Annotated in this window: 108 protein-coding genes, 2 tRNA genes and 1 pseudogene (1 of these 111 cut by a window edge); 57 read left to right on the forward strand and 54 right to left on the reverse strand. The window is 65.8% G+C overall.

Going from position 1 to position 112,474, the window contains the following annotated elements; all coding sequences use genetic code 11:
* The coding region (locus DI041_RS21300) for a hypothetical protein (RefSeq protein WP_211195542.1) at positions 1-187 on the forward strand (187 nt) is incomplete at its 5' end.
* Between the two features lie 158 nt (positions 188-345).
* On the opposite strand, the gene DI041_RS04355 is transcribed toward DI041_RS21300, so the two are convergent.
* Complete coding sequence (locus DI041_RS04355) at positions 346-1,665, reverse strand: M20 family metallopeptidase (RefSeq protein WP_136639174.1); 1,320 nt, start codon at positions 1,663-1,665, stop codon at positions 346-348.
* Between the two features lie 186 nt (positions 1,666-1,851).
* On the opposite strand from DI041_RS04355, the gene DI041_RS04360 reads away from it, so the two are divergent.
* The 10 genes from DI041_RS04360 (at position 1,852) to DI041_RS04405 (ending at position 18,379) form a co-directional block, all read left to right on the forward strand.
* Positions 1,852-3,096, forward strand: a complete 1,245-nt coding sequence (locus DI041_RS04360) for an efflux RND transporter periplasmic adaptor subunit (RefSeq protein ID WP_136639173.1) — start codon at positions 1,852-1,854, stop codon at positions 3,094-3,096.
* Positions 3,097-3,170: 74 nt separating this feature from the next.
* Entirely contained in the window at positions 3,171-6,404 is a 3,234-nt protein-coding gene (locus DI041_RS04365) for an efflux RND transporter permease subunit (RefSeq protein WP_136639172.1), read from the forward strand.
* 31 nt (positions 6,405-6,435) lie between these two features.
* Positions 6,436-9,558, forward strand: coding sequence for an efflux RND transporter permease subunit (locus DI041_RS04370; protein ID WP_136639171.1), 3,123 nt, complete (start codon positions 6,436-6,438; stop codon positions 9,556-9,558).
* Between the two features lie 327 nt (positions 9,559-9,885).
* Positions 9,886-11,943, forward strand: a complete 2,058-nt coding sequence (locus DI041_RS04375) for a TonB-dependent siderophore receptor (protein WP_136639170.1) — start codon at positions 9,886-9,888, stop codon at positions 11,941-11,943.
* A 103-nt stretch (positions 11,944-12,046) separates the two neighbouring features.
* Positions 12,047-14,224, forward strand: a complete 2,178-nt coding sequence (yccS, locus tag DI041_RS04380; RefSeq protein ID WP_136639169.1) for a YccS family putative transporter — start codon at positions 12,047-12,049, stop codon at positions 14,222-14,224.
* Positions 14,225-14,345: 121 nt separating this feature from the next.
* Positions 14,346-15,140, forward strand: coding sequence for an SDR family NAD(P)-dependent oxidoreductase (locus DI041_RS04385; protein WP_136639168.1), 795 nt, complete (start codon positions 14,346-14,348; stop codon positions 15,138-15,140).
* A 97-nt stretch (positions 15,141-15,237) separates the two neighbouring features.
* Positions 15,238-17,127, forward strand: a complete 1,890-nt coding sequence (locus DI041_RS04390) for an MFS transporter (protein ID WP_136639167.1) — start codon at positions 15,238-15,240, stop codon at positions 17,125-17,127.
* 182 nt (positions 17,128-17,309) lie between these two features.
* Positions 17,310-17,597, forward strand: coding sequence for a CD225/dispanin family protein (locus DI041_RS04395; RefSeq protein WP_012512303.1), 288 nt, complete (start codon positions 17,310-17,312; stop codon positions 17,595-17,597).
* Between the two features lie 34 nt (positions 17,598-17,631).
* A complete protein-coding gene (locus tag DI041_RS04400; RefSeq protein WP_005411298.1) occupies positions 17,632-17,910 on the forward strand; it encodes a CD225/dispanin family protein in 279 nt (92 codons plus the stop codon).
* Between the two features lie 43 nt (positions 17,911-17,953).
* A complete protein-coding gene (locus DI041_RS04405; protein WP_136639166.1) occupies positions 17,954-18,379 on the forward strand; it encodes a DUF2752 domain-containing protein in 426 nt (141 codons plus the stop codon).
* Between the two features lie 379 nt (positions 18,380-18,758).
* Here the strand turns inward: DI041_RS04405 and ampE are convergent, their stop codons facing one another.
* The 5 genes from ampE to DI041_RS04430 all read right to left on the reverse strand — a co-directional run bounded on the left by ampE (position 18,759) and on the right by DI041_RS04430 (position 22,453).
* Entirely contained in the window at positions 18,759-19,646 is an 888-nt protein-coding gene (gene ampE, locus DI041_RS04410; RefSeq protein WP_046983698.1) for a regulatory signaling modulator protein AmpE, read from the reverse strand.
* Positions 19,647-19,792: 146 nt separating this feature from the next.
* On the reverse strand, positions 19,793-20,698 hold the full coding sequence (gene nudC, locus DI041_RS04415) for an NAD(+) diphosphatase (protein ID WP_136639165.1): 906 nt from the start codon (positions 20,696-20,698) through the stop codon (positions 19,793-19,795).
* A 118-nt stretch (positions 20,699-20,816) separates the two neighbouring features.
* On the reverse strand, positions 20,817-21,209 hold the full coding sequence (erpA, locus tag DI041_RS04420) for an iron-sulfur cluster insertion protein ErpA (protein ID WP_046983696.1): 393 nt from the start codon (positions 21,207-21,209) through the stop codon (positions 20,817-20,819).
* Between the two features lie 31 nt (positions 21,210-21,240).
* Positions 21,241-21,705, reverse strand: coding sequence for a bactofilin family protein (locus tag DI041_RS04425; protein ID WP_046983695.1), 465 nt, complete (start codon positions 21,703-21,705; stop codon positions 21,241-21,243).
* 4 nt (positions 21,706-21,709) lie between these two features.
* Positions 21,710-22,453: a DUF6776 family protein gene (locus DI041_RS04430; protein WP_012512305.1), complete on the reverse strand. Its 744-nt coding sequence runs from the start codon at positions 22,451-22,453 to the stop codon at positions 21,710-21,712.
* A 179-nt stretch (positions 22,454-22,632) separates the two neighbouring features.
* Here DI041_RS04430 and DI041_RS04435 point away from each other — a divergent pair, with 179 nt between their 5' ends.
* From DI041_RS04435 to DI041_RS04445, 3 genes are read left to right on the forward strand one after another with little or no spacing between them, the layout of a single operon-like run.
* Positions 22,633-23,250, forward strand: coding sequence for a DUF4126 domain-containing protein (locus tag DI041_RS04435; RefSeq protein WP_046983694.1), 618 nt, complete (start codon positions 22,633-22,635; stop codon positions 23,248-23,250).
* A gap of 44 nt (positions 23,251-23,294) precedes the next feature.
* Positions 23,295-25,181, forward strand: coding sequence for an EAL domain-containing protein (locus DI041_RS04440; protein WP_136639164.1), 1,887 nt, complete (start codon positions 23,295-23,297; stop codon positions 25,179-25,181).
* A gap of 1 nt (position 25,182) precedes the next feature.
* A complete protein-coding gene (locus tag DI041_RS04445; RefSeq protein WP_136639163.1) occupies positions 25,183-27,381 on the forward strand; it encodes an ATP-binding protein in 2,199 nt (732 codons plus the stop codon).
* A 58-nt stretch (positions 27,382-27,439) separates the two neighbouring features.
* Here the strand turns inward: DI041_RS04445 and bfr are convergent, their stop codons facing one another.
* The 3 genes from bfr to DI041_RS04460 form a co-directional block, all read right to left on the reverse strand.
* The gene (gene bfr, locus DI041_RS04450; RefSeq protein ID WP_006398834.1) at positions 27,440-27,910 is read right to left on the reverse strand and encodes a bacterioferritin; all 471 of its coding nucleotides are present in this window, start codon (positions 27,908-27,910) and stop codon (positions 27,440-27,442) included.
* 144 nt (positions 27,911-28,054) lie between these two features.
* Positions 28,055-28,264: a (2Fe-2S)-binding protein gene (locus tag DI041_RS04455; protein ID WP_032951724.1), complete on the reverse strand. Its 210-nt coding sequence runs from the start codon at positions 28,262-28,264 to the stop codon at positions 28,055-28,057.
* 108 nt (positions 28,265-28,372) lie between these two features.
* The gene (locus DI041_RS04460; RefSeq protein ID WP_006398836.1) at positions 28,373-28,993 is read right to left on the reverse strand and encodes an RNA pyrophosphohydrolase; all 621 of its coding nucleotides are present in this window, start codon (positions 28,991-28,993) and stop codon (positions 28,373-28,375) included.
* 120 nt (positions 28,994-29,113) lie between these two features.
* On the opposite strand from DI041_RS04460, the gene DI041_RS04465 reads away from it, so the two are divergent.
* Positions 29,114-29,190 (forward strand) — tRNA-Met (locus DI041_RS04465).
* 58 nt (positions 29,191-29,248) lie between these two features.
* Positions 29,249-29,323, forward strand: a tRNA-Gln gene (locus DI041_RS04470).
* Positions 29,324-29,559: 236 nt separating this feature from the next.
* On the opposite strand, the gene rpsI is transcribed toward DI041_RS04470, so the two are convergent.
* Both rpsI and rplM read right to left on the reverse strand, forming a co-directional pair.
* Positions 29,560-29,952 (reverse strand): 30S ribosomal protein S9, encoded by a 393-nt coding sequence (gene rpsI / locus DI041_RS04475; RefSeq protein ID WP_005411311.1) that lies wholly within the window; start codon positions 29,950-29,952, stop codon positions 29,560-29,562.
* Positions 29,953-29,954: 2 nt separating this feature from the next.
* Positions 29,955-30,383 carry a 50S ribosomal protein L13 gene (gene rplM, locus DI041_RS04480; RefSeq protein ID WP_006398837.1) on the reverse strand — a complete coding sequence of 143 codons (429 nt, stop codon included), beginning with the start codon at positions 30,381-30,383 and terminating at the stop codon, positions 29,955-29,957.
* A gap of 196 nt (positions 30,384-30,579) precedes the next feature.
* On the opposite strand from rplM, the gene coq7 reads away from it, so the two are divergent.
* Positions 30,580-31,224, forward strand: coding sequence for a 2-polyprenyl-3-methyl-6-methoxy-1,4-benzoquinone monooxygenase (gene coq7, locus DI041_RS04485; protein ID WP_136639162.1), 645 nt, complete (start codon positions 30,580-30,582; stop codon positions 31,222-31,224).
* 68 nt (positions 31,225-31,292) lie between these two features.
* On the opposite strand, the gene DI041_RS04490 is transcribed toward coq7, so the two are convergent.
* Both DI041_RS04490 and speD read right to left on the reverse strand, forming a co-directional pair.
* Positions 31,293-31,613 carry a DMT family transporter gene (locus tag DI041_RS04490; protein ID WP_005411314.1) on the reverse strand — a complete coding sequence of 107 codons (321 nt, stop codon included), beginning with the start codon at positions 31,611-31,613 and terminating at the stop codon, positions 31,293-31,295.
* Between the two features lie 167 nt (positions 31,614-31,780).
* Entirely contained in the window at positions 31,781-32,575 is a 795-nt protein-coding gene (speD, locus tag DI041_RS04495) for an adenosylmethionine decarboxylase (protein ID WP_006398865.1), read from the reverse strand.
* Positions 32,576-32,724: 149 nt separating this feature from the next.
* Here speD and crp point away from each other — a divergent pair, with 149 nt between their 5' ends.
* Both crp and DI041_RS04505 read left to right on the forward strand, forming a co-directional pair.
* Complete coding sequence (crp, locus tag DI041_RS04500; protein WP_010482649.1) at positions 32,725-33,414, forward strand: cAMP-activated global transcriptional regulator CRP; 690 nt, start codon at positions 32,725-32,727, stop codon at positions 33,412-33,414.
* Between the two features lie 55 nt (positions 33,415-33,469).
* On the forward strand, positions 33,470-34,231 hold the full coding sequence (locus DI041_RS04505; RefSeq protein ID WP_046983690.1) for a sulfite exporter TauE/SafE family protein: 762 nt from the start codon (positions 33,470-33,472) through the stop codon (positions 34,229-34,231).
* Between the two features lie 151 nt (positions 34,232-34,382).
* Here the strand turns inward: DI041_RS04505 and DI041_RS04510 are convergent, their stop codons facing one another.
* The 7 genes from DI041_RS04510 to DI041_RS04540 all read right to left on the reverse strand — a co-directional run bounded on the left by DI041_RS04510 (position 34,383) and on the right by DI041_RS04540 (position 42,483).
* Positions 34,383-35,099: a haloacid dehalogenase-like hydrolase gene (locus DI041_RS04510; RefSeq protein WP_136639161.1), complete on the reverse strand. Its 717-nt coding sequence runs from the start codon at positions 35,097-35,099 to the stop codon at positions 34,383-34,385.
* Complete coding sequence (gene trpC, locus DI041_RS04515) at positions 35,096-35,890, reverse strand: indole-3-glycerol phosphate synthase TrpC (RefSeq protein WP_100435359.1); 795 nt, start codon at positions 35,888-35,890, stop codon at positions 35,096-35,098. Before trpC ends, DI041_RS04510 begins: the two co-directional genes overlap by 4 nt.
* A 74-nt stretch (positions 35,891-35,964) precedes the next feature.
* Positions 35,965-36,996 carry an anthranilate phosphoribosyltransferase gene (gene trpD / locus DI041_RS04520; RefSeq protein WP_046983687.1) on the reverse strand — a complete coding sequence of 344 codons (1,032 nt, stop codon included), beginning with the start codon at positions 36,994-36,996 and terminating at the stop codon, positions 35,965-35,967.
* 16 nt (positions 36,997-37,012) lie between these two features.
* Entirely contained in the window at positions 37,013-37,600 is a 588-nt protein-coding gene (locus DI041_RS04525; protein WP_136639160.1) for an anthranilate synthase component II, read from the reverse strand.
* A gap of 2 nt (positions 37,601-37,602) precedes the next feature.
* On the reverse strand, positions 37,603-38,382 hold the full coding sequence (locus DI041_RS04530; RefSeq protein WP_006399004.1) for an SIMPL domain-containing protein: 780 nt from the start codon (positions 38,380-38,382) through the stop codon (positions 37,603-37,605).
* 67 nt (positions 38,383-38,449) lie between these two features.
* Complete coding sequence (gene trpE / locus DI041_RS04535; protein ID WP_136639159.1) at positions 38,450-39,925, reverse strand: anthranilate synthase component I; 1,476 nt, start codon at positions 39,923-39,925, stop codon at positions 38,450-38,452.
* Between the two features lie 176 nt (positions 39,926-40,101).
* Positions 40,102-42,483, reverse strand: coding sequence for a Tle-like phospholipase domain-containing protein (locus DI041_RS04540; protein WP_248298486.1), 2,382 nt, complete (start codon positions 42,481-42,483; stop codon positions 40,102-40,104).
* Between DI041_RS04540 and DI041_RS04545 the strand changes: the two genes are divergently transcribed.
* Positions 42,421-43,446 carry an ankyrin repeat domain-containing protein gene (locus DI041_RS04545; protein ID WP_308518138.1) on the forward strand — a complete coding sequence of 342 codons (1,026 nt, stop codon included), beginning with the start codon at positions 42,421-42,423 and terminating at the stop codon, positions 43,444-43,446. The two genes, DI041_RS04540 and DI041_RS04545, sit on opposite strands and share 63 nt — an antisense overlap.
* An 8-nt stretch (positions 43,447-43,454) precedes the next feature.
* Here the strand turns inward: DI041_RS04545 and yegS are convergent, their stop codons facing one another.
* From yegS to DI041_RS04565, 4 genes are all read right to left on the reverse strand, one after another.
* Entirely contained in the window at positions 43,455-44,387 is a 933-nt protein-coding gene (gene yegS / locus DI041_RS04550; protein WP_046983682.1) for a lipid kinase YegS, read from the reverse strand.
* Between the two features lie 223 nt (positions 44,388-44,610).
* The gene (locus tag DI041_RS04555) at positions 44,611-45,093 is read right to left on the reverse strand and encodes a GNAT family N-acetyltransferase (RefSeq protein WP_136639157.1); all 483 of its coding nucleotides are present in this window, start codon (positions 45,091-45,093) and stop codon (positions 44,611-44,613) included.
* Between the two features lie 57 nt (positions 45,094-45,150).
* Positions 45,151-45,825, reverse strand: coding sequence for a ribulose-phosphate 3-epimerase (gene rpe / locus DI041_RS04560; protein WP_025874606.1), 675 nt, complete (start codon positions 45,823-45,825; stop codon positions 45,151-45,153).
* Positions 45,826-45,882: 57 nt separating this feature from the next.
* Positions 45,883-46,212, reverse strand: a complete 330-nt coding sequence (locus DI041_RS04565; RefSeq protein ID WP_006399039.1) for a J domain-containing protein — start codon at positions 46,210-46,212, stop codon at positions 45,883-45,885.
* Between the two features lie 141 nt (positions 46,213-46,353).
* On the opposite strand from DI041_RS04565, the gene DI041_RS04570 reads away from it, so the two are divergent.
* The 8 genes from DI041_RS04570 to DI041_RS04605 all read left to right on the forward strand — a co-directional run bounded on the left by DI041_RS04570 (position 46,354) and on the right by DI041_RS04605 (position 54,166).
* A complete protein-coding gene (locus tag DI041_RS04570) occupies positions 46,354-47,280 on the forward strand; it encodes a phosphoribosylaminoimidazolesuccinocarboxamide synthase (RefSeq protein ID WP_046983680.1) in 927 nt (308 codons plus the stop codon).
* Positions 47,281-47,424: 144 nt separating this feature from the next.
* Positions 47,425-47,910 (forward strand): Mpo1 family 2-hydroxy fatty acid dioxygenase, encoded by a 486-nt coding sequence (locus tag DI041_RS04575; RefSeq protein ID WP_136639155.1) that lies wholly within the window; start codon positions 47,425-47,427, stop codon positions 47,908-47,910.
* A gap of 333 nt (positions 47,911-48,243) precedes the next feature.
* A complete protein-coding gene (locus DI041_RS04580; protein WP_136639154.1) occupies positions 48,244-51,072 on the forward strand; it encodes a monovalent cation/H+ antiporter subunit A in 2,829 nt (942 codons plus the stop codon).
* Positions 51,072-51,464, forward strand: coding sequence for a Na+/H+ antiporter subunit C (locus DI041_RS04585; RefSeq protein ID WP_046984823.1), 393 nt, complete (start codon positions 51,072-51,074; stop codon positions 51,462-51,464). The genes DI041_RS04580 and DI041_RS04585 overlap by 1 nt, the downstream gene beginning before the upstream one ends.
* Positions 51,461-52,996 carry a monovalent cation/H+ antiporter subunit D gene (locus DI041_RS04590; RefSeq protein WP_046984824.1) on the forward strand — a complete coding sequence of 512 codons (1,536 nt, stop codon included), beginning with the start codon at positions 51,461-51,463 and terminating at the stop codon, positions 52,994-52,996. Before DI041_RS04585 ends, DI041_RS04590 begins: the two co-directional genes overlap by 4 nt.
* A complete protein-coding gene (locus DI041_RS04595; RefSeq protein ID WP_006399169.1) occupies positions 52,993-53,499 on the forward strand; it encodes a Na+/H+ antiporter subunit E in 507 nt (168 codons plus the stop codon). Before DI041_RS04590 ends, DI041_RS04595 begins: the two co-directional genes overlap by 4 nt.
* Complete coding sequence (locus DI041_RS04600) at positions 53,496-53,780, forward strand: K+/H+ antiporter subunit F (protein ID WP_006399171.1); 285 nt, start codon at positions 53,496-53,498, stop codon at positions 53,778-53,780. Before DI041_RS04595 ends, DI041_RS04600 begins: the two co-directional genes overlap by 4 nt.
* A complete protein-coding gene (locus DI041_RS04605) occupies positions 53,777-54,166 on the forward strand; it encodes a Na+/H+ antiporter subunit G (RefSeq protein ID WP_046984826.1) in 390 nt (129 codons plus the stop codon). Before DI041_RS04600 ends, DI041_RS04605 begins: the two co-directional genes overlap by 4 nt.
* Positions 54,167-54,309: 143 nt before the next feature.
* On the opposite strand, the gene DI041_RS04610 is transcribed toward DI041_RS04605, so the two are convergent.
* On the reverse strand, positions 54,310-55,275 hold the full coding sequence (locus DI041_RS04610) for a sodium:calcium antiporter (RefSeq protein WP_136639153.1): 966 nt from the start codon (positions 55,273-55,275) through the stop codon (positions 54,310-54,312).
* A gap of 73 nt (positions 55,276-55,348) precedes the next feature.
* Positions 55,349-56,002 (reverse strand): hypothetical protein, encoded by a 654-nt coding sequence (locus tag DI041_RS04615; protein ID WP_136639152.1) that lies wholly within the window; start codon positions 56,000-56,002, stop codon positions 55,349-55,351.
* A gap of 125 nt (positions 56,003-56,127) precedes the next feature.
* Here DI041_RS04615 and DI041_RS04620 point away from each other — a divergent pair, with 125 nt between their 5' ends.
* Positions 56,128-56,655: a hypothetical protein gene (locus tag DI041_RS04620; protein ID WP_046984829.1), complete on the forward strand. Its 528-nt coding sequence runs from the start codon at positions 56,128-56,130 to the stop codon at positions 56,653-56,655.
* 81 nt (positions 56,656-56,736) lie between these two features.
* Here DI041_RS04620 and hmgA read toward each other — a convergent pair whose 3' ends face one another.
* Positions 56,737-58,044 carry a homogentisate 1,2-dioxygenase gene (gene hmgA, locus DI041_RS04625; RefSeq protein ID WP_136639151.1) on the reverse strand — a complete coding sequence of 436 codons (1,308 nt, stop codon included), beginning with the start codon at positions 58,042-58,044 and terminating at the stop codon, positions 56,737-56,739.
* Positions 58,045-58,146: 102 nt separating this feature from the next.
* Entirely contained in the window at positions 58,147-59,259 is a 1,113-nt protein-coding gene (gene hppD, locus DI041_RS04630; RefSeq protein WP_211195207.1) for a 4-hydroxyphenylpyruvate dioxygenase, read from the reverse strand.
* Positions 59,260-59,325: 66 nt separating this feature from the next.
* Between hppD and DI041_RS04635 the strand changes: the two genes are divergently transcribed.
* The gene (locus tag DI041_RS04635) at positions 59,326-59,883 is read left to right on the forward strand and encodes a MarR family winged helix-turn-helix transcriptional regulator (RefSeq protein WP_081307605.1); all 558 of its coding nucleotides are present in this window, start codon (positions 59,326-59,328) and stop codon (positions 59,881-59,883) included.
* 88 nt (positions 59,884-59,971) lie between these two features.
* Here DI041_RS04635 and DI041_RS04640 read toward each other — a convergent pair whose 3' ends face one another.
* From DI041_RS04640 to DI041_RS04655, 4 genes are all read right to left on the reverse strand, one after another.
* Positions 59,972-61,111, reverse strand: a complete 1,140-nt coding sequence (locus DI041_RS04640) for a hypothetical protein (protein WP_136639150.1) — start codon at positions 61,109-61,111, stop codon at positions 59,972-59,974.
* A gap of 222 nt (positions 61,112-61,333) precedes the next feature.
* Positions 61,334-61,933 carry a thioredoxin family protein gene (locus DI041_RS04645; protein WP_136639149.1) on the reverse strand — a complete coding sequence of 200 codons (600 nt, stop codon included), beginning with the start codon at positions 61,931-61,933 and terminating at the stop codon, positions 61,334-61,336.
* A gap of 19 nt (positions 61,934-61,952) precedes the next feature.
* Positions 61,953-63,452 carry a peptide MFS transporter gene (locus tag DI041_RS04650; protein ID WP_136639148.1) on the reverse strand — a complete coding sequence of 500 codons (1,500 nt, stop codon included), beginning with the start codon at positions 63,450-63,452 and terminating at the stop codon, positions 61,953-61,955.
* 180 nt (positions 63,453-63,632) lie between these two features.
* Positions 63,633-64,508, reverse strand: coding sequence for a tryptophan 2,3-dioxygenase (locus DI041_RS04655; RefSeq protein WP_136639147.1), 876 nt, complete (start codon positions 64,506-64,508; stop codon positions 63,633-63,635).
* A 335-nt stretch (positions 64,509-64,843) separates the two neighbouring features.
* On the opposite strand from DI041_RS04655, the gene pdhA reads away from it, so the two are divergent.
* Genes pdhA through DI041_RS04675 form a run of 4 tightly spaced genes read left to right on the forward strand, consistent with a single transcriptional unit; the run spans position 64,844 to position 68,732 of the window.
* Positions 64,844-65,926, forward strand: coding sequence for a pyruvate dehydrogenase (acetyl-transferring) E1 component subunit alpha (pdhA, locus tag DI041_RS04660; protein WP_046984835.1), 1,083 nt, complete (start codon positions 64,844-64,846; stop codon positions 65,924-65,926).
* Positions 65,919-66,986, forward strand: coding sequence for an alpha-ketoacid dehydrogenase subunit beta (locus DI041_RS04665; protein ID WP_006474353.1), 1,068 nt, complete (start codon positions 65,919-65,921; stop codon positions 66,984-66,986). The genes pdhA and DI041_RS04665 overlap by 8 nt, the downstream gene beginning before the upstream one ends.
* Position 66,987: 1 nt before the next feature.
* Positions 66,988-67,341 (forward strand): SH3 domain-containing protein, encoded by a 354-nt coding sequence (locus DI041_RS04670; protein WP_012512332.1) that lies wholly within the window; start codon positions 66,988-66,990, stop codon positions 67,339-67,341.
* Positions 67,338-68,732, forward strand: a complete 1,395-nt coding sequence (locus DI041_RS04675) for a dihydrolipoamide acetyltransferase family protein (protein WP_136639146.1) — start codon at positions 67,338-67,340, stop codon at positions 68,730-68,732. Before DI041_RS04670 ends, DI041_RS04675 begins: the two co-directional genes overlap by 4 nt.
* A 163-nt stretch (positions 68,733-68,895) precedes the next feature.
* On the opposite strand, the gene DI041_RS04680 is transcribed toward DI041_RS04675, so the two are convergent.
* Positions 68,896-69,282 carry a VOC family protein gene (locus DI041_RS04680; protein WP_136639145.1) on the reverse strand — a complete coding sequence of 129 codons (387 nt, stop codon included), beginning with the start codon at positions 69,280-69,282 and terminating at the stop codon, positions 68,896-68,898.
* 353 nt (positions 69,283-69,635) lie between these two features.
* Here DI041_RS04680 and DI041_RS04685 point away from each other — a divergent pair, with 353 nt between their 5' ends.
* A complete protein-coding gene (locus DI041_RS04685; protein ID WP_046984838.1) occupies positions 69,636-71,108 on the forward strand; it encodes a S1 family peptidase in 1,473 nt (490 codons plus the stop codon).
* A gap of 55 nt (positions 71,109-71,163) precedes the next feature.
* Here the strand turns inward: DI041_RS04685 and DI041_RS04690 are convergent, their stop codons facing one another.
* Together DI041_RS04690 and DI041_RS04695 are read right to left on the reverse strand one after the other, a co-directional pair.
* Positions 71,164-71,871 carry a helix-turn-helix transcriptional regulator gene (locus tag DI041_RS04690; protein ID WP_136639144.1) on the reverse strand — a complete coding sequence of 236 codons (708 nt, stop codon included), beginning with the start codon at positions 71,869-71,871 and terminating at the stop codon, positions 71,164-71,166.
* Positions 71,871-72,506, reverse strand: a complete 636-nt coding sequence (locus DI041_RS04695; protein WP_211195206.1) for a Rossmann-fold NAD(P)-binding domain-containing protein — start codon at positions 72,504-72,506, stop codon at positions 71,871-71,873. Before DI041_RS04695 ends, DI041_RS04690 begins: the two co-directional genes overlap by 1 nt.
* Positions 72,507-72,612: 106 nt before the next feature.
* Here DI041_RS04695 and DI041_RS04700 point away from each other — a divergent pair, with 106 nt between their 5' ends.
* Complete coding sequence (locus DI041_RS04700) at positions 72,613-74,151, forward strand: GGDEF domain-containing protein (RefSeq protein WP_136639142.1); 1,539 nt, start codon at positions 72,613-72,615, stop codon at positions 74,149-74,151.
* A 107-nt stretch (positions 74,152-74,258) separates the two neighbouring features.
* On the opposite strand, the gene DI041_RS04705 is transcribed toward DI041_RS04700, so the two are convergent.
* Complete coding sequence (locus DI041_RS04705; protein ID WP_046984841.1) at positions 74,259-75,185, reverse strand: DUF808 domain-containing protein; 927 nt, start codon at positions 75,183-75,185, stop codon at positions 74,259-74,261.
* A 200-nt stretch (positions 75,186-75,385) separates the two neighbouring features.
* On the opposite strand from DI041_RS04705, the gene DI041_RS04710 reads away from it, so the two are divergent.
* Both DI041_RS04710 and DI041_RS04715 read left to right on the forward strand, forming a co-directional pair.
* Positions 75,386-77,077 (forward strand): ABC1 kinase family protein, encoded by a 1,692-nt coding sequence (locus DI041_RS04710; RefSeq protein ID WP_136639141.1) that lies wholly within the window; start codon positions 75,386-75,388, stop codon positions 77,075-77,077.
* 241 nt (positions 77,078-77,318) lie between these two features.
* Positions 77,319-79,424, forward strand: a complete 2,106-nt coding sequence (locus tag DI041_RS04715; RefSeq protein WP_136639140.1) for a phosphoglycerol transferase I — start codon at positions 77,319-77,321, stop codon at positions 79,422-79,424.
* A 549-nt stretch (positions 79,425-79,973) separates the two neighbouring features.
* On the opposite strand, the gene DI041_RS04725 is transcribed toward DI041_RS04715, so the two are convergent.
* Both DI041_RS04725 and DI041_RS04730 read right to left on the reverse strand, forming a co-directional pair.
* Complete coding sequence (locus tag DI041_RS04725; protein WP_136639269.1) at positions 79,974-82,343, reverse strand: DUF3772 domain-containing protein; 2,370 nt, start codon at positions 82,341-82,343, stop codon at positions 79,974-79,976.
* A gap of 147 nt (positions 82,344-82,490) precedes the next feature.
* A complete protein-coding gene (locus DI041_RS04730; protein WP_006399378.1) occupies positions 82,491-82,739 on the reverse strand; it encodes a hypothetical protein in 249 nt (82 codons plus the stop codon).
* Between the two features lie 182 nt (positions 82,740-82,921).
* Between DI041_RS04730 and DI041_RS04735 the strand changes: the two genes are divergently transcribed.
* From DI041_RS04735 to DI041_RS04745, 3 genes are all read left to right on the forward strand, one after another.
* On the forward strand, positions 82,922-83,416 hold the full coding sequence (locus DI041_RS04735) for a lipocalin family protein (RefSeq protein ID WP_136639270.1): 495 nt from the start codon (positions 82,922-82,924) through the stop codon (positions 83,414-83,416).
* Between the two features lie 13 nt (positions 83,417-83,429).
* Entirely contained in the window at positions 83,430-84,638 is a 1,209-nt protein-coding gene (locus DI041_RS04740) for an NAD(P)/FAD-dependent oxidoreductase (protein ID WP_136639271.1), read from the forward strand.
* Positions 84,639-84,764: 126 nt separating this feature from the next.
* Positions 84,765-85,247 (forward strand): hypothetical protein, encoded by a 483-nt coding sequence (locus DI041_RS04745; protein ID WP_006399397.1) that lies wholly within the window; start codon positions 84,765-84,767, stop codon positions 85,245-85,247.
* A gap of 151 nt (positions 85,248-85,398) precedes the next feature.
* Here DI041_RS04745 and DI041_RS04750 read toward each other — a convergent pair whose 3' ends face one another.
* Positions 85,399-85,833, reverse strand: coding sequence for a PepSY domain-containing protein (locus tag DI041_RS04750; RefSeq protein WP_046984202.1), 435 nt, complete (start codon positions 85,831-85,833; stop codon positions 85,399-85,401).
* Positions 85,834-85,984: 151 nt separating this feature from the next.
* Here DI041_RS04750 and DI041_RS04755 point away from each other — a divergent pair, with 151 nt between their 5' ends.
* The 3 genes from DI041_RS04755 to DI041_RS04765 are packed head-to-tail and all read left to right on the forward strand — an operon-like array spanning position 85,985 to position 88,250.
* Positions 85,985-86,275 carry a PepSY domain-containing protein gene (locus tag DI041_RS04755; RefSeq protein ID WP_099589012.1) on the forward strand — a complete coding sequence of 97 codons (291 nt, stop codon included), beginning with the start codon at positions 85,985-85,987 and terminating at the stop codon, positions 86,273-86,275.
* Positions 86,275-86,934: a response regulator transcription factor gene (locus DI041_RS04760; RefSeq protein WP_136639272.1), complete on the forward strand. Its 660-nt coding sequence runs from the start codon at positions 86,275-86,277 to the stop codon at positions 86,932-86,934. Before DI041_RS04755 ends, DI041_RS04760 begins: the two co-directional genes overlap by 1 nt.
* Positions 86,931-88,250 carry a sensor histidine kinase gene (locus DI041_RS04765; protein ID WP_136639273.1) on the forward strand — a complete coding sequence of 440 codons (1,320 nt, stop codon included), beginning with the start codon at positions 86,931-86,933 and terminating at the stop codon, positions 88,248-88,250. Before DI041_RS04760 ends, DI041_RS04765 begins: the two co-directional genes overlap by 4 nt.
* Positions 88,251-88,374: 124 nt before the next feature.
* On the opposite strand, the gene DI041_RS04770 is transcribed toward DI041_RS04765, so the two are convergent.
* Both DI041_RS04770 and speA read right to left on the reverse strand, forming a co-directional pair.
* Complete coding sequence (locus tag DI041_RS04770) at positions 88,375-88,695, reverse strand: DUF6122 family protein (RefSeq protein WP_005411369.1); 321 nt, start codon at positions 88,693-88,695, stop codon at positions 88,375-88,377.
* A 43-nt stretch (positions 88,696-88,738) separates the two neighbouring features.
* Complete coding sequence (gene speA, locus DI041_RS04775; protein WP_136639274.1) at positions 88,739-90,628, reverse strand: arginine decarboxylase; 1,890 nt, start codon at positions 90,626-90,628, stop codon at positions 88,739-88,741.
* Between the two features lie 191 nt (positions 90,629-90,819).
* On the opposite strand from speA, the gene speE reads away from it, so the two are divergent.
* Positions 90,820-91,674: a polyamine aminopropyltransferase gene (gene speE / locus DI041_RS04780; protein ID WP_136639275.1), complete on the forward strand. Its 855-nt coding sequence runs from the start codon at positions 90,820-90,822 to the stop codon at positions 91,672-91,674.
* A 113-nt stretch (positions 91,675-91,787) separates the two neighbouring features.
* Here the strand turns inward: speE and DI041_RS04785 are convergent, their stop codons facing one another.
* Positions 91,788-92,693, reverse strand: a complete 906-nt coding sequence (locus DI041_RS04785; RefSeq protein ID WP_046984214.1) for an aspartyl/asparaginyl beta-hydroxylase domain-containing protein — start codon at positions 92,691-92,693, stop codon at positions 91,788-91,790.
* 436 nt (positions 92,694-93,129) lie between these two features.
* On the opposite strand from DI041_RS04785, the gene DI041_RS04790 reads away from it, so the two are divergent.
* On the forward strand, positions 93,130-93,789 hold the full coding sequence (locus tag DI041_RS04790) for an RIO1 family regulatory kinase/ATPase domain-containing protein (RefSeq protein WP_136639277.1): 660 nt from the start codon (positions 93,130-93,132) through the stop codon (positions 93,787-93,789).
* A gap of 144 nt (positions 93,790-93,933) precedes the next feature.
* Here DI041_RS04790 and DI041_RS04795 read toward each other — a convergent pair whose 3' ends face one another.
* Positions 93,934-94,272 (reverse strand): P-II family nitrogen regulator, encoded by a 339-nt coding sequence (locus DI041_RS04795; RefSeq protein WP_005411374.1) that lies wholly within the window; start codon positions 94,270-94,272, stop codon positions 93,934-93,936.
* Between the two features lie 136 nt (positions 94,273-94,408).
* Here DI041_RS04795 and ubiK point away from each other — a divergent pair, with 136 nt between their 5' ends.
* The 6 genes and pseudogenes from ubiK (at position 94,409) to DI041_RS04825 (ending at position 97,297) form a co-directional block, all read left to right on the forward strand.
* Positions 94,409-94,660: a ubiquinone biosynthesis accessory factor UbiK gene (gene ubiK, locus DI041_RS04800; RefSeq protein ID WP_136639278.1), complete on the forward strand. Its 252-nt coding sequence runs from the start codon at positions 94,409-94,411 to the stop codon at positions 94,658-94,660.
* A gap of 126 nt (positions 94,661-94,786) precedes the next feature.
* On the forward strand, positions 94,787-95,221 hold the full coding sequence (gene arr / locus DI041_RS04805; RefSeq protein WP_136639279.1) for an NAD(+)--rifampin ADP-ribosyltransferase: 435 nt from the start codon (positions 94,787-94,789) through the stop codon (positions 95,219-95,221).
* Between the two features lie 548 nt (positions 95,222-95,769).
* Complete coding sequence (locus tag DI041_RS04810; protein WP_136639280.1) at positions 95,770-96,321, forward strand: hypothetical protein; 552 nt, start codon at positions 95,770-95,772, stop codon at positions 96,319-96,321.
* Positions 96,318-96,797, forward strand: a complete 480-nt coding sequence (locus tag DI041_RS04815) for a hypothetical protein (RefSeq protein WP_136639281.1) — start codon at positions 96,318-96,320, stop codon at positions 96,795-96,797. The genes DI041_RS04810 and DI041_RS04815 overlap by 4 nt, the downstream gene beginning before the upstream one ends.
* The gene (locus DI041_RS04820; protein ID WP_136639282.1) at positions 96,761-96,970 is read left to right on the forward strand and encodes an accessory factor UbiK family protein; all 210 of its coding nucleotides are present in this window, start codon (positions 96,761-96,763) and stop codon (positions 96,968-96,970) included. Before DI041_RS04815 ends, DI041_RS04820 begins: the two co-directional genes overlap by 37 nt.
* A pseudogene (locus DI041_RS04825) lies at positions 96,955-97,297 on the forward strand (NAD(+)--rifampin ADP-ribosyltransferase). Before DI041_RS04820 ends, DI041_RS04825 begins: the two are co-directional and overlap by 16 nt.
* 4 nt (positions 97,298-97,301) lie before the next feature.
* Here the strand turns inward: DI041_RS04825 and DI041_RS04830 are convergent.
* The 3 genes from DI041_RS04830 to DI041_RS04840 all read right to left on the reverse strand — a co-directional run bounded on the left by DI041_RS04830 (position 97,302) and on the right by DI041_RS04840 (position 98,884).
* Entirely contained in the window at positions 97,302-97,736 is a 435-nt protein-coding gene (locus DI041_RS04830; protein ID WP_136639283.1) for a DUF4279 domain-containing protein, read from the reverse strand.
* Positions 97,737-97,828: 92 nt separating this feature from the next.
* Entirely contained in the window at positions 97,829-98,206 is a 378-nt protein-coding gene (locus DI041_RS04835; RefSeq protein WP_136639284.1) for a hypothetical protein, read from the reverse strand.
* Positions 98,207-98,281: 75 nt separating this feature from the next.
* A complete protein-coding gene (locus tag DI041_RS04840) occupies positions 98,282-98,884 on the reverse strand; it encodes a DUF998 domain-containing protein (protein ID WP_136639285.1) in 603 nt (200 codons plus the stop codon).
* A 629-nt stretch (positions 98,885-99,513) separates the two neighbouring features.
* On the opposite strand from DI041_RS04840, the gene DI041_RS04845 reads away from it, so the two are divergent.
* Positions 99,514-99,870 carry a hypothetical protein gene (locus DI041_RS04845; RefSeq protein WP_136639286.1) on the forward strand — a complete coding sequence of 119 codons (357 nt, stop codon included), beginning with the start codon at positions 99,514-99,516 and terminating at the stop codon, positions 99,868-99,870.
* A 45-nt stretch (positions 99,871-99,915) separates the two neighbouring features.
* Positions 99,916-100,440, forward strand: coding sequence for a cold-shock protein (locus DI041_RS04850; RefSeq protein ID WP_136639287.1), 525 nt, complete (start codon positions 99,916-99,918; stop codon positions 100,438-100,440).
* A 111-nt stretch (positions 100,441-100,551) separates the two neighbouring features.
* Here DI041_RS04850 and DI041_RS04855 read toward each other — a convergent pair whose 3' ends face one another.
* The 3 genes from DI041_RS04855 to DI041_RS04865 all read right to left on the reverse strand — a co-directional run bounded on the left by DI041_RS04855 (position 100,552) and on the right by DI041_RS04865 (position 102,186).
* On the reverse strand, positions 100,552-101,157 hold the full coding sequence (locus tag DI041_RS04855) for a hypothetical protein (protein WP_136639288.1): 606 nt from the start codon (positions 101,155-101,157) through the stop codon (positions 100,552-100,554).
* 49 nt (positions 101,158-101,206) lie between these two features.
* On the reverse strand, positions 101,207-101,608 hold the full coding sequence (locus DI041_RS04860) for a hypothetical protein (RefSeq protein WP_136639289.1): 402 nt from the start codon (positions 101,606-101,608) through the stop codon (positions 101,207-101,209).
* Positions 101,609-101,844: 236 nt separating this feature from the next.
* The gene (locus tag DI041_RS04865) at positions 101,845-102,186 is read right to left on the reverse strand and encodes a regulator of G-protein signaling domain-containing protein (RefSeq protein WP_136639290.1); all 342 of its coding nucleotides are present in this window, start codon (positions 102,184-102,186) and stop codon (positions 101,845-101,847) included.
* A 217-nt stretch (positions 102,187-102,403) separates the two neighbouring features.
* Here DI041_RS04865 and DI041_RS04870 point away from each other — a divergent pair, with 217 nt between their 5' ends.
* Entirely contained in the window at positions 102,404-103,903 is a 1,500-nt protein-coding gene (locus tag DI041_RS04870; protein ID WP_136639291.1) for a YifB family Mg chelatase-like AAA ATPase, read from the forward strand.
* A 160-nt stretch (positions 103,904-104,063) separates the two neighbouring features.
* Here the strand turns inward: DI041_RS04870 and DI041_RS04875 are convergent, their stop codons facing one another.
* The 3 genes from DI041_RS04875 to yidA form a co-directional block, all read right to left on the reverse strand.
* On the reverse strand, positions 104,064-104,450 hold the full coding sequence (locus DI041_RS04875) for a hypothetical protein (protein ID WP_046984163.1): 387 nt from the start codon (positions 104,448-104,450) through the stop codon (positions 104,064-104,066).
* 178 nt (positions 104,451-104,628) lie between these two features.
* Complete coding sequence (locus DI041_RS04880; protein ID WP_136639292.1) at positions 104,629-106,947, reverse strand: TonB-dependent receptor; 2,319 nt, start codon at positions 106,945-106,947, stop codon at positions 104,629-104,631.
* Positions 106,948-107,391: 444 nt separating this feature from the next.
* Complete coding sequence (yidA, locus tag DI041_RS04885; protein WP_136639293.1) at positions 107,392-108,225, reverse strand: sugar-phosphatase; 834 nt, start codon at positions 108,223-108,225, stop codon at positions 107,392-107,394.
* Between the two features lie 148 nt (positions 108,226-108,373).
* On the opposite strand from yidA, the gene DI041_RS04890 reads away from it, so the two are divergent.
* On the forward strand, positions 108,374-109,036 hold the full coding sequence (locus tag DI041_RS04890; RefSeq protein ID WP_136639294.1) for an exopolysaccharide biosynthesis protein: 663 nt from the start codon (positions 108,374-108,376) through the stop codon (positions 109,034-109,036).
* Positions 109,037-109,164: 128 nt separating this feature from the next.
* Here DI041_RS04890 and DI041_RS04895 read toward each other — a convergent pair whose 3' ends face one another.
* Both DI041_RS04895 and DI041_RS04900 read right to left on the reverse strand, forming a co-directional pair.
* Complete coding sequence (locus DI041_RS04895) at positions 109,165-110,475, reverse strand: PQQ-dependent sugar dehydrogenase (RefSeq protein ID WP_136639295.1); 1,311 nt, start codon at positions 110,473-110,475, stop codon at positions 109,165-109,167.
* Entirely contained in the window at positions 110,468-110,908 is a 441-nt protein-coding gene (locus DI041_RS04900) for a DUF2231 domain-containing protein (protein ID WP_136639296.1), read from the reverse strand. Before DI041_RS04900 ends, DI041_RS04895 begins: the two co-directional genes overlap by 8 nt.
* A 310-nt stretch (positions 110,909-111,218) precedes the next feature.
* On the opposite strand from DI041_RS04900, the gene DI041_RS04905 reads away from it, so the two are divergent.
* Positions 111,219-112,474 carry the 5' portion of a S8 family serine peptidase gene (locus tag DI041_RS04905; RefSeq protein ID WP_136639297.1) on the forward strand. It continues 511 nt past the right edge of the window, so 1,256 of the gene's 1,767 nt are visible here — the first part of the coding sequence; its start codon is at positions 111,219-111,221; its stop codon lies off the right edge, out of view.

Below are 112,474 nucleotides of genomic sequence, written 5' to 3' on the forward strand. Positions count from 1 at the left end.
CCCAGACACATTTCTGCCACCGATCCACCACGGGAAAGATCAGAACAATCAAAATCAAAAGCCGATGCTTCAGACGTTCATGACGTCCGCCGTGTCGACCAAGGTCGACACCTACCAAAGCAGGAGGTCGTTCCAACAGCCGCGGGAAGCTGTCGAAGGCGGGGTGGGTCCGGTTGAGGGGATGTGAGCGGCATGGATGCCGCGACCAAGCCCCCAAGGACGGGTTTACGGCGTCCCCCTCAACCGGACCCACCCCGCCATCCCACGGAATGCCAGCCTTTGCTGTTGCTCCGGCTGTTGCCGTTGCCTCTGCGGGTGCAGGGCTGCAAGCCCTGCCGGTAACCCTCACCCCGCCGGGGTGCCGGCACCGTGCAGGTAATCCAGGCTCACCTGCAGCAGCGCGCGCAGTCCCACATCCAGCGCCTTCTCATCCAGCAGGAACTTCGGCGAATGATTCGCCGGTGCCGTCGCCGGATCGATGCCCACGCTGGTCGAACCGACGAAGAAGAACATGCCCGGCACTTCCTTCGCATACAGCGAGAAATCCTCCGCGCCCATCTGCAGCGGCGGCTCGTACACATTGTCCTTGCCCACCACCGCCTGCAGGCTCGGCAGCATCTTCGCGGTCAGTGCCGGGTCGTTCACCGTGGCCGGGTTGCCTTCCGACTCGTAGATGTCGGTCACCGCCTTTGCACCGTGCGCGGCGGCGGTGTGCTCGGCCACGTTGCGCAGGTCGGCGAAGATCTGCTGGCGCATGCCTTCGTCGAAGGTGCGGATGGTGCCCACCATCTCCACTTCATCCGGAATGATGTTGTAGCGGATGCCACCATTGATCGCGCCGAAGGTCAGCACCGCCGGCTGCTTGGACAGGTTGGCGCGGCGGCTGACGATGGTCTGCGCGGTGCCGACCAGGTCGGCGGTGGCCACGATCGGATCAACACCATTCCACGGCGCCGAGCCATGCGTCTGCCGACCGATCACCTTGATTCCGAAACGATCCGAGGCAGCCATCAACGGACCACCACGCACGGCGATCTGCCCAGCCTGCACGCTGGAGAACACGTGCAGGCCGAACACCGCTTCCGGCTTGAAGTCGGCGAACAGGCCTTCCTTCAGCATCAGTGCGGCACCGCCCTCCTCCGGCGGCGGAGCGCCCTCTTCGGCCGGCTGGAAGATCAGCATCACCTGGCCCGGCAGATCCTTCTTCATCGACACCAGTGCTTCGGCCACGCCCAGCAGGGTGGCGGTGTGCGCGTCATGACCACAGGCATGCATCACGCCCACGGTCTGCCCGCGATACTGGTCGGTGGCCTTGGAGGCGAACGGCAGGCCGGTCTGTTCGGTCACCGGCAGCGCGTCCATGTCCGCGCGCAGGGCGATCTTCGGCCCGGGCTTGCCGCCTTCGATGATCGCCACCACGCCGTGGTGGGCGATGCCGGTCTTCGGCTTCAGGCCCATCGCACGCAGGCGCTTGGCGACCTCGGCCGAGGTGCGTACCTCCCGGTTGGACAGCTCCGGATGCTGGTGGAAGTCGCGCCGCCACTCCACCACCTTGGCCTGCAGTCGCTGGGCGGCGGCGGTCACTTCCGGGCGCTGCGCGTCCTGGGCATGGGCGAGGGCCGGCAAGGCCAGCAGCAGGGCGGACAGCAGCAACGAACGGCGCATCACGATCTCCACGGCAGGGGGTTCCAGCTGAATGTAGGGCAACGCCGCCGCCACGGGAACCTCCGCGGCCGGATCCGGTCTTAGCGCCCGTCCCATCCGTCATGCAGGAAACGTGATGTGGCACAGGTATGCTTTGCGCAATGCCAACCGGGGCCGTGCCCCGTCCAGCCCTCTTGGAGTCCTTGAATGTCACGTGTTTGGAAGATCGTGCTGCTGGTCGTGGCGGTACTGGTGCTGGCTGTGGTCGGCCTGCGCGTACTCGGCGGGGGCAAGGACAAGGCCGGTGGCCCGGCGGCAGCTGCGCGCCAGGGTGGCGAGGATCCGGATGCCGGCCCGGTGCCGGTGACTGTGGTGGATGCGGCACGCCAGGACGTGCCGGTCTATGCCAGTGCCTTGGGCACGGTGACCGCGATGAACACCGTCACCGTCAGCCCGCAGGTTGGCGGCCAGCTGATGAGCCTGAACTTCCGCGAAGGCCAGGAAGTGAAGAAGGGCGATGTGCTTGCGGTGATCGACCCGCGCACCGCCCAGGCCAGTTATGACCAAGCGGTGGCTTCCAAGCGCCAGAACGAAGCGCTGCTGGCCACTGCGCGTTCCAACTACCAGCGCTCGAACGCGCCGGAGTATCGCCAGTTCGTCGCCAAGACCGATCTGGATACACAGCGAAACCAAGTGGCACAGTATGAAAGCGCGGTGGCGGCCAACGAGGCCAGCATGCGCTCGGCGCAGGTGCAGCTGCAGTACACCAAGGTCACCGCGCCGATCACCGGTATCGCCGGCATCCGTGCGGTCGACGCCGGCAACGTGGTCAGCGCCGGCACCGCGCTGGTCACGCTGACCCAGATCCATCCGATCCACGTGCTGTTCAACCTGCCCGAGCGCCAGCTCGGCGATGTGCGCCAGGCGCAGGCCGCCGGTGCGGTACCTGTCGCGGCACTGGACCGCGCCGATTCGCATGTGCTGTCCGGCGACGGCAAGCTCGACGTGGTCGACAACCTGATCAGTGCCGACAGCGGCACGTTCAAGGCGCGCGCGATCTTCGACAACACCGACAACGGCCTGTGGCCGGGCCAGTTCGTCAACGTACGCATGCAGCTGCGCACGATTGCCGGTGGCGTGGTCATTCCGACCCAGGCGGTGCTGCGTGGCCCGGACGGCGAGTACGTCTATGTGGTGCAGGGCGACAACTCGGTGAAGATGCAGGCCGTGCGCAGCGGCGTGGAAGTGGGTGACAGCCAGGTGCAGATCGCCGAAGGCCTGAAGGGCGGCGAGCGGGTGGTCAGTGAAGGCCAGTTCCGCTTGAAGCCGGGCAGCAAGGTCACCGCGCTGAAGCCGGGCGAAACCCCGGCGGTGCCGACCGAAGCCGAGCTGAAGGCGGCCGAGCAGAAGAACGCTGGCGGCGGTGGCCGTCGTGGCGGCGGCCCGCGCTGAGCGCAGGCTACCGACCTCCCTCGCGCCGGCAAGCCTGCCGGCGCCGACATTGAAGTGCCAGCAAGGATCAGTCCGTGGGCTTTTCGACGATCTTCATCCGCCGTCCCATCGCCACCTCGCTGTTGATGGCGGGCCTGTTGCTGCTGGGCATCCTCGGTTACCGCAAGCTGCCGGTGTCGGCGCTGCCGGAAATCGATGCGCCCAGCCTGGTGGTCACCACCCAGTACCCCGGTGCCAACGCGACCACGATGGCCTCGCTGGTCACCACCCCGCTGGAGCGCCAGTTCGGGCAGATCTCCGGGCTGGAGCTGATGACCTCCGACTCGTCGGCCGGGTTGTCCACGATCATCCTGCAGTTCTCGATGGACCGCGACATCGACATCGCCGCGCAGGACGTGCAGGCGGCGATCCGCCAGGCCACCCTGCCCTCGTCGCTGCCCTACCAGCCGGTCTATAACCGGGTGAATCCGGCGGACGCGGCCATCGTCACCCTGAAGCTGACCTCGGACACGCGCCCGCTGCGCGACGTCAACAACTACGCCGACTCGATCCTCGCCCAGCGCCTTTCGCAGGTGCAGGGCGTGGGCCTGGTCTCGATCGCCGGCAACGTGCGCCCGGCCGTGCGCATCCAGGTCAATCCGGCGCAGCTGTCGAACATGGGCCTGACCCTGGAGCAGCTGCGCAGCGCGCTGACCCAGGCCAACGTCAACGCACCGAAGGGTTCGTTGAACGGCAAGACCCAGTCCTACAGCATTGGCACCAACGACCAGCTGTCCAGCGCCGCCGAGTACCGCGACACCATCATCAGCTACAAGAACGGCCGTCCGGTGCGGCTGTCGGACGTGGCCCAGGTGATCGATGGCGTTGAGAACGATCAGCTGGCCGCCTGGGCCGATGGCAAACCGGCGGTGCTGCTGGAAGTGCGTCGCCAGCCCGGCGCCAACATCGTGCAGACCGTCGAGCGCATCCGCGCGATCCTGCCGCAGCTGCAGGGCGTGTTGCCAGCCGACGTGCACCTGCAGATCTTCAACGACCGTACCGAGACCATCCGCGCCTCGGTGCATGAAGTGCAGTTCACCCTGATCCTCACCATCGGCCTGGTGGTAGCGGTGATCTTCGTGTTCCTGCGCCGGCTGTGGGCCACGATCATTCCCTCGGTGGCGGTGCCGCTATCGCTGGCCGGCACCTTCGCGGTGATGGCCTTTGCCGGCATGTCGCTGGACAACCTGTCGCTGATGGCGCTGGTGGTGGCCACCGGCTTCGTGGTCGACGATGCGATCGTGATGATCGAGAACATCGTGCGTTACATCGAGCAGGGCAAGAGTGGCAAGGAAGCGGCCGAAATCGGTGCGCGCCAGATCGGCTTCACCGTGCTGTCGCTGACCGTTTCGCTGGTGGCGGTGTTCCTGCCGCTGCTGCTGATGCCCGGCGTCACCGGCCGCCTGTTCCATGAGTTCGCGTGGGTGCTGAGCATCGCCGTCGTGCTGTCGATGCTGATCTCGCTGACGCTGACGCCGATGATGTGCGCTTACCTGCTCAAGCCCGACGCGCTGCCCGAGGGCGAGGACGCGCATGAGCGTGCGGCCGCCGCCGGCAAGCAGAACCTGTGGACGCGCACGGTGGGCCTGTACGAACAGAGCCTGGACTGGGTGCTGGGCCACCAGCGGCTGACCCTGGCCGTGGCCGGCGGCGCGCTGGTGCTGACTGTGCTGCTGTACGTGCTGATTCCCAAGGGCCTGCTGCCCGAGCAGGACACCGGCCTGATCACCGGCGTGGTCCAGGCCGACCAGAACATCGCCTTCCCGCAGATGGAGCAGCGCACCAAGCAGGTGGCCGAAGCACTGCGCCAGGACCCGGACGTGACCGGCGTGTCGGCGTTCATCGGTGCTGGCAGCATGAACCCCACGCTCAACCAGGGCCAGCTGTCGATCGTGCTGAAGGAACGCGGCGAGCGTGACGGCCTGGACAAGATCCTGCCGCGCCTGCAGAAGGCCGTCGCCGGCATTCCAGGTGTCGCGCTGTACCTGAAGCCGGTACAGGACGTGACCCTGGATACCCGCGTGGCTGCCACCGAGTACCAGTACTCGCTGTCGGACGTGGATTCGGCCACGGTGGCCACCCAGGCCACGCGCCTGACCGAAGCACTGCGCAAGCGCCCGGAACTGGCCGACGTCGACAACAACCTGTCCAACCAAGGCCGTGCGCTTGAGCTGAACATCGACCGCGACAAGGCCAGCGTGCTGGGCGTGCCGATGCAGACCATCGACGACACCCTCTATGATGCGTTCGGCCAGCGCCAGATCTCGACCATCTTCACCGAGCTCAACCAGTATCGCGTTGTGCTGGAAGTGGCGCCGGAGTTCCGCACCAGCACCGCGCTGATGGAACAGCTGGCCGTTGCCTCCAATGGTGCCGGTGCACTGACAGGCACCAATGCCACCAGCTTCGGCCAGGTCACCTCGTCCAACTCGTCGACCGCTACGGGCATCGGTGCGCAGAACACCGGTATCACCGTCGGCGCCGGCAACATCATCCCGCTGTCGGCGCTGGCCGAGGGCAAGGTCAGCAGCGCGCCACTGCTGGTCAGCCATCAGCAGCAGCTGCCGGCGGTGACGGTCTCGTTCAACGTGGCACCGGGCTATTCGCTGTCCGAAGCGGTGCGGGCGATCCAGGAAACCAAGGACAACCTGGACATGCCCACCCACCTGCATGCCGAGTTCATCGGCAAGGCTGCCGAATTCACCGGCAGCCAGACCGATGTGGTGTGGTTGCTGCTGGCGTCGCTGGTGGTGATCTACATCGTGCTGGGCGTGCTGTACGAGAGCTACATCCACCCGATCACGATCATCTCCACGCTGCCGCCGGCCGGTGTTGGCGCGCTGCTGGCGCTGATGCTGTGCGGGCTGAGCCTGTCGGTGGATGGCATCGTCGGCATCGTGCTGCTGATCGGCATCGTCAAGAAGAACGGCATCATGATGGTGGACTTCGCGATCGAGGCACGCCGCGCCGGTGCCAACGCGCACGAAGCGATCCGCCGCGCCTGCCTGCTGCGTTTCCGCCCGATCATGATGACCACCGCCGCGGCCATGCTCGGCGCCCTGCCGCTGGCGCTGGGTACCGGCATCGGTTCGGAGCTGCGCCGCCCGTTGGGCATCGCCATCGTCGGCGGCCTGCTGCTGTCGCAGCTGGTGACCCTGTACACCACTCCGGTGATCTACCTGTACATGGAGCGCTTCTCCGAGTGGCTGGCACGCCGCCGTGAACAGCGCGCACTGCGCGATGGTTCACTGCAGGAGCCGCAGGCATGATCCACGCCCCACTGCCGTGGTGGCCCGCACGATGAACCTGTCCGGCCCCTTCATCCGCCGTCCGATCGGCACCGCGCTGCTGGCCATCGGCCTGTTCATGGTCGGCCTGATCTGCTACCTGCGGCTGGGCGTATCGGCGCTGCCGAACATCGAGATCCCGGTGATCTTCGTGCACGCCAGCCAATCGGGCGCAGATGCGGCGACCATGGCCTCGACGGTCACCGCACCGCTGGAGCGCCACCTCGGCCAGCTGCCCGGCATCGACCGCATGCGCTCGTCGAGTTCGGAAGGCAGCTCGCTTGTGTTCATGATCTTCCAGAGCGGCCACAACATCGATTCGGCCGCGCTGGACGTACAGACCGCGATCAATTCTGCACAGGCCGACCTGCCCTCGGGCATGGGTTCGCCGATGTACCAGAAGGCGAACCCGAACGACGATCCGGTCATCGCCATCGCGCTGACCTCGCAAACGCAGTCGGCCGACGAGCTGTACAACGTCGCTGACTCACTGCTGGCCCAGCGCATCCGCCAGATCAGCGGCGTGGCCTCGGTCGACATCGCCGGTGCCTCGACGCCGGCGGTGCGTGTGGACGTCAACCTGCGCCTGATGAACGCGCTGGGCCTGACCGCCGATGACCTGCGCAACGCGGTGCGTGCGGCCAACGTGACCTCACCCACCGGCTTCCTCAGCGATGGCAACACCACCACCGCGATCATCGCCAACGATTCGGTCGCACGCGCTGCCGACTTCGCCGACCTGGTGGTGAAGACCCAGGGCGACGGCCGGGTGATCCGCCTGAAGGACATCGCCAACGTCTACGACGGCCAGCAGGACGCCTACCAGGCCGCGTGGTTCGACCACAAACCGGCGGTGGTGATGTACGTGTTCACCCGCGCCGGCGCCAACATCGTGGAGACCGTAGACCGGGTCAAGGCGCAGATCCCGACCCTGCGCGACTACCTGCAGCCCGGCACCACGATGACGCCGTACTTCGATCGTACGCCGACCATCCGCTCGTCGCTGCATGAAGTGCAGATCACCCTGCTGATCAGCCTGGCGATGGTGGTGCTGACCATGGCGCTGTTCCTGCGCCGGCTGGCACCCACGCTGATCGCCGCAGTGACCGTGCCGCTGTCGCTGGCCGGTGCCGCGCTGGTGATGTACGTGATGGGCTTCACCCTGAACAACCTGAGCCTGCTGGCGCTGGTGATCGCGATCGGCTTCGTGGTCGATGATGCGATCGTGGTGATCGAGAACATCATGCGCCACCTCGACGAGGGCATGCCGCGCATGCAGGCGGCGCTGACCGGTGCCCGCGAGATCGGCTTCACCATCGTCTCGATCACCGCCTCGCTGGTGGCGGTGTTCATCCCACTGCTGTTCGCCAGCGGCATGATGGGTGCGTTCTTCCGCGAGTTCACCGTTACCCTGGTCGCGGCCATCGTGGTGTCGATGGTCGTCTCGCTGACGCTGACCCCGGCGCTGTGCAGCCGCTTCCTCAGTGCCCATGATCACAAGGCAGCGCCGTCGCGCTTCGGCCGTTGGCTGGATGCCGGCCACGAGCGCATGCTGCGCATCTACACCGTATTCCTCGACTTCTCGCTGCGCCACGCGTTGCTGCTGTCGTTGACGCCGCTGATCCTGATCGGCGTCACCATCTTCCTGTTCGGCGCAGTGAAGAAGGGCGCGTTCCCGCCGCAGGACACCGGCCTGATCTGGGGCCGCGCCAACTCCAGTGCCACCGTTTCCTTCGAAGACATGGTCGCCCGCCAGCGTCGCATCACCGACATGCTGATGGCCGACCCGGCGGTGAAGACCGTGGGCGTACGCCTGGGCAGCGGCCGCCAGGGCTCCAGCGCACAGTTCAACGTCGAGCTGAAATCGCGCAAGGAAGGCCGCCGCGAAACCACCGCACATGCACTGGCACGCTTGAGCGCCAAGGCCGACCGTTACCCCGACCTGCAGCTGCGCCTGCGTGCGATCCAGGATCTGCCCAGCAACGATGGCGGCGGCTCCAGCCAGGGCGCGCAGTACCGTATCTCGCTGCAGGGCAATGACCTGGCGTCCCTGCAGGAATGGCTGCCCAAGCTGCAGGCGGAACTGAAGAAGAACCCGAAGCTGCGCGATGTCGGCACCGATGTCGACAATGCCGGGCTGCGCCAGAACATCGAGATCGACCGCGCCAAGGCTGCGCGCCTGGGCGTATCGGTCGGCGCCATCGATGGGGCGCTGTACGGCGCGTTCGGCCAGCGCCAGATCTCGACGATCTACTCGGACATCAATCAGTACAGCGTGGTGGTCAACGCCCTGCCCTCGCAGACCGCTACGCCGGCAGCGCTGGACGAGGTGTACGTGCGGGCGCGCAACGGCGAGATGGTGCCGATCACGGCGATGGCCAAGCAGGTGCCGGGGCTGGCGCCGTCGCAGATCACCCACGAGAACCAGTACACGACGATGGACCTGAGCTACAACCTGGCGCCGAACGTGAGCATGGGTGAGGCCAAGGCGATCATCGACGCGACCGTGGCCGGCATGCGCATGCCCGGCGACATCCGCCTGGCCGATGATGCGGGCTTCGGGTTCAACTCCGATCCCAGCGACATGCTGATCCTGGTGTTTGCCGCGATCCTGACCGTGTACCTGGTGCTGGGCATGCTGTACGAGAGCCTGATCCATCCGGTCACCATCCTGTCCACGCTGCCGGCGGCCGGAGTGGGCGCGCTGCTGGCGCTGTTCGGCACCAACACCGAACTGTCGGTGATCTCGATGATCGCACTGGTGCTGCTGATCGGCATCGTCAAGAAGAACGCGATCATGATGATCGACTTCGCGCTGGTGGCGCAGCGCGAGCATGGGCTGGCGCCGCGCGAAGCGGCACGCGAGGCCAGTATCGTGCGCTTCCGCCCGATCATGATGACCACGATGGTGGCGATCCTGGCCGCCGTACCGCTGGCGATCGGCCTCGGCGAAGGGTCCGAGCTGCGGCGCCCGCTGGGTATCGCGATGATCGGCGGCCTGCTGTTCTCGCAGAGCCTGACGCTGCTCAGCACACCAGCGCTGTACGTGATCTTCTCGTGCCTGGCCGAACGCTGGCGGGCACGCCGCGCACGCAAGCGCGAAGCGAAGCTGCTCAAGCGCGCGCAGCGGGCGTAGAAGGGTCATCCACGCATGGCGTGGATCTACTACTGGTAGAGCCGGCCGCTGGCCGGCTTTCTCCATACAGCCAATCTGCCGGCCAGCGGCCGGCACTACCGTGGATGCAGATGGTGGGTGTGGATGGTGGGTGCGGACCGTTGGTCCGCACGCCTCCGGGTTTGACGCGCCGTAACGAAAAGAGAACAATTCTCATCCAGCCATGGTCCTGCGCCCCGTTGTGGCGCCCCGCTGCCGGCTTCCGGCACGCCTGTGTGATCCCAGCCACTGCCCCTTCCCCCACCCGTGGGCGGATGGCCTGTGGCCGTCCGTCGAGGACCACCATCGATGCTGCCTTCCCGTTCCCCCCGCCTGGCCCTGCTGGCCGTTGCCCTTTCCGCCGCCTGTGCCGCCCACGCCGAAGCGCCGGCCGGCAGCCGTAGCGCCACCGATCTGGATGCGGTGAAAGTCACCGCCGAACGCACCCATACCGACGCCGGTGCACTGGGCGACCGTGCGCTGCGCGACACTCCGTTCGCGATCACCGCGGTTGGCCACGAGCAGATAGAGCAGCGCCAGGTGGTCTCGCTGGGTGAAGCCTTCCTGCTCGACCCCTCGGTCAGCACCCAGGTCAGCGCCTATGCCAGTGGCTGGAGCTCGCCGATCCGCAACCGCGGTCTGGAGCTGAACTACGACAGCTACCGGGTCAATGGCCTGCAGGTCTCGTCCTGGGGCACCGAATGGCCACTGGAAGTAATGGAACAGGTCGATCTGCTGAAAGGCCCGGGCGGATTCCTGTATGGCTTCGGCACCCCCGGCGGCATCGTCAACTACATCACCAAGAAGCCAACCGACACGCCCACGTTCTCCGCCCAGCTGGGCTGGCGCGAACAGGGCATCGTCAGCGGCGGCATCGACGTTGGCGGCCGCTTCGGCAACGAGCAGATGTTCGGCTACCGCTTCAACGCATACCAGGAAAAGGGCGAAACCTTCAACGGTGGCCATGTCGATCGCAAGGTCGGTGCACTGTCGCTGGACGCGCGCCTGAGCGATGCGCTCACCTGGACCTTCGACGGCGTGTTCCAGTCGCGCGACCTGCGCGAGGAATCACCGCAGTACTACTTCCGTGGCCTGACCTCGTTGCCGCGGCCGATCTCTGGAGATACCGACAACAGCGTACCCGGCACCTACTACGACACACGCTCCAGCCTGCTGTCGACCGGCTTGAACTGGCAGATCAACAGTGACTGGAAGGCCAGCCTGAGTTATGGCGTCACCACTTCATGGAATGACGTCAACAAGATCTTCGCCTACATCGATGATCTCAACGGCGACTACGACGTCAATGTCTACGAACTGGGTGGCAAGAGCGAGTGGAAGCTGGCCCAGGCGATGTTGCAGGGCAGCTTCCACACCGGTCCGCTGCAGCATCAGGTGGTGGCAGGCATCAGCCACCAGACCGGGCTGGGCTGGGACCGTCCCTACGAGTGGAACCTGATCGGCCGCGCCAACCTGTACCAGCGCCATGCCATCCGCCACGACGCCGTCGGTTCGCGGGTGATGACCCGCGGCGACGAGACGGTGCAGCAGGCGGTGTTCGCAAGCGATACGGTGAACCTCGGCAGCGGCTGGTCGGTGCTGGCGGGCTGGCGCTACAACGACTTCGAAACCAAGGGGCGATACCACACCTACCCGGTCACCCCGACCTACGCCGTGATGTTCAAGCCCAGCGAGGCGGTCACCCTTTACGCCAGCTACATCGAGTCGCTGGAAGCGGGCAGCCGCGTAGGCAACAGCTACATCAACGCCGGTGACGTGCTCGATCCCACCATCAGCAAGCAGTACGAGATCGGTGCCAAGGTCGAAGCGGCGCGTTGGAATGCGAACGTGGCCGCGTTCCGGCTGGAACGTGGTGCCAACATCGATGAGCTCACGCCGGCCGGCAAGCGCCTGGTGCAGGATGGCGTCACGCTGTACGAAGGCATCGAAGCCAGTGCCGACCTGCACCTCAACGATGCACTGACGGTCGGCGGCGGCGTCACCTGGCTGGATCCGACCTACGACAAGCTGTCCCCGGGCAGCGCCGCACAGGAAGGCAACCGTACCGCCGGTGCTGCGCGCTGGAGCGGCGTACTGCACGCCACCTACCAGCTGCCCTGGGTAGACGGTTTGGAGACCTATGCCGCCGTGCGCTACTACGGCGATGTCTGGTACGACGCCGACAACACCCTGAAGCTGCCCGACTACACGCTGGTGAACGCAGGCATCGGCTATCGCCTGCTGGCGTCAGGCCATCCGGTGACCCTGCGTGCCAGCGTCGAGAACCTGGCCAACCGCAGGTACTGGTCCAACGCCGGCGCCGGCCTGCCGCGCACGTTCGCGGTGAGCGTGCGTTGGGAGATGTGATCCAACGGTAGCGCCGCGCTGCGCCCTCGCCGGGCACGGCCCGGCGCTACCGGATTTCACGCAAGGCCCGCAATAATGGGGGCATTCCGCCTCCCGAGCCTGCATGTCCGCCCGCCAATCCAGTCTCAGTCGCCTGTGGGCCCACGAGAAGGCCAGTTATGGCCTGCGGGTGTTCATCGCCCTGACCGCAGCTGTCGCCGTGTGCTGGCAGCTGGATGCACTGACCGCGCTACCCGGCGTGTTCCTGGGCATCATCGCCAGCGCCATCGCCGAGACCGATGACAACTGGTGGGGCCGGACCAAGGCCGTGGCGCTGTCGCTGTTGTGCTTCTGCCTCGCCGCGGCTTCGGTGATCTGGCTGTTCCCATGGCCGTGGATCTTCATCGCCGCGCTGGCGCTGTCCACCTTCGGCCTGACCCTGCTCGGTGCGCTGGGCGAGCGCTATGCGTCCATCGCCCAGGCCACAGTGACGCTTGCGATCTACACCATGATCGGCCTCGAACAGCACGGGGCCAGCGATCTGCACAGCGCGCTGGAAGCGGTCAGCCACCTGCTGGCCGGTGCGGTCTGGTACGGCCTGCTGTCGATCCTGTGGACCACGCTGTTCGCCAACCGGCCGGTGCGCGAACGGGTGGCGCGCCTGTATGTGGAACTGGGCCGCTACCTGCAGCTGAAGGCCGCGCTGTTCGAACCGGTGCGCGAGGCCGACCTGCAGCGTCGCCAGCTGGACCTGGCCGAACAGAACCGGCGCGTGGTCGGTGCGCTCAACGAAGCCAAGACCGCGATCCTGGCCCGCTTCGGTCGCTCCGGCCGGCCCGGCGTCAATTCCGGCCTGTACCTGCGCCTGTACTACATGGCGCAGGATTTCCATGAGCGCGCCAGTTCCTCGCATTACCCGTACGGCGCGCTGGTCGATGCGTTCTTCCACAGCGACGTGCTGTACCGCTGCCAGCGCCTGCTCGACCTGCAGGGCCAGGCCTGTGCGCGGCTGGGCGAGGCGATCCGCCTGCGTCGTCCGTTCGTGTATGGCGAAAGCAACCAGCAGGCCGGGCGCGACCTGGCCGATGCGCTGGCCTACCTGCGCGACCAGCAGCGTCCGCAATGGCAGCGCCTGCTCGGCTCGCTGGACCTGCTGGTGCACAACCTGCGCAGCATCGAGCGCCGCCTGCTCGATGCGGAGCGTTCCGAGGCCAGCCTCGACAACGTTGACACCCGCCTGCGCGACAGCAACCCGCATAGCCTGCGCGAGATGGGCGTGCGTATCCGCCAGCAGCTCACGCCGGGCTCGGTGCTGTTCCGCCATGGACTGCGCATGGCGCTGGCACTGATCGCCGGCTTCGCTGCGATCCGCTTGTTCAATGCACAGAACGGCTCGTGGGTGCTGCTGACCATCGTGTTCGTGTGCCGTCCCAACTTCGGTGCAACCCGCCAGCGCCTTGCACAACGCATCGTCGGCACGCTGTTCGGCCTGGTGCTGACCTGGGCACTGCTGCAGCTGTTCCCGCAGCTGCACGTGCAGCTGCTGATCGCGCTGCTGTCGGCGCTGCTGTTCTTCTTCACCCGCACCGATCGCTACCTGGTGGCGTCGGCGGCGATCACGGTGATGGCACTGACCTGCTTCAACCTGATCGGCGACGGCTTCGTGCTGATCGTGCCGCGCATGGTCGATACGCTGCTGGGCTGTGCGATCGCCGCTGCGGCCGCGTTCCTGATCCTGCCCGACTGGCAGGGCCGGCAACTGCATCTTGTACTGGCGCGGGTGCTGGACACCGCTGCGCGCTATCTGGATTCGGTACTGGGCCAGTACCGCAGCGGCATGCGTGACGATCTGGCCTACCGCATCGCCCGCCGCGACATGCACAACGCCGACGCCGCGCTGTCTACCGCGCTGTCGAACATGCTGCGCGAACCCGGCCACGTGCGCCGCAACCTGGACGCCGGCTTCCACTTCCTGGCGCTGTCCAACACGCTGCTCGGGCACCTGTCGGCCCTGGGTGCGCACCGCGACCAGGTGGACAGCTACGCCGGCGATCCGCTGGCACTGGCTGCCGGTGAGCGCGTGCGCAAGGCGCTGCAGCAGCTGGCGACGGCCCTGACCGCACGGCAGCCGGTCGCAGAGGAGGACAATGATGCCGACCGCGCGGTGGCCGCCGAGCTGGAGCAGATTGACGAGGCGATGCCGCCGAAGCTGCAGTTGATCCGCACGCAGATGGCGCTGGTGCTGCGGATGCTGCCGAAGGTGCGCGCGGCGGCCAATGAGGCGGTACGCACGCTCACCTGACAGCCTGCCGCCGTGCATCGCCCGGTGCTACCGCCAACGCAACATCGCGTTGCATCCAGCGCTGCATCCCGATCACGCAGCCACGCGGATACTGCGTGATCCCCCTGCCCCGGATTCCTCCATGAAGATCGAACTCAGCGGCCGTACCGCGCTGGTCACCGCCTCCACCGCCGGCATCGGCCTGGCGATTGCCCAGGGCCTGGCCGTCGCCGGTGCGCGGGTCATCCTCAATGGCCGCAGCACCGACAGCGTCGAGCGCGCCCGCCAGCGCCTGCTCGACGCCGTTCCAGATGCCGACGTGCTCGGCGTGGCTGCCGACCTGTCCGATGCGGCCGGTGTCGATACGCTGCTGGCCGGCTTGCCCAAGGTCGACATCCTGGTCAACAACGCCGGCATCTTCGGCCCCGAGGACTTCTTCGAGACCGACGATGCGACCTGGGAGCGCTACTGGCAGACCAACGTGATGTCCGGTGTGCGCCTGTCGCGGGCGCTGCTGCCGGCGATGGTCGATGCTGGCTGGGGCCGCGTGCTGTTCATCTCTTCCGAGTCGGCCCGCAACGTTCCCGCCGACATGATCCATTACGGGGTCAGCAAGACCGCGCAATTGTCGTTGTCGCGCGGCCTGGCCAAGCGCGTGGCCGGCAGCGGTGTCACCGTCAACGCGGTGCTGCCCGGCCCCACCCTGTCCGATGGTTTCGCGGCGATGTTCGAAGATGAACGCCAGCGCAGTGGCAAGCCACTGGAGCAGATCGGCCGCGAGTTCGTGATGGCGCACCGGCCGTCTTCGGTGATCCGGCGCACCGCCACGGTTGAAGAAGTGGCCAACATGGTGGTGTACCTGGCCTCGCCGCAGGCCTCGGCCACCTCCGGCGCGGCGCTGCGCGTGGATGGCGGCGTGGTCGACGATATCGTCTGACATCTTTCAAAGTGTGCGGACCAACGGTCCGCACCCACAGGTCCGCACCCACAGCGGATAGGCAGGAATGCTAGGCTGCGCCGGTCAAGGAGGCTCCATGTCCGGTCACAACCAGTTCGCCCTGCTGCGCCAGCGCCGTTTCCTGCCGTTCTTCGTCGTCCAGGCGCTCGGTGCGTTCAACGACAACGTATACCGGCAGGCGATCATCAGCATGTTGCTGTTCATGGCCGTGCCGGAGGAAGAACTGGGGCTGTACGCCACGCTGGCACCGGCCATCTTCATCCTGCCGTACTTCCTGTTCTCGGCACTGGCCGGGCAGATCGCCGACAAACTTGAGAAATCGCGGCTGATCGTGATCACCACCAGCATGGAGATCGTGATCATGTCGCTGGCGGCCACCGGGTTCCTCACCCAGAGCCTGCCGGTGCTGCTGATCGCGCTGTTCTGTACCGGCATGCAGTCGACGTTGTTCGGCCCGGTGAAGTACTCGGTGCTGCCGTCGGTGCTCAAGCCCGAAGAGCTGACCGGCGGCAATGGCCTGGTCGAGATGGGCACCTCGATGTCGATCCTCTCCGGCATGATCGTCGGCGGGCTGGTATTCACCGTTGCCGGCAGTCATGGCACGGTGGTGGCGGCCTGCGCGATCATCGGCCTTGCGATCTGCGGCAACATCGCCGCGCGGCTGATCCCCAAGGTCGATGCCGGCGACCCGAACCTGAAGATCAACTGGAACCCACTGCCGGAGTCGCTGGCGGTGCTGCGCATGGCACGCCAGCAGAAAGCGGTGCGCAACGCGATTCTGGGCGTGTCCTGGTTCTGGTTCGTCGGCACCGTGCTGACCTCGCAGCTGCCGGCCTATGCGGTGACCAACCTCGGCGGCGAACCGACCCTGTACATCTTCGCCCTGGCCCTGTTCTCGGTGGGCACCGGCGTCGGCTCGCTGCTGTGCGAGAAGCTGTCGGCACGCACGGTGGAAATCGGCCTGGTGCCGCTCGGTGCGTTTGGCATGACCGCGTTCCTGCTCGACCTGTACTTCGCCCGCAGCGGCGAGGCGACCGTGCACGGGCTGTCCATCGGCCCGTTCCTGCAACAGCCTGGCAGCATCCGTATCGTCATCGACCTGATCGGCATCGGCCTGTTCACCGGCATCTTCGTGGTGCCGCTGTTCGCGCTGATCCAGAGCCGCACGCCGAAGGCGCAGATGTCACGCGTGTTCGCCGCGCTGAACATCCAGAACTCCGGCTTCATCGTCGGCGCCGCGTTGCTGTCGCTGGCCGCGCACAAGCTGCTGCACTGGACCATTCCGCAGCAGTTCCTGGCGCTGGCCATCGCCAACGCACTGGTGGCGATCTACATCTTCACCATCGTCCCCGAATTCCTGATGCGCTTCCTCAGCTGGGTGATGGTGCGCACGCTGTACCGGCTGCGCCCTCACGGCATCGAGGCCAACGTGCCCGACGAAGGCGCCGCGCTGCTGGTCTGCAACCATGTCAGCTACATGGACGCGCTGATCCTGTCGGCGACGATCCCGCGCCCGGTGCGCTTCGTCATGTACTACAAGATCTTCAACATTCCGGTGATGCGCTGGATCTTCCGTACCGCCAAGGCGATCCCGATCGCTGGTGCCCGCGAAGACCCGGCGTTGATGCAGGGCGCGTTCGACGAGATCGACGCGGCGCTGGCCGAAGGCGAACTGGTCTGCATCTTCCCCGAGGGTGCGCTGACCCGCGACGGGCAGATGGCACCGTTCAAGTCCGGGGTGGAGAAGATCCTCGAACGGCGGCCGGTGCCGGTGGTACCCATGGCGCTGCGTAGCATGTGGTCGAGCATGTGGAGCCGGCGCGACACCCGGCTGGGCCGCATGCGTGTACCGCGCCGCTTCCGCGCCACTGTAGAAGTGGTCGCCGCGCCGGCCGTGGATGGCCACACCACCAGCGCCCCGGTGCTGGAGGCCCAGGTGCGGGCGCTGCGTGGTGACCACGCCTGACGGAATCGGCTCGCCTAGGCAGACCCGGCGACCTTCCCGCATACGCTACCGTGCAGTGGCGAACACGGAATACCGCGACTGTAAACGCATACATGCAACGCCGGTTGCGGTAGATTACGCACCCACAGGGGGGAGGTCCGGCCGATTCACAACGGCCGACCACCAAGGAATGGAGTCTCGCTTTGAATCAACCACCACCGCTCAGCCGTCCGGTCTACATCCCCAACCATCTGGTCTGGGCAATCCTGACGACGCTGTTCTGCTGCCTGCCGTTGGGCGTGGTGTCGATCGTCTATGCCTCCCAGGTCGATGGCCGCCGCGCGGCCGGCGACCTGCCGGGGGCCTACAGCGCGTCGCGCAAGGCGGGCTGGTGGGCGGTGGCTTCGGCCGTGTCCCTGCCGGTCCTGTTGCTGTTGTGGTTCGGGCTGTTCGGCGGCTTGGCCGTACTGGGCGCTCTTTCCGACCAATGATTCACCACCACCACCCATCAAGGAGCTTGAACCCATGAATACTGCTACTCCGCAGGTCCCGAACAACCTGGTCTGGGCCATCCTGACCACCCTGTTCTGCTGCCTGCCGGCCGGCATCGTGTCGATCGTCTACGCCGCACAGGTCAACGGCAAGCTGGCGGCTGGCGACATCGCCGGTGCCCAGGACTCCGCTGCCAAGGCCAAGAAGTGGGCCATCTGGTCGGCCATCGCCTGGGCCGTGCTGGTCGTGCTGTACGTGCTGTTCTTCGTTGTGCTCGGCGGCATGGGCGCGATGAGCAACAGCGGCTACTGATACGCCTGGACGGATCCGGCGCCTGCGCCGGATCCGTTGTTGCATGTCCGCGCTTCCCGCTCGTTCCCGACTCGCCCGCTGGGCACCGCTGCTGGTCTCCGCCGGCCTGGCCGTGGGTGCCACGGTGGTGTTGCGCAACGTCAATCCGTATGTCGCCGGCAATCCGCTGCCGAGCTGCCCGCTGTACGCGCTGACCGGCCTGTACTGCCCCGGCTGTGGCAGCACGCGCTGCCTGTATTCCCTGGTCCATTTCGACCTGCCCGGCGCGATGGCGATGAACCCGCTGCTGGTCATCAGCCTGCCGTTCCTGTTGCTGATGCTGCTGAACATCGCCGGCGTCCGCCCCCGTGTACTTGATCCGCTGATGCGGGTGCTGGCCAATCCCATGTTCTGGCTCTGGGTGCTGCCCGGGTATGCGCTGCTGCGCAACCTGCCGTGGGCACCGTTCACTGCGCTGGCACCGATCTAGGTTTCCAGCCAACGGCGCAGCCCCTCGTGGTGGGCGGCGTTTGAAGGCAGAAGCTTTGGGGTTGGCCGGGTGGGTGGCCTGCGCAGGGAGCGCTGCAAGTCCCCCTCCGGGGTCCGGCCCAGCCGCTGGCGGCTGGGCGTTCGGTCGCTTGCGAAGCAGTGCTTCGCAAGCAAAGCGCCCTCACCCATGTCAGCTCGGTCGCCGCTTGCACGTGTGCGCAGGACAGCGCACACGAGCAAGGCGCCATCGAGCCCCCAGGGACGGGTTTACGGCGTGTCCTGCAGCCCCACACCGTCCCGCCCAACCATCAGCAATCCAGCGCTGCTGTTGCTCCGACCTTTGCCTCTGCAGGTGCAGGGCTGCAAGCCCGGCAAAGCCACTACGTCACCCAGCCTGCAATCACCAGCAGGGCGAGGATCGCCAGCCACAGCAGCAGCATCCGCCACACCAGGCTCATCGCATCGCGCAGGTCCGGCAGCCGCTGCCATACCGGCAACAGTCCCGCCTCGGTGTAATCGTGCGCATCCTCGCGCAGCTCGGCGTTGACGCTGGCCCGTGCCACCGCGCCAAGAAAGCCGATGTCACCGGCAAGGCGTTCGCCATGGGCCTGGCGCCAGGCCTTCCACGCCGTATCGAAGTTACCCACCAGCGCCATCGAGAACGCCATCAACTGCGCCACCGGCCACTCGATCCAGCCCAGCAGGCGCTGTGCCAGTGCCAGCGGCTCCACCGGCACGCGCGCGCGCATCGGGCTTTCCGCCATAAGTGCCAGCAGCCGGTACCCCAGCGCACCGGCCGGGCCCAGCAGCAGGAACCAGAACAGCACCGCGAACCAGCGCCGCAGCGCGTTGAGTACGGTCGCCTCGACCAGTGACGGAATGTCCTCGCGCAGGCTGCCGCCGGCCGACTGCAGGTTGCGCACCGCCGCCTGACGCGTCGCGGCATCGTCGGCATCGATGATCGCTTCGATATCGCGGTCCAGGTCGCGCGGGCCCCAGCACCACGCCAGTACCGCCACGCCCAGCAGCAACGATGGCAGGCCGAACAGCGCGCCGCGCAGCAGCCAGGCCAGCAGCGCCATCAGCAGCAGCGGCGGCAGCAGCGCCAGGGCCACGCCTGCCGGCCCCTGCCAGGCCTTGCCACCCCGCGCGTCCAGCCAGCCCAGCCAGCGCCGGAAGCCATCGAAACGGCGCAGCGAAGCGGCAGCGGCCGGAGCCACATGGCCCAAGGCCAGTGCCACCAGCACGGCGGCCAGAGTGGTGAACATGGCAGGTCTCCCTACGAAACAGAACGCTAGGCGTCGCTACCTTACCTGTCGCAGCGACGCCTCCTGCGATGGATCGCACTGTAACCCGAGGCGTGTTCAGGTGGCGGCAATGCTGGCACCAGAACACGCGTGGCAGCCCCTGGCCATCACCCCTGCTGCTGGCGGTACCAATGCTCGATCAGGCCCCGCGAGATCGAGATCGGCGGCGACAGGCGGATGCCCTGGCCATCGTCCTCGACATCACGTGCCAGCGCCGCGCCGACGTCTTCGGCGCTGAACCAGCGCGCGTCTTCCAGCTCTCCGTCCACGGTCGGCAGGTCATCCTGGGCCTGCGCACGGAAGCCGATCATCAGCGCACCAGGGAACGGCCACGGCTGCGAACCGAGGTATTGGCAGGCGGTCACCCGCACCTTGCTTTCCTCGTGTACTTCGCGCACTACGGTCTGTTCGAAGGTCTCGCCCGGTTCGACAAAGCCGGCCAGCACCGAGTAACGGCGCGGCGCCCAGTTCGACTGCCGGCCCAGCAGCAGCCGGCCCTGGTTCTCCACCGCCACGATCACCGCCGGATCGACCCGAGGGTAGTGCTCGGTGGAACACTGCGTGCAACGGCCGACAAAGCCGCCACGGGCAAATGCCACGGCACCGCCGCACACGCCACAGAAGCGGGTGCGCGAATGCCAGTAGGACATGCCGCGGGCATAGCTGAAGGCGGTCGCATCGGCCATCGACCACAGCAGGGCGGCCTGGCGCAGGTCGAGCCGGCGCGGCGCAGTAACCGAAACGCTGGCGGCTTCGACCGAGAACCAGGCCTGCTCGCCACGCAGGCCGAGGAAGACTGCGGCACCAGGGCCACCACCGATGTCGGCGCCGGTCAGCGCCAAGGGCTGGTCGTCGTCGCCGGTGAAGGCGGTACCGTCCTGATCGAGCACGAGAATGCGCGCGCCCGGCCACAGGCGCGCCAGTGCATCGGCATCGTCGCGCAGGGCATCGGCGCGCTCCAGCGGTTCGCCCACGAAGGCGAAACCGGAAAGCGGCGAAGGAGTATTGGGCATCCGGCAAGCGTGCCGTCAATCGATGCGGGTGGCAAGCCGCAGGCTTTGCGGAAACCAGCTGTGGGGTGGAGCTTGCTCCACACACCTTGTCGCGCAGGGGGCAGGCCCCGCGGCCTGTTTACATGCTGAAGCTGCTGCCGCAGCCGCAGGTAGTCTTGGCGTTCGGGTTGCGGATCACGAACTGGGCACCGGTCAGGCTCTCGGTGTAGTCCACCTCGGCGCCCATCAGGTACTGCAGGCTCAGCGGGTCGACCAGCAGGGTCACCCCGCTGGTCTGCACCGCCAGATCGTCCTCGGCACGGTTCTCGTCGAACTCGAACCCATACTGGAAGCCCGAACAGCCGCCACCCTCGATGTACACGCGCAGGGCCAGGTCGAGGTTGCCCTCTTCCTGGATCAAAGATCTGACCTTGGCGGCCGCCGACTCGGTGAAGTTCAGCGGGCGCTCCAGCGACTGGTAATCGGGCGCGGCGACCGGGCTGGCGCCGGGCAGGGAGACTAGCGTGCTCATGGTCTCAGCATGGGGGCGTCGACGCTGGGTTTCAAGCCATCGCCTCGGCCAGCTTGCGGCGCGCGGCGGTATCGCCCTTGCCACCGTTGGCGTCGTCGCTTTCCGGGGCCGGCAGGGCCGCCATCGGGGCGCTGGCGTGGATCAGGCGTCCATTCAGCTGGGCCCCCGCATTCATCTCCACCACCTGGTAATGGACATTGCCGTTGACCCGCGCGCTCGGGGTCAGCTCGACCTTCTCGGTGGCGTGCACGTCGCCGTCGAGACGACCGCTGATGACCACCACCTGGGCGCGGATCTCACCCTCGATCACACCATGCTCGGCGACCGTCAGGGTCGCGCCACTGGCACCTTCAGCGGCGATCACCTTGCCATGGATGCGGCCTTCCACGTACAGCCCGCCACTGAATTCCACATCACCGCGGATCACCACCTGGTTGCCGATCAAGGCATCCACCACCAGCTGGCCTTCACGGTTGGATTTGCTGCTTCCGAACATCTGCCTACTCCCCTTTGGCGGCCGGCGCACCGGCCTGTTTCCAGTCGAATACCTGGGTGGTGCCCCCCGCACCACTCCCCAATGTCACCCGCACGCGTTGCGGGGTGAAGTCAGCCGGCAGCATCACGCTGCCGCTGATCTGCTGGAAGTACCGGAACGAGTAATCCTGTCCCGGCACCTTGCTGCGCTGGTGCAGATCATCCCAGCTGATCGTGGCCAGCTTGCCGTTCTTCACGCCTTCCACGGTGAAGCGCATCTGCCCCTGGCTGATGGCACCGCGGTTGAGGTTCTGGGTCAGCACGGCGGTGTACTGCCAGGTGCCGGCCGCTTCCGGGCTGAACTCGATGGAATGGGTGTTCAGGCCCTTGCGCTGGCTGGTCGAACCCACCAGTCGCTCATAGAAGGCGACGTCGGCGCGCAGGCCGGCGATTTCTTCGTCACGCTCGGCCAGCGAGGACTGCACCTCGGTATTGGCGGCACGGCTGATGCGGTCGGAGGCTTCCAGCGTGGCCTGCTTCTGGCGCAACTCGGTCAGCTGCGTCTGCAGGCCCTCGGCACGCTTCTCGGCGGCCTGCAGGCGCTGGCCCTGCGCATCGCGCGGCGTGGCCATCCAGCAGCCACCCAGCGCGGCCAACACCAGGCTGAGCAGCCAGATGCCACCGATCACCAGCAGGCGGCGACGGTCCATCGGCGGTTGCGGCGCGCCGGGCAGGCGCACCTGCACGCGCATGGGTGGGCGGTTGTTCATGGGTGGTTTCCGGGGCATCGCGAGGGCGACACCGATACGGCCCCTGTGGCAAACGACGGGCTAGTGTATGACAGGACAGGTGGGTTTCCTGCGCAGGGACCGGCGGCGGTCTGTGGCGTTCAGGCACGCCATCGCCGATAGTGTGGCCCCCTGCACAGTTCCGTCGCCGGAGCATCGCCATGACCGAAGCCCACCTGTTCGTGATCGGCATCCTGCTGGCCTGGCTGGCCGGTATTCGCGTCTACCTCACCGTGTTCGGCGTCGGCCTGGCCGGCCTGCTCGGCTGGGTCGACCTGCCCCCCGCCCTGCAGGCCACCGAGTCATGGTGGGTGCTGGGCACCTCCGCGGCGCTGGCCGTGGCCGAATTCTTCGCCGACAAGATTCCCGGCGTGGACTCGGCCTGGGACCTTGTGCAGACGCTCGCGCGCGTGCCTGCCGGTGCCTTCCTCGCCGCCGCCACGCTGTCGCCCGATGGGCAGCTGGGCACCGGCGCGCTTGCTGCCGGTGCCGGTGTCGCGTTGGCCAGCCATGGCCTGAAGGCCGGCACCCGCGCGTTGCTCAACACCTCGCCGGAACCGGCCAGCAACTGGGTCGCGTCCGCTGCCGAAGACACCGTGGTGATCGGCGGCCTGGCACTGGCCCTGGCACATCCGTGGATCGCGCTGATCGTGGTGCTGGCCTGCAGCCTGGCCGGTGCCCTGCTGGTGTGGCTGGTCTGGCGCACCCTGTGGAAAGGCGTGCGCTGGCTGGCACGCGGTGTCGCCGCAGACGGTCCGCGACAGCCCGGCACCGGTTGAACGCCGGGCTTGTCGCATAATGGACGCGAACACCAGGAGCACCGATGGCCGCAAACGAATCCCCCGCGGGCGCCCGCCCGGGACGCGCTGAAACCCCTCCGGCCGATCATTGGCAACGCTGGACCGCTGAACCGGCAAGTCCGGTCGCAGCCGCCGCGGCGGCAACCCCGTCGCTGGCCGCGGTTGACACGCCGGCGACGATCGGCAGCGCACCGCCGCCGCTGCCCGGCCCTGGCGCACTGGCTGAAGCAGGCAACAATGACCAGGCACCGCCGCCCTCCGATTCGCCCTACCGCGTGCTGATCGTCGAGGATGACCGCGCCCAGGCCCTGTTCGCGCAGAGCGTACTGCACGGTGCCGGGATGCAGGCGATCGTGCACAGCGATGCCGATGGCGCGCTGCAGGCCATCAAGGAACATCGCCCCGATCTGATCCTGATGGACCTGCACCTGCCCGGCCTGGACGGCATGCGCCTGACCGCGCTGATCCGCCAGCAGCCTGGCCTGCAGTTGCTGCCGATCGTGTTCCTCAGCGGCGATCCGGATCCGGAGCGCCAGTTCGAGGTGCTCGACAGCGGTGCAGATGACTACCTGAGCAAGCCGATCCGCCCCCGCCACCTGATCGCGGCGGTGGCCAACCGCATCCGCCGCGCACGTGCCCAGGCCGCAACCTTGCCCGGTGCCACCGGCGCACCGGCCACCAGCAATCCGGAAACCGGCCTGCCGACCCGCCACCACGTGCTGCAGCAGCTCAACACCGCGCTCGCCCACCGCGACCACGGGGGCGTGTTCTTCATTGAAGTGGCCAGCGCGCTGGGCCTGCGCGAGCGCTACGGCTATGCCGCGTTCGAGCGCCTGATGGTGCAGGCCGGGCAGCGCCTGGCCGAAGCCGGTCATCCGCACCTGCTGGCGCGCTTGAACGACAACAGTTTCCTGCTGCTGGCCCGCAGTGCTGACGAAGACAGCCTCGAAGGCATCGCCGCGACCCTGCGCGAGCAGTTGTCGGCGCGGGCCTTCGTGATCCGCGACGACGAATCGGTGCACCTGCGCGGCGTGGTCGGTTACGCGCCGATGTCGCCGGGCTTCGACGATGCCAACAGCGCGCTGGAAGCGGTCGAGCGCACCACCCTGCAGGCGCGCCTGCTCAGCGCCGGCGTCGCCGGTCATGTGCATCGCCAGGCGATCACCGAACAGGAACACCTGGCCCTGCTGGAAGGCCAACTGGAACTGGCCTACCAGCCGATCGTCGCCGTCGCCGGCGGCAACACCGCGCAGTACCAGCTGTTGCTGCGCCTGCGCCAGGCCGATGGCACGGTACTGGCGGCCGGCCAGGTGATTCCGGCTGCGGAAGCGGCAGGCCGCATCGCTGATCTCGACCAGCAGGTGATGGACCATGCGCTGGGCCTGCTCGATCTGTACCGGCATGCCACGCAACCGTTGAACCTGTTCGTGTCGCAGTCGCTGCGCACCCTGCAGCGCGATGCCTTCGCCGACTGGCTGCTGGAATCGCTGCAGCGGCGCGACCTGCCCGGTAGCGCGCTGGTGGTCGACGTACGCCTGCCCGACGCGTTGATCCACACCGTGCCACTGCAGCAGTTCTGCCAGCGCATGGCCGGCGCCGGCGTGCGTTTCTGCCTGAGCCAGTTCGAACCCAGTGCCGACGCCGATGCACTGCTGACCCAGCTGCCGCTATCGTTCGTGCGCATGGCCGCGCGCTTCTCCAGCAGCCATGCCAACCCGGCCACCCGCGAAGAACTGCGCAGGGCGATCGAGCAGGCGCATGCCGCCGGCCTGCAGATCATCGGGCAGCAGATCGAAGACCCACAAGCCGCAGCCGCGATGTGGGTCGGTGGCGTCGACTACATCCAGGGCAACATGGTGCAGTCGGCCGGCAGTGACCTGAACTTCGACTTCCACAACGCGGTGCTCTGACGTGCCGCTGTGGGGCGCGCTGCTGGTTGCCCTTGCTGCGGCCGCCATCGTGCTGCTGATGGGCCTGCGCCTGCGTACGCGCAACCGTGCGCTGGCCAGCCTGCAGCGCGAGCGCAGCGTACTGGCCAGCGAGCGCGACCAGCTGCGCCGCACCACCGAACGCCAGGGCCAGCTGGAACAGCAGCTGCTGCAGGCCAAGCAGGCCGCCGAAGCGGCGGTGCTGGCCAAGGGCGAGTTCCTGGCCACGATGAGCCATGAGATCCGCACCCCGCTCAACGGCATCCTGCCGATGCTGGAGCTGATCGCACGTGGACCGCTGGGCGAGGACCAGCGACAGATGCTGGCCACCGCCTCGGCCAGCTCGCAGCAGCTGCTGCGCATCGTCGACGACATCCTCGATTACTCGCGCCTGGAAGCGCAGGCGCTGGAACTGGAGATCACCAGCTTCAACCTGCGCGAGCTGCTCGATGGCGTGGTGCAGCTGATGCAGCGCGCCGCCGATTCGAAGGGCCTGGTACTGGGCCTGCAGCTGGACCCGTCGGTGCGGCTGCCGGTGCGTGGTGACCCGGTGCGCCTGCGCCAGGTGCTCAGCAACCTGCTTGCGAACGCGATCAAGTTCACCGCGCGTGGCCAGGTGCAGCTGCGCGTGCAACGGCTGGGCGAAGGTGCCGCGCAGCACCAGCTGCGCTTCGAGATCACCGATACCGGCATCGGCATCGACCAGGCACTGCAGGCGCGCCTGTTCCAGTCCTTCAGCCAGGCCGATGCCTCGACCACCCGCATCTACGGTGGCACCGGCCTGGGCCTGGCCATCTGCAAGCGCATCATCGACCTGATGCAGGGCCGCATCGGCGTGCAGTCCACGCCTGGCCAGGGCGCCACGTTCTGGTTCGAGATTCCGCTGCTGAAGGTCCCCGGCGACCTGCCCGCGATGGCGCGCGCACCGGCAGCGCTGCTGTTGTTCAGCGCCGATGCCTCGCTACAGGCACGCGTCGAGCGCGTCGCGGCCCACCACGGCCTGCAGGTTCAACCGCTGCCGCAACTGGATACGCTGGTCGAACGCCTGCGCGCGGTACCGCGCCCGGGCCAGCAGGCGCCCGCCTGGCTGCTGGTTGATGCACGTGCGCGCCGCAACGGCGAGGTGACGCTGCAGCGGGCGTTGGCCGAACGTGGCGAGGACGACGCACTGCGGGTGCTGTGGCTGCAGGACGAGGCGCTCCCGCAGCACCCGCGCCAGCACCAGCTACCCGCCCATTTCGATGATGCCGCCCTGCATGCGCTGCTGGCCGTTCCGGTGGCGCATGCGCGCCCGGCTGCGCTGCTGGCCAACGCCGAAGATGGGCAGCCGGCAGCGGCATTGCCGCCGCTGCACCTGCGCGTGCTGCTGGTGGAAGACAACACGGTCAACCGCATGGTGGCCGAACAACTGCTGCGGGTGTTCCAGTGCGAGGTGCGCAACGCCAGCGATGGCGAACAGGCACTGCTCACGCTGCGCGAGGGCGGCGTGGATGTGGTTCTGATGGACTGCCAGATGCCGGTGCTGGATGGCTACGCCGCCACCCGCCAGTGGCGCGCCGAGGAAGCGGAATCCGGTCGCCCGCGGTTGCCGATCATCGCAATGACCGCCAATGCCATGGCCGGTGACCGCGAACGCTGCCTGCAGGCCGGAATGGATGACTACCTGTCCAAGCCGATCGCGCGCGCCACGTTGCATGCGCTGTTGAAGCGCTGGGGGCAACGATCGAGCGATGTCGCAGCGTCGAGCTTGCTCGACGGCAACGCCCCCGCGGCCGGTCGAGCCCCGCCAGCCGAGCATGGCTCGGCTCTACAAAACACAAAAGACCACGCCGCTCCGCAGCCGGTGCTTGACCGCGGTGTTCTGGACGAACTGCACGCGGTGATCGGCGATGCCGCGCTCCAGATCGTCGCGGTGTTCCTGGAAGATGCACCCGCAATGGTGCAGCAGCTGCAGCAGGCCGCGCAGAACGGCGACGAGCCGCGCCTGCAGGCACTCGCGCACACCCTGAAATCATCCAGTGCGAATGTGGGCGTGTTGTCGCTGTCGGCGGTCGCGCAGCGCATCGAGCATGAAGCCCGTGCCGGCAGCCTGCAGCGCCCCGCCGTGGCGGTGGCGCTGCTGGTTGCGGAATTCGCCCGGGCGCGCGTGGCGCTGACGGGCTACCTGGCACAGCATCGGTAGCGTCGAGCTTGCTCGACCATCGCCATGCTGGACACAGTCGAGCAAGCTCGACGCTAAGTCACTCTTCCAGCTTGCTCAGCAGGTACTTCGGCTCACCGATACGCTCGATCAGGTCGAGCTGGGTTTCCAGCCAGTCAATGTGTTCTTCCTCCGAATCGAGGATCTTCACGAACAGCTGGCGGCTGACGTAGTCGCCGACTGAATCGGAATAGGCCACGGCCTCGCGCAGGGTGACCACGCCGTCGCGTTCCAGCGACAGGTCACACTGCAGGATCTCGGTCGGGTTCTCGCCGATGCGAAGCTTGCCCAGCGCCTGGAAGTTCGGCAGGCCTTCGAGGAACAGGATGCGGTCGGCGAGCATGTCGGCATGCTTCATCTCGTCGATCGATTCCTTGTACTCGTGTTCGGCCAGTTCCTTGATGCCCCAGTTCTTCAGCATCTTGGCATGCAGGAAGTACTGGTTGATCGCGGTCAGCTCGTTGTAGAGGACCTTGTTGAGGAATTCGATGACCTTGCTGTCGCCCTTCATGGGGGTGCTCCTGCGCGCTGAAAACGCAGGCACTTTAGCGCCTTGCGCGCGCCGGTGAAGGAACGCGAATCGTGCGCATTGGCCTGTGCGGCACGCAGTGAAGGGAACGAGTGAGCGGCGTCAATGCGCCGCGAAAAAGGTTGCTCAGGCGACCTGTGCCAGGCCGAGCACCGGCAACGGCAGGTCGTGGGTGGCGCGCGCCTTGGCCAGCAGTTCGCCGGCCATGTCCAGGCAGGAACCGCAGGTGGCGCCACAGCCCGTACGCATGGTCAGCTCGGCCACCGACGTGACGCCATGGCTGGCGGCTTCGCGGATCTGGTGGTCGGTGACTCCGTTGCAGATGCAGACGTACACAGGCGTAAACCGGGCTGACAGGCCAGAGGTGGCCTGTTGGCTATTCCAATGGAAACGAGAATGGTTGTCAATCAGAGACCTGAACCATTCTCGATACCGTTCAGCCGGTTACGCCGGCGGCACGTCGCCCTGCGCCTTCTTCGGCCAGTAGCCACGGCTGCGCGGACGCTTTCGTGGGCGATCGTGGCCAGCCGTGTGGCCGGGCATCCAGGCCTCGGCAGCACTCTTGGGCATGGCCGTGACGCCCTGCCCGGCCACCCCGCGTGCCAGCGGCGCCAAATGTCGCAAAGCGCGTGCATAGACGCCGCGCTTGAACATCACCACATGCTCCACCGGGTACCAGAAATCCACCCAGCGCCAGTGGTCGAACTCCGGCGAATCGGTATGGTCCAGGCACACATGGGATTCGTCACCGGTCAGGCGCAGCAGGAACCAGACCTGCTTCTGGCCGATGCAGACCTGCCGCTCGTTGCGGCGGATGGCCCGCGCCGGCAGCTTGTAGCGCAGCCAGCCGGGCGTTGCCCCGAGCACTTCCACGTGCTCAGGCAGCAGGCCGGTCTCTTCCTGCAGTTCACGATACATGGCCTCGACAGGCGTCTCGTCGGTATTCATGCCACCCTGCGGGAACTGCCAGCCATCCCGGCGCACACGTCGTGCCCAGAACACCTGGCCGTCCTGCCGCATCAGCACAATGCCGACGTTCGGTCGATAGCCGTCCGGATCGATCACGATGCGGACTCCTAAAAAATCTACTGGTTGGGACTATCCCATGCCGTCTGTCGGCCTACAAGCACGACACAAAAGTGTTGACAGGGTCGATACACATCAGCAGAATAGCGGGCTCACCGAGGCTATGTAGCTCAGCCGGTTAGAGCACAGCACTCATAATGCTGGGGTCGGTGGTTCGAGTCCACCCATAGCCACCACACTGAAATCCAAGTTGTTTTTCAGTGTGAAAAGTGAGAAAATAGTTACACGTTACATTGCCCCGTCGCCAAGCGGTAAGGCACCTGACTCTGACTCAGGCATTCGGTGGTTCGAATCCATCCGGGGCAGCCAGATTAAAAAGCAAAAGGCCAGATCGAAAGATCTGGCCTTTTGCTTTTTAATCTGGTCCCGCAACCTGGCGAAGAGCAGCCGAGCATCGGCTCGGCGCTACAGGAAGCCAAGGTAGTGCCGGCCGCTGGCCGGCAACCTCGAAATGCATACCCCAGAACGACAAAAGCCCGGCCGAAGCCGGGCTTTTGCTTTTCCATCCAGCGGGCCCCCGAAGGAGCCCAACCAGGCGCGGTAGATCAGCGCTTGGAGAACTGGGTGGCGCGACGGGCCTTGTGCAGACCGACCTTCTTACGCTCGACTTCACGGGCGTCACGGGTCATGAAGCCAGCCTTGCGCAGCTCGGACTTCAGGGTTTCGTCGTACTCGACCAGCGCACGGGCGATGCCCAGACGGATCGCACCGGCCTGGCCGGTGGTGCCGCCGCCAGCGGCGGTGACCAGGATGTCGAAGCTTTCGGTGTTCTTGGTCAGCTCGAGCGGCTGGCGCACGATCATGCGCGCGGTCTCACGACCGAAGAACTCGTCCAGCGGACGGCCATTGACGGTGATGTTGCCCGAACCCTTGCGCAGGAACACGCGAGCGGTGGAGGACTTGCGGCGGCCAGTGCCGTAGTTTTGAGTGATAGCCATGATTAGATATCCAGAACCTGCGGCTGCTGTGCGGCGTGCGGATGCTCAGTGCCGGCGTAGACCTTGAGCTTGCGGTACATCTGGCGACCCAGCGGGCCCTTCGGCAGCATGCCCTTGACGGCGGTCTCGATCACGCGCTCCGGGTGGCGCTCCAGCGCCTGAGCCAGGGACTCGGTCTTCAGGTTGCCGATGTAGCCGGTGAAACGGTGATACATCTTGTCCTGCAGCTTCTTGCCGGTGACGACAATCTTTTCTGCATTGATGACGACCAGGTAGTCGCCGGTATCAACGTGCGGGGTGTAGACCGGCTTGTGCTTGCCACGCAGACGGCGGGCCAGCTCGGTGCAGAGACGGCCCAGGGTCTTGCCCTCGGCGTCGACGAGGTACCAGTCGCGCTGGACGGTCTCGTTCTTGGCAGTGAAAGTGCTCATGAAGAACTCTAGTTAGGTCGGGCTCATTGCGGCGAAGGACTCGCCGGAACTCTGCCACGCGTTGTGAAAGATGAAGCGTAAGAGCCGGGATTGTACGCAGGTCAAGCCCCCGGTGCAAGCCACCCCCAGCCGCGGGTTGGCAGGGGCACGGGGCCGGGCGAGAATCGCGGGGTCTTCCGCCCCATCGCGTACCGCCATGACCGTGCTCCGCCAGACCACCCCGCTGGATCATCTGCTGACCGAGGCGCAACGCGCCCTGGACACGGTCTTCGGCAATCCGCCGGCGGCCCGCCCCTACCCGGCCGCGGATACCGACGAGCCGGGCATGGACAGCGCCGAGCGCCGCCACGCGGCCGGCCTGATGCGGATCAACCACGTGGGCGAAGTCTGCGCACAGGGCCTGTACTTCGGCCAGGCCGCCGTGGCCCGCGACCCGGCCACGCGCGAACACCTGCTGGAAGCGGCGCAGGAAGAAACCGACCACCTGGCGTGGTGCGCCACCCGGCTGGGCGAGCTGGACAGCCGCCCAAGCCTGTTCAACCCGCTGTGGTATGCCGGCAGCTACACCATCGGCACCCTGGCCGGGCTGCGCGGCGACGGCTGGAACCTGGGCTTCGTGGTCGAGACCGAGCGCCAGGTGGAGGCCCATCTGGACGAACACCTGGTCGATCTGCCCCCAGGCGACCTGCGCAGCCGCGCGGTCATCAAGGTGATGAAGGACGACGAGGCCCGCCACGCGGAGCACGCCGAGCAGGCCGGCGCACGCCGCCTGCCGTTCCCGATTCCGGGCGCGATGGCGCTGGCCTCCAAGGTGATGAAGACCATCGCCTACCGGCTGTAAGCCCCGGGTAGTGCCGGCCGCTGGCCGGCAAGATCCTGAGGTTGCCGGCCAGCGGCCGGCACTACCAGTTAATTGGGCGAGACCAGCTTCAGGCCGATCACGCCAGCCACGATCAGGCCCACGCAGGCCAGGCGTGCCGGCGACGCACTATCGTTGAACAGGTAGATGCCCAGCACCGCCACGCCCATGGCGCCGATGCCGGTCCAGATCGCATAGGCCGTGCCGACCGGGATGCTCTTCATCGCCTGGCTCATCAGGTACAGGCTGATCAGCGCGGACACCACCGTGGCGGCGGTGGGCAGGGGTTTGCTGAAGCCTTCGGAGTACTTCATTCCGAGGGCGAAACCGATCTCGAACAGGCCGGCCAGCAGCAGATAGATCCAGGGCATGGGTGGGGGCTCCTTACCTTTTTTGAAAAAACGAAACGGCCCGGTGTTTTCACACCGGGCCGTGGGTCGGTACATCACCGTGGAACTATACAGTGCGCAAAGCGCAGGTTCCACGGGGCGGGTCGTCCCGCCTGGGTGGCGATGCCTGCCGGCATCGCGCATGGGGCTTACTCGGACAGGTTCCGGCCGTGGAACAGCTCTTCGATCTCACGACGCAGCAGCGCTTCGATCTTCATGCGTTCCTTGAACGACAGGTTCTTGGCCTTCTCCTCGAACAGGTACTGGTCCAGGTCGAAGTCCTTCAGGTGCATCTTCGTGTGGAAGATGTTTTCCTGGTAGACGTTGACGTCGAACATCTCGTAACGCGACTTGATGTTCTTGGCCAGGAAGTTCTGGATCGAGTTGATCTTGTGGTCGATGTAGTGCTTCTTGCCCTTCACATCGCGGGTGAAGCCACGCACGCGGTAGTCCATGATCACGATGTCCGATTCCAGACTCTCGATCAGGTAGTTCAGCGCCTTCAGCGGCGAAATGACGCCACAGGTAGCCACATCGATGTCGGCGCGGAAGGTCGCGATACCTTCCTGCGGGTGCGTTTCCGGATAGGTGTGCACGGTGATGTGCGACTTGTCCATGTGCGCGACCACGGCATCGGAGATCAGCTCCTTGCCGGCCTGCTTCTTGTCGATCACCGGTTCTTCGGAGATCAGGATCGTCACCGAGGCACCCTGCGGATCGTAATCCTGGCGGGCCACGTTGAGGATGTTGGCGCCGATGATCTCAGCGACATCGGTCAAGATTTGAGTCAGCCTGTCGGCGTTGTACTCTTCATCGATGTATTCAATGTAACGCTGACGCTCCTCTTCGGTGCGCGCGTAACACACGTCATAGATGTTGAAGCTCAGCGCCTTGGTGAGGTTGTTGAAACCCTGCAGCCTCAGGCGAGGCAACGGCTTGACCACGGCGGTCGATTCCTGTGTAAGAAGGGAAAGGGTGAATTATGGGGCAAACTGTCCCCGGGGGGAACGTGAAGACCGCTCACATCTGGCACACTGTTTGCCCTTAACAATTGCGCTGGTTAAGCTCCGCTATCGACCCCGTGAATCCGTTCATGCGCAGAGGGAGCGCTCCTATCGTGTCAACCGTGCGCCTAGCTAGCAGTCCACTGGCCCTGGATATCGCCACAATCGATCGTTTCCTGGCGCACAGCCACAGGCGGCGATACCCCACCCGTACCGACGTCTTCCGACCCGGTGACCCGGCGGGAACCCTGTATTACGTCATCAGCGGCTCGGTTTCGATCATGGCCGAGGAAGATGACGATCGCGAGCTGGTACTGGGCTACTTCGGTGCCGGCGAGTTTGTCGGCGAGATGGGCCTGTTCGTTGAATCGGACCGCCGCGAGGTGATCCTGCGGACCCGTACCGCCTGCGAGCTGGCCGAAATCAGCTACGAGCGCCTGCACCAGCTGTTCCTCGGCCCGCTGTCGGCCGATGCCCCGCGCCTGCTCTACGCGCTGGGCCAGCAGATCTCCAAGCGCCTGCTCGACACCAGCCGCAAGGCCAGTCGCCTGGCGTTCCTGGACGTCACTGACCGGATCGTGCGCACCCTGCACGACCTGGCGCAGGAGCCGGAGGCGATGAGCCACCCGCAGGGCAGCCAGCTGCGCGTCTCGCGGCAGGAACTGGCCCGTCTGGTGGGCTGCTCGCGCGAAATGGCTGGCCGCGTGCTGAAGAAGCTGCAGACCGACGGCCTGCTGCATGCACGTGGCAAGACCGTGGTGCTGTACGGCACCCGTTGAGCAACCGGTGGGTGCGGACCTTGGTCCGCACTCCTTCGCGCGCTAGGCTCGGTGCATGGAACTGAGCAGCGAATTCTGGTGGTTCATCCTCATCGGCCTCGGCGCGCAGCTGGTGGACGGCGCGCTGGGCATGGCGTTCGGCCTGGTGTCCTCGTCGGTGATGCTGAGCATGGGCCTGCCGCCGGCGCAGGTCAGCGCCAGCATCCACACTGCGGAAGTGTTCACCACCGGCGCCTCGGGTGTGTCGCACCTGGCAGCCGGCAATGTCGATAAGCGCCTGTTCCTGCGTCTGGCCCTGCCCGGCGCAGTGGGCGGCGCCGTGGGCGCCTACGTGCTCACCCAGATCCCCGGCGACATCATCCGGCCACTGATCTACCTCTACCTGCTGGTGCTGGCCATCATCATCCTGGCCCGCGCGGCCGGGCGCTGGATGCCCCAGGGCGAGATCCGTCGGGTGCCGGTGCTGGGCTTCTTCGCCGGACTGCTCGACGCCAGCGGCGGCGGCGGCTGGGGCCCGGTGGCCACCTCCACCCTGCTCGCCCGCGGCGGCCAGGCGCGTACCACCATCGGTACGGTCAACGCGGCCGAGTTCATCGTCACCCTGACCATCTCGGCCACCTTCCTGCTGTCGATGGGCGTGCAGCATCTGCAGATCGTCGCCGGCCTGCTGATCGGCGGCATGATGGCCGCGCCGGTGGCGGCGATCCTGGTCAAGCGGGTGAAGGAGCGCTGGGTGCTGGTGGCCGTCGGCGTGCTGGTGCTGGGCATCAGCCTGTTCCAGATCGGCCACGCGGTGTACGGGCACCTGTACCGCTGACCGCTCGCCGGGCGTGGCCCGGCGCTACCCGCGTGGGATTCGGTAGTGCCGGCGGCTGGCCGGCAACCTCATGAGCTGCGGAAGGGGATGCAAGGTTGCCGGCCAGCGGCCGGCACTACCGGGTCCCTGCCCGGCGGGCAGGCGGGATCGATTACGCCTTCTCGCCGCCGCGGTCGACGCAACCCCAGTTGAGGATGCGGGTACCGGCCGGCAGCACGCGGCGGAAGAACTCCACGCGGCCCGGCTTCGGGTTCACCACCACCGGCGCCTTGGCGGCCAGCAGCAGCGGCAGGTCGGCGGTGCTGTCGGAGTAGGCGATGTCGATATCGCCGTAGCCGCGCTCGCGCAGCATGCGCATCTTTTCTTCATTGTGGCAGTGGCGGGTCGGGCCGACGCCGCCCAGCCGCGGGCCGACCTCGGTACCGATCACCGGCACGTCCTGATGGGCGACGAAGGCCAGGATCGCGCGCGCAAGTTCCGGCGGTGCGCCTGTAGCCACCACCACGCGGTCCCCCTTGGCACGGTGCGCGGCGAACACCTCCAGCGCCTGCGGCAGCAGCTTGGCGCGCATCTGCGCCTCATTGCGCAGCACGTAGGCGTCGATCACCTTGTTGAAATCGCGCGCACGGTGCAGGCCGAAACTGCCGATCCACACATAGACCGAAATACCCGTTCGACGGGTCGGCAGCATCGCCACCAGCGGCCCGGCGATCGGGGTGACCAGCAGCGCCGCCAGCATCCGCAGCGGATTACGCTTGATCAGCGAGGCGAACAGGTGGGTGCCCGAATCGCCGTCGTACAGGGTGTGGTCGAAGTCGAAGACCACCAGCGGCGCATCCTCGCGCGGCGTTGGATAGTGCGTTTTCATGCCGCGAAGAATAGCTGACGCAGGCCCTCGCCCGGCTCTTCCACGCGCATGAAGGCCTCGCCCACCAGGAACGAGTGGATGCCGGCGTCGCGCATCAGCGCCACGTCCTGCGGGCCGAGGATGCCGCTCTCGGTGACCAGCAGGCGATCACGCGGCACCGCCTTCTGCATGTCCAGCGTGGTCTGCAGCGACACCTCGAAGGTGCGCAGGTTGCGGTTGTTGATGCCGATCATCGGCGCCGGCACCTGCAGCGCACGCTCCAGCTCGTCGATGTCGTGCACTTCCACCAGTACGTCCATGCCCAGCGACATCGCCAGTTCGGACAGCGTGGCCAACTGCGTGTCGTCCAGCGCGGCGACGATCAGCAGGATGCAGTCGGCGCCCAGCACGCGCGCCTCGTACACCTGGTAGGCGTCGATCACGAAGTCCTTGCGCAGCACCGGCAGCGTGCAGGCGTCACGGGCCTGCTGCAGGTAGGCATCGGCACCCTGGAAGAAATCCACGTCGGTCAGCACCGACAGACAGCTGGCACCGCCGAACTCATAGCTGACGGCGATGTCGGCCGGGCGGAAATCCGGGCGGATCACACCCTTGGACGGGCTGGCCTTCTTCACCTCGGCGATCACCGCCGGGTCGCCGTTGGCCACCGCCGCCTGCAGCGCGCGCACGAAGCCACGTACCGGCGGGGCGCTGGCAACGGCGGCCTGCAGGTCCTCGAGGGGACGCTGGGCACGGCGTTGGGCCACTTCTTCGGCCTTGCGGGCCAGGATCGTCTGCAGGATGTCGCTCATCGTCGTCGGTTCAATGCGGGGGCGGTGAGGACGGCCATTATCGGCCATCGAGGGGGTCGGGCTGAACCGCGCGCTCAGGCTACCAGCGCGCGGGTGGTGTCAACGTACTGCTGCAGGCGCTGACGGGCGCTGCCGTTGGCGATGGCGGCACGCGCGCGGGCCAGGCCATCGCCGATGTCGCTGGCCACGCCGGCCACGTACAGCGCGGCGCCTGCGTTCAGGGCCACGATGTCCAGCGCCGGGCCAGGGGTGTTGTCCAGCACCGCACGCAGCATGGCAATGGACTGCTCCGGGCCATCCACGCGCAGGTTGCGGCTGGCCGACATGGCGATGCCGAAGTCCTCCGGGTGGATCTCGTACTCGCGCACCTTGCCGTCACGCAGCTCGCCGACCAGGGTGCCGGCGCCCAGCGAGATCTCGTCCATGTTGTCGCGGCCCCAGACCACCATGGCGCGCTCGGTGCCCAGCTCGCGCAGCACGCGTGCCTGGATACCCACTAAATCGGGGTGGAACACGCCCATCAGCACCGACGGTGCGCTGGCCGGGTTGGTCAGCGGGCCGAGGATGTTGAAGATGGTGCGCACGCCCATCTCGCGGCGCACCGGCGCGACCACCTTCATCGACGGATGGTGGATCGGCGCAAACATGAAGCCGATACCGGTCTGTTCGATGGCCGCGGCCACCTGCGCCGGCTGCAGCTCGATAGCCGCACCCAGCGCTTCGACCGCGTCGGCGCTGCCGGACTTGGACGACACGCTGCGGTTGCCATGTTTGGCCACGCGCGCACCGGCCGCAGCGGCGACGAACATCGCGCAGGTAGAGATGTTGAAGGTGTGCGAGCCATCGCCACCGGTGCCGACGATGTCGACCAGGTGGGTGGTATCGGCCACCGGCACCGCCAGCGCGAATTCGCGCATCACCGTTGCCGCAGCGGCGATCTCGTCGATGGTTTCCTTCTTCACCCGCAGGCCGGTGAGGATGGCGGCGGTCATCATCGGCGAGACGTCGCCGCGCATGATCTGCCGCATCAGGTCGACCATTTCGTCGAAGAAGATCTCGCGGTGTTCGATGGTGCGTTGCAGGGCTTCCTGGGGGGAGAAGCTCATCGGAATGCTCCTTGGATCAGGCCGCCGGACGCTGCAGGAAATTGCGCAGCAGGGCGTGGCCGTGTTCGGTGAGGATGGATTCGGGGTGGAACTGCACACCTTCCACCGGGAACTGGCGGTGGCGCAGGCCCATGATCTCTTCGATCGAGCCGTCGTCGTTCTCGGTCCAGGCGGTGACTTCCAGCGCGTCGGGCAGGCTGTTCTTGTCCACCACCAGCGAGTGGTAGCGGGTGGCCTGGTAGCGGTCCGGCAGGCCGGCGAACACGCCCTTGCCTTCATGGCGGATGGGAGATGTCTTGCCGTGCATGATGTTGCCGGCGCGGATGACCGTGCCGCCGTAGACCTGGCCGATGCCCTGGTGGCCCAGGCAGACGCCGAGGATCGGCGTGGTCGGTCCCAGACGCTCGATCAGCGCCAGCGACACGCCCGCTTCGTTGGGCGTGCACGGGCCGGGCGAGATGACGATGCGTCCGGGCTTCTGCGCGGCGATCTCGTCCACGCTCATCGCATCGTTGCGCACCACCTTCACCTCGGCACCCAGCGTCTGCAGGTACTGCACGAGGTTGTAGGTGAAGCTGTCGTAGTTGTCGATCATCCACAACATGGTCAGGTTCCGTCGCTTATCAGGAAAATGGCGTATACGTTTTCGGTGTAGGTGATGGGGCCGGCTTCGATGGATTCGCGTTCAGCGGGCGCCGGTGCCGAGGCCGGTGCGTAGCTGCCGGTCACCGAGATCCTGTCGAGATACTCACCATCCTCGCCCAGCTGCGGCCATTGCCCGGCCTGGATGCCATAGGCAAAGTTCGGCGCCACATCGGAGATGCTGTACAGACCGCGCACTTTTGTTCCATAGGCCTTGGCCAGCCCCTGCGCGGACTCGCGGGTCTTGGCCGCGGCCTCGCCCTTGAGCTCGCGGCGCAGCGCGACTTCACCGGAGTAGGTCGGGGCAACGCTGCTGACCTGCACGTTCTCATTGGCCTTCAGCGCGCCCAGCACGTCCTGCATCTGCTTCACGCTGGCGAAGCTGGCGCGCAACTGGCGCGACACCTGGGTACCCATGAAGACCTGCCGGCTCTGCTCATAGCGGGTTGCCGGACCGATCCGCAGGTTGTCCGCACGTACGCTGCCTTCCACCGCCTTGTACTGCTTGAACAGCGCCAGCACGCGGGCAACGTTGTCCTGCACGCGGCGGCGCGCCGCATCCGCGTCCATGTCGGTCTCTTCGATGTTCAACTGCAGGCCGAACCGATCCGGCATCACCACGCGACGCGCCTCGCCCTTCACCAGCAGGTGCGGCTGCGAGGGAATGGTATTGGCCTGCGCCCACGCAGACGGGGCCATCGTGGCCAGCAGTGACGACCACAGCAATGCGCTCAGCAGCTTCATGCGGTACTCCTTGTCTTGAATGGGAACAGCGGAAGGTGCCGCGGCGTCGGCCACGGCACGGCAGAACTCACAGACCCTTGGCGGCCTGGGCGACGGCGCGGAACAGGGCACGGCCCTTGTTCATCGTCTCGTCCCATTCCTTGTCCGGGTCCGAGTCGTAGACGATGCCTGCGCCGGCCTGCACGTACAGGCGGCCGTCCTTGATCACCGCAGTGCGGATCGCGATCGCGGTATCGGCATCGCCGTGCCAGCCGATGTAGCCGATGCTGCCGGCGTAGACATTGCGCTTGATCGGTTCCAGCTCGCGGATCACTTCCAGCGCGCGGATCTTCGGCGCACCGCTGACCGTACCGGCCGGGAAGGTGGCGCGCAGCACGTCGGCGTAGCTCAAGCCCGGCTGCAGCTGCCCGGTCACTTCGCTGACGATGTGCATGACGTGGCTGTAGCGTTCGATCACGAACTGCTCGCCCACTTCCACGGTGCCGGCCTTCGAAACACGACCGGCGTCGTTGCGGCCAAGGTCGATCAGCATCAGGTGCTCGGCGCGTTCCTTCGGATCGGCCAGCAGTTCTGCTTCCAGCGCCTGATCCAGCTCGGGCGTGGCACCGCGCGGACGGGTACCTGCGATCGGGCGCACGGTCACTTCACCGTCCTGCAGGCGCACCAGGATTTCCGGCGAGGAGCCGACCACCTGCAGGTCGCCGACATCCAGGAAGTACATGTACGGCGAGGGGTTCAGCGCACGCAGCGCGCGGTACACATCCACCGGGCGCGCCTTGAACGGTACGCTCAGGCGTTGGCTGAGCACCACCTGGAAGATGTCGCCGGCGCGGATGTATTCCTTGCTGCGCTGGACCGCATCGACGAAACCTTCGCGGGTGAACCCGGAGACGAAATCGGACTCGTCCAGCACGTCGCTGTTAAGCGGTGCGGGATAGCCGGCACCCGGTGCGCGCAGCTTGGCGGTCAACGCATCCAGGCGTGCCTGGGCCTGCTCGAAGGCACCGTCGGTACGCGGGTCGGCATGCACGATCAGGTACAGCCGGCCCTTCAGGTTGTCGAACACCGCCAGTTCGTTGGAGTCCAGCAGCAGAATGTCCGGCGTGCCCAGCTCATCGCGGCCAGCCGGCGGGGCCAGGCGCGGCTCGATGTAGCCGATGCACTCGAAACCGAACCAGCCGACCAGACCACCGGTGAAGCCCGGCAGGCCGTCCAGCTTGGGCACCGAATGGGCGCTGCGCAGCGCCTCGACCTCGGCAAACGGATCGGCGACCTCGCGGGTTTCCACCACCTGCCCGTCCTGGCGCACGGTCAGGGTGTGGCCGTGGAAGGCGTACACGCGACGTGCCGGCAGGCCGATGATCGAGTAACGACCAAAGCGCTCGCCGCCTTCGACGGATTCAAACAGGTAGGTATTGGGGCCGTCGGCGAGCTTCAGATAGACCGAAAGCGGCGTGTCCAGGTCGGACAGCACTTCGCGGACAACGGGAATATGGGTGTGGCCTTCAGCGGCCTGCTGCAGAAACTGAGCGTGCGAGTTCAAGACGACTTTCCTTCCGGGACACAGCGTTATGGGGACGGACGACGGCAACAGGCCACCATCGCCACCAACGGCGTGCGGAAGAAAGGGTATGCGGGGTCGTCAGGCTGGACACCCAATGACTGTATCGCAGCTTTGGCCGCAGGGAAACCCTTTGGCGACGGGCGGTTTGCGCCGCCCTAGCCCATCCGCCGTGCCTGTTCCTGGGTCTCCTGCACCTGCTGCTGGGCCAGCGATACCCCCTGCGCCTGCTCGCGACTGGCGTTGATCGCGTCAACCTGGGCCGTGCTCGCGCTCAGGGGTTGGGCCATGCCCGCTGCCACATCGACGTGGGCATGGCGGCGGTGCGCGGCGTTCAGGTCCGGCGTATCCACCGCGAAGGCACGGCTGTGATCCTCGCTGAGCACCACGTGGGAAATGGACTCCAGCCCTTCGCGCTTGGCCTGTACGGCCAGTGCGCCGGCGAGCTGGTCGCTCTGCAGGTCAGGCACCCGGTTGTGGGCGCGGTCCAGGGCGTGGACCCCGGTCTGTGCGCCATTGAACAACCGGTAGTCGGTGTGGCCAGGGTCATTGATGCCGTGCCCGCGCGCAGCGGACTCTGCTGCCACGCTGGCGCGGCGGCCATCCTCGGGATGCTGTATGCGCTGGTGCTGCTCGACCAGCTTGCGGGCGACGGCTTCCTGCTTGATCAGTTCCGAGTCCAGGCTGGGAATGACAGTCTCGGCCATGCCATGGCGGGCAGTTGCCTCGCCAAACGCTGGACCGATGTCACGGATCAGTCGCGCGGACTGAGCGAGATTGGAGAGCTTCACCGCATCCAATGGCAGGACACCGGTGGGTACATGCGTTGCTGCCGCAGTGCCCACCCCCACACTGATGCCCCCGACCGTCGCCATGGCAGCTGGCGCTTGGGCGGTAACGCCCTTTACCTTCGATGCCACCAGGTCATAGCCGCGGTCCACATGGGCGCCGGCGGTGGCAAAACCGTTCTGCAGCTTGCCGGCCACCCACTGCCCGTCATTGCCGATGGCCGTGGCCGTCCGCTCGCCAAAGGCACGCGTCCACTCGGCATCCGCATGTGCTTGCCGCGATGCGAGCACCGCACGCTGCTCGCCCGTAGTACGTGCCCTTTCGGCCTCTTTGGCCAACCTGTCGGACGCGTCATCCAAACCAATCCGACCGGCTACCCACGACAGTGCGGACATGCCATGGGAACTGGCCTGCGACTGCGCGCGGTGCAGGGTTGCCTCTATGCCTCCGGTCAGCTCGCGCCCGGAGGCGATCACGGTGGTGGTCGCCCGGGTACCCACCTGGAGCGTGGTCGATCCCATGTTCACGACCTGGCCAATGGCCATGCCCTGGGTCCTGAGGATCTGCTCTGCGCCATCGCCGACCCTGTCCAGCACATGCGCGCCAGTCGCACCCGCGCGTTCAACCTGCTCACCGATCACACGCCCACCGCGCATGCCGTAACCAGTGGCGTGCAGCACCGTGGACAGCGGTCCAGCCAGCTCTGCAACCTGGCTTGGCGCCGCTACCTGCGAACGATTGACGATATTGCCCTGTGCGTCGCGTGCCTTGGCCTCGAGCAGCAGTTCGGCACGGCCAGCGGCAACCGGGATATTGCGCAGGGCTTCCTGCCCCGGCTGGGTCGCCAGTTGTTCGATGAACTGCGCTGCGGACGTCTGCGCACCCGGTGGCATCATCTCGCGCAGTTTGTCGCCCACCAGCTTCTGCATGGCGGGCTCCTTCAGCAACATGCCCATTTCATTGGCAAGCACGCCATAGCCGCGACGCTGCTGCTCGCTCAGGCGCTGCATGCCGTTCTGCACGTCATTCAGCACCTCGCCGGTGGTCTGGTAGGTGTGCACGCTTTGTTGCGGGTTGAAGGTGGGCAGACCATTTTCCTTCGCGAAACGAGCCGCCGTTTCCGGATGCAGGCCTGCCGCATTGAAGGTGGTAGCCCGTGCGCCGGTGACGGCCGACGCGGCGGAAGCCATGCCGCCACCGAGGGAGTGACCGGCGATTTCGAAGTTATTGCCAATGCGATCATTCAGCTGCGTGGCAAGTGACATGGCGCGATCGTAGTAGTCGCTTCGCATCCCAATGCCTTGCTGCCCATTGTTCAGAAAATCCTCGCCGCCCGACTCACGCCATCCATTCGGTGCAAGAGGATCGGCGATCTTACCGGTGGAGCCTTTGTAGACCACCACCGGCTTTGCGTCTGCACCGAAAAGCGCTTTGTCGGGAACATATATTTCCGCACGGAATCCAGACTGCGGCGGTTGCAGAAGCTCACGCAACTCTTCGTCAGACATGTTGATGCCTGCAGCGCGCAGTGCATCCGGATCGGAGCTGCCGCGCGTCCATCCCACGGGAGGCGCACCTTCGTGCTTGGCTGATTGATAGACATCAGCTGCGAGACCAGACATTTCACGCGCGTGATAGGTCTCCTGAAGACGATCAGCTTCCCTGTCATTGCCGCTTTCCCGCAGCTGTTGAACGAGAAGATCCTGCTGCTGGAGGGCGCGCGCACGCGCCTCGATGTCGGTTCCATTCATGGCAAACTCCATTGCGCCGGGCACGGGCTTGGGCACGCGATGCTTATCGATTATCAGAACTTTTTGCTAATGTCACGTTTCAGCCCAATCATCAGGATGATAATGCGCATTCACTTTCACAAATGTGTGCAGAAAGCCCTCATCTCCGCGGCTTGTCTCACACTTTTGCTGATCAGCGGCTGCGCGGCATCATCGAGTCATGGAGCAGACAACTACTTTGAAGGGAGGGCTCTGCAGCTTGCCATCGCCACGGAAAGCGGCGATTCAAAGGCCATTCGCCGCCTCATCGTTGAAGAGGGTGTCGATCCGGACAAGACGTTCTCGCGTGAAGACGGGATTCCCATGGTCGCCTGGCCTCTACGCACAGGCAGTCTGGACGGCCTCCGCGCACTTCTTGAAAACGGGGCAGATCCAAATGCCCGCGCTTACAAGGTCGTGGATGGCCGCAGACTTGGCTACAACAACGCCATGGTCTACGCCGCAAAGCTGGACGACGCGCGCTACCTGCAGTTGCTGCTCAAGTACGGCGGCGATCCCAACACGCGGAATTCGGCAGGCGAAACGTTGCTGTTTCAAGCCTTCATCGCAGGCAATCAGTGGGAGAACGTGAAACTTCTGATTGAGAATGGAGCGAACATCAATGAATCCAATCGCGGCACCGCCGACACAGTCCTCAGCTGGTACACCACCCGGGGTGGATTCGAGCATGCCTATTGGCTGCTGGAGCACGGGGCCGACCCTACGGTGATGCTGAAATCATCCATCGGCGCTCCCGACAGAATGCTGATCGCCGAGCACATCTTCTGGGGCATCACTACACCCGATCTTCTGCCATGGCAGAAGAAGTGCCAGCAGTGGCTTGTCGCCCGGGGCATCCCTCGTCCCCCGATGCCAAAAGGCATCCGCGACAAGCGTGAAGCCTTCGGCTTCCCCACAAAGGAAGAAGACATTCCGCTGCTCTGATTCCTGTCTCAGCTGCCGGAAAGCAGCACGCAGTCATCCGGCAGATGCATGCGCACCCTGCCGGCCACGCATTCGATGCGGAAGCGGCGTGCCTGCACCGGTTCGCCGTCCAGGTTCAACGTCAACGGCTGCGTTGCGTCGATCTGCAGCCACGGCAGCTGCGCGCGCGTGGCGACACGTTCAAGCGCCGCCTCCTTGCCGCCGGTCAGCATCTGTCCAAGGGTGGCTGCGACTTCACCCTCCAGTTCCGGCACTACGGTGACATCCAGCAGGCCGTCATCGATCAGTGCCTGCGGGCACAGCTGCTGACCACCACCCGCTTGGCGGCCGTTACCGATACCCAGCGCGATGAACCCACCTTCCCACTGGAAATCCGGCCCGCTCAGGCGCGCGGTGATCGGTTCGATGCGACCGAGCTTGGCGATGCCAGTAATGACATACGCCAAACCGCCAAGCATCTTCTTCAAGCCCGCATCGGTTTCCACCGTGACCTGGGTGCCGAAGCCACCGCTGGCGAGGTTGGCGCACCACCATGGCTTGCCGTCGGCATCGACGCGCAGCAGATCCATCGGGCGTGGGTGGCCGCCGGCAACCAGTGCGAAGGCCGCCTGCGGCTCCACCGGAATGCCCGCAGCGGTGGCGAAATCGTTGGCGGTGCCCATCGGGACCAGCGCGAGCGAAGGCAGCGCCTCAGCCGGCTCGTCGCGATGCGCCAGCGTCTCTGCGACCGCGCTGAGCGTGCCGTCGCCACCGGCCGCCACGATCACGTCCACGCCGTGGTCGATGGCCTCGGCGACGTAGCGCTCGGCATCACCGTCTTCCCAGGTTACCCGCACTTCCAGCTGCACGCCCTGCCCGCGCCAATGGCCGACGGCGTCGCGCAGTTCGTCGTTGCCTGCGGATTTTCCGTTGAGGATCAGGCGCCAGCGCGGGGTGGTCATGCAGTACATCCAGTGAAAGGGCGCTCAGGCTAGCAACACGCCGTTTGCCAGCGGTGAATGTCACGCAGATGTCATTCAGCTGCCGGAGAATGGAAGGCCATAGCAGGGACGACGGATGGAGGCAGGATCAGCCTCCCACGCATGCAGCAAGGCCACGCCAACGTTTGGCGTGGCTTTTTTTGTCTGCCAGAAGCATCCACCCATGGCGTGGATGCACGTCATCTCAACCGTTGGCGAAATCTTGCAATGCCTGGCCCTGCAGCCGGTACACGGTCCACTCGTCCTGCGGTCTGGCGCCGGCTGCGGTGTAGAACTCGATGGCCGGCGTGTTCCAGTCCAGCACCGACCATTCGAAGCGACCACAACCTTCAGCTACCGCCTGGCGGGCGATGTACTTCAGCAGCGCTTTGCCCGCGCCGGAGCCGCGTTTTTCCGGGCTCACGTACAGGTCTTCCAGGTAGATGCCCTTGCGCCCCAGCCAAGTGGAATAGTTGTAGAAATACACCGCGTAGCCGATGGCTTCACCGTTGGCCTCGCAGACCAGCGCGCGGGCGGTGGCGTCGGCGCCGAACAGGCTTTCGGCGATGCCGATCTCATCGGTCTGCACCGACTGCTCGGCCTTCTCGTAGATCGCCAGTTCGCGGATGAACCGAAGGATCAGGCCGGCGTCGGCGACGGTGGCCGGGCGGATGTTCAACAGTGCCATGGGCGAAGAGGGAACGGAGGGAATTGAACGAGCTTAATCCCCTCCGTCCCCTTTTTGTCAGCGCGCTGCAGCGACGTTGGCGCGCATCTGCGCGATCACGTCCTGGTAGCTGGTCTTGGCGTTGAAGATGGCCGAGCCGGCGACGAACGTGTCGGCGCCAGCGGCGGCGATCTCGCCGATGTTATCGGCCTTCACGCCACCATCGATCTCCAGGCGGATGTCACGGCCGCTGGCATCGATCTTCTGGCGCACCACGCGCAGCTTGTCCAAGGCCGACGGAATGAAGGCCTGGCCGCCGAAGCCCGGGTTGACCGACATCAGCAGCACCAGGTCGAGGTCGTCCAGCACCCAGTCGAGGATGTCCACCGGGGTGGCCGGGTTGAGCACGATGCCCGGCTTGCAGCCCAGCGAGCGGATCAGCTGGATGGTGCGGTGCACGTGGCGGCTGGCCTCCGGGTGGAAGCTGATGTAGGTGGCACCGGCCTCGGCGAAGTCCGGGATGATGCGGTCCACCGGCTCGACCATCAGGTGCACGTCGATCGGCGCGGTGACGCCGTGCTTGCGCAGGGCTTGGCAGACCATCGGGCCGATGGTCAGGTTGGGCACGTAGTGGTTGTCCATCACATCGAAATGGACCCAGTCGGCACCCGCGGCCAGGACGTTGTCGACTTCCTCGCCCAGGCGGGCGAAGTTGGCCGAGAGGATGGAAGGAGCGATGAGGCAGTTGGACATGGCCGGGGCCTTCGGAACGGGGAAAGGGGTCTCCCGCCCGCAGGCGGGGCAATGGGGTCAGCGCTTGCGCAGGGTCTTGATGCGGTCGTAGGCGGCGTTGATGCGCCGCGACTTCTGCTCGGCCTGCTGCTGCAGCTCGGGGGCCGCGCCGCCGAGCTTGTCGGGGTGGTACTGGGAGATCAGCTTGCGGTAGGCACGCTCGACCTCGGCATCGGTGGCCTCGGAGGTCAGCCCCAGCTCCCGGTACGGGTTTTCCTTGTTCAGGCGGAACCAGTCCGAATCGAAGGCATGGCCGATCAGCAGGCCGATGACCGCACCGAACAGCGGATTGGGCCGGAACAGCAGGGCGCCGGCGATGAATCCGAGCAGTTTTCCGTACCAGCGCATGGCGCCCCAGGGTCGACCGGCGAAATGGACGCTCATTTTACGTCACAGCGGGCCCGGACCGCTTTACACTAGGCCGCCCGCTGGTCAGCGGGCCCGCCGGGTCCGTTGGGCAGCCGTATCGACGAAGCCCCAGGAGTGCCCGTGCCAACCACGCTGTTGCAATCCGATCTCCCCGGCCTGCCCTTGCGCCACCGCGGCAAGGTGCGTGACGTGTTCGATATCCCGCGCGAGCGGCTGCCAGCCGGGACCCCACCAGGCGACTACCTGCTGATGGTGGCCACCGATCGCCTGTCGGCCTTCGATGTGGTCCTGCCCGACCCGATCCCGGGCAAGGGCGAGATGCTCTGCCAGGTCTCCAACTTCTGGTTCGCCAAGACCGCGCACCTGATGCCCAACCACCTGACCGGCATCGATGTGGCCAGCGTGCTGCCCGAGGGCGTGGACGCGGCCCTGTACGCCAAGCGTGCGGTGGTCACCCGCAAGCTGAAGCCGGTACCGGTGGAAGCGATCGCCCGCGGCTACCTGATCGGCAGCGGCTGGAAGGATTACCAGCGCACCGGCAAGGTCAGCGGCATCGACCTGCCCGATGGCCTGCGCCAGGCCGAACAGCTGCCCGAGCCGATCTTCACCCCCTCGACCAAGGCCGCCGTCGGCGACCATGACGAGAACATCGACTTCGATGCGATGGTGAAGCAGGTCGGCGCCGAAATGGCCGAGCGCGTGCGCGATGCCACCCTGCGCATCTACAAGTTCGCCGCTGATTACGCCCGCGAGCGCGGCATCATCCTGGCCGATACCAAGTTCGAGTTCGGTACCGACGCCGATGGCCGCCTGTACATCATGGACGAGATGCTGACGCCGGATTCCTCGCGTTACTGGCCGGCCGACGAGTACGAAGTGGGTACCAGCCCGCCGAGCTACGACAAGCAGTTCGTACGTGATTACCTGGAGACGCTGGACTGGGGCAAGACCGCCCCGGGCCCGACCATTCCGGCCGAGATCATCGAGCGCACCCGCGCCAAGTACGCCGAGGCGCTGCAGCGTCTGGCCGGGATCAGCGTCGACTGATCCCCCTGCGCCCCCGGCCGGTCCGGCTGGGGGCGTTCTGAATGGGGTAGTGCCGGCCGCTGGCCGGCAATCTCGCGAACTCGGCTATGCTCTGGATTGTCGGCCAGCGGCCGGCACTACCGTTGTCCGAGGAAGCGACGCAGCATGCAGACATCCACCGAGCTTGCGCGGCCGATCGACCGCTATTTCGCCAGCTATTCCGACGACCACCGCAATGTCATCAACCAGCGCATCCACGTGGTGGCGGTGCCGGCGATCCTGTGGTCGGTGGTGGCCCTGCTGTGGTGCGTGCCGCCGCTGATCACCTGGTTCCAGTACGGGATCTGGTCGGCCTTCGCGATGTTCAGCGCCTGGTGCTTCTACAACAAGCTGTCGCGCCCGCTGGGCATCGGCATGCTCATCCAGTTCTTCGTGTTCGGCTGCCTGTGCCGGCTGCTGGAGGCGGAAATCGGCCTGCACAATCTGTTCTGGCTGGCGGTGGGCGTGTTCGTGGTGGCCTGGATCGCACAGTTCATCGGCCACAAGTTCGAGGGCCGCAAGCCCAGCTTCCTGACCGACCTGACCTACCTGCTGATCGGCCCGGCCTGGGTGATGGCCAAGGCCTATCGGAAGCTCGACTGGCGCTACTGACCCGACCACGACCGACAAGGGCTGTTGTTTCCTGAACGGGCAGATTCCGTCACCCGTAGTCCACGGCGGCCCTGCCAGCCTGCGCCGGTGACCCGCCCCCCACCTCCCGCCCGTCGACGGCAGCCCCTGTGCGACAGGGCCTGCGGTCTCCCTGCGTGGGCGTAGGGTGATCCCCGAGGGCAGCCAGGGAGCGACTGCAGGAACGTGATGTTGCGCCGCAGAAAAAATGAATCAGCGAACGTTACATGCAATTGATCGCTGTTCGATGGGTTTCGGCGACATTTCGCAGCCTGTTATCCTCCCTGACCTGCTCGTGAATCATGGATTCCCTGCATGCTCCCCAGCCTGCCCCTGCTGCTGGCCCTGCCGTTCCTGATGGCAGTGGCTGTTGCGGCCTTCCCCCGTAGTTCGCGCTCGACTGCTGCCTGGCTGGCGGCGCTGGCGCCGTTGGGCGGGCTGGCCATCCTCGCCTGGCTGACCCCATCGGTGCTCGACGGCCAGGTGGTGCGGACGATGGTCCCCTGGCTGCCGCAGATCGGCCTGGATTTCACCCTGCGCCTGGATGGGCTGGCCTGGATGTTCGCCGGGTTGGTGCTTGGCATCGGCGCGCTGGTGGTGCTGTATGCGCGCTATTACCTGAGCAGCCAGGACAACGCACACCGCTTCTACATCTACCTGCTGCTGTTCATGGGCGCCATGCTGGGCATGGTGGTGTCGGGCAACCTGCTGTTGCTGATGGTTTTCTGGGAAATGACCAGCATCAGCTCGTTCCTGCTGATCGGCTTCTGGTCGCACCGCCAGGACGCCCGCGAGGGCGCGCGCATGGCGCTGGTGATCACTGGCGGCGGCGGCCTGGCCCTGCTCGGCGGCGTGCTGCTGATCGGCCGCATCGTCGGTAGTTTCGACCTGGACGTGGTGCTGGCCGCCGGCGAGCAGATCCGCGCCAGCGCGCTGTACCCGTACGCGCTGTTCCTGGTGCTGGCCGGCATCTTCACCAAGAGCGCGCAGTTCCCGTTCCACTTCTGGCTGCCGCACGCAATGGCCGCGCCGACCCCGGTCTCGGCCTACCTGCACTCGGCCACCATGGTGAAGGCCGGCGTGTTCCTGCTGGCGCGCCTGCATCCGGCATTGGCCGGCAGCGATCTGTTCTTCTATACGGTCAGTGGCATCGGCGCGCTGACCCTGCTGGTCGGTGCCTGGAACGCGATCTTCCAGCATGACCTGAAGGGCCTGCTGGCCTACTCCACCATTTCCCATCTGGGTCTGATCACCCTGCTGTTCGGCCTGTCCACGCCGATGGCGGTGGTGGCCGGCGTGTTCCATATCCTCAACCACGCCACCTTCAAGGCCTCGCTGTTCATGGCCGCCGGCATCATCGACCACGAAACCGGCACCCGTGACATGCGCAAGCTGGGCGGGCTGCACAGGCTGATGCCGTTCACCAGCGCGCTGGCGATCATCGCCTCGCTGGCAATGGCCGGCATTCCGCTGCTCAACGGCTTCCTGTCCAAGGAAATGCTGTTCGCCGAGGCGATCAGCGCAGGCGGCACCCAGGCCATGCGCACGGCGGTGTCGATCGCCGCGCTGCTGGCCGGCGTGTTCGGCGTGGCCTACAGCCTGCGCTTCGTGCATGACACCTTCTTCGGCCCCGGCCCGCACGATCTGGACCGCGTACCGCACGAGCCGCCGCGCTGGATGAAGGTGCCGGTGGAGATCCTGGTAGTGATCTGCGTGGCGGTGGGCGTGGCCCCGGCATTGACCGTGGCGCCGGTGCTGCACGCCGCTGCGGCCTCGATCCTCGGCAATGCCATGCCCGAATACAGCCTGGCGGTGTGGCATGGCTTCAACCTGCCGCTGGCGATGAGCGCGATCGGCGTGGTCGGTGGCGTGGCGCTGTACTTCGGCCTGCGCAGGCTGATCAACCTGCACGGGGTGACCAATACCAGCCCCGGCCGCAACGTGTTCCACCGCCAGCTGGATCTGCTCTCAGCCGCAGCACAGCGCCTGACCAACGGCATCGCCAACGGCAGCCTGCAGCGCATGCTGCTGGGCCTGGTGCTGGTGGCGATCGTGGTCGCCGCCGCGCCGTTCGTGGCCAATCCGGCCTCGCCGAACTGGACCGCGCCGCAGCCGATCCCGTTGCTGGGCTGGGCGCTGTGGCTGGTGATGATGGCCTGTGCGGTTGCCACCCTGCGCGTCTACAAGCAACGCCTGCTGGCGGTGCTGCTGGTCGGCGGCGTCGGCCTGATGGTGGCGCTGACCTTCGTGTTCCTGTCCGCACCGGACCTAGCGCTGACCCAGCTGCTGGTGGAGATGGTGACCCTGGTGTTGATGCTGCTGGGCATGAACTACCTGCCCGCGCAGTCCGGGCCGGAGCGCCCGCGCTGGCGCAAGCGCCGCGATGCGGTGATCGCGATCATCGCCGGTGCCGGCCTGGGTGCGCTCGCCTACACCGCGATGACCCTGCCGCCGAACACCATGGCTGGCGAGCTGCTCGCCCGCGCCCTGCCCGAGGCCTACGGCCAGAACGTGGTCAACGTGATCCTGGTCGACTTCCGCGGCTTCGATACCTTCGGCGAGATCACCGTGTTCGGCATTGCCGCGCTGGTGGTGCACGCACTGCTGCGACGCACGCGGATGGCACCGGAGCAGATCATGCCCGGCCCGCCGATCAAGCTGCCGGTGCCGGCCGACCTGGCCCAGATCATGTTCCCGCTGACCCTGACCGTGTCGATCTTCCTGTTCCTGCGCGGCCACAACGCACCCGGCGGCGGTTTCATCGCCGGCCTGGTGCTGGCCGTGCCGCTGCTGATCCAGTACGTGATCCAGGGCACCGCATCGGTGGAATCGCGCTTCGGCTTCGACTACATCCGTTGCATCGGCATGGGCCTGCTGATCGCCATCCTCAGCGGCAGCGCGTCGATGCTGTTCGGCGTGCCGTTCCTGACCAGCGGCCACCTCGACCTGCACCTTCCGCTGATCGGCGAGGTACCGCTGGCCAGCGCGATCGGCTTCGATATCGGCGTGTACCTGGTGGTGTTCGGTGGCGCGATGCTGATGCTGTCGATGATGGCCACCGTGAAACCCTCTCGTACCCGCACCGCTCGCAAGGGCGAGATCGACCTGCAACGCCGCTCGGCACGTACCGGGGAGATGCACTGATGGAACTGGCCCTGGCCTCCGCGATCGGCGTGCTGACCGCTATCGGCATCTACCTGCTGCTGCGCGCGCGCAGCTTCGATGTGATCCTCGGCATGACCTTCCTGTCCTACGCCACCAACCTGCTGATCTTCGCCGGTGGCCGTGTGGTGCTGGGCAAGGCGCCAGTGCTGCAGGAGGGCGTGGACAGCAACCTCGGCAACTACACCGATCCGCTGCCACAGGCGCTGGTGCTCACCGCCATCGTCATTGCCTTCGCGATGACCGCAGTGAGCATCGTGCTGGCCATGCGCAGCCGCAGCGACAACCACAGCGACCACGTGGACGCTCACGAGCCGGATGACGACCTGCAGGATGAGGGTGTGCCGCCGCGCCAGGGCGAGGACCGCGCATGAACCACCTGGTGATCCTGCCGATCCTGGTTCCCCTGCTCGGTGCCGCGCTGTCGCTGTTCGTCGAGCACCGCCGTTATGGCCCGAAGGTACAGCGCGCTGTGGCCTGGACTTCGCTGTCGGCGCTGGCGCTGGTGGTGGGCCTGTTGTTCGCCACCACCGCCAGTGGCGATATCAGCGTCTACCTGCTCGGCGACTGGCCGTCGCGCCTGGGCATCGCGCTGGTCGCCGACCGGCTGTCGGCGTGGATGCTGCTGACCACCCTGCTGCTGGCCATTCCCTGCCTGCTGCATGCCTGCTCGGGCTGGGACCGCCGCGCACCGCACTTCCATGCGCTGTTCCAGTTCCAGCTGGTCGGCCTCAACGGTGCGTTCCTGACTGGCGACATCTTCAACCTGTTCGTGTTCTTCGAGGTGATGCTGATCGCCTCCTACGGCCTGCTGCTCAGTGGCGGCCGCGGCCTGCGCATGCGCATCGGCCTGCACTACGTGGTGTTCAACGTCACCGCTTCGACGTTGTTCCTGATCGCGCTGGGCCTGCTGTACGCCTCGCTGGGCTCATTGAACATGGCCGAGCTGTCGCAGCGCATCGCCGAGGTGCCGCCGGCACAGCTGACCCTGGTGAAGGCGACGATGGGCCTGTTGCTGCTGGTGTTCTGCGCCAAGGCCGCACTGATGCCGCTGTACCTGTGGCTGCCTGAAGCCTATTCGCGCGCGCCGGCCGCAGTGGCCGCACTGTTTGCGATCATGACCAAGGTCGGCCTGTATGCGGTGCTGCGCATCCAGATGCTGTGGTTCGGCGACGATGCCGGTGCGATGGCCGGCTATGGCCGCGACTGGCTCCTGTGGGCCGGCGTGGCGACACTGGTGCTCGGTGGCCTCGGTGCGCTGGCCGCGACCCGCCTGCGCGTGCTGATCTCCTACCTGGTGATCGTCTCGGCCGCCACGCTGTTCATCGCCTTCTCGGTGGGCACGCCGCAAGTACTTTCGGCCGGCCTGTACTACCTGCCGCACAGCAGCTTCGTCGCCGCCGCGCTGTTCCTGATCGCCGACCTGATCCGCCGCCGCCGTGGTGGCGCCAGCGACCGCAAGGAAGTGGTGGCGCCGATGCCGGGCAAGGAGACGCCGGCGGTGCTGTTCCTGATCGCCGCGGTGTCGGTGGCTGGCCTGCCGCCGCTGTCCGGCTTCCTGGCCAAGGCCGCGCTGCTGGCCGGCATGCCGGCGCAGTACACCGGCCCGGTCTGGACCGCGGTTCTTGTCAGCAGCCTGCTGGTGATCATGGGCCTGACCCGCGGTGGCATCCGCCTGTTCTGGCGCGTGCCGCCGGTCGATCCGGAAGCGCCGCCGCCGCGCAAGGCACGGCTGCGCCGGGTCGAGCTGTACGCCGCCTGCATCCTGCTGGCCTATGGCATCGGCATGACCCTGGCCGCCGCGCCGCTGATGCGCTACACCGACGCCACCGCCGCACAGCTGCTGCAGCCCGGCGAGTACGTGCAGCAGCTGCGCGCGACCGCACCGGAGATCCGCCAGCCATGACCGCCCAGCGCTCACTGTTCCGCCGCATCATTCCCTCACCGATGCTCAGCATCATGGTGGTGGCGTTCTGGCTGCTGATGTCCGACAGCTTCACCGTCGGCCAGACCGTGCTCGGCCTGGTGCTGGGCGTGGTGGTGCCACTGTTCGCCGCGCGCCTGGACCGCGAGTTCGCCCGCATCGGTACCCTGCGCCCGCTGCCCAAGCTGCTGTGCGTGACCCTGTGGGACATCCTGATGTCCAACATCCGCGTCGCCCTGCAGGTGCTGGGCCCGGAGAAGAACATCCATCCGGGCTTCATCTGGCTGCCGTTGGACATCGCCAACATCCACGGCATCGCCGCGCTGACCAGCATGATCACGCTGACCCCGGGCACGGTCTCGGCCGCGCTCAGCGAAGACCGCAGGTTCCTGCTGGTGCATGTGCTGCACCTGGAGGATCCGCAGGCGCTGATCGATACGATCAAACGACGTTACGAAGCCCCGTTGATGGAGATTTTCCCATGACTGGATTCCAGATCATCCAGACCACGCTGGTGGTGTGCATGCACGTGGTCGGCCTGGCCATGCTGCTGGCCACCTGGCGCCTGCTGCGCGGACCGACCGTGCCCGACCGCATCCTTGCGCTGGATACGCTGTCGGTGACCGCCATCGCCGAGCTGATGCTGTTCGGCATGTACCTGAACTCCGCGATCTACTTCGAGGCTGCCCTGGTCATCGCCATGCTCGGCTTCGGCAGCACCGTGGTGCTGAGCAAGTTCGTGCTGCGCCGGGACATCGTCGAATGATCACCGCGATCCAGGTCGGCCTGTCGATCCTGCTGCTGTTCGGCTGCTTCTTCATCCTGGTCGGTGCGCTGGGCCTGGTGAAGCTGTCCACGTTCTTCAAGCGCCTGCACGCGCCGACCAAGGCCAGCACGCTGGGCGTGGGCTGCGTGCTGGTGTGCTCGGTGTGCTACCACATCTTCCTCGGCCAGGACCCGCAGCCGCGCGAGCTGCTGATCACCGTGTTCCTGTTCATCACCGCACCGATCAGCGCGCACATGATGGCCAAGGCCGCGCTGTCGCTGCTGATGGAAACCCGCCCCAGCCTGCCCGGCAACGAACCGGCTGCCGAAGAGCAGCTGCCGCCGCCGGAGCCGGTGCGGGAAGAAGAGCACGCGCAGAACCGGTAACCCCGGTAGATGCCGACCTTGGTCGGCACTTTGTTGCTGCGAGTGCCAACCAAGGTTGGCAGCTACCGCATCATTGGCGGGGTGACCGGTAGGTGCCGACCTTGGTCGGCACGGAACCAACCGCATCCACGCATGGTGTGGCTCTACAACCCGGGTGCACCCACCAGCAGCAACTCCAGCACGAACCAGCCAACAAACGCGACCAGCAGGATCACGCCTTCGCCACGGCTGATCTTCAGGTCGCCACGCAACATCGGGTACAGCACCAGCGCGAAGGCCAGCAGCGCCGGCAGCTCCAGGCGCACGAACGAGGCCGGCAGCGCCAGCGGCTGCAGGACCGCCATCGCACCGATCACCAGCAGCAGGTTGACCACGCTGGAGCCCAGCACGTGGCCCATCACCATGTCGCCATGGCCACGGCGTGCCGCAGCGATCGCGGTTGCCACCTCCGGCAGCGCGGTACCGATCGCGACCGGCAGCAGACCGACCAGCAGCGGCGTCCACCCCAGTGCAACACCGAAGTCCGCCGCCGCACCGACCACCAGGCGGGCGCCCCAGTACAGCGCCAGCGCCGCGATCACCACGCGCAGCACGTTCAACGGCAGGCTGGTACGGCTCAACGCGGACTCGGCGATCACCGCCTGCACCTCGGCGCTCTCGCTGCGGCCACGACGCAGCAGCACCACCTGCAAGATGATGAAACCGGCCACCAGCACGCCGCCTTCCCAGCGCGCCAGGCCACCATCAAGACCGAACAGGATCAGCACCACGCCCGCCGCCAGCAGCGACCACCACAGTACCGTCTGCAATCGCGCGCGCAGCAGCAGCGGCGCAGCCATCGCAGCGACGGCCAGGGTCAGGCCCAGGTTGACGATGCTGCTGCCCACCGCGTTGCCCAGCGCCAGCTCCGGCTGGCCGACCGCCAGCGCGCGTGCGTTGACCGCCAGTTCCGGCAGCGAAGTGTTCACCCCGAGCAGCAACAGGCCAGCCGTGAACGGACTGGCGCCGAAGCGTTGCGCCAGGCCGGACACGGCCTTGACGATGGAGTCCCCGCCCAGCGCCAGCAGCAGCAGGCCGAGCAGGAACCAGGCAATTGCAATGGCGATCATCGAGCACTCCCCCAGCGGTCGTGGCGCGATTCTACGCTTGGCCCGCGCGCAAGGCTGGGCCGTGGATCAAGGATCAGCCACAGCCTTCCACATAATCGACCTGCGGGGTCTGGCCCACCCGCCACGCGCCGACCCGGCCGTCCGCACCGAGTGCGAAGTCGACCACCGCACCGCCCTCCTGCGCCGGCCGCACGCGCAGGTGCTGGGCCTTCTCGTCGTACTTGTCGGGGACGACGTCACCGCGCTCGGGATACAGCACCTGCAACTCGCCCAGGGTCATGCCGACCTTGCCGCCGCCCGGTGCGATGACCGCAGCATTGTGCACGTCATAGCGCACCAGCTTGCGGCCTTCGATCATCAGGCGCGGATCTTCGGCATTCTGCGGACGCAGGAAATAGCAGCCATCGTTGTTGTCGTCGACCGGCAGCGGTTTGCCGGCAGCATCGCTGCCCACGCCCCGCAGCGGCGCGCCGAAGCCGCTGCGGACCTCGGCGATGGCTGCACCGAGCTTCGCGCCGGCGTAGCCGTCCAGGTGTGCTGGGCTGTCGCTGCGGAGATCATTGGCCGGGCGCGCGGCCAGATCGGGATCGGCGGACTGTGCGGGCCCGGTCGCCGACGCGGTTTCGGCTGGGGTGTCGCTGCCACTGCCGGCCGCCCCCTGTTTGTCCTGGCCGCCGCAGGCGGTGAGCGAAAGCAGCAACAGACCAGCAATCGGGAGGTGCTTCATCGGTGCGGTTCCCTGGCACGAAGGTGGCTGCACGCTAGCGCAGCACATGTGCAGGTGCTGCATTGTCATCGCCGTTTCATGGCCTTCGTTCAGGCTCGGCGTGCACCGACTTGGCCGTCCCCTCCATGCAACCGCGTAAGACCGATCTCGCCCGAACCGCGCTGCAGGCCCACCGCGCGCCGCTGGACATGCGCCAGAGGCGGCTGCTGATCCTGTGCGACGGCCAGCGCAGCATCACCGACTTGACCGGCCTGCTTGGCCCGGAGGCTCCGGCGATGGTCATCCAGCTGGTGCAGGCGGGCTATCTGAGCACAGGGCCGGCCGCAGCGACGCCCGCCCCCTCCCCCGAAGCCGCTGCCATCTTGCCAGCGCAGGCTGCGGTGCCTGCGACACCGGTCGAACGCCGCCGCTCGCTGGTGGCCGCGCGCATCTACGTGCTGGGCATCCTGGAGATGCAGCGCCACCCGCAGGCCGCTGCGGTGTTCCGCGACCTGCAGCAGGCGCGTGCGGAAGACGAAGTGCTGCAGCGGCTGCAGTCAGCGCTGCAGGTGCTGCCCGCGCTGACCTCGGACGGCTACTGCCAGCGCGTACGCCAGCGCCTGCTGGAAGCGCTGCCGCTGGAGCATTGCGACGCGTTCGCCGAGATGGCGTAACCGCAGGTTCCGACGGCAATCATCCACGCATGGCGTGGATGCGATCAGGATCCGTGCCGACCAAGGTCGGCACCCACCAAGCTAGCGGGACGACCGGAAGTTGTTGCGCAGGCCGTTCCAGCACTGCTGGTAATCACCCTGCCGATGGCCGGCAGCCAAGGCCTGCGCGGTCGGGCGGATCACCGCGCGGGTCTCGAACATGAAGGCCATGGTGTCCTTGATCACGTCCGGCTTGGACAGGTCTGCGTTGGAGGCCTTGTCGAAGGTCGGCGCATCCGGGCCGTGGCCGCTCATGCAGTTGTGCAGCGACGCGCCGCCGGGCACGAAGCCTTCGGCCTTGGCGTCGTAGGCGCCATGCACCAGGCCCATGAACTCGCTGGCGATGTTGCGGTGGAACCACGGCGGGCGGAACGTGTTCTGCGCCACCAGCCAGCGCGGCGGGAAGATCGCGAAGTCCATGTTGCTGGTCCCCGGCGTGTCGCTGGGCGAATGCAGCACCAGGAAGATCGACGGGTCCGGATGGTCATGGCTGATCGAGCCGATGGTGTTGAAGCGGCGCAGGTCGTAGCGGTACGGCGCGTAATTGCCGTGCCAGGCCACCACGTCCAGCGGCGAATGGTCGATCGGCGCGCGCCACAGGCGGCCTTCGAACTTGGCGATCAGTTCGAAATCACCATCGATATCCTCGAACGCCGCGTGCGGGGTCTCGAAGTCGCGCGGGTTGGCCAGGCCGTTGGAGCCGATCGGGCCGAGGTCAGGCAGCTTCAGCAGCGCACCGTAGTTCTCGCAGATGTAGCCGCGGCTCGGGCCATCGGGCAGTTCGACGCGGAACCGCACGCCACGCGGAATCACCGCGATCTGCTGCGGTTCGATCTCGATCACGCCCAGTTCGGTCAGCAGGCGCAGCGCGCCCAGCTGCGGCACGATCAGCAGTTCGCCATCGGCATCGTAGAAGTAGCGGCCAACCATGTCGCGGTTGGCGGCGTAGAGGTGGATGCCCACACCGGCATGCGCGTCGGGCGAGCCGCTGCCACCCATCGTGTACAGGCCTTCGACGAAGTCGGTCGGCAGTTCCGGCAGCGGCAGCGGGCTCCAGCGCAGCTGGTTCGGCGACGCCGGCTGCGCAGCGAAATCGCACTGCAGCTGGGACTGCGCGAACGGGGTGAACTCACCATGGGTGACCGCCGGGCGGATCCGGTACAGCCAGCTGCGGCGGTTGCTGCCGCGCGGCGCGGTGAAGGCGGTGCCGGTCAACTGTTCGGCGTACAGGCCGTGGGCCACCTTCTGCGGCGAGTTCTGCCCGACCGGCAGCGCGCCGGCGACGGCCTCGGTGGCGAATTCGTTGCCGAAGCCGGACTGGTAGCCGCGGGCGGTGATGGTGGGGGACATGGTGGCTCCTGGAACGGCGATGCCGGAACGGATAGCAGCCGAGCATGGCTCGGCTCTACAGATGAGCAGCCGCCGGACGTGGCCCGGCGCTACCGATGAACGTTACAGCACGCCGCGGCGGATCTGGTCGCGCTCGATGCTTTCGAACAGCGCGGTGAAGTTGCCTTCGCCAAAGCCTTCGTTGCCCTTGCGCTGGATGATCTCGAAGAAGATCGGGCCGATGCAGTTCTGGGTGAAGATCTGCAGCAGCTTGCGCTGGTGGGTTTCCGGATCGGCATCGATCAGGATCTTGTTCTTCGCCAGGCGCGCCACGTCTTCACCGTGGTTCGGCACGCGCTGGTCGATCACGTCGAAGTAGGTCTCCGGCGTATCGAGGAAGTCCACGCCCTGCGCGCGCATCGCTTCGACGGTCTCGTAGATGTTCTCGGTGAAGCAGGCGATGTGCTGGATGCCCTCTCCCTTGTAAGCGTCCAGGTACTCGTTGATCTGGCTCTTCGGGTCGGACGATTCGTTCAGCGGGATGCGCACGATGCCGTCCGGCGCGGTCATCGCCTTGGACACCAGGCCGGTCTTCAAGCCCTTGATGTCGAAGTAGCGGATCTCGCGGAAATTGAACAGACGCTCGTAGTAGTCCGACCACTGCTGCATGTTGCCGAAGTACAGGTTGTGGGTCAGGTGGTCGATGAAGGTCAGGCCGAAGCCCACCGGGTGCAGGTCGGCACCGGCGATCAACTCATAGTCGCCGTCGAAGATGCTGCCGGCGCTGCCATAGCGGTCGACCAGGTACAGCATGCAGTCGCCGATGCCCTTGATGACCGGGGCATTGACCGCCTTGCTGTCCGGCTTGAAGGCGATGGCTTCGGCGCCGTTGCCCAGCGCGGTCTGGTAGACCTCCTGGCCCGGCTTCTTGAAGCGGATGGCGAAGCCGCAGGCACACGGACCGTGCTTTTCGGCGAAGTCGGCGGCGAACGAATCGGGGTCTTCATTGACCAGGAAGTTGACGTCACCCTGGCGATAGACGGTAATCGGACGCTGCTTGTGCTTGAGCACCGCGCTGAAGCCCATCTTCCGGAAGTACTCGTGCAGCTCCTGGCCACGGCCGGCCGGGGCGGCGAATTCGACGAACTCGAAGCCGTCGATGCCCATCGGGTTCTCGAAGGTGGTGACCTGCATGCCGGGGTTGGGATGCGAGGCGGTCGGGACTGCGGTATTCATGGCGTGGCTCCGAATCGGTACCGCATCGGTACAAACCAGGTGCGGGCAGGTAGGGACCCGGCGAGAATGCAGGGTCTGGACCTACCCCTTATAGTTACACTTGAAACCACCAGCAAGGTGCACCGCAACATGAGCCCCGCCGATCCCGTTTCGACCCGCCTGCGTTCCTCGCACGTCCTGCTCGACCTGGAACAGTTCCTGCCTTACCGGCTGAGCGTGCTGTCCAACCGGGTCAGCGGCAACATCGCCAAGCTATACGGCGATCGTTACGGTCTGGCGATCCCCGAATGGCGGGTGATCACCATCCTGGCGCTGTACCCGGGTTCCTCGGCCAGCGAGGTCTCCGACCGCACGGCGATGGACAAGGTGGCGGTCAGCCGCGCCGTGGCCCGCCTGCTGGAGCGTGGCTTCATCAAGCGCGAGACCCATGGCGACGACCGCCGTCGCTCGGTGCTGGCGCTGTCGGCAGCCGGCTTCGAGGTGTACGAGACCATTGCGCCGATGGTGATCGAGATCACCCGCAAGCTGATGTCGGTGCTGAGCGAGGAGGAGGAGCAGGTGCTGGAGAAGCTGATCCTGCGCCTGGCCGGCGACGGCCTGGAGCGGATGGGCGAAGGGGTCTGAAAGAAAAAGGGGACGGAGGGGATCAAGTCGTTTTGGGCACAACTGTGCTGATTGCGGCTTTATCCCCTCTGTCCCTTTTTTCCGCGCCTCAGCTCAGATGCTTGCGGCGTGCATGGATCCACGGCACGGCCAGCGCGGCGATGGCACCACCTGCAAAACCGAGTGACGCAGCAACCGTGGCCGCTTCGACCGCCCCTGGCAGCGCCAGTGCCGCAGCCACCAAGAGCAGCGACGGCAGGCCGACGAAGGTGCCGAGGAAGAAGTGCCAGCGCGGCGACCAGGTGTTGAGCTGCAGCAGGCTGACCGGCTGCCAGGCGTCGGATGCGGCGTCCTCGGCGATCTTCGCTACCGCCTTGCCCAGGTCTACTTCCGGCAGCGCGCGCCCCTGCCGTGCGGTCGCCAGCAGCTCGGCCACGGCCTCCACCGGCGGAAAGCTGGACGGCCACGCCACCGGCGCCGGCACGCCGTAGGCGGTCATCAGCGGCACGCTCAGCCACGGCGCCACCAACGGGCGCATGCGGCGTCGGCCATGCACGCACCAGATCTGTGGCTGGCCATGGGCGGTGACGCTGTACAGCGCCAGCTCACCCGCTGGCGGGTAGCCAAGCATGGTCACCCGCGCCGCCAGGCTGTCCTGGCCCATCGCGCGCAGGAATCCAGGACGGCTGCGTCCCTCCTGCATCCACGCCAGGCCGAGTGCACCCACCAGATACGCCTCGGCCACGTCCTTGCTGCCGGCAGTGGCGCGCTCATCACTGGCCAGGTACCAGGCCAGCGATTTCGGTTCGGAGACATCGTCCAGGCCCCAGCGGCTGTCATCGCCCAGCACGTGGCGCACCGGCAGGCGCGCCGGCGCGGTTTCGCCACGTTCGCCCGGCTGCAGGAACGGCAGTACGCCCTGGATGAAGGTGGACAGTTCGATGGCCCGCACGCCATGGCCCTGCCATTCCGGCGGCAGCAACCCGGCCAGCTGGCCTTCGGCAGCCAGCGCATCCAGCCGCGCTTTCTGCTCGACCAGCCTTTGCACCGCCCCCTTCAGCACCACGTTGTCGGGCAGCGCGATCTGCGGCAGGCGGTGGCGCGGTGGTGTCAGTTCAACGGTGTTCTCGCCGGTACCATCGTCATCGAGCAGCACTTCCTGCGCCGGCAGGCTCACGCCCTCATCTGCTCCGCTCTCGGCCAATGCGCTGGCAGGTTCGGGCAATCGTTCGGCGTGGTCGCTGTGCATGGGCGTTCCGGTAGGTTGCATCGACGGGACGTCGACTGAAGTCCTTGCCGGTAACGGCGTGCACGCAGTGAAATTGAGACACCGATTCGGAGAGTGTGACGGCGCGCGCAATAGATCCACGCCATGCGTGGATGCACGTCTGTGCCGACCAACGGTTGGCACCCACCAGAGCCTGCTGACCAGCAGGTGGCACCCAGCCAGGTTGCCGGCCAGCGGCCGGCACTACCGGTCAGGTGCCCACTGCTTGAGGAAGGCGCTCACTCGGGCAGGCTGGAAAGCTTCGCCCCTGCGCAGCTCACCAGTCGCCTGCGATACCAGCAGTCCACCATCGGCATCGAGCACCAGCAGGTACGGGTAGTCGCGTTCCATCATCGGGAACTGGGCAAAAAAGGCGGTGTTGGGCTGTTCGTCACTGGCGTTGATCTTCACCCACACGTAGTGGGCATCGCGGAAGCGGCGCAGGTCGCCGTTGCCTTCCACCAGTTCGTCCAGCGCATGGCAGCGCTCGCAGGCGGCGTTGCCGACCTCGAGCAGGATGCGCTTCTTGCCGCGCTGGGCTTCCACCTTGGCGGTGGCCAGGTCATTGGCCGGGTCGCGGGCCGGGTCGAACTGTGCACCGAGCCCGGCGATGGCGGCGATGTCCGCCGCCACCGGGGTGTTGCCCGAGGCCACCGGTTCGCTGGGGTCAGCGACCGGTGGCTCGGTGGGTCGGGTATCCAGGGGCTGCGTAGGCTCGGCGGCTGCAGGCGGTTGCGGTTGGGAACAGGCGCCGATCAGCGCCGCACAGACCACCGCTACCGCAGTACCGAGCTTGCTACGCATGCCTTCTACCCTCTCATCATTACTTGACGCCGTGCATCAGCTTGTTGATCAGCGGGGCGACCAGGAACAGCACCACGCCAGAGCCGATCAGAGCCCAGAACCCGAAGGTATACCCCTTCAGTGCCGACTCGACCGTCATGCCGCCTTCACCACTGACAACGCCGGCGAAGATGCCCGACAGGTTGTTGCCGATGCCGGTGGACAGGAACCAGCCACCCATGCCGAAGCCGACCAAGCGCACCGGAGCCAGCTTGGTCACCATCGACAGGCCGATCGGCGACAGGCACAGCTCACCGACGGACTGGATGACGTAGACCATGAACAGGGTCCAGAACGGGATCTTGCCGTCCACCACCATCTGCGACAGGGCGTACATCAGCAGGGCGAAGGCGGCGCCGTTGAACAGCAGGCCCAGGCCGAACTTGCGCGGAATCGACGGATTGGCGCGGCCCAGGGCCACCCAGATCCAGGCGATGATCGGCGCCAGGGTGATGATGGCCACCGAGTTGACCGACTGGAACCAGGCGGTCGGGAAGGTCCAGTCGCCCATCTGGCGGTTGACGATGTTCTCGGCCAGGAAGGTGAACGAGCTGCCGGCCTGTTCGAAGAACATCCAGAACATCACGTTGAAGGCGAAGATGATCAGCATGGCGATCACGCGGTCGCGCTGCACCTTGCCCTCGCGGATGCCCTCGACCAGCAGCAGCACGGCCAGTGCGGCGAACATCACGCCCAGGATCCAGGCCAGCGCGGTGGCGCCGGTGGCCAGCAGGAAGTAGGCCACCGGAATGGCGAACAGCGAGCCCACCAGCACCATGACGACACGGCCGAAGCCTTCAGCGCCAGCCGGCGGAGCACCGATGCCCTTCAGGCCGGCGCGCCCGATGTAGAACCACACCAGCGAGATCAGCATGCCCACGCCCGAGGCGATGAACACGACCTTGTAGGACGGCATTTCCGAGGTGCCGAAGACCTTGCGGGCCAGGTACTCGGTCAGCACCGGGGCGATCATCGCGCCGATGTTGATGCCCATGTAGAAGATGGTGAAGCCCGAATCGCGACGCTCATCCTTCAGGCCGTACAGCTTGCCGACCATGGTCGAGATGTTCGGCTTGAACATGCCGTTGCCGACGATGATCGTGGCCAGGCCGAGCTTGAACAGATGCTCTTCCGGCAACGAGATCATGAACAGGCCGGCGGCCATGATCACCGCACCGGTCAGGATCGAGCGCTGGTACCCCAGCACCCGGTCGGCCACGTAGCCACCGAAGATCGCCGCGGCGTACACCAGCGCCAGGTAGGCACCGTAGATGCGGCTGGCGTCGGCTTCACCGGCGGCACTGCCATCACGGAACTGGGCGACGATGTACAGCACCAAGGCCCAGCGGATGCCGTAGAACGCAAAGCGTTCCCAGAACTCGGTCATGAACAGCATCCACAACGGGCGCGGGTGGCCCATCATGGTCTTGAAGTCCGGCACGGCCGGCTCTGGGGTGTTCGCAGTGGCGTTCAAGCTCATGCGGATTTCCTGGTTCGGTGGATGACGAGCACGTCCGATGTGCAGTGGAGCAACGCGCGAGGATCACCGACTTCTGGCGTTCACGTCAAATACACGCCGTTTGAGGCAGGTGCCGGCCTGCTCGCTGAACTTGCATCTGAAACGATCCAGCCGCCGGCCGGGAACCAAGCTGAATGGGAGTCAGGCCAGATCGGCCGGGGGTGCGGCCTGCAGGCTGGTGCGCACCTGGAACAGTTCGGGGAAAAAGGTCAGATCCAGCGCCTTGGCCAGGAAACCGACACCGGACGAGCCGCCCGTGCCGCGCTTGAAGCCGATCACCCGCATCACCGTACGCATGTGGCGGAAGCGCCAGAGCTGGAAGGCGGTCTCCAGGTCCACCAGGTCCTCGCACAGCGAATACTCGCGCCAGTAGCGATCGGTGTCCTGGTAGATGCGTTCGAAGACCGGCTGCAGTGCGTCATCGGCCACATGCGGCTGGGTCCAGTCGTGGGCCTCGTACACCGCCGGGACGGCGTGGCCGAAACGGGTCAGGTACTTCAGGAATTCCTCGTACAGGCTCGGCGCTTCCAGTGCGGTGCGCAGCTGCGCCTGGCCAGCCGGGTCGTGCTCGAACACCTGCAGCATCTGCGCGTTCTTGTTGCCCAGCAGGAACTCGATGTAACGGTACTGCAGCGACTGGAAGCCCGAGGACGGGCCCAGCACGTCGCGGAAGCCCATGTACTCGGACGGGGTCAGCGTTTCCAGCACCGACCACTGCTCGGTCAGCTGGCGCAGCACCTGCTTGCTGCGCGCCAGCACCTTGCGGCACTGCCAGACTTCATCACGCTGCAGGAAGCCGATCGCGGCACGCAGTTCGTGGCCGAGCAGCTTCAGCCACAGCTCCGAGGTCTGGTGCTGGATGATGAAGAGCATCTCGTCGTGGTGCGGCGGGTTGGACAACGGCTGCTGCGCGCTGAGCAGCTGGTCCAGCCGCAGGTAGCCGCCATAGGTCAGCCGCCCCTGCAGATCGGTGTGGATGCCAGCTTCGAGATCGCGTTGGTTGTTGTCGACGGACATGGGCGGGACCAGATCGGGGGCGGCAAGGGTAGCGCGTTGCCGCCATGCTGGCAGCCGCCGCGTCCATACCGGGGCGTCCGGGGGCCCGTGGAGCATCCCCCGATATGGGGGCTGCGCGTGGAACCGTTCGGGCCGTTGCACGGGCAGTCAGCCAGAGGCGTATTCTGATGCTTTGCAGCAACGACTGAATACGTTGTTGTTATTGGCCCCCCACCCGCCGGCAGGGGTAAAACAGGGCATCGCCGTGTTGCGCCGCAGGAAGGCTATTCCGTACGCGTTCCTTAACATGGCGATTCATATCATTTGTAACTTCTCTGTCGAAGGTGCAGTACGCAATGACGGTTGCCGCTGAATTCAAGATCGAATACCTGCAGTACCTGGACGTGGACGGCACGCTCGTCCGCGATGACCTGCCCGCGTCGCTGCGCGACCCCAAGGTCCTGGTACCGCTGTTCAAGCAGATGCTGTTCGTACGTACGTTCGACAGCAAATCCATCGCGCTGCAGCGCACCGGCAAGCTCGGCACCTATGCCGCCTGCCTGGGCCATGAAGCCGCGCACGTGGGTATCGGCGCTGCGATGCAGAAGGACGACGTGTTCGCGCCTTCGTACCGCGAGTATGGCGCGATGTTCATGCGTGGCGTGCGCCCGCACGACGTGCTGATGTACTGGGGCGGCGACGAACGCGGCAACGACTACGGCGGCAACGCGGCCAAGGACTTCCCGTTCTGCGTGCCGATTTCCACCCAGTGCCTGCATGCCGCAGGCGCCGCGCTGAAGTTCAAGCTCAACAAGGAACCGCAGATCGCGGTGGCCGTGTGTGGCGACGGCGGCAGCTCCAAGACCGACTTCTACGCGGCACTGAATTCGGCGGGCGCTTACAAGCTGCCGCTGATCCTGTGCATCGTCAACAATGGCTGGGCCATCTCGGTCCCGCGTTCGGCCCAGACCGGTGCCGAAACGCTGGCACAGAAGGGCCTGGCCGGCGGCCTGCACTGCCTGCAGGTGGACGGCAACGACCTGATCGCAGTGCTGGCGGCGATGGAGCAGGCGCGCGAACGTGCGCTGGCCGGCGACGGTGGCACCGTGCTGGAACTGATGACCTACCGCCTGTCTGACCACACCACCGCCGATGACGCGCGCCGCTACCGCGACGACGCCGAAGTGAAGGATGCCTGGCAGCGCGAACCGATGCTGCGCCTGCGCAAGTACCTGATCAACGCCGGCGTCTGGAGCGAGGAAGAGGAAACCGCTTGGGTCGCCGAGTGCGGCACGCGCGTGGACGAGGAAGTGAACCTGTACCTCAACACGCCGGTGCAGCCGGTCGAGGCGATGTTCGATTTCCTCTACGCCGATCCGCCGCAGGACCTGCTGGCCCAGCGTGCCCAGGCGATCGCCCTGGAGAAGCGCCATGGATGAGATCAAGAACGGCGCGCCCGGCGCGCACACCAACGCCGCCGACAGCGCCGCCGTCGCGCGCGGAGAACAGAGCATGACCACCACCCCCATCACCCTGATCGAAGCCATCACCCAGGCACTGGCCTGGGAGCTGGAGCACGACCCGTCGGTGCTGGTGCTGGGCGAGGACGTGGGCGTCAACGGCGGCGTGTTCCGCGCCACCGCCGGCCTGCAGCAGCGCTTCGGCTCCGAGCGCATCCTCGACACCCCGCTGGATGAAACCACCATCGCCGGCCTGACCATCGGTCTGGCGGCACAGGGCATGAAGCCGGTGGCCGAAGCGCAGTTCGACGGTTTCATGTACCCGATGGTCGACCATATCGTCTGCCACGCCGCACGCCTGCGTTACCGCACGCGTGGCCGCCTGCACTGCCCGATGGTGCTGCGCGTGCCGTGGGGCGGTGGTATCCGCGCACCGGAACATCACAGCGAAGCCAATGAGGCGATCTTCACCAACGTGCCGGGCCTGCGCGTGGTGCTGCCGTCGTCGCCGCAGCGTGCCTATGGCCTGCTGCTGGCCGCGATCCGCGAGCCGGATCCGGTGATCTACATGGAGCCCAAGCGCATCTACCGCCAGTACAAGGAAGTGGTCGTCAACGACGGCGAAGCCTTGCCACTGGACGTCTGCTTCGTGCTGCGCGATGGCACCGACGTGACCCTGGTGACCTGGGGCGCGCAGGTGAAGGAAGCGCTGGAAGCGGCCGACAAGCTGGCCGGCGAAGGTATCAGTGCCGAAGTCATCGACGTGGCCACGCTGCGTCCGCTGGACTTCGCCACCATCGCCGAATCGGTGGCCAAGACCGGCCGCTGCGTGATCGTGCAGGAGGCCCCGAAGACCGCGGGCTTCGGCGCCGAGATCGCCGCGCGCCTGGCCGAGGAATCGATCTACGACCTGCTGGCCCCGGTCGAGCGCGTCACTGGCTACGACACCCACATTCCGCTGTTCCGCCTGGAAATGAAGTACCTGCCGAGCGTTGAGCGGATCGTGGCTGCGGCCAAGCGCGCGGTGGCGGCCGGCTGACATGCGGGCCCGCCTTCTGGGGGCTTACCGCAGCCAGTATCCCAACCCGCTCCGGTTCCGCACCGGCCAGATCGTCGAAGTAGGTGTCCGTGACGAGGAATGGCCGGCGTTTGCCTGGGTACGCACCAACGATGGGCGCGCTGGATGGGCGCCCATCGCCTGGTTGCAGCTGCTGGACGAGGGTCGCGCCGAAGCGCTGTGCGACTACGACGCCCGCGAGCTGGATGTGGAAAGCGGCGAGATGGTGAAGCTTCATCACGAACACGGCGGGTGGTGGTGGTCCGAGCGCGCCAATGGCGCGACGGGTTGGCTGCCGGCCCGCGAACTGGAACTGCTGGAAGAGAACTGCAAATGAGCCAGACCAAGAACTTCAACCTGCCCGACCTGGGCGAAGGCCTGCCGGACGCGACCATCGTCGAGTGGTTCGTCAAGGAAGGCGATGTGATCAAGCTGGACGAGCCGCTGGTCTCGATGGAGACCGCCAAGGCCGTCGTCGAAGTACCGTCGCCGTTCTCCGGCAAGGTGCTGAAGCTGTCCGGCGCTGCCGGCGACATCATCCCGACCGGCTCGGTGCTGGCCAGCTTCGAGCTGGACCCCAACCTGCCGCAGCGCGCCGATGGCCAGGACACCGGCCACAGCCACGGTCATGCCACACCTGCCGCAGCACCGACCCCGACCCCGCCACCGCTGCCGGCCGCTGCCGCACCGGTGGCCGCCGAAGCCGCCAAGCCCGCCGCCGCCGAGCGTGATGACGCCGGCACCGTGGTCGGCGCGATGCAGAGCTCCAACGCCGTGCACGCCGAGCAGGCGCTGGCCGTCGGTGGCGTCAAGGCCGTACCGGCCGTGCGTGCCACCGCGCGCAAGCTGGGCGTGGACCTGTCCCGCGTACGCGCCACCGGCGCCGATGGCGCGGTGACCATGGCCGACGTCAAGCAGGCAGCTGCGGATGGCAGCGCAAAGATCGGTGCCGCTCCGGCTCCAGCCGCTGCTGCCGCCTATGCCACGCCGGCCCCGGCGCAGGTGTCTGCCCCGGTGCAGAGCGAAGCGCGCACCCCGCTGTCTGCTGCCGGCAAGCCGATGCGTACCCAGCCGCCGGGCGTGGTCGCCAAGGGCCAGCCGGAACCGCTGAAGGGCGTGCGCCGCAACATGGCGCGCGTGATGGCCGATGCGCACAGCAAGGTCGTGCCGACCACGCTGAACGACGACGCCGACATCCACGCCTGGCTGCCGGGCAACGACGTCACCGCGCGCCTGGTGCGTTCGATCGTGGTCGCCGCACAGAAGGTGCCGGCGATGAACGCCTGGTTCGACGGTGAAGCGCTGACCCGCACCCTGCACGCCCAGGTCGACATCGGCATTGCCGTGGACACCGACGACGGCCTGTTCGTGCCGGCGCTGCGCAATGCCGACATGCTCGATGCACGCGGCATCCGTGAAGGCGTCAACCGCCTGCGCGAGCAGGTCGAATCGCGTTCGATCGCCGCCTCGGAACTGAGCGGCTACACCATCTCGCTGTCCAACTTCGGCATGTTCGCCGGCCGCTACGCGACCCCGGTCGTGGTACCGCCGTGCGTGGCCATCGTCGGCGCCGGCCGTGCCCGCCACCAGATGACCCCGGTGATGGGCGGCGTGGAAGCGCACAAGGTGATCCCGCTGTCGGTCACCTTCGACCACCGCGCGGCCACGGGTGGTGAAGCGGCCCGCTTCCTGCGCGCGATGATGGACGATCTGGCGCTGGCCAGCTGATCGGTAGGTGCCAACCTTGGTTGGCACATGTGTTGAAAGAACGCTGGGCACTGCCCGGCGTTTTTTTGTGCCTGCTGGATCGCGCGCCATCCACGCATGGCGTGGATCTACTGAACGACCTGTCGCTGCGGTGGGCTCGCCGTTGTTCTGCGTCAGGGGAGGATCAATCGCGCGCGACCATGCCCTCGGCGCGGCTGTAGACACGCAGCCGGTGACCATCGGGGTCGACCCCGACGAAGGTGTGGCCGAATTCCAGCGTCACCGGCGCCTGCGCGATCTGCACACCGAGTGCGCGCCAGGCATCGTGCAACTGCCGCACTTCATCAGGATTGGCCACCACCATCGCCAGTTCGGCGGCACCGGCCTGCGCAGACACAGGTGGCTGCACGTCATCGCGCTGCCACAGGCCGAGTGCGGCGCCATCGCCGAGCAGGAACAGGGCAAAGCCGGGTGACTGTTCGACCGGTGCCGTGCCGAGGATGCCGCTGTAGAACGTGGCGCTGGTGGCAACGTCGCGCACGTACTGCAGCAGGGTGCTGGGCGTGAACATGGGAAAGCTCCGTTGTTGGGAGCGATCATGGTGGTACGGCCCTGCTGACAGATTCTGTCAGTAGATCAAGCAGATGAAATCGGCCAGGTAGAGTCGATCGTCGTTCGAACATCTCGCGTATTGCGGGCACTTCCGCCACCGGATGGAAAGGCAGGCGACCCACTGTGATCTCGCGATATATCGCAAAGCCAAGTCATGATGGGAGCTGTCGTCGGCGATGAACCTTCGCTCTTTTGGAGCCCCCCGGACCAATCAAAGGGAGACGCAGTTACCAGTTGCAACAGACAGAAGTGATTTAGAGTCAAATGCAGATGGAACGCCGCTTCACGTAATACACATGAAAAGGAAAGTTCATGACCACAATACGCAGATATCTCCCGTTGTTGGCAGCCATCCTCACCGCCTCTCCCGCCCTTGCGGACGACGCCCCCAAGGATGTAGCAATACAGCACTACGCGGAAACCATGCACGTAGGCACGTTCGAAGCCGCGCAACGAATGGATGCGGAACGGGCCGCCGGTAAACTCAGCGCACGGCTTCAGAGGGAGAAGCCGGAGACGTTCGCCGGCCTTTACATCGAGCACTCCCCTGAATTCAGGATCGTGGTGAGGTTCACCGGCGATGCCTCACGCCAACTTTCTGCTTACACCAAGGACCGCCTCTACGTCGCAGAAGCCGCGCCACGTTCTCTCGAGCTTCTCCGCGCCACCCAAGAGGAGGTGTCCGATCAGCTCGTCAAGGCGGGCATTGAGTTTGCAGCCACGGTAGACATAAAGAGCTCTATCGTCGAGGTATATGTACGCGATCCCGATGCCGTACGCGCCAGACTTTCCAAACTTCTCTCTGTCGCCGACTTCATCCGCATAAAAGAGACCACAGGTTTCATAGAGCCAACAAACACTGTAGCGGGCGGGCGGCGACTGGAAGGCTACCAGCAGCAGCTCTGCACAGCCGGCTTCAACGTGGTCGAAACTGCAACTCGCGAACTAGGCTTGGCCACTGCGGGTCACTGTGACAATGACAACTATCAGCGCAATCCAACCGCTCGCATTCTGTTCAAGAGTGAACGCAACAAAGGATCTTACGACGTTCAGTGGGGTGCACAGCAGCGTGGCGGCGTCATCTTCTCCCAGTCGAACGAAATCATTGTCGATGGGGAAAAACTGGCGATAACCGATGAGGCATCACTGGCCGACATGACACCAGGCACAACGGTCTGCAAGTTCGGCGTAACGACCGGTCGCACATGCGGATCCATCAAAGACGCAGAGTTCGCAGCCAACTGGAATGGGGAAGCTGGCACCTACGTCCAAGTCGTCAGCCTTGATGGAACCGTGATGAACAAAGGCGGCGATAGTGGTGGGCCCGTCTATGCCGGCAACTCGGCCTACGGCCTTGTTCATGGCAGGGGAAACGATGGCTCTCCTTGGGAGAATGACCTTTTCTTCATGCCCATAGAGAGAATGTCCACCCTGGGCGTCGCTACCCTGACGAAGCCATTTCAGCTGGACAGCGTTCCGAACGTGTCTGGAACAGGCGCCAGTGTTACTGCCACGATGAACTTCAGTGGGTATCCGAGGTTTCCGGTATACATCAACCTCGAGATCGTGACGTGTCCCGCCAGATGGATCTGCTACGGGGGCCGCGCTAAAGTCGATAAGAACATCCCATCCCCCATCACCTTCACTTGGGGTTGTACACCCAGTAAACCTGGTGAACCTCAAGTTTCGAGAGTCAGGACATTCTTGGAAGATGCGTCGGGCCTCGTAACCCAGGCCATAGAGTCGACGATTACCTGTACCACCCCGGCCTCCCCCGGCACATAGCCCACCAGCTGTGTAAGCCCACCGCATTGATGCACAGCGCCATTCCTCGTTGGGGTTACGAGCGGTCCAACCAATCCGGTGCGATGCCCTGCGCCTTCTGCCAGCGCCGCAGCAGGGTGGCGCGTGGCACGAGGTAGCGATCCTCCAGCACGCGCACCTGGCTGATGCGGTCCAAGCGGAAATGACGGAAGTCCTCGCGGCTTTCGCACCACGCCGCCAGCATTGGCACTTCATCGAAGTAGCCCAGCGCGAACGGCCAGGCGATGCGCTCGGTACGTTGGCCCTGCGCATCCTGGTAGCCGAACTGCAGTCGTTGTTGCGCGCTCACCGCTTCGCGCACAGCCTGCAGGCGCGCAGCGGGTACCTTGGCTGCCGCACGCGAGGGACCCACGCGCAGGCCGCTGTCACGCAGCGCTTCGCGACGCGCGGCAGGCAACACATGCGCGATGCGCGCCAGGGCATCGCGTGCGGCCTCGGCCAGCGCGGGTTCGGTGCGGGCCGCAACCCAGCGCAGGCCCAGCACCAGCGCATCGATCTCGGCGGGCGGCAGGGTCATCGGCGGCAGGGTATCGCTCGGTGCCAGCTGGTAGCCGACGCCGGCCTCGCCGCGCAGATCGGCACCCTGCTCGCGCAGGGTCTCGATATCGCGGTACAGCGTGCGCAGGCTGATGCCCAGGGCTTCGGCCAGCACCTGTCCGGCCACCGGCCGCCGATGGCGGCGGAGCAACTGTTGAAGCTGGGTCAGGCGCAGCGCACGCGACATCAGCCGGCCAGTGCGCTCGATGCCACTACGTGTTCACCCGGGTGCGGGGCGAGTGCGGCCTCGACCAGTTCCTTGGCAACTTCGCTGGCCGGATTGATCCGCCACGCCCGTGGCAGTACTGGCCCCAGTGCGCCGAGTACCGTCAATGCGAAACGCTCGCCGCGGCGCACCTCGTTACGCTCGCCACCAATCAATCCTGGACGTACCAGCGTCAGCGAAGCGAAGTCGAGCGCGCGCAGGTCATGCTCCAGCTCACCCTTCACCCGGCTGTAGAAGATCGACGACTGCGGGTTGGCACCGGCTGCGGAGTTCAGCACATAGGTCTGTGCTCCCTGCGCCCGCGCCAGCCGGGCGAACGCCAGCGGGTAGTCATGGTCGATGCGATGGAAGGCCTCGCGGCTGCCGGCCTGGGCAATGGTACTGCCGAGCGCGCAGATGACCGCGTCCACGCGGGCCCATTCGGCTGCGGCGGGCAGTGCATCGAAGGCCAGGACCGGGTTCTCAAGCGTCCCGTGGGTCATGCCCAGCGGGCGGCGGGTGGGAGCGACCACGACACTGCAGCGCGGGTCGTCCAGCAGCTTGCGCAGGGTCAGCCCGCCCACCAGCCCGGTCGCCCCCAGCAACATCACGCGCATCACCACCTCCACTGCGGCATCCTGTCGCCCATCCTAGCCGTTCAAGCCGTCGGCGGCCGCGCCGATATGCTGGAACCAGTCCCTGCCAGCCCCCAGGATTTGCTCCATGACGGACCAGCCCGACCACCGCCCTGCCCCCGGTACCGCCCTTGGGCCGCCGGCACGCGTGCGCGCGGTGGTGGATGACGGGCTGGGAGACCGCGTGGTGCTGCAGGGCGGTGGCGGCGTGGCCCTGCAGCAGCTGTTCGCCGGCGCCGATGCACCGGAACCACTGCTGGCCGCGTTCGCCAACGGCATGGCCACCCTGCCCGGCGAACTGGGCGACATGGGCGACCGCCTGCAGTCGGCGCAGGCCAGTGCCGACTGGCCGCGCTACGGGCGCGCGATGCGGCAGCTGATCGACAAGTACATCCGAACCATCGAACAGCATTCGCCGGATGGCCAGCCCGAAAGCCTGCGCCTGTCCGAGCAGCTGCGGTTGCTGCTGGGCGGCGCGGTGGTGGCCCTGCTGCAGCACGATCCGGACCTGCGCGAGCAGGCGCAGACGCTCGCCATGCAACTGCGCCAGTGGCAACCGGGCACGGCGCTGGAACCGATCGAACAGGGCGTGCGCGAGCTCGGCCATCAGGTCGGCGTGCGTGCCGAGAGCTGGCAGGAGCAGCAGGCGCTGCTGCTTGAGCTGTTCGCGCTGCTGCTGGAGAACGTCAGCGAACTGCTGGACGACCGCAGCTGGCTGCAGGGCCAGATCGCCGCAGTGCGCCACCTGCTGGACGGACCGCTGGAAGCCGAAGCGGTGGAGCGCACCCGCGCCGAACTGCGCGAAGTGATCTACAAGCAGGGCCTGCTGCGCCAGGGCATCGACGATTCGAAGGCGGCGATGCGCGGGCTGATGGGTGAGTTCATCGAGCGCATGGATGGCATGGCCACCAGCACCGGTGAGTACCACGATCGCATCGGCAGCTATGCACTGCAGCTGCGCGAGGCACGCAGCATCGCCGACCTCAACCAGCTGCTGCAGGAAGTGATGCGCGATACCGGCAAGGTGCAGCAGCAGGCCGCACAGGCGCGCGATCATCTGGCCAGCGCGCGCCAGGAAGTGGAACGTGCCGAGCAGCGCATCGCCGAGCTTGAGCAGGAACTGCGCGCGGCCGGCGACCTGGCCCGCATCGATCCACTGACCCAGGCACTGAACCGCCGCGGCCTGGACGAACTGCTGCAGCGCGAGCTGGCCCGCGCCACGCGCAACAACTCACCGCTGGGCGTGGCGGTGATCGACCTGGATGATTTCCACCAGACCAACGATGCGCATGGCCATGCCGGTGGCGATGCGCTGTTGCAGCACCTGGTGGCCGTGTGCAAGCTGCTGCTGCGCGCCACCGACGGCATCGCGCGGCTGGGTGGCGACGAGTTCGTGCTGGTGCTGCCGGAAACCCAGGGTGCCGACAGCATGGCCACCGTGCAGCGCCTGCAGCGCTCGCTGGCGCACCGCGTGTTGACCGTACAGGATCGGCGCGTACCAGTGCATTTCAGTGCCGGACTGGCGCAATGGCAGCCCGGCGACGATATAGAAACCCTGCTGCGGCGCGCCGATGACGCGCTGTATGCGGCCAAGCGGCAGGGCAAGAACCGGGTGCAGGCAGGGTAGTTTCCCGGCACACCGGAAACTGCTTCGGTAGGTGCCAACCTTGGTTGGCACACGCGGGAAACAAAGCACCGACCAAGGTCGGCCTCTACCGGACAAAGGGCCGTCGCTTACTTCCCGCGCAGCTTCTGGAACCCGGTCACCGCCGCCAGCACGATCGCACCGGCAATGATGCCGACCACCATGTTGGCCACGGCACTGATCAGCCAGCCCCACTGGCCTTCACCGCCCAGCGCCTGCACCGCGTGGTGCAGCGCCGGCACGTTGTGCACCAGGATGCCGCCACCGACCAGGAACATCGCCGCGGTACCGGCCACCGACAGGAACTTCATCAGCCACGGGGCCGACACCAGCAGGCCGCGGCCAACTGCCGCCAGCGCCGCGCCCTTGCGCGACAGATACAGGCCCAGGTCGTCCAGCTTGACGATGCCGGCGACCAGCCCGTAGACGAACACGGTCATCGCCAGCGCGATCACCACCAGGGTGCTGACCTGGTTGATGAACGACGCCGTCGCAACCACGCCCAGCGACAGCACGATGATTTCGGCCGAGAGGATGAAGTCGGTGCGGATGGCGCCCTTCACTTTGTCCTTTTCCCACGCGACCATGTCCACCTGCGCATCGGCCAGCGCCTTGCGCCGCTCGGCCTGGTGTTCGGCGTCCTCATCGGCGGAATGCAGGAACCGGTGCGCCAACTTCTCCACGCCCTCGAAGCAGAGGAAGGCGCCGCCGATCATCATCAGCGGCACGATCAGCGGTACGTTCCAGCCGCGGCTGTGCAGCCAAGCTTCCAGCGCGCTGATCGCCAGCGCCGCTGGCACCAGGATCACCTTGTTCACCAGCGAGCCCTTGGCCACCGCCCACACCACCGGCAGTTCGCGGTTGGCGTTGACCCCGGTCACCTGCTGCGCGTTCAGTGCAAGGTCGTCGCCCAGCACGCCGGCGGTTTTCTTCGCCGCGACCTTGGTCAGCACCGAGACGTCGTCGAGCAGGGAGGCGATATCGTCGAGCAGGGCGAACAGGCTGGCACCGGCCATGGGGGATCCAAGAGAGGGAATGAGCGGATTCTGACCGATACCGGGGCGACTGCGGAAGCGGTCGGATTCACTGCATGCCTACCGCCCCCCGGCGACACTGCGGAATCCGGTAGTGACGGCCGCTGGCCGGCAACCGCGCAGTTCCGGACATTGCCGGCCAGCGGCCGGCACTACCTGTATCCGTCGCATGGGAGTTCCGCTTGAGCAATCCGCCCACCACCAATGGCAACCCTCCGCTGGTCAAGGGCATGAACCGGCGCAGCCAGATCCTGCGCCTGCTGATGCGCTATCGCCATTCGGGCGTGTTCTCGGGCATGAACCTGGACGCCGCCAGCAATCAGGCCGACGTGCCCGCCGACGGAAACCCGGAACAGTTCGTCAGCGACCTGGAAGCCCTGGGGCCGACTTTCGTCAAGCTGGGCCAGATGCTGTCCACGCGACCGGACATGGTGCCAGTGGAGTTCGCTACGGCGCTGGAGCGCATGCAGGAAAAGGTGGCCGAGATTCCGGTCGCTCGCATCCATGCCATCGTCGAACAGGAGCTGGGCGCGCCGGTGAACAAGCTGTTCGCCGCGTTCGATCCCGAGCCACTGGGCTGTGCCTCGATCGCGCAGGTGCATCGCGCGGTGCTGCACGATGGCCGCCAGGTGGCGGTGAAGGTTCAGAAACCCGAGGTCGCTGCTCAGCTGCGCTCGGACCTGGAGGCACTGCGCAGCTTCGCGCTGGCCGCCGACCATCTGACCCAGGTCGGCCGTCGGGTGCGCCTGCGCGACTGGCTCAACGAGTTCGCCAAGACCCTGATGCAGGAGCTGGACTACCACGCCGAGGCCGAGAACCTGGCCCGTTTCGGCCGCCATCTCAAGCCGTTCCGCCGCCTGTGGATACCGCAGCCGCTGTGGGATTACAGCAGTCAGCGCGTGCTGACCATGGAACTGGCCACCGGCGTGCGCGTGGATGCGATTCCCGATGTCCGCCGCACCGAACAATCGATGGACCCGCTGGCGGCGGCGCTGATCCGCGGCTACCTGGACCAGATCTTCGTGCATGGCGAGATCCATGCCGACCCGCATCCCGGCAACCTGCGGGTGATGCCCGATGGACGGCTGGCGATCTTCGACCTGGGCATGGTCGCGCACATGCCGCCGCGCCTGCGCGAGCGGCTGCTGAAGATCCTGTTCGCCGCGGTCGATGGCCGTGGCGAAGAAGTGGCCGACGACCTGATCAGCATCAGCACGCGGTTGGAGGCATTCGACGAAGAGCGCTACCTGCGCGAGACCGGCCAGCTGATCGCGCGCTACGCCGCCAGTGGCAGCTTCTCGGAAGGCCGCGTGGTACTGGACCTGGTGCGCATCGCCACCGCCTGCGGCCTGCGCACGCCGCCGGAGCTGAGCCTGCTGGGCAAGGCCCTGCTCAATCTGGAAACCGTATGCCGATTGCTGGCACCGGACCTGGATACCCGCCGCATCGTCGAGCGCCAGCTGCAGCACGTGATGCGCGCACGCCTGAAGAAATCGCTGTCTGCCGCCAACCTCGCCAGCGAGGCGATGGAGCTGCAGCAGCTGCTGCGCGATGGGCCGCGCAAGCTGTCGGACATCATGGCGCTGCTGGCCGAGAACCGCCTGCAGATGAAGGTGACCGGCCTGGAAGAATCGCGATTGATGGAGAACCTGCAGAAGATCGCCAACCGTGTGGCGGCCGGCATCATCAGCGCGGCATTGATCATGGCTGCGGCAATGATGATGAAGATCGACACCGGCTGGCATCTGTTCGGCTACCCGCTCATCGCCGTGATTCTGTTGTTCATCGGCGTGGTGCTCGGGCTGGGCATCGTTACCAGCGCATTGTTGTTCGATCGTCGTGCGCGGGCGCGCGAAGAACGCGGGCATCGCTAGCGCATCAATGAAAACATCCGTATTCATGCGGTTTTTAATGCAATCCAACGAACCCTTTCACGCTCGTTTTACCTTCTGAACGCGATTGCGCGCGCGTCATTTCAACAAACATTTCAGTCAGGTTCGTGCATGCACTATCGGGTCATCGGCCTGTCATGTGTATGTGCTTGCGACAGCGCCGGTCGGATGGACACGCGTCGGTACGACGTCCATCAACATCCCGTCACTGCCGAAGCTGCCTATGCTCTGGATACTGTTGTTGTCGTTGCTGCTGCTGTGCTGGCTGTTTCTCGCATCCGGCAAATGGGTGTGGTGGAAGGCCGGTTCACTCTCGCTGCTGCTGCTCATGCTCAGCGCATGGTGGCTGATCGACAAACTCTCCGGTGATGGGCTCAATGCCGCCACCCTGTACCACCTCGGCGCCGATATGGAAGGCGCCGGAGTCTCCGATTTCAAGGGCTATATCGCCGGCTTCATCGTGCTGGCGCTGGTCTCGCTGCTGCCGCTGTTCGCGACGCAGGTGAAGCGCTGGCGCCGGCCCGGCCACGGTGGCGCGTTGTTCGCCGGTTTCGCGGCCGTGTGGGTGGCCACGATCATGATCAGCCCGCTGGCCCGCGACGGCCAGCGCCTGTACCAGCAGCTGCGTCCGGTCGACTTCGCCCGCATTGCCCCCGAGTACCAGGTGCCGACGCAGCCGCTGCAGCGTCCGCGCAACATCGTCTGGATCTACGGCGAAAGCCTGGAACGTACCTATCTGGACGAGAGCGTTTTCCCGGGCCTGATGCCCAACCTCAACCGCTTGGCATCTGAGTCGCTGGACGTGCGCGGCCTTGCCTCTGCTGAGGGCAGCGGTTGGACCATCGCCGGCCTGGTGTCATCGATGTGCGGCGTGCCGCTGACCACCTCGCAGGGTGATGAGAACAGCATGGACCGCATGGGCAGCTTCCTGCCCAAGGCCGTGTGCCTGGGCGATTACCTCAAGCAGCAGGGCTACACCAACCATTACCTGGGTGGTGCCAACGGCCAGTTCGCTGGCAAGGGCCAGTTCCTGGCCAGCCACGGCTTCGATGAAGTGCATGACCTGGCGTGGTTCAAGCAGCAGAAGAAGATCGGCCGCATCCACTACTCGGCGTGGGGCGTGCACGATGACGTGCTGCTGGATACCGCCTACCAGCGCTTCGAGCAGCTCTCGCGCGCCGGTTCACCGTTCATGCTGACCACGCTGACAATGGATACCCACCACCCGGCAGGTCATCTGCCGGTGTCGTGCAAGGGCGAGCGCTACCAGAGCCAGTACGGCAACATCAACATGCTCAACGCGCTCAAGTGCAGCGACCGCTTGATCTCGCAGCTGGTCGAACGCATCCAGGCCAGCCCGTACGGCAAGGACACACTGATCGTCATCGCTTCCGACCACTTGGCGATGCCCAACGATCTGACCCATATCCTGACCCGGCAGAAGCGCGAGAACCTGCTGCTGTTCCTGGGCGATGGCATTGCCCCGCAGCAGCTCAGCGCCGATGCCGGCACCACCCTGGATTCGGGTGCGACCCTGCTCAGCCTGCTGGACCCGAACCTGAAGACGATGGGCTTCGGCCGTTCACTGATCGATACCCAGCGCGCGCCCAGCGCCAGCGTAGCCACCCAGCGCGATGGCGGCCGTGACTATCCGCAGTACCTGGCCTTCGCCCGCTCACTGTGGCTGGGCGAACCGACCCGCGAGCTGAAGATCGATGGCGATGACCAGGTGGTGGTGGGCCTGCAGCACGTGCAGCCACCGGTGTTGCTGGAGTACGACAAGGACTGGGGTTTGAAGTCCGTGTATCTGGAAAACACCTCGCGCCAGTTCGATGATGCCAACCCGGACAACACCCTGGCCTACGTCGACCGTTGCACCGCATTCGAGGATGGCTCAGCCGACGGTGACTGGTGCGCCCTGCTGGTCAACCGCGACAACGGCATCAAGCTGTACCGCGACAACGACCTGCGCGGGGGCATCGCGGTGGATGCACCGCTGGACGCATTCCAGGGCCCGCGCCCGAGCGTGCGCCAGGCGCACATGATCACCCAGAAGGGCCGCCGCACCCGTGCCGGCCAGTACATGCTGCAGCTGGTGGCGAGCACGCGCCCGGATCGCGGCTTCTGGATCGAGGCGGTGTCCTCGCAGCGCAAGGTGGTGCTGGCGCAGCAGTGGGTGCAGCCCGATGCCAACGGCAAGATCAACGTGTCGTTCGGGCTGGACCACGAAGTAGATGATCTGGAGATCCGCGCGTGGTTGAACCATGCGGAGAAGCTGGCGGTGGACACGTTCGCACTGGTGCCGTCGCGCAGCCGGCCACGAGGGTAGGGGTTTCTTTGCAGGGCTGCGCCCTGCACCCGCCGAAGCAACAGCCGAAGCAACAGCAACAGCAACGGCAACAGCGTGCATTCCGTGGGATGGCGGGGTGGGTCCGGTTGCGGGAGACGCCGTAAACCCGTCCATGGGGGCTTGTCCGCGGCATCCATGCCGCGGACACTCCCGCAACCGGACCCACCCCGCCTTCGACAGTTTTCCGCGATCTGTCGGAAATACTCTTGGGGTCAGATCCGTTTTCCGGAGGAAAACGGATCTGACCCCAGATTGATTTCGATATCTGACAGACGTGTCGACCAAGGTCGACACCTACCGACAGCCGCAGGAATCTGTCAGAGGTGGGGCGGTGTCGGAGTGCGGGGTGTCAGCCGCATGGATGCGGCTGCCAAGCCTCCATGGACGGATTTACGGCGTCCCCGCACTCCGACACCGCCCCGCCATCCCACGGAATGCCCGCTGTTGCCGTTGCCGTTGCCGTTGCCGTTGCTGTTGCCTTTGCTCCGGCTTGTAGCGGGTGCAGGGCGCAGCCCTGCAGAACAACCCCTACTCCTGCGGATCGCGGGTGATGTGGATGTCGGTCGGGGTCGACAGCGGGATGTTCCGCTCCGCCAGGATCTGCAGCAGGCTGAAGTACAGATCGCTGCGGGTCGCATACACCTGCCGCGGGCTGGCCACGTACGCGAAGCTGTTGATGGTGATCTGGCCACCGGCAATGCTGTCGATGTAGACCGTCGGCGCCGGCTGTTTCAGCACGTTGGTGTGCGCGGTGTACGCATCCAGCAACGCTTGGCGCAGGTTGCCGACATCGGTGCTGGTGGGCACCGCGAACTGGATCTGGATGCGGCCCTGGTTGTTGCCCATCGTCATGTTGCGGATGGTCTTGGTGATCAGTTCCGAGTTCGGCACGATCAGCGTCGACTTGTCGCTCACCTGGATCTCGGTCGAACGCACGTTGATGCGGCGGATGTCACCCTCCTGGTCACCCAGCTTCACCCAGTCGCCGATCTTCACCGGGCGCTCGGCCAGCAGGATCAGGCCCGAGACAAAGTTCTGGATGATCGCCTGCAGGCCGAAACCAATACCCACCGACAGCGCGCTGACCAGCAGCGCCAGGTTCTTCAGGTTCAGGCCCATGGCGGTCAACGCCCACAGTCCCACCAGGATGATGCCGACGTAACCGGCAATGGTGCTGATCGAGTTGCGCGCCCCCAGGTCCAGCTCGGTCTTGGGCAGATAGGTGTCGGTCAGCCAGCGTTGCAGCAGCCGGGTCACAGCCAGGCCGACCAGCATCACCAGCAGAGCAATGGCGATGCGGCCGGGTTGCAGCGTCAGGTCCTTGGTGATCGGGATGCCGTTGGCCAGCGAGGCCACGCGTTCAACGACCGAGCCGATGTTGCCGAACGGCGCTGCCAGTGCCAGCAGCGCGATCAGCACCACGAAGGTACGCAGAACCGCCGACAGCAGCACGCCAGCCTGCTCCAGCCGCGATACGCTCAGGCCGGTGCTGAGCAGAATGGTCTGGCCAACCTTGCTGTCGGCATTGAGCATCCACGTGCTCAGGTCATCGACGAATTTGAACAGCAGCGTCGCCGCCAGCACCACGATGCTGCCGCCGATCAACTGCTGGTTCACGAACTTGGCGAAGTTCAGATAGCCCAGCAGGGTGGCGATGATGGCCGCTGCCACAGCGATGTTGCCCGCCACGCGTGCCAATACCAGCCAACTGCTGCGGCGCACCGGCGTGGCCGCACCCACGCCATCGGCCTGCGCCTCCAGCTTGGCCTCGGCCTCGGCGGTCTGCCGGCGATGCAGGCGCGCCAGGGTCACCAGCATGGCCATGATCAGGCCGAGGTAGGTCAGCGCAATCAGGCCATCCAGCGCCACCGTGGTGACGTCGCTGGTACGCGTGGCCTGATCGAGGGCGACCAGCACCGTGCTCAGCCAGGCCAGCGCCGCCGCACCCCAGGCGTATTTGCGCAGCTTCAGTGCGGCGGTGTCATCCAGATTCAGCAACCGCCACGAGGGCCGCTTGGGAACCAGCATGCAGGCGCTGAGCGCGGCGATGAAGGCGGCGCGGAAGGTAGCCGTCTCCAGGCCGTCGGCCACCACCTGCAGGCGCGGCGCGATGGCATCGATGGCGTCCAGCGCCGCCATCAGTACCACCACGGCATAGCCGGGCAGCAGTGTCCCCACCAGCAGCAGCCACATGGCCAGGCCAGAACGCCGCAGGCGGCCATCGGGTGCACGCTCGGACGCAGCAAAGCGACGACCCAGCCGGCGCAGCCACAACCGCAGCGGGAACATCATGACCAGTGCAGCCACCAGGCCCAGCAACGGCGTGCCCCAGCCATTGGCCCGGATGCCGGCGACGAAGGTATCGCGCCCCTGCTCGGCCAACGGCGCAACGCGTGCGATATCGATCGGCAGGCGCTCGGCAACTTTGCTCCACAGCGCGGGAGACAACGGCGAGGCAACCTTCTGCCCTAGTTCTTCGGTGCGCTGCGCGACGCGTTGCTGGTCGATGTCGGTCGCCAGCTGCTGGGCACGCACGGCACTGGTCTTGGCCTGCGCTACCGACGCGGCCAGTCCGTCCCGCTGCTTGGTGATGCTGCGCCGTTGCGCCGTCAGTTCCGGCGGCTCGGTGGTGCCCTCGGCAGGCGTACCCAACTGCGCCAGTTGTTCGTCGAGGCGAACCAACTGTGGCTGCAGCTCCTTTTCCAGCGCCTCGGCTTCACGCCGCGCCTTCGAGGCGTCCTCGGACAACATGGCCAGTGTCTCGATGGCCGAAGCATCACCGCGCTTGCGGTCGATCTCCTTCAGGCTGGATTCGATCTGCGCCAACTGCTGCTTTGGCGTGAGGTCCTCATCCTGTGCCAGCACCGGCGCGGACAGCAGGAGGGCGGAGCACAGCATCAGGACCCACCAGGGCCCTCGTGCACGGATCGATCGCAGGAAAGAAGACAAGCCAGCCACACCGGTTCGCGCGGACCACCGCGCCTGCGCGCGACTATACGGCAGAGCCGGTAAAGGGCGGATGGGCGGCCCCGGCAGCGTCGAGCATCAGTACTTCAGGCGCAGCTCTTCCACCGTGGGCTGCTGCAGCGCGTACCAGTCCTGGAACTCTTCCTCGGTGATCTCATCGGGCGCATACACCGCCACAGGGTGCCAGTCGTGGTCGGTCGGCAGCGGCTGGCGCGGGCCGGCACGCAGGCTGTAGGCCACGCCTTCGTAGTCAACCAGGTCATCGACCTGCGGCCACTGTTCGCGTGCGAACGCGGATTCACTCTTCAACAGGATCACCTGGTACATCGGCACCTCCACCTCGTCTGGATCAGGAAAACACGGCGCTGGCTGCAGGATACCGCCGCGCCGGTGACAACGGGCGCTCCGCCGGGGCGACGGAACGTTCTGGACACGGCCATCGCCCCGGCTTCACCCGCTCATGGCAAGGCCATCGGCATCGTGGAGGCCCACCCCTGCAACGACCGCCAATGACCGATCACCCGCCGCTGAAGACCGTTGCCGACCTCAAGCTGCCGCGCTACCTGGGCACCTGGTACGAGATCGCGCGCCTGCCTATGCGCCATGAACCGGAGGGCTGCACCGACGTGTCGGCGCACTACACGCTGCTCGACAACGGCAACGTCGGCGTCACCAACCGCTGCCGTATGGACGGCGAGGTCGAGGAAGCCACCGGCGAGGCCTGTGCCGTCGACAACGACAGCGCGCGGCTGGAGGTGAGCTTCCTGCCCAAGGGCCTGCGCTGGTTGCCGTTCGCCAAGGGCGACTACTGGGTGATCCAGGTTGCTCCGGACTACAGCGTGGCGCTGGTCGGCAGCCCGGACCGTAAATACCTGTGGCTGCTGGCGCGCGAGCCACGCCTGGACGCGACCGTGCAGGACCATTATCTGGCGGCGGCCCGCCTGCAGGGCTTCGATCTGTCCGAACTGATCCAGACCCCGCACACCGGCCGCCCCACCGCCTGAGCAACGCACGACCATGGACCTCAAGAGTGGCTACCCGTGGTGGGCGGTACGCAACGGCCTGATCCACGCCTTTCCCCCGCTGCAGCAGGACCTGCGCTGCGACGTGCTGGTGGTCGGCGGCGGCATCACCGGCGCGCTGATTGCCGACGAACTGTCCCGGCATGGCCACGACGTGGCGGTGATCGAGCAGCGCGACATCGGCTGGGGCAGTACCGCCGCCAGCACAGCGCTGCTGCAGTACGAGATAGATACCCATCTGCTGGAACTGGCCCAAAGCTATGGCCAGGACGCCGCCGCGCTGGCCTACCGGGCCTGTGCCGAGGCGATTCCGGCGCTGGGCGAGGTCGCTCGCGGTCTGAAAGACGTTGATTTCCAGCGCATGGACAGCCTGTACCTGGCCAGCCGCCACCGTGACGTCCCCACCCTGATGGCCGAGGGTGAGGCCCGGCGCAGCATTGGCCTGGATGCCCGCTGGCTCGGCCCGGAGGCACTGCAGGAACGCTTCGACGTGGACGCCGGTGGTGCCCTGCTCACACGCCAGGCGGCACGGGTCGATCCCTATCGCCTGACCTATGGGTTGCTGCAGCGCGTGCGCCGGCGCGGCGGCAATGTGCATGACCGTACGGTGCTGCACACGCTCACGCCCAGCGCGCGGGGGGTGACCGCACTCACCGAGGGCGGCGCCACGATTCACGCCCGCCATGTGGTGCTGGCAATGGGCTACGCCAACCAGACGTGGCTGCAGCAGCGCGTCGCACGTAACCGCAGCAGCTATGCCTTCATTACCGACCCGATCGATGCGGACGTGCTGGGCCGCCTGCGCAACACGATGGTGTGGGAGAGTGCACGTCCCTACCTGTACCTGCGCGCCACCGGCGATCGCCGCCTGCTGGTGGGCGGCCTGGACGACGCCATCGACATTCCCGCCCGCCGTGATCGGCGCGTAGAACGCAAGGCCGACAAGCTGATGAAACAGCTGCTGCATTGGTTCCCACGGCTGGACCCGGTGCCGGCGTTTTCCTGGGCCGGCACCTTTGCCGAAACGGCGGACGGCCTGCCGTTCTTCGGCCCGCACGATCAATGGGGGCCACGGGTGCACTTCGCCATGGCCTACGGCGGCAACGGCATCACCTATTCGATGATCGGCGCGCAGCTGCTGCGGGCCCGGATCGAGCGGCGCAAGCACCCGCTGCAGGGGCTGTTCGGGTTCGGGCGGTTGTAGCGCGCAACCAGGCATGGCCTGGCTCTACCCCAATCCGGCGCCGACAGGCATCATTCAAGCAGCCCCTGCTAGCGTCGGCCTGTACCGCCGCGTGTTGCGTGGCCACCTGTCCGCTGGAGCGCCGTCATGATCCGCCCCCTGACCCTGCTGCTGTGCCTGGCCCTGCCGGGAACCGTGCTGGCCCAGTCCGCTGCTGGCGCGACCGCGCCGCAGGCGACCGGGCTGGATCTGTCGCTGCCGCAGGCACCGATGCGCTATCTGAACGATGCGAGCCTGAAGCAGGACCCGCCGGGCACGTTCTACGGCGACAAGAGCGGCCCGCGCGTGCACGACGACGCGAAGATCGCCGACGTGACCGACGATAAGGTCAAGGTGTCGGGCAGTTTCACCACCGGCATCGGTTATTCCAAGAACGGCGGCAACAGCCACTACAACGCCGCCACCCTGAACCTCAGCAAGAACTACACCACCGATGAAGGCAAGACCCATGGGGTCAACGTCAACATCCACGTGAGCGAAGGCAAGGGCCCAGGCTTCTACGGCCCGTACGGCGGCTACTACGGCCGCGGCCCGGGCTATTGGGATTACCCGCCGCCGTTTGGTTGGTAAGCCCCGCGTCGGGCCTGGGCCGACCAAGGTCGGCCACTACCGGTGCACGTGTCCGGTAGGTGTCGACCTTGCATGTGCCGGTGGGTGTCGACCTTGGTCGACACGCTCTGCTTTCCGTGCCGACCAAGGTCGGCACCTACCGGCACGCGAATCAATCCAGCCAGCCATCGCGCTCGCTGTGCAGGATGCGGCCGTCATATCCGCTCAGGCGCACGTCCACCTTCTGGTTGCGGGCATTGCGCGCTTCCAGCGACCACGTCGCACCATCGCGTTCCAGCGAATGGATCTCGCGCAGGCCATGCGCCTGTGCCCGTGCCAGCACCTGCTCGGTGGTCAACAGTGCGCGGCTGCTGTGCTCATCGAAGATCTCGCCGGTCTTGGGGTCAACGTAGACCTCGCTGAAGCGACCGTCGGCGCGGCTCACGTCGGCTTCCCACAGGCCGTCATCGCGTTCGATCTCGTGGATCTGGGTGTAGCCGGCCTTGCGCAGGGTCTGTTCGACCTGGGCCATGCCCAGCGGCGCGGCCTGTACAGCCGGTGCGATGGCCAGCAGAGCAACAGTGGCGAGGGTGAGCGACTTCAACATGGGGGTTCTCCTGTTCGTGTTCGTGACCGGACCATCCCGGCAAGGCCACGATGCACCCCGTGGTTAACAGCGTCTTAGCCGCCCCTGTTAGCCAACGGTTAGTCGCCACCAGCACACTCACGCCCGTTCCCCTTACCTTTCCGCATCCGCCATGCTTGCGACCCTGCCCCTGCTGCTGGCCCTGGCCAGCGCCCCGACCGCCGCCGCGCCCGCACAGGATCCGGCGCAGCAGGTCGCGCGCCGCGCCGTGCAGCAAGGCCGTTACGTGCCATTGGAAAGCGTGGTGCGCGATGCCCTCAAGCGCTACCCGGGCCAGCTGCTGGAAGTGGAGCTGGACGATGGCGTCTACGAGGTGGAGATCCTGCGCGGCGACGGCGTGGTGGTGGAGCTGGACTATGATGCGCGCAGCGGAAAGCTGCTGAAGACGGAGCTGGACGATTGATGCGCATCCTGTTGGCCGAAGACGATGCTGCGCTGGCACAGCGCCTGCTGCCCCTGCTGGAACAGGCCGGCTACGTGGTGCACGTGGTTGCCGACGGGCGCGAGGCCGAGGAAATCGGCCAGATCGAAGACCTGCAGGCCGCCATCGTCGACCTCGGCCTGCCCGGGCTGGACGGATTGAGCGTGATCGAGCGCTGGCGCGGCAATGGCCGCAGCTTTCCGGTGCTGGTGCTGACCGCGCGCGGGCGCTGGCACGACAAGCTGGCCGGCTTCGATGCCGGCGCCGACGACTACCTGACCAAACCGTTCCAGGCCGACGAACTGGTGCTGCGCTTGCGCGCACTGATCCGCCGCAGCCATGGCCACGCCAGCCCGCGCCTGCACTGCGGCCCGCTGCAACTGGACGTCAATGCAGGCCGCTTCGAACTGGATGGGCAGGCGCTGTCGCTGAGCCCGCAGGAGTTCCGCCTGCTCAGTTACTTCATCCACCACAGCGGCCAGGTGATCGGCCGCGACCGTCTGGGCGAACAGGTGTTCGATGGCGGCCACGATCCGGACTCGAACGCGCTGGACGTGCTGCTGGGGCGGGTGCGTCGCAAGCTCGGCACCGAGCTGATCCAGACCGTGCGCGGCCAGGGTTGGCGGCTGGCCGCGCCATGACCCGGCAGCCTTCATTGCGACGGCGCCTGCTGCTGGCCGGCGGCGTCGGCCTGCTGCTGGTCTCGCTGCTGGCCAGTTCACTGCTGGGCGAACTGTTCAAGCGCAGCGCGCGTGACCGGCTCGACCACGAACTGCAGCAGGACATGCTGACCCTGCTGGCACAGGCCGAAGTGGATCCGGAAGGACAGCTGCGCCTGCGCCAGGAACCGAACGACGCGCGCTTCCAGCGGGTGTTTTCCGGTGCGTACTGGCAGATCGCCGGTGCCGATGGCCGTGTGCTGCTGCAGTCGCGCTCGCTGTGGGATGAAACCCTGCCGGCCACGACCAGCGGGCCGGCCACGCGCAATCTGAGCGGGCCGCTGCAGCAATCCCTGCGCGCACGTGTGCAGCAGGTGCGGTTGCCGCGCGCCAGCGAGCCGTTCGTGGTCGTGGTCGCCACCGACCGCAGTGCGCTGGATGCGGATGTGGCCGCATTCCGTCAGCGCACGGCCATCGCCCTGGCCGTGCTGGTAGCCGCGTGGCTGGCAGTGCTGGCCAGCCAGGTGCACTTCGGATTGCGTCCGCTGCATCGCCTCGGTGCACAGCTGGAACGGGTGCGTCGCGGCGACGCGCAGCGCATCGATACACAGGGGCTGGGTGCGGAGGTCGCACCGCTGGGCGAAGAACTCAACGCGCTTTTGGAGCACCAGCAACGCATGGTGGCGCGCGCGCGTACCAGCGCACAGGATCTGGCGCATGCGCTGAAAACCCCGCTGAGCGTGCTGGCCACCGAGGCCGATGGCGACGGCACGCACTGGCGCACCACCGTGCGCGAGCAAAGCGCACGCATGCAGGCCAGTGTTGACCGTTACCTGGCTGCCGGGCTGGCCGCCGACCATCGCCAGCGCACCGACGTGGCCGCTGTCGCGCAAGCACTGTGCAGGCTGATGGCACGCGTGCATGGCGAACGCGGCATTGCGTTCACGGCGGAAGGCATCGATCCGGCGCTGCAGTTCGCCGGTGCCAGTGCCGATCTGGAAGAAATGCTGGGCAACCTGCTGGATAACGCCGGGCGGTGGGCGCAACAGCAGGTGGACGTCACCGCAGACAGCAGTGACGGGCAGCTACGCATCGAAGTACGTGATGACGGTCCGGGCCTGGCCGCGGAGTCACTGTCACAGGTCACGCAGCGTGGCGTGCGGCTGGATGAGCGCGAGGGCAGCAGTGGGCTGGGCCTGGCGATTGTGGGGGATATCGCCGCCAGTTATGGCGGGCGCTTGGCGCTTGAGAATGCGCAGCCGGGATTGCGTGCGACGTTGTGGTTGCCGTTGGGGTGAAGCGGCCAACCTGACGGCCGGCTCTACCAAGCGTCAATTCGACTGGTCGCCGTGCACCCGGTAGGTGTCGACCTTGGTCGACACGCATCAAAAGCGCCGACCAAGGTCGGCATCCACCCATGCATCAACGGTGATGCATCCACCAGCAGTCAATCGCGTCCAGCACGATGTGGATGATCAAACCGATGCCGAACAACCGCGTTTTCTTCGGCACGCACAGCCCGGCATAGACCGCAATCGCCGGTGCGGTGTGCAGCGGGTGGAAACCGATGCTGCAGCGGTTCGGTGCATAGATCGGGTCGGCCAGCAGATGGTCCAGATCGATGATCCAGCCCAGCAGCATCAGCAGCCACGCCGAGGCGAAGCGCTTGCGCCAGAACAGCCATGCCAGCAACGCTGGCACGGCGGCATGCAGGAACAGGTGGAAGATCGCGCGGGCGCTCATCAGGGCCGGTAGCGCCGGGCCATGCCCGGCGTTCCCGTTTACCTCAGACCAGCGGTTCGTCGGACAGGTAGGTGTAGCCGGTCAGGCCGGCTTCCAGCGCTTCGGACAGCTCCTGCGCGCGCTCCGGCGACAGGTCGGCCGAAGCCACGCGTTCGGCATAGGCCGCACGCAGGTCATCCAGCTTGTAGCCCACGTAGTCCAGCATCACGTCGGTGGTATCGCCGCGGCGCTGCTGGGTGATGGCGTAACCATCGGCATCGGCCAGCACTTCCACCGCGTCGGTATCGCCGAACAGGTTGTGGATGTCGCCCAGGATCTCCTGGTAGGCGCCGACCATGAAGAAGCCGATGCGGTAGCTCTCGCCATGCTTCATTGCGTGCAGCGGCAGCGAGCTGTCCAGGCTTTCGTTCTCGACATAGGTCTTGACCATGCCATCGGAATCGCAGGTCATGTCGGCGATGATGCCGCGACGGTCCGGCGTCTCGTTCAGGCGCTCGATCGGCACGATCGGAAACACCTGGTCGATCGCCCACGCATCGGGAATCGATTCGAACACGCTGAAGTTGACGAAGTACTTGTCTACCAGGCGCTCGTTCAGTTCGTCCAGCGCCGGGCGATGGCTCTTTTCGTCATAGCTCAGGCGCGCACGCACACCGTGGGCGATGGCGTAGAACAGATCGTCGATGCGCGCACGCTGCGGCAGGTCGATCTGGCCCAGCGCATAGCTGGACAGGCCTTCGGCGTGGAAATGCTGGGCTTCCTGGAACAGTTCCACCGCCGGGCGCACGTCCAGTTCCTCGTGGATCTCGCGCAGGTGGCGGATCGAAGCCGGCTCGTCGTCGTGCTGGTCCGGCACGCGGCCTTCCTGCGCCTGTTCCACTTCAGACACGTTGGCGATCAGCACCGCATGGTGCGCGGTCATCGCGCGGCCGCACTCGGTGACGATGCGCGGCGGGGGCAGGCCGTGTTCTTCGCAGGCATTGGCCAGCGGCTGCACGATGTTGCTGGCATACGAATGCAGCCCGTAGTTGATCGAGCAGAAGCTGCGCGAACGGGTGCCTTCGTAATCCACGCCCAGGCCGCCGCCGACGTCCACATGGGTGATCTTCGCGCCCAGCTGTGACAGTTCGACGAAGTAGCGGGTGGCTTCGCGCATCCCGTTGGCGATGTCGCGCACGTTGGAGATCTGCGAGCCCATGTGGAAATGCAGCAGGCTCAGACAGTCGGCGTATTCGGTATCGCGCAGCGACTTCCACAGGTCCAGCAGCTGGCGCGGCGACAGGCCGAACTTGGCCTTGTCGCCACCGCTGTTCTGCCACTTGCCAGCGCCCAGCGAGGCCAGGCGCATGCGCACGCCCAGGCCCGGCTTCACATCCAGCGCCTTGGATTCTTCCAGCACCAGCTTCAGCTCGGACGGCTTCTCGATAACGATGAAGGTCTGCAGGCCCAGCTTGCGGCCGATCAGGGCCAGGCGGATGTACTCGCGATCCTTGTAGCCGTTGCAGACGATCAGACCGCCCGGGCGCGACAGCGCCAGCACCGCCATCAGTTCCGGCTTGCTGCCCGCTTCCAGGCCAAAGCCCTCGCCGTGATGGCTGGCCAGGGTGCCGGCCACACCGCGATGCTGGTTCACCTTGATCGGATAGACGGCGGTGTAGCCACCGGCGTAATCCCAATCGGCGCGGGCCTGGGTGAAGGCCGCCTGCAGCTTGCCCAGGCGCTGGCCCAGGATGTCCGGGAAGCGCACCAGCAGCGGCAGCTTGGCACCGGCCGCACGGGCCGCGTCCACCACCTTGGGCAGCGACACCACCGGGCCGTCTGCCCCGGTCGGTCTCACTACCATGTGCCCGGCCTGATCCACGTCGAAGTAACCGTCCGCCCAATGCGGGATCGAGTAGGTCTTGCGGGCTTGGTCGAGGGACCAATCGGTCATTGCAGTCGGCCTTGTTGGCAATAAAAGGGGGGGCATGATAACGCCTATATGCCCACAGGTTCGTTATCATGCGCGCCCGCGCCCGTGGCAGGTTCCAACCTGAACGGGCCGATCCGTCCGGATGTGGCATCTGTGCCACGCGGCCCCGCCCGCCAGCCCGGCTTCACCCCTCCGAACAGGACTGTTTTCCAATGACTGACAGCAACAACTGGTACATCGAACACTTCGAGCGCACGGGCTCGGCCATCGGCTACCGCATCACCGGCAAGCTGGACGAGGTGCAGTCGCCGTTCCAGAAGATCGAGATCTTCCAGACCACTGACTGGGGCAACCTGATGACCATCGACGGGGCCATCATGCTGACCAGCAAGGACAACTTCTTCTACCACGAGATGATCAGCCACCCGGTGCTGTTCACCCATGCCGCGCCCAAGCGCGTGGTGATCATCGGCGGCGGCGACTGCGGCACCCTGCGCGAAGTGCTCAAGCACAAGGGCGTGGAGAGCGTGACCCAGTGCGACATCGATGAGCAGGTGACGGTGATGGCGCGCAAGCACTTCCCGGAACTGTGCGATTCCAACGACGACCCGCGCGCCGAGCTGATGTTCGACGACGGCGTGGCCTACATGGCCAACTGCCCGGCCGGCAGCGTGGACGTGGTGATCGTCGATTCGACCGATCCGGTCGGCCCGGGTGAAGGCCTGTTCAACAAGGCGTTCTATGAGAGCTGCTTCAAGGCCCTGAAGGACGACGGCATCCTGGTGCAGCAGTCCGAGTCGCCGCTGATGCAGCTGGAACTGATCAACGAAATGCGCACCGAGATGGGCAAGGCCGGCTTCGGCTCGTTCAAGACCCTGCCGTTCCCGCAGCCGTGCTACCCCACCGGCTGGTGGAGCGTGACCCTGGCGCGCAAGGGCGAAAGCAGCTTCGACTTCCGCCAGGCCGACTCGGCCGCCAAGACCTTCGAGACCCTGTACTACACCGCCGCGCTGCACACCGGCGTGCTGGTGACCCCGCCGTTCGTGCAGGCGGCACTGAAGGGCTGATCGGAAAGCGTGCCAACCAAGGTTGGCACCTACCAAAGCAAAAACCCGCGCTGGCGACAGCGCGGGTTTTTTCGTTTTCCGGTAGCGCCGGGCCATGCCCGGCGGCGGTCCGCTTACAGCGCCCAGATACCCGCAATCACCGCCACCACCAAGCCCCACTTGATGACCTGGTAAGCCACCACGCTGCGCTCGCGCAGTGCCTTGGCCTTCAGGCGCACCTTGTAGACGCTGCCGAACGCCTTGTTGACGCCACCGGTCGGGTCACCCGGCAGGTTCGGCGACGCACCACCGGCCAGCAGCGTGGCCGCCACTGCGCGGTTGAACAGGCCCGGCAGGCCGAAGTGCAGCGGGCGGGCGATGTCGCAGAACAGGATCACGCGGTCATCGGGCGTCTCGTTGTGCGCGTGGTGGATGTAGGTCTCGTCGAACATCATCCACTCACCGTCGCGCCAGCTCTTCTTGATACCGTCCACTTCGATGTAGCAGCCGTCATTGTTGGGCGTGGCCAGGCCCAGGTGCAGGCGCAGCGAACCGGCGAACGGATCGCGGTGCGGGCGCAGCTCGCTGCCCGACGGCAGCTGCGCGAACATCGCCGCACGCACGTCCGGCAGCGACTCCAGCAGCGCGGTGGTCTTCGGGCACATCGCCTTCGCCGACGGGTGCGACGGGCCGTACCACTTCAGGTAGAAGCGCTTCCAACCACGGCGGAAGAACGAATTGAAGCCGGCGTCGTTGAACGTGCTGGAGGCGGCGATCTTCTGTGCATCGCGCAGCGCCAGTGCCTCATCGCGGATCATCTGCCAGTTCTGGCGCAGCGGCTCCAGCTGCGGGAACTCCTTGGCCGGGTCCAGGAACGGCGTGGTCGGTACCTTCGAGAACATGTACATGACCACGTTGATCGGGGCCATGAAACTGGAATGGTCCAGCAGCTGGCGCGACCAACGCGCGCGCACCTTTCCACGGAAGTGGATGTACAGCACGCAGGCGACGAACAGCGCTGCGATGACGATTTTGATGATCAAAGCACTTTCCTCCAGCCGCAGCCGGAACGGGAATCAGGGCGATGCACGGCCAGGCGGCCAGCACCGGAGGGGACCGCGGCAGGGGACGGGGACGTGCCGGAGAGGGGCGGCCGCCGATGTCGCGAATTAACAGCTTATGGTCGGCAGGCCGTGCGTCGGGGTCAAGCCGGGCGTGCGCGGCGTTCAGCGGAACGCGAATGAATGGACGGCAGGAAGGCACAACTGCCTGATCTGAAAGGCCCACTCCGACAAGTGAGACGGAATTGTCCGATTCAGCGTGACGAACTGTTCCAGCCACGACCCCGACATTTCTCCGACAAATCGTGGAATAGCGAACTGACGAGTACTAAAATTAACGAAAACTTAGTAACTCCCTGTAACACCGGTTCGCTTGACGCTTTGCGCCACCCACCGGGTCGTCCGAGACCCCGACATGTATCTTCCTGCTCTGCCCCCCTCCTCCTGCGGCGATGACGCCGCAGCCCCGCTGCTGCTCAAGCGCGGCGAACGCTTCCTGGCCCCCGACGTCTATCGCACCTGCCTGGACGGGCGCGAGGCGGTCATCAAGGACTATTCCCGCTACCGCGGCACTCCCGTTTCACTGATCGCGCGACTGATGGTGCGCCGTGAAGCCCGCATGCTGCAGCGCCTCGGCGGCTGGAAGCATGCCCCCGCGCTGCTCGGCACCCTCGGTGGCCTGGCGCTGGGCATGGAATTCATCCCCGGCCAGACCCTGAGCACTGCGCAGGCCGTCGGCAATGAAGTATTCGAGCAGCTGCAGCACGCGCTCAGCCGTTTGCACGCCGCCGGCATTACCCATAACGACCTGCATGGCACCAATGTGGTGGTCAGTGGCGGCGTGCCGGTGCTGCTGGACTTCACCTCGGCCTGGCGGGCCCCGCGTTGGCTGCGCCGCAACCCGCTGAGCCGCCAGATGCGCCGCAGCGACATGAAGAACCTGCTGAAGATCCGCCAGCGCGTAACCGGCCAGGCGCCGAGTGCCGCGCAGGCCGCACTGGTGGCCGACCCAGGCTGGGTCGCCGCCGTGCGCCAGGGCTGGAAGCGGTTCTATAAGTGGGCGAAGCGCCGGTAAGTGCTTTGCTTTGGTAGGGGTCGAGCTTGCTCGACCGCTTTACCTGCTTCACCTGCAGAGATCGAGCTCGCTCGACTGCTCTTCCTGCCTCGCGCGAAATGCAGCCGAGCATCGACTCGGCTCTACAACATCCCGCCAAAAGGCTTACAACGCGTCCGCGTCCAACTCACCGGTACGAATACGCACCACGCTGCCCAGGTCGTACACGAACACCTTGCCGTCACCAATCTTGCCGGTGCCTGCCGCCTTCACGATCGCCTCAACCACCGCCTCAACCTGGTCATCGGTCACCGCCACTTCCAGCTTCACCTTCGGCAGGAAATCGACCACATACTCCGCGCCACGGTACAGCTCGGTGTGGCCCTTCTGGCGACCAAAGCCCTTCACTTCCGTCACCGTGATCCCGGTGACCCCACGCTCGGCCAGCGCTTCGCGCACGTCGTCGAGCTTGAACGGCTTGATCACCGCCATGACCATCTTCATCGTCTATCTCCTGTCTTCCGGCGTGGAGGATAGCGCCTGAACACGCGCAGTGCGAAACAGCCCATGCCTGTGCGGGCGCCCGGCCCAGCAGTATCCTTGTGGCCTGCACGGCCCGCCCTACCCCACGGAGCACCCCATGATCGACCTGAACCACATCGATGACCTCGCCCGTCGCCTCAGCGACCTGGTGCCGCCGGGCCTGCGCGAATCGCGCGAGGAACTGCAGGCCACCTTCAAGAGCGCGCTGCAGGCCGGCCTGGCCAAACTCGACCTGGTCACCCGTGAGGAGTTCGAAGTGCAGCGCGCCGTGCTGCTGAAGACCCGCGAGAAGCTGGACGCACTGGAAACCGCCGTGCGTGAGCTGGAAGGGCGCGCCGCCGCAGAATGAAAAAAAGAGGCGCACCGCGCCTCCCGTTTACAGATTATTTCCCGGATGGGGCCTTGCAGCAAGGCCCACCGGGCGCCCTAGACTCGCCGGCCTGTCGATCCGGCAGGACACGCAGGGGCAGTGCCGATGGCGCAGGACACCGAATGGACACCCGTTTCGCATGACACCTGCGACCAGGTCGCCGGGCCGTTCTATCACGGCACCCGCGCAGACCTCGCGGTGGGCGAACTGCTGAGCGCGGGGTTCCGGTCCAACTATCGCGACAGTGTGGTGATGAACCACATCTACTTCACCACGATTGCCAAAGGCGCTGGGTTGGCTGCGGAGATGGCCAAGGGTGAGGGGCGACCGCGTGTGTATGTGGTGGAGCCGACCGGGCCGTTTGAGGACGACCCGAATGTCACCAACAAGAAATTTCCCGGGAATCCAACGCGGTCGTATCGGAGTGCGGAGCCGTTGCGGGTGGTTGGGGAGATTGTGGAGTGGGAGCTTTACGACGCGGAATTCGTTCGGCAGTTGAGGGCGTTTGTTGCTTCTGGCACCGGCGACATTATCAACTGATGTCCATGTGACGCCGAAGCCGTGCCTCGGCCTCTTCCAATAGCCCCGGGGTACTATTCTGCGCCCCGGCTCTCTGCACTGAAGGCACTTCGACAACGGAGCCGCGCGTCATGGACCGAATGATGGCTATCGGTTTGGCAAAGCAGAACCCAAGCTCAGTTGAATGAAACGTATAACCCGGCTGTGCTGGCCTCTATGATCGGGCGGTCCCGGCGTCGGGGTTTGCATAGTTCGCTCACTCAAGTTCAAATGCGGGAAGATCGCGCGCAGTGTGGGTAGATGGCACCCGCGCCAACTCCTGCAACTAGTGCTTGTAGAGAACTCACATGACAATGCGCGTTCGCCTCCTCCTCTTGCTTGCTCAACTGGCTTTGCTCTTCGGCTGCACGGCTACCGAGAATCCTGTGTCCGACACAACGCAACCCCCTCCAACGGCTGCTGACAACGACCATACAAGCAGGACACCCGCCACAATCATTCAGCCAAAACCCGATCGCCCCAACGCGGACAGTTCTGCTGCCATCTCATGGGAGCAGGAGGTGCGCCGCATGTCTGAAGACAAGGCCGCGTACCTGGATTCAATCAATAACCGCTACTTCGGCGCCGTCGCTTATGAGAACGAACAGGAGCGGCGTTACCTGGAGGACTCTGGCTTCCCCAGTATCGACGAGTGGCTCCAGGCACGAACGATGAGCGACAACCAGCTGCAGCAATGGGCGAGCAGCGGTGACGGTAAGGCGATGGCTTTCTACATTGACAGGATGCTCGAGCGTGCCACGCCATATCTGCACCTGCGCGGCGTCGATGACACCGCCTACAAAGCAAGCCCCGCCGCATCCTACGCCCTCAAAGCCTACGAGTTTTCGACCCAGGTTCAGTCTAGCCACAAGAGTCCATTCTCGGGCTATCTCCTCGGTGCGATGTTCTCCACGCTGGCCTACCTACAGTCACCAGAGTCTGCCGCTGCAGGGATCATGGCCGCCCGTGATGCTGGTGATCCACGGGCAAGCGCCCTACTGCTCACGTACGAAGCGAATCACCCAGGAATGGATCAGCAAGCAATCCTGGCAGCTCGTCGCGCCATGGAAATATCCCGATGAATCAATCGATCTTGCGGCTCGCGGTTACGTCACTGCTGTTGCTCTGCGTATCACTCTGGCTCTCGCAGAACGTAGCAGCAGCGACAGCTGCTACTTTCAACATGAATGGCCTCCACCTTGGTGCCACTGCAGCAGAGATTCGCAAGGCATTTCCTACTGCCAGCTGTGAATCCAGTTGCGTGGGACAAGGCGCCGTCTACCTGGGGACTTCCGGGAAATTCGTCGCCTTTCTCCGCGATGGGAAAGCCACCATGCTTGCCATGGAGTTCCCTTCGATGTCCGAGGGTGAACGAGCGCGTGTGCGTGCAGAACTGGAGAAGATATATGGACCGCCCACGGACAACCTTGGGATCATCGGCTGCGATGAGTGGGCCATGTCCAATGGCTTCGTCGCAGCCTGCCTCAACGAAGAATTGAACCACATCGTTTTCAGCAATGAATCCCGCGTGGATGTGAACAGGCGCCACAGCAATTGAGCGGAACCGCAGGCCACCGTCAAGAGCTTGACCAGGCCGGCCTGGCCAAGCTCGACCTGGTCACCCGCAAAGAGTGCGAAGCGCAGCGCGCCATGCTGCTGAAGACCCGCGAGAAGCTGGATGCGCTGGAAACAGCCGTGCGCGATCTGGACTCGCGGTGGGCGAACTGCTGAGCGCGGGGTTCCGGTCCAACTATCGCGACAGCGTGGTGATGAACCACATCTACTTCACCACGATTGCCAAAGGCGCTGGGCTGGCTGCGGAGATGGCTCGCAGTGAGGGGCGGCCGCGCGTGTATGTGGTGGTGCCGACCGGACCGTTCGAGGACGATCCGAACGTGACCAACAAGAAGTTTCCCGGGAACCCGACGCGGTCGTATCGGAGTGCACAGCTCTTGCGGGTGGTCGAGGAAATTTGTGGAGTGGGAGCTCTACGACGCGGAGTTCGTTCGGCAGTTGAAGGAATATGTTGCGTCAGGGAGTGGGGAGATCATCAATTGATGATCTACTGGCGTTGGGCATTGCGCACCTCTTCCTCGGCATCGTAGATGTCCAGCCCGAGCTCGATGCCACGTTGTCCCAAGGCAAGCAGCGCGCGGGGCGAAAGCGAGACACCATCATTGCCACTGCCCATGAAGAGACCGCAGAACAGGTCAGGCCGAAACCGCGCCAGTGATCCCCATATGGCGAGATCTCCGGTGAGTTGATCAAGGATCTCGAAGATCTGAGCCTCCAGATCTTCTGGCTCACGACGAGGCGCGCTGAGTCGCCAGCTTCCGGTCCTGGCGATACGCACGGTGCCTGATTGGCTGCCCTTAAGTTCCTGCCCCTTGTGATGCGAAACGGTTGGAGTCGCCCCGAGCAAGGCACTGATCTCGTCTGGCAAGAGGTCGTCCCCGAAGAATCGGAGGGTTACCAGGGAATGATCGAATGCGGCCATCGGAATCCAATTGTCCTCTTCTGAATCTCTTCCAGTACGTGCGCCGCTTTGATGTCACTACCGGCCAGAGACGGACCCAGCACCACCTCCGCCTAGCCGGAGCGCATCATCGACCCAATGACGAACGCCGCCGTAAGGCCCGCCCAGGACAGTACCGCCACGACGACCAGCAGCACCTTCCGATGCACCGCCTGCGCCTCGTGCCGGTAGGGCGCCTTGCGATCGTATGGCCTGATCAGCCCGAACAGTTCGCCGGTAATTGTCAGTGCTCCCAGCAGCAACAGGGCAAGCATGCAGAACCCGAACAGCGTTCCAACGTTGCCCAACCTGGCGCCGTCGGTCGCGGTGACGGAATGACCGGCAAGGGCTTCGAAGAACGTCCCGACCCAGCCGGCCAACAACCCGGCCAGGATCGCGACGAACCCCAGATGGCTGAAAAGATGCACCCAGAAGCGGGCTGGAAGTTTCATCGCGTGAGGTCCTTCATCCAGTCAGAAGTAGTGGGCGGGCCACTACTTGAACACATCAACCCGCATGTGTCCCCATCAGTGCACGAGGTGCGTCTTCAGCTCGTTGGAATCCCTGCGCAGCAGGTACAGCGCAACCACAAATGGCCACAGCGAGTTGATCGACGAGAACAGACGCTGAGTCAGCCCCCGGTAGCCTTCCGGGTCCGCTCCCACCACGTTCAACCAGAGATAGACGATTCCCGCGATGCTCACCAATGCGGTCACAGCGTACGCCCTTCGGTTCGTCGACCACGCACTCAGTTCGATGTGCGACATCGCCGGTGCAATGATGTTTGCGATACCGATGGTGTAGAAGCCGTGCATCGGATGGCCCATGGGCCAGAGCCCGTTGGTCAGCATGGAGACGCCAAAGATCATCCAGCAGATCGCGCCTACGGCAATCCGGCGACCGGACTCCCGCCATACCCCGATGGAGAACGCCACGAAGCCCACGCCGGAGCCGATGGCGGCAATCCTGCCGCAAACGCTTGCGATCGTTGGCGCCTGCAGCAGCTCGCTGGCGTGTTGTGCAAGCGGGTTGTAGCCCGGCGCGAACACGGCGGCAACGCTGGTCCAGAACAGGAACCACGGAAGCGGGACCAGACCCGCAGACAGAAGAAGTCGATTGCGGCGTAACACGTGCAGTGATCCTTTTCTTGGCCTGCGCCAGTGGGTGGAATCCGTTCAAACGACGCAGAGCCTTCCTGCTCCGGGCAGGACAGCTCCGGATGACTACAGCGGTAGTCAGATTCTGCGTGACGCTCTGCGGGGTCAATAGGCAGAAAGTCACTCACGCCTTGGGGCAAGTACGCGGCACCCATCAGCGGCCGTCGGACCAATGTTGTCGCATTTGCCGCCCCTTGCGTCTCTGGGGGAAGGTTCTGACGACTCCGTTCCAGAAGTGCCGTTCCGCCTAGCACGCCAAGGCTCTCGCCTCTTCCGGTGCTATGCGACAATGCCAAAAGCGTCTCGGGTTTTGGCGGCATTGACCCCTACCCGTTGGCATTCCGAACAACAGCAGGTAATCGTTACTTCGCCACCGTGCATCGGTGGTCGGGACTCGAAAACCCGGATTGCTAGACGTAAGTTTGCGCTTGCCAGCCGGCATCACCTCGCGTGGTGCCGGCTGGCAATCCGTCTGCCGGCTATGGCGGGCGGGGCGTGGGGGTCTTGTACCCGCCGGCTTTGTCTAGCAACCGGTTTTCGAGCCACGCCCTGTCCGCCACCTTTATCGGTGGCGGCTTCTGCCTGCATGCACGGAGCCCGCCATGACCACGCCGCACTCCCCACCCCCGCGCCCCATCCAGCAAGCGCCCTCGGCCGCTCCGGCCCCGGACCCCAACAGCCTCATCGCCATCCTGCACGCCATCGGCGCGGGCGCTGCGGCCGACGGGCAGCCCTGGCCCGAGCGGCACCATCTACGCAGCCGGCAGATGGCGTTGTCCGACGCCGACTGCGCGCTCACCGGCCAGCGCATCGTGCAGGAGATCCTGCTGGCGGCCGAGCGCACGCGCCAGAACGGTGAGCCCGAGCAGTACGTGGGCGACAGGGTGATGGAGGGGCTGGTGATGGCCGATCTCGCGCTGACCGCCTTCATCCACGAGCAGATGCGCCCCAAGGACTGAGCGCGCTTGTGGCGCGGAGTTTTCTGCCTGTGTGCGGGGTGACGAATGAAGATGCACGGCCTTGCCGCTGCAGCGGTGTGCATCGCGGTGATCGGCGCGATGTGGGTGGAGTGGCCCGAGCCAGCGGGCGATCAAGTGTGGGCCTACCAGAAGCTACAGCCGGCCGATTACCGCCTGCTGCACAGTGATGCGCGCGGCTTCGTGACCGCGAAGGCCCACGAGGGCTTTGAACTTCACGCGCGCCATGCCGGGGCGACGCCCTTCGAGATCCGATGCAAGGGCGTGCTGGTGATGGAGGTGGAGAACGCACCCTCGCGCGTGCTGATCCGGATGCCTGCCGATGCACGGTGGCGGGCGCCGGATATCGAGCGCCTGCGCAGCAGCTTCGAACGCTGGCTGGATCTACACCAGAGCCAAGGAAAGTTGCTGGTGGAAAGTGCGGGGCCTTCGTGGGTTGAGGCGCGGTTTGGGCGCTTCACTGGGTTGATGCCTGATGAGCAGCGGTGCCACTTTGGGGGTCAGCTCAGCGCCCGTCAGAATCCCCGTGGCCGCTTCGCCAGCAGACTATGATGGCCCCTCGGACTGGGATCAACTTCTGCTCGTCCAGCCGCGCCAGGCCCGATTCCTTCCTCTGCGTTGGTCCACCGACAAAGATCAGCCGGCTGCACATCCCACACGCCATCACACCTTGCCTTGCAGCCGCTCCAGCCGCCGCATCCGCTTTACTTCCTTGCCTATCACAGGGTCGGATCGCAGCTCGTTCAGCAGCATCTTCGCCCTGGGGCTGCGGGACTTCTTCAGGGCGAACAGCAGTAGCACACGCTTGGAGCCAGCGTTGGGATCACTCGCCAGCCTGATGACATCATCAATGACGGTGTCATCGGCTGCAGCGAACAGGACGCCAGCGGTCAGATAGTCGATCTGTGGCGGTAGCGCCAGCGTGTCACTTTCATACATTTCAACCAGGTGCGGCCACCACGTTCGTGCGCCGGGTGTGGCCAGGGCGCGCAGAATTCCTTCGCGAACGCACTTTGGGTAGGGGATCGGTGCGTGCACGAGAAGTACGCGCAGGGCCGCGTCGTTGTCGCCCTTCCAGCCCACAAGGTCCCATACGGAATCGACATTCACTCCGGCTCCACGAAGCTCCCGGACCAGTCCGGCCTCCGCTTCCGCGAGGATCCCAGCGGCTTTCATTCGTTGTGCCTCTCTTTCCCGCTCACGCCGTACGAACTCCGGATCGGACATCAGTCTGTCCATCAGCTGTGAGGCGGTGATACGTTCGCTCATGCGTTGATCTCTCGAAAGCAGCAGCGGCCCAGCAGACGACGCCAGCACATCATTCCCACTGCGTTCTACACGGATGCGCAGTTTCAATCGCTCTGATCGCCCTTGCGACTTCTTCGCGGGGGCTTACTGCTGGCGACAGGACCATCGGGCCGAGATTGGATTCAATGGGCGCCGTCTTGTCCAGCGCATCATGCAGAAGAGGCAGCACTGGACGAGCTCGACACCCCAGCATCGCCAGCATCCTGGAGGCGTAGAACCGGCCCACATCCCCATCCACCTTCAGCAGAGAAGCGATCTCTTGCACGCTGGAAGGACTGGCCGTATCAAGCTGTCGTTTCCCGAGACTCGACAGACATTCAAACAAGGCTCTCATGGCCAAGGCCCTTCGATCCGCATTCGGCTGTGCTTTCAGCCCACGAACCTGCTGGACGACATCCCGATTCACATCCATGTGATCCACATCAATGCCGCATGCCCTCATCTCGTGGAGGGCCGCCGACGAAGCAGCGCCAGGCCCTGTGTTAGGACCAACGCCGTCGCCGCTGCTCGCCCTTACCTGCCCTATCAGACCAAGCCAAACAGCCAGGACGACGCATACCGCGGCACTCATCGAGCAACCGCGCATCCGAGGCTCAGCCCTGTGCCAGGAATCACTGGGGGAAGACGCAGGAACCATCACCACTCCCTTCATTCAATACTGAACGTGCACCCATCCTTGCCCACCACGACGTTCAATGTCTGGCGAACGCCGGCGGCAACATAGACATCACCCTGGCAATGGGTTGCCTCCGAATCCAGTGACCTTCTATAGGTGACCTCTACTGCCGAGTCCAAGGCAACATCCATTCGGCCAGACGCTTTCATGCCCGCCGGCAGCTGGCTCTCATCGAACGTGTTCCCTCCGGCCTGCAATCTGACCTGGTAGATCGCCTCTCCGGATTCATTGCTCACATTCACGCGCAGGCCGGGCGGCGAACTGCAGCCAATGAATGAGAATAACCCAGCCCACATCAGAATCGACTTTCGCATCGCCACTCATCCATGTCAGAGCTGAGCAAGCCTTCTACGTCCCCACCTTGACGCGCAGGCAGACGCGCCCGTGCGCATGGGGCCACTATATCGCCCTCAAACTTCGCTGTTGAACACGCCGCTCCAGAATCCCCCTAGCCGCTTCGCCAGCAATCCCCGATAGTCCAACGCAGATTGCCTGCTTCACCATCAAGCGTCTTTCTGCGGGAAACCACACATGAGCCTGGCGCTGGTCCACAGCCGTGCCCGCGCCGGGGTCGACGCCCCGCTGGTGCGGGTGGAAGTGCACCTCTCTGGCGGCCTGCCTGCCACCCAGATTGTCGGACTGGCCGAGACCAGCGTGCGCGAATCCCGCGAGCGCGTGCGTGCCGCCCTGCTCTGTGCACGCTTCGACTTTCCGCAGCGGCGCATCACGTTGAACCTCGCGCCCGCCGACCTGCCCAAGGAAGGTGGGCGTTACGACCTGGCGATCGCACTGGGCATTTTGGCGGCCAGCGGTCAGGTCGATCCGCAGTCGCTGCTTCAGTACGAGTTCCTGGGCGAGCTGGGGCTGACCGGCGAACTGCGGCCGGTGGCTGGAGCACTGCCGGCCGCGATTGCGGCGGCTGATGCCGGGCGTATCCTGGTGGTGCCGCCGGGCAATGCCGCCGAGGCTGCGTTGGCCGAGCACGCTGACGTGCGGGTAGCGCGTACGTTGCTGGAGTGCTGCGCTGGGTTGGGGAACCCACGCCTGCTGCCGCCAGTAGAGCGTGTCGACACGACACCGTTGCCACTGCCCGATCTGGCCGACGTCCGCGGGCAGGCGCATGCACGGCGCGCGTTGGAGGTCGCCGCTGCGGGTGGACACCACCTATTACTGATCGGTAGCCCTGGTTGCGGCAAGACGCTGTTGGCTTCGCGCCTGCCCAGCCTGCTGCCGAACACCGAGGAAGCAGAGGCGCTGCAGCTGGCCGCGATTGCCTCGGTGAGTGGTGAAGGGCTGGACCCGCGGCGCTGGCGGCAACGGCCGTTCCGTTCTCCCCACCACAGTGCGAGCGCGGCGGCGCTGGTGGGTGGCGGCAATCCGCCCTGCCCCGGCGAGATCTCGCTTGCCCATCACGGCGTGCTGTTCCTCGATGAGCTTCCAGAGTGGAATCGCAGCGCACTGGAAACCCTGCGCGAGCCACTGGAATCCGGACACATCCGCATCGCCCGTGCGGCGCGCAGTGTGCAGTATCCCGCGCGCTTCCAGCTGGTTGCAGCGATGAATCCCTGCCCGTGCGGCTGGGCCGGTGACCGCAGCAACCGCTGCCTGTGCAGCGACGAACGTATCAACCGCTACTGCGCGCGGGTGTCCGGTCCGTTGCTGGACCGTATCGACCTGCATATCGGCGTGACGCGCATGGACGCGGTGGAGCTGCGGGAGAGCACACCGCTGGGTGAGCCCAGTGCATCGGTGCGTGAGCGGGTGGAAGCCGCCCATGCCCGGCAGCAGGCACGTGGCGGGCTCAATGCGCATCTTCCGCCGGCGGCGCTGCGGGCGTGCACGAAGCTGAGCGAGGGCGATCAGGATCTTTTGGAGCAGGCCATTGAGCGTCTGCAGCTATCCGCACGGGCGATGCACAGGATTCTGCGGGTGGCGCGCACGATTGCTGATCTGGCGGGGTGTGAAACGATCCAGACGGCGCATCTGGCTGAGGCGATTGGCTATCGGCAGTTGGACCGGGGAAAGCCATAGAAACGCCGGTCGAGTTGGCTATGGGTGGAGTCGACCGTTGGTCGACTCGCGCGCGAAGCGCGGCTCTCTGTGGGGTAGATGCGAAGAGCGGTCGACTAACAGTCGACCCCACCGAGGGCGGGTCATGGCCGCCCAGCGACGCAAGGGACGTCCCCGCGCATCACGCTGCGGAATCAATCCGCCCGCGCCTGGCCAGCAACGCCACCCGACGGCTGACCAGCGCGTGCAGCTCCGCCAGCTCCGACGCCCGGTCAGCCGTCATGTTCCCGCCGAACAGCACCCGCGACAACGCCGCCTCGTCGCTGTCGTGCGGATGCTGCCACCGGTCCCGGTACACCTTCTGGCAGACCAGCCAGGCCAGCCGCAGCCCCCCACCGGGCAACGGACGCACCACGCGTTCGTAGACCTGCCAGAACTGATATTCGGCCTGCAGGTCGATTACAGGCGCCACGGACAGCGCCTGCCGGGGCCGTCCTGGGCCCCGGATGCCGAACAGCGGGGTTCGCGGGTTGTGCTGTGCCATGCCAACAGGATGGCCCAGCAACATTGTGGGAACCTTGCGTCTTCGCCAGAAAAGCCCTGTTGTTTGCGCAATGCGGGTTTGTAGGCGGGTTTTGGGGGTCAGAGCCCTTTGCGTGCAAAGGGATCTGACCCCCGATCACGGGATGGCTGCGGGGTCGGATCCCTTTGCGCGGCAAAGGGCTCTGACCCCACCTCTCGTTGCCTCAGAACGCCATCGAGGTACTGAACATCAGCTGCCGGGGCGCGCTGCGCTGCAGGGTCTGGTAGTCCCCCGAGAACGACGAGCCGGCGATGGTGGCAGTGCCGATGTTGTGGCGGTTGAACAGGTTGCTCACGTCCAGCCGCAGCTCCAGGCCGGGCACCACGCTGTCCGCACCGAAGCGATAGGCGGCATAGGTGTTGACCTGCCAGAAGGTCGGCACGCGGATGTCGTTCTCGTAGGTGAAAGGCTGGCGCAGGTAGGAGGTGCTGGTGGTACCGAAGCGCCAGTCACCGAAATGCGCCGATAGGTCACTGACCAGCGAGATCTGCGGGTAGCCCGGCTGCGCGTTGCCCTTGATCGGGTACACCGTGTCGCCCACCACGAAATCACTGTCGTAGTAAGAACGGGCCACGGCCACGCCCTGGTAGAACTGCAGGTGGTCGGTCAGGTCGGCGGTGATGCCGAGGTCGGCACCAATCACGTGCATCTTCGGCATCAGCCGCACGGTATTGATCTGAGCGAACTGGGTGCCGATGGCGGCCGACAGCAGGCGATTGCGGATGTCGTTGTAGAACACATCGCCGGTGATCGTCAGCCGGTCGAAGCGGTGCGATGCGCCCACGGTGAGGTTCCAGTTCTTTTCCGGGCGCAGGGTGCCCGCCACGCGGTCGAACTCTTCCTGGTCGGTGATGGTCCATGCCGAGGCGGTGTAGCCGATGTTGCCGCGCTGGGCCACGCGATAGCCATTCATGGTATTGGCCAGGTCGATGAAGGCGTCGGTGGATTCGGTCGGGCTCCAGAACAGCGAGACGTGCGGCAGGAAGTTGCTCTTGGCGCGCAGCGTGCCGTTCACCGGCCGGTCCTTGGCATCACCCAGGCCGCCACCGCTGGTGCGGAAGTCCACGGCCTTGAAGCCGACACCCAGCTTCAGCGTGTCGTTCAACACGATGTCGTCCTGCAGGTAGAACTGGCGCGAGCGGGTCACCCAGCTCGACGCGTTGTCGGTCTTGAACGCGGGGCCATACACATCGAACGGACCGGTGGCCTTCAGCGGCGGGCCCTCGCCCAGCAGCGGCTGCTGGTACCACTCGGTCTTGGCCGCGGCCTTGCTCTTCTCCTGCCAGAAGCCGGCGGTGAACGTGTGCGCGCCGGTCTCGAACTGCAGGTTGAACATGCCACCCAGCCGATTCACACGCGGCGTCTGCACCTGTTCGGAGAACGGTGCGCCGTTTGGCGACGGCACGGTCGGGTCGGTGAGCGTGGCCTGGGTGTGGCTGTTGGCGTTGTACAGCTGCACGTTGCCGCTCAGGGCCGGGGTGATCTGGAAGCGATGGTTGATCGAGGACACGCGGTCGCGGGTGATCTGGCCGGTGTCGTACGGGATCAGTTCGGACAGCTCACCGCAGGTGTAGGCACCGCAGGATTTGTCGGCGTTCTCCGGCGAGGCCACGTACCAGGCCCACGCATAATCCGGATAGAAGATGTCGGCCTTCCAGCCCAGCTTGCGGATCATATCGAAGGAAATGTTGTTGTAACCCCAGACCTTGGCCTTGCTGTCGGACAGGAACACGGTGACATCGCCCCAGGCGACGTCCTGCTGCAGCTTCAGATCGCCGCGCAGGAAGTTCTGCGTGCCCTCGCCCTGGTACTTGTCGGCGGACACCCGCTGCAGGTCGACCAGCACCTTCGGGCCGTGCTCACCGAGCTGGCCGCTCTGCCCGGATACGGTGGTGACCAACGTGTTGTTGCTGCCCACGCCCTGCTTCACGCGCAGGCTGGGCGTGTCCTGCAGGTCGCGCAGGCGGTACTCCAGGCTGCCGCCGTTGACGCTGCTGGAGAACACGCTGACCGGTGCGCCGCCGGGGCTGACCGTGATCGCGCCGATGCCATCGGGTACGCCCACGTTCACCACGCTGGTGCCGGTGAGCGAGAGGAAACCGTTGTCGTTCAGCGGCACGCCTTCGAAGGTGATGCCCATTTCGTTCATGCGGAAGCCGCGCACGAACAGGCTGGTGGCGGAGATATCCAGACCCAGCCCGTCGGTGGCGGTGTAGCTGGCACCCGGCACCTGCTTGAGCATGGCCAGGCCGTTGTTGCCGGTGACCATCGCGTCGAGGTCTTCGGCCTTGATGATGTAGCGGTTGGGGCCGACCACCTGGGTCGGTGCAACGGCGGCGCCGCGCGGCGTGGCGATCACCTGCAGCGCGTTCAAGGTGGTGGGGGTGTCATGTGCTGCGTCGTGGGTCTCGGCGGCATACGCAGGTGCGGCGATGGCCGTGATGATGGCCAGGGCGAGACGCGTCGTGGGTGGGGTGTTCATGGGCAGATCCAGGGTGCAGGGAGAGAGCGGCGCAGGCGCACGCCCAGCGCGTTGCAGCACCGGTGTCGGCGCCCTGGCTGGCGATGCGATTGCGTTGAGGGAGTGACAGCGCAGTGCGCGCCGGTCAGTGGCAGAGGAAGACGATCCTCTGCCTCAGGATTCGATGGCGTGATTTCGACGTGCGAAATTCTTGCATCGCAGTGCCGCATCCGCCATTGCACCGTGGTACAGCGCCGATGGCGGTGGGGATGGGTGGGCTATACGTGGGTATAGCCCCGGCGTGGTGGAGGCCGACCTTGGTCGGCGCTTGCCGTCTGCGTGTGCCAACCAAGGTTGGCAACCACCTTGGGCGGATGGGGCGTGGTGGGGGCCGACCTTGGTCGGCGCGTGCCGTTTGCGTGTGCCAACCAAGGTTGGCACCTACCGGGGCAGCTGGACGCGCGGTTACTGCAGGACGAAACGCTCAATGGCGCGCGCCACGCCTTCATCGGCATTGCTCGTGGTTTCAAAACGCGCCACCGCCTTCACTGCGTCGATGGCATTGCCCATCGCCACGCTGGTACCGGCGTACTGCAGCATGGTCAGGTCGTTTTCCTGGTCGCCGATCGCCATCACGTTGCCGCGGTCGATACCCAGGTGCTCGGCCAGCTTCTGCAGGCTCGGGCCCTTGCCGGCACGGTGGTCGAACACTTCCAGGAAGAACGGTGCGCTCTTCATTACCGCGAAGCGCTCGGTCAGTTCGCTGGGCAGGCGCGCGATGGCGGCATCCAGCACGTTCGGCGCGTCGATCATCATCAGCTTGATGAAGGACATCGATGGGTCCATGTCTTCCACGCGACGGTAGGAAAGCGGCATCCGCGAGAGATGCGAGTCGGCCACGGTGTAGTAGCTGATGTCCTGGTTGGGCGTATACATGCGCTGGCTGTCCAACGCCTGGAAATGCACGCCCAGTTCGCGGGCCACCTGCTCGCAGAACAGGAAGTCGTCGAAGCTGAGCGGATACTCGACCACGGTTTCGCGCGTGCCGATGCGCTGCACCAGGCCGCCATTGCAGGCGATGCAGTAGTCGTCGTCGCCGGTGATGCCCAGCTCGTGCAGGAACGGCGCCAAGCCGGGAACCGGGCGGCCACTGGTCAGCACGATATGCACGCCCAGCGCGCGCGCCTGCGCGATGGCCTGCTTGGCCCGGGCGGTGAGCGTGTGGGTGGGGTCCAGCAGGGTGCCATCCATGTCGATGGCGACCAGTTCGATGGTCGATTGCCTGCGGCCCATGTCCATTGCGTTCAGCTCGTGCGGGGCACGCCAGTTTACCCCTCATGCCCGGTTCACCTCTTTGCCCACGTTGGCCGGGATACTGCGGGAGCCTGTGCGTCCCCCACCGCAGGACGGCCCGCTGACCGCCCTTCCCTGGAGAACCTTGCGACGCATGACCTACCGTGCCCCCGAAACCAATGACAGCGCGCCCCTGGCCCAGCAGATCGAGCAGATGATCGACGAGCTGCCCGGCGACCAGGTGAGCGTCGGTACCCTGCTCAGCGCCCTGGGCGATGAAGGTCTGCTGCTGATCGTGATCCTGCTCTCGGCCATCTTCATCATCCCGGTGTCGATTCCCGGGCTGAGCACCGTGTTCGGCGCCTCGATCCTGCTGATCGGCCTGAGCCGCGTGCGCAACCGACCGCTGTGGGTGCCGCAGAAGCTGGCGCGCCGCGAGATCGCCACCGACAAGCTGAAGGCCAACCTGGGCCGTGCGCTGAAGTGGGTGCACCGCATGGAGCGGCTGTCGCGGCCGATGCGGCTGGCGGTGATGGTGCGCTCGAAGAGGATGATGCGCGTGAACAACCTGATGCTGGTGTTCGCGACCCTGCTGTTGATGGCGCCGGCCGGGCCGATTCCGTTCAGCAATACGTTGCCGGCGCTGGCGCTGATGTCGTTTGCGATTGGCTTCATCCAGCGCGATGGCGCGGCGGTGGCCGCCGGTTACGGTTTCGTGGTGGCCACGGTGGTGTATTTCGGCGTGCTGCTGGGTGGCGTGGGGTTCGCTGCGGAATCCGTGTTCAGCGGGCTGCGCGCGGCACCGTCGGAAGTGTAGAGCCGAGCCCATGCCCGGCTGCTGTTCGGCCGGTTTCCCGAAACCCCGCGCTGCGCGCGTAAGCCGAGCATGGCTCGGCTCTACACAGGCCAATTCAAAGCAGTCGAGCGTGGCTCGACGCTACACAGCTACTTGGCCGACACCCGCCACACCACGTCGCCCACGTCGTCGGCGACCAGCAATGCACCCTCGGCGTCCATGGCCATACCTACCGGCGCACCCATCAGGGTCTTCTCGTCCTTCGAGGCGAAGCCACTGACCACGGTCTGCGGCCGCCCGGTCGGCTTGCCGTCCTTGAACGGCACGTAGACCACTTCGTAGCCGCTCAGCGGCGAGCGATCCCAGCTGCCGTGCTCGCCGATGAAGGCGCCACCGTGGTACTGCGCCGGCAGTGCCTGGCCGGTGTAGAACAACAGGCCCAGCGGTGCCACGTGCGAGCCGATGGCATAGTCCGGCACGATCGCCTTGGCCACCAGGTCCGGCCGCTGCGGCTGCACGCGCTCGTCCACATGCTGGCCGTAGTAGCTGTAGGGCCAACCGTAGAAGCCATCCTCCTTCACCGAGGTGAGGTAGTCCGGCACCAGGTCGGCACCGATCTCGTCGCGCTCGTTGGCCACGGCCCACAGCTGGCCGGTGCTCGGCTCCCAATCCAGCCCGGTCGGGTTGCGGATGCCCGACGCAAAGATACGGCTGCCACGGGTGGCTACGTCCACTTCCAGCACCACCGCGCGACGGTATTCGACGGCCAGGCCGTTCTCGGTGATGTTGCTGTTGGAGCCCACGCCCACGTACAGCTTGCTGCCATCGCGGCTGGCCAGCAGTTCCTTGGTCCAGTGGTGGTTGATGGTGCTGGGCAGGTCGGTGAACTCGCGGCCCTTGTCGGACATGCGGGTTTCGCCCGGCACATAGTGGTACTGCATGATGTTGCCGGTGTTGGCCACGTACAGCGTGTCACCGATCAGCTGGATGCCGAACGGCGAGTGCAGCCCTTCGATATAGACATGCTGGGTCCAAGTGTTCGTGCCCGGCGTGCGCCGCAGCAGGGTGACCCGGTTGCCGCCCTTGCCGGCCTTGCCCGAGCGCGCCTTCACCTTGCCGGCGATCCACTGTTTGGGCGTGGTGACCGGTTCTTCGCCAGGCCCGTTGCCTTCCACCACCAGCACATCACCATTGGGCAGGGTCAGCAGGCGCCGCGGATGCAGCAGGTTGGCGGCGATGCGTTCGATCTTCAGGCCTTCGGCCACTTTGGGTGACTGGCCGTCGGCCCAACCCACGCCGCGCGGCACCTGCATCGGCGGCATCAGGAAGTTCTTCGGTGCCGGCAACGGCGGTTGTGCACCGGACTGGTCAGCGGGATGGTATTCAGCCTTGCCGGCGCAGGCCGACAGCATCACGGCCAACGCCAAGGCGGCCACGGTGGGCAGGATGTACTTAGCCATGACGACCTCCCTGCAGCACCGGCGGCTGCAGTGACAGCAGGATCAGGCCCAGTGCGATCAGGGCCACGGTCAGCGCCGACAGGATCGTGCCCGGCACGGCAACGGCATACGCATCGCGGCTGTGCACGAAGGCGTTCCAGATGGCCAGCAGCACTGCGATCAGGTTGAGGAAGAAGTCGATGCGGTCGATGCGCGTGGCGGTGCCGTTGCGGCGCCAGACCGTGAACAGGTTGATCAGGCGCGGAATGATGGCGATCAGCAGGCCGAAGGTGATCAGCCAGGCGGCGGCCTTGCCCCACATCACCTCGGCGCTGTTGAGATAGATCGCGTCGAAGATCAGCGCGCCGACGAAGAAGCCGAAGGGTATCGGGTTCAACAGGCTGAACAGCGTGGTGCCGAGGCCGCGATGGGCCTGGGCCAGAGGGTTGACCATCATCGTGCTCCGATGCGGAAGGGTGCACGGGCTGTAGTAGCACAGCCGGATGTGAGGGCGCGCGACGATGCCGGGTAGATCCACGCCATGCGTCGATACGCGTGCCAACCAAGGTGGGCACCTACCAGATGCGGGCCGCTGCAGTCGTCATTACCCCACGGCATAAGTGTTTGTGACGCAATTGGCACATCTGCAGATTGCGGGTGTGAAGAGGTAGGGGGTTGTTCGTTGTGTCGCGTTTGGCTCGTTGCGATGGGGCAGTTCCGCCCTGCCGTCCTGCCATGCCGATTCACAACAGAAGGATTCGTGTATGAAGCGACACACGCAACGCTCCGCGCCACCGCGCTCCGCGCGCCTGGCCTTGGCCACTGCCCTGGTCCTGGGCAGCCTGGCCGTCACCGCCCAGGCCCAGCAGGCCGATCCGCTGGCCGGGCGTCAGTGGCATCTGCTCAACACCGGACAGGCCGTACTGGGCGATACCCTGCCGGTGGCCGGCAACGATCTCAACGTGGATGGCCTGTTCCGCAATGGCATCCGTGGCCAGGGCGTCACCATCGCCATCGTCGATGACGGCCTGCAGATCGCGCACCCGGACCTGGCCGCCAACGTCGCGGCGGTCGCAGGCAAGAACTTCGCCAACCAGAGCAACAACCCTTCACCGTCCAATCCGGACCGCGACAATCACGGCACCATGGTCGGCGGCATCGCCGGTGCGGTGGGCGCCAACAACCTGGGCGTGCGCGGCGTGGCCTCGGCGGCCACCCTGAAGGGCTTCAATTTCCTGGCGTCCAATGCCCAGGGCAATTCGAATTCCAACATCGAGTACTCGTGGTGGGACGGCGCCGAAGTGGCCGACGTGGGCGTCTTCAACAACAGTTGGGGCTCAAGCCCGGGCAACCCCAACCTGCCGTTGGCCTACAGCCAGAACGACATCACCGCCTATGAGCAGGCCATGTCCGGCACCCGTGGCGGGCGCGGTGGCATCTACGTGAAAGCCGCCGGCAACAATCACAACAACGGCGCACGCTCGGATGGCACCGACATCTGCTCGGCAGACACCAAGAACCGCAACACGGGTTGCATTCCGGCCGGCCGCGACCCGCGTAATAACCTGTTCAACGTGATCACCGTTGCCGCCGTGCGTGCCGATGGCGTGCGCTCGTCCTACTCGTCCACCGGCTCGGCGCTGTGGGTGTCCGGCTTTGGCGGCGAGAATGGCTGGCAGCGGCAGGTCGTGCCGGGGCAGCTGGCGATCCGCTACGATCCTGCCATTCTCACCACCGACGTCACCGGCTGCGCGCAGGGCAGCAACAAGAACACGAGCCTGCGCAACACCTTGGACGGCGACCAGTCCGCCATCGACAGCACCTGCAACTACACCGGCAAGATGAACGGCACCTCGGCGGCCACGCCAATGGTGTCGGGCGTGGCGGCATTGGTGCTGGAAGCCAATCCGAACCTGTCCTACCGCGATGTGAAGTACATCCTGGCCACCACCGCCAACCGGACCGATCCGAACCAGGCTGCGGTAACGCACTCCGATGGCCGCGTGCTGGTGCCGGGTTG

The organism is Stenotrophomonas maltophilia, from assembly GCF_004920835.1.
Taxonomy (GTDB): domain Bacteria; phylum Pseudomonadota; class Gammaproteobacteria; order Xanthomonadales; family Xanthomonadaceae; genus Stenotrophomonas; species Stenotrophomonas maltophilia_AQ.

Bases quoted from the DNA above. Each gene is read 5' to 3' on its own strand.
- DI041_RS04675 (WP_136639146.1), top strand. From the start codon at position 67,338: ATGAGCCAGACCAAGAACTTCAACCTGCCCGACCTGGGCGAAGGCCTG.
- DI041_RS04870 (WP_136639291.1), top strand. From the start codon at position 102,404: ATGAGCCTGGCGCTGGTCCACAGCCGTGCCCGCGCCGGGGTCGACGCC.
- DI041_RS04790 (WP_136639277.1), top strand. From the start codon at position 93,130: ATGTATCTTCCTGCTCTGCCCCCCTCCTCCTGCGGCGATGACGCCGCA.
- DI041_RS04605 (WP_046984826.1), top strand. From the start codon at position 53,777: ATGATCACCGCGATCCAGGTCGGCCTGTCGATCCTGCTGCTGTTCGGC.
- nudC (WP_136639165.1), bottom strand. From the start codon at position 20,698: ATGCCCAATACTCCTTCGCCGCTTTCCGGTTTCGCCTTCGTGGGCGAA.
- DI041_RS04900 (WP_136639296.1), bottom strand. From the start codon at position 110,908: ATGGTCAACCCTCTGGCCCAGGCCCATCGCGGCCTCGGCACCACGCTG.
- yccS (WP_136639169.1), top strand. From the start codon at position 12,047: ATGTCCGCCCGCCAATCCAGTCTCAGTCGCCTGTGGGCCCACGAGAAG.
- DI041_RS04705 (WP_046984841.1), bottom strand. From the start codon at position 75,185: ATGGCCGGTGCCAGCCTGTTCGCCCTGCTCGACGATATCGCCTCCCTG.
- bfr (WP_006398834.1), bottom strand. From the start codon at position 27,910: ATGAAGGGCGACAGCAAGGTCATCGAATTCCTCAACAAGGTCCTCTAC.
- DI041_RS04650 (WP_136639148.1), bottom strand. From the start codon at position 63,452: ATGAGCTTGAACGCCACTGCGAACACCCCAGAGCCGGCCGTGCCGGAC.
- DI041_RS04525 (WP_136639160.1), bottom strand. From the start codon at position 37,600: ATGTTGTGGATGATCGACAACTACGACAGCTTCACCTACAACCTCGTG.
- DI041_RS04895 (WP_136639295.1), bottom strand. From the start codon at position 110,475: ATGGCTAAGTACATCCTGCCCACCGTGGCCGCCTTGGCGTTGGCCGTG.
- DI041_RS04355 (WP_136639174.1), bottom strand. From the start codon at position 1,665: ATGCGCCGTTCGTTGCTGCTGTCCGCCCTGCTGCTGGCCTTGCCGGCC.
- DI041_RS04540 (WP_248298486.1), bottom strand. From the start codon at position 42,483: ATGAATGGAACCGACATCGAGGCGCGTGCGCGCGCCCTCCAGCAGCAG.
- DI041_RS04635 (WP_081307605.1), top strand. From the start codon at position 59,326: ATGCAGGGTCTGGACCTACCCCTTATAGTTACACTTGAAACCACCAGC.
- DI041_RS04735 (WP_136639270.1), top strand. From the start codon at position 82,922: ATGACCGATCACCCGCCGCTGAAGACCGTTGCCGACCTCAAGCTGCCG.
- DI041_RS04610 (WP_136639153.1), bottom strand. From the start codon at position 55,275: ATGATCGCCATTGCAATTGCCTGGTTCCTGCTCGGCCTGCTGCTGCTG.
- DI041_RS04385 (WP_136639168.1), top strand. From the start codon at position 14,346: ATGAAGATCGAACTCAGCGGCCGTACCGCGCTGGTCACCGCCTCCACC.
- coq7 (WP_136639162.1), top strand. From the start codon at position 30,580: ATGACCGTGCTCCGCCAGACCACCCCGCTGGATCATCTGCTGACCGAG.
- DI041_RS04655 (WP_136639147.1), bottom strand. From the start codon at position 64,508: ATGTCCGTCGACAACAACCAACGCGATCTCGAAGCTGGCATCCACACC.
- ampE (WP_046983698.1), bottom strand. From the start codon at position 19,646: ATGTTCACCACTCTGGCCGCCGTGCTGGTGGCACTGGCCTTGGGCCAT.
- DI041_RS04685 (WP_046984838.1), top strand. From the start codon at position 69,636: ATGACCACAATACGCAGATATCTCCCGTTGTTGGCAGCCATCCTCACC.
- DI041_RS04770 (WP_005411369.1), bottom strand. From the start codon at position 88,695: ATGAGCGCCCGCGCGATCTTCCACCTGTTCCTGCATGCCGCCGTGCCA.
- DI041_RS04725 (WP_136639269.1), bottom strand. From the start codon at position 82,343: ATGCTGTGCTCCGCCCTCCTGCTGTCCGCGCCGGTGCTGGCACAGGAT.
- pdhA (WP_046984835.1), top strand. From the start codon at position 64,844: ATGACGGTTGCCGCTGAATTCAAGATCGAATACCTGCAGTACCTGGAC.
- DI041_RS04830 (WP_136639283.1), bottom strand. From the start codon at position 97,736: ATGGCCGCATTCGATCATTCCCTGGTAACCCTCCGATTCTTCGGGGAC.
- DI041_RS04835 (WP_136639284.1), bottom strand. From the start codon at position 98,206: ATGAAACTTCCAGCCCGCTTCTGGGTGCATCTTTTCAGCCATCTGGGG.
- DI041_RS04430 (WP_012512305.1), bottom strand. From the start codon at position 22,453: ATGAACAACCGCCCACCCATGCGCGTGCAGGTGCGCCTGCCCGGCGCG.
- trpC (WP_100435359.1), bottom strand. From the start codon at position 35,890: ATGAGCGACATCCTGCAGACGATCCTGGCCCGCAAGGCCGAAGAAGTG.
- DI041_RS04555 (WP_136639157.1), bottom strand. From the start codon at position 45,093: ATGGCACTGTTGAACATCCGCCCGGCCACCGTCGCCGACGCCGGCCTG.
- DI041_RS04490 (WP_005411314.1), bottom strand. From the start codon at position 31,613: ATGCCCTGGATCTATCTGCTGCTGGCCGGCCTGTTCGAGATCGGTTTC.
- DI041_RS04845 (WP_136639286.1), top strand. From the start codon at position 99,514: ATGACCACGCCGCACTCCCCACCCCCGCGCCCCATCCAGCAAGCGCCC.
- DI041_RS04600 (WP_006399171.1), top strand. From the start codon at position 53,496: ATGACTGGATTCCAGATCATCCAGACCACGCTGGTGGTGTGCATGCAC.
- DI041_RS04745 (WP_006399397.1), top strand. From the start codon at position 84,765: ATGATCCGCCCCCTGACCCTGCTGCTGTGCCTGGCCCTGCCGGGAACC.
- DI041_RS04565 (WP_006399039.1), bottom strand. From the start codon at position 46,212: ATGCGCTGGTACGGAAAACTGCTCGGATTCATCGCCGGCGCCCTGCTG.
- DI041_RS04645 (WP_136639149.1), bottom strand. From the start codon at position 61,933: ATGCGTAGCAAGCTCGGTACTGCGGTAGCGGTGGTCTGTGCGGCGCTG.
- arr (WP_136639279.1), top strand. From the start codon at position 94,787: ATGGCGCAGGACACCGAATGGACACCCGTTTCGCATGACACCTGCGAC.
- DI041_RS04700 (WP_136639142.1), top strand. From the start codon at position 72,613: ATGACGGACCAGCCCGACCACCGCCCTGCCCCCGGTACCGCCCTTGGG.
- hmgA (WP_136639151.1), bottom strand. From the start codon at position 58,044: ATGTCCCCCACCATCACCGCCCGCGGCTACCAGTCCGGCTTCGGCAAC.
- DI041_RS04440 (WP_136639164.1), top strand. From the start codon at position 23,295: ATGGCCGCAAACGAATCCCCCGCGGGCGCCCGCCCGGGACGCGCTGAA.
- hppD (WP_211195207.1), bottom strand. From the start codon at position 59,259: ATGAATACCGCAGTCCCGACCGCCTCGCATCCCAACCCCGGCATGCAG.
- DI041_RS04585 (WP_046984823.1), top strand. From the start codon at position 51,072: ATGGAACTGGCCCTGGCCTCCGCGATCGGCGTGCTGACCGCTATCGGC.
- DI041_RS04400 (WP_005411298.1), top strand. From the start codon at position 17,632: ATGAATACTGCTACTCCGCAGGTCCCGAACAACCTGGTCTGGGCCATC.
- DI041_RS04665 (WP_006474353.1), top strand. From the start codon at position 65,919: ATGGATGAGATCAAGAACGGCGCGCCCGGCGCGCACACCAACGCCGCC.
- DI041_RS04890 (WP_136639294.1), top strand. From the start codon at position 108,374: ATGACCTACCGTGCCCCCGAAACCAATGACAGCGCGCCCCTGGCCCAG.
- DI041_RS04435 (WP_046983694.1), top strand. From the start codon at position 22,633: ATGACCGAAGCCCACCTGTTCGTGATCGGCATCCTGCTGGCCTGGCTG.
- DI041_RS04595 (WP_006399169.1), top strand. From the start codon at position 52,993: ATGACCGCCCAGCGCTCACTGTTCCGCCGCATCATTCCCTCACCGATG.
- DI041_RS04690 (WP_136639144.1), bottom strand. From the start codon at position 71,871: ATGTCGCGTGCGCTGCGCCTGACCCAGCTTCAACAGTTGCTCCGCCGC.
- DI041_RS04505 (WP_046983690.1), top strand. From the start codon at position 33,470: ATGGAACTGAGCAGCGAATTCTGGTGGTTCATCCTCATCGGCCTCGGC.
- speE (WP_136639275.1), top strand. From the start codon at position 90,820: ATGACTGACAGCAACAACTGGTACATCGAACACTTCGAGCGCACGGGC.
- rpe (WP_025874606.1), bottom strand. From the start codon at position 45,825: ATGTCCAACTGCCTCATCGCTCCTTCCATCCTCTCGGCCAACTTCGCC.
- DI041_RS04765 (WP_136639273.1), top strand. From the start codon at position 86,931: ATGACCCGGCAGCCTTCATTGCGACGGCGCCTGCTGCTGGCCGGCGGC.
- DI041_RS04680 (WP_136639145.1), bottom strand. From the start codon at position 69,282: ATGTTCACGCCCAGCACCCTGCTGCAGTACGTGCGCGACGTTGCCACC.
- rplM (WP_006398837.1), bottom strand. From the start codon at position 30,383: ATGAGCACTTTCACTGCCAAGAACGAGACCGTCCAGCGCGACTGGTAC.
- DI041_RS04715 (WP_136639140.1), top strand. From the start codon at position 77,319: ATGCTCTGGATACTGTTGTTGTCGTTGCTGCTGCTGTGCTGGCTGTTT.
- DI041_RS04760 (WP_136639272.1), top strand. From the start codon at position 86,275: ATGCGCATCCTGTTGGCCGAAGACGATGCTGCGCTGGCACAGCGCCTG.
- DI041_RS04880 (WP_136639292.1), bottom strand. From the start codon at position 106,947: ATGAACACCCCACCCACGACGCGTCTCGCCCTGGCCATCATCACGGCC.
- DI041_RS04810 (WP_136639280.1), top strand. From the start codon at position 95,770: ATGTCTGAAGACAAGGCCGCGTACCTGGATTCAATCAATAACCGCTAC.
- DI041_RS04855 (WP_136639288.1), bottom strand. From the start codon at position 101,157: ATGAGCGAACGTATCACCGCCTCACAGCTGATGGACAGACTGATGTCC.
- yidA (WP_136639293.1), bottom strand. From the start codon at position 108,225: ATGGACATGGGCCGCAGGCAATCGACCATCGAACTGGTCGCCATCGAC.
- DI041_RS04640 (WP_136639150.1), bottom strand. From the start codon at position 61,111: ATGCACAGCGACCACGCCGAACGATTGCCCGAACCTGCCAGCGCATTG.
- DI041_RS04575 (WP_136639155.1), top strand. From the start codon at position 47,425: ATGCAGACATCCACCGAGCTTGCGCGGCCGATCGACCGCTATTTCGCC.
- DI041_RS04580 (WP_136639154.1), top strand. From the start codon at position 48,244: ATGCTCCCCAGCCTGCCCCTGCTGCTGGCCCTGCCGTTCCTGATGGCA.
- DI041_RS04750 (WP_046984202.1), bottom strand. From the start codon at position 85,833: ATGTTGAAGTCGCTCACCCTCGCCACTGTTGCTCTGCTGGCCATCGCA.
- DI041_RS04795 (WP_005411374.1), bottom strand. From the start codon at position 94,272: ATGAAGATGGTCATGGCGGTGATCAAGCCGTTCAAGCTCGACGACGTG.
- DI041_RS04390 (WP_136639167.1), top strand. From the start codon at position 15,238: ATGTCCGGTCACAACCAGTTCGCCCTGCTGCGCCAGCGCCGTTTCCTG.
- DI041_RS04850 (WP_136639287.1), top strand. From the start codon at position 99,916: ATGAAGATGCACGGCCTTGCCGCTGCAGCGGTGTGCATCGCGGTGATC.
- DI041_RS04865 (WP_136639290.1), bottom strand. From the start codon at position 102,186: ATGCGAAAGTCGATTCTGATGTGGGCTGGGTTATTCTCATTCATTGGC.
- crp (WP_010482649.1), top strand. From the start codon at position 32,725: ATGCGCAGAGGGAGCGCTCCTATCGTGTCAACCGTGCGCCTAGCTAGC.
- DI041_RS04375 (WP_136639170.1), top strand. From the start codon at position 9,886: ATGCTGCCTTCCCGTTCCCCCCGCCTGGCCCTGCTGGCCGTTGCCCTT.
- speA (WP_136639274.1), bottom strand. From the start codon at position 90,628: ATGACCGATTGGTCCCTCGACCAAGCCCGCAAGACCTACTCGATCCCG.
- yegS (WP_046983682.1), bottom strand. From the start codon at position 44,387: ATGACCACCCCGCGCTGGCGCCTGATCCTCAACGGAAAATCCGCAGGC.
- rpsI (WP_005411311.1), bottom strand. From the start codon at position 29,952: ATGGCTATCACTCAAAACTACGGCACTGGCCGCCGCAAGTCCTCCACC.
- DI041_RS04510 (WP_136639161.1), bottom strand. From the start codon at position 35,099: ATGAAAACGCACTATCCAACGCCGCGCGAGGATGCGCCGCTGGTGGTC.
- DI041_RS04730 (WP_006399378.1), bottom strand. From the start codon at position 82,739: ATGTACCAGGTGATCCTGTTGAAGAGTGAATCCGCGTTCGCACGCGAA.
- DI041_RS04815 (WP_136639281.1), top strand. From the start codon at position 96,318: ATGAATCAATCGATCTTGCGGCTCGCGGTTACGTCACTGCTGTTGCTC.
- DI041_RS04670 (WP_012512332.1), top strand. From the start codon at position 66,988: ATGCGGGCCCGCCTTCTGGGGGCTTACCGCAGCCAGTATCCCAACCCG.
- DI041_RS04615 (WP_136639152.1), bottom strand. From the start codon at position 56,002: ATGAAGCACCTCCCGATTGCTGGTCTGTTGCTGCTTTCGCTCACCGCC.
- DI041_RS04590 (WP_046984824.1), top strand. From the start codon at position 51,461: ATGAACCACCTGGTGATCCTGCCGATCCTGGTTCCCCTGCTCGGTGCC.
- DI041_RS04740 (WP_136639271.1), top strand. From the start codon at position 83,430: ATGGACCTCAAGAGTGGCTACCCGTGGTGGGCGGTACGCAACGGCCTG.
- DI041_RS04530 (WP_006399004.1), bottom strand. From the start codon at position 38,382: ATGAAGCTGCTGAGCGCATTGCTGTGGTCGTCACTGCTGGCCACGATG.
- erpA (WP_046983696.1), bottom strand. From the start codon at position 21,209: ATGAGCACGCTAGTCTCCCTGCCCGGCGCCAGCCCGGTCGCCGCGCCC.
- DI041_RS04620 (WP_046984829.1), top strand. From the start codon at position 56,128: ATGCAACCGCGTAAGACCGATCTCGCCCGAACCGCGCTGCAGGCCCAC.
- DI041_RS04755 (WP_099589012.1), top strand. From the start codon at position 85,985: ATGCTTGCGACCCTGCCCCTGCTGCTGGCCCTGGCCAGCGCCCCGACC.
- DI041_RS04405 (WP_136639166.1), top strand. From the start codon at position 17,954: ATGTCCGCGCTTCCCGCTCGTTCCCGACTCGCCCGCTGGGCACCGCTG.
- DI041_RS04860 (WP_136639289.1), bottom strand. From the start codon at position 101,608: ATGGATGTGAATCGGGATGTCGTCCAGCAGGTTCGTGGGCTGAAAGCA.
- DI041_RS04695 (WP_211195206.1), bottom strand. From the start codon at position 72,506: ATGCGCGTGATGTTGCTGGGGGCGACCGGGCTGGTGGGCGGGCTGACC.
- ubiK (WP_136639278.1), top strand. From the start codon at position 94,409: ATGATCGACCTGAACCACATCGATGACCTCGCCCGTCGCCTCAGCGAC.
- trpD (WP_046983687.1), bottom strand. From the start codon at position 36,996: ATGAGCTTCTCCCCCCAGGAAGCCCTGCAACGCACCATCGAACACCGC.
- DI041_RS04875 (WP_046984163.1), bottom strand. From the start codon at position 104,450: ATGTTGCTGGGCCATCCTGTTGGCATGGCACAGCACAACCCGCGAACC.
- DI041_RS04370 (WP_136639171.1), top strand. From the start codon at position 6,436: ATGAACCTGTCCGGCCCCTTCATCCGCCGTCCGATCGGCACCGCGCTG.
- DI041_RS04360 (WP_136639173.1), top strand. From the start codon at position 1,852: ATGTCACGTGTTTGGAAGATCGTGCTGCTGGTCGTGGCGGTACTGGTG.
- DI041_RS04425 (WP_046983695.1), bottom strand. From the start codon at position 21,705: ATGTTCGGAAGCAGCAAATCCAACCGTGAAGGCCAGCTGGTGGTGGAT.